We start from the raw sequence: 115,343 nt of genomic DNA, 5'->3' as shown, positions 1-115,343 counted from the left end.
ACGCCGCCCTCGGAGATCTCGGGCAGCAGCAGCTTGCCCAAACCGTGGGCGCGGCGATCGCCCATGCCGAACATGCGGGGGATAGAGGGGCCGGTGATGTCGGCGTCGAGGATGCCGACCTTGGCGCCGCCACGGGCGAGCTCGACGGCCAGCGAGCCGGTCACGAGCGACTTGCCGACGCCGCCCTTGCCGGAAAGCACGGCGATGACGCGCTTGACCTCGGAGAGGTTGTTTTCCTCGAACTGCATCGGGGCGCTCTGGCCGCCGGCGGCCTGGGCGTGTTCACAGGTGGTCATGGGATGGTCCTTTCGGTTGAACCCGGCGCGACGATGCCGTGCGCGGAGCCGGGCACTCAATGGTTGGCACGGGTCCATTGTACCCGTCCGCAGCGGGCGATCGCGCGCGGGATGCGATGCGATGGTGCGGCGGCCGATCCCGGTACACGTTCTTGACGGCTACGGGTTGCATTCCTATAGTGTATACGTGTATACGAAAGGAGGAGCCATGGCCACAGCGGTCATTTCCGGTCGGGTTGATGAGCGCATCAAGGAGCGCGCGGATGCATATCTCCGCGCTGCCGGGCTCCAGGCGGGAGACGTGATCCGTCAGGTGTGGGAGCATATCGCCCGCACCGGCGAGATCCCCATCGACGGGAAGCGCGAGGTGACCGTCGAGGAGGATCCATTTGAGGGCTTCATGCGATTTCGCGCCGATCTTCCCGAGGCAACATGGCTCAAAACCATGACGAAGGAAGATCTTCGCGACATGATAGCGGGGCGGTATGCATAGATACAACGATCACTACCTGCTCTTCGATACCGACATCCTGATCGATGCCGTATGCCGCGAGCGGCCCGAGTCGGATGAAGCATGCCGTGTCCTGCGGCGATGCAACGGAGGGGGAGATTTGGGCATGACCCCCGCCGCCTCGTTGAAAGACGCGTATTACGTCCTCGAGCGCCAATACGACGAACGCTATGCGCGGAAGTCGATCGAATGGCTCATGGAGCTGCTCGTCATCGCGCCGACGGGGGCGGAGGAGTGTGAGCTTTCCATCCATTCGAATGAGCCGGACTTCGAGGACGGACTCGTGCGGGCATGTGCGGAGCTGAACAACGTCGACTTCATCCTCACGCGCGATGCCGAGGCGTATCGCGCATCCAGGGTGCGCGCGATAACGTGTGCGGAGTACCTCGAAATCTGCGAAGGGTGACGGTGGGGGCGGTTCGACATACGACGGTCGTTCCTCTGTCGGCAACACAAGGCGGGGTGCGGTCCCAATCGTGGACCGCACCCCGCCTTTCATGTCGGCTGGCCGTTTGGGTCTCTAGCAGGTGGCGCCGCCCACGACCTGCTTGTTGAGGATGGCCTCCTTGTCGATCGGCGCGGTCAGGAGCTTGTCCTGCACGTAGTCGAAGCCCAGACGCGCCACGGTGTCGGCAAAGCGCTCGCCCGAGATACCCTCGTCGCGGAAGAACAGGATGGCGCGCTCCACGACGTCCATGACCTCGTCCTCGCTGGTGAAGATCTTGTCCAGCGCGCGGCCGTGCGCGGTCTTCTTGCCCCAACGGCCGCCGATGTAGACCTTGTAGCCGGCGAGCCCCTCGGTCACGGCGTCGAACGGGCAGGAGCCGATGCAGCGTCCGCAGTGATTGCAGGCAGAACCGTCGATGGTGATCTTTCCGTCCGGTCCGACCTGTGCGTCGCCCATGGGGCACGCCTTCACGACCTGGCAGACCTTGCAGGCACGGCACTTCTCGGCCACGATTTGCGGCACGCGCTGACCGACGATGCCCAGGTCGTTGAGGTCGGGCTTGACGCACATGTTGGGGCAGCCGCCCACGGCGATCTTGAACTTGTGCGGCAGCTCGATGCCGTGGTAGCCCACGTAGAAGCGTTCGTGCAGCTTCTCGGACAGACCGAAGGTGTCGATCAGGCCGTACTGGCAGGTGGTGCCCTTGCAGCTCACGACCGGGCGCACCTTGGAGCCGGTGCCACCGGCGTCCAGGCCGTGGTCCTGCAAAAACGCGATGCAGGATTCGATGTTGTCGTACGGAACGCCTTGGATCTCGAGTGTGAGGCGCGTGGTCATCGTGACCTCGCCGGAGCCGAACGTCTCGCTCGCCTCGGCCACGACCTTCTGCTCCGCGGCGGTCAACTTTCCGTTGCGCGTGATCACGCGGATGTTGAAGACGTCGTCGAAGCGCTTGTCCTGCAGGCAGCCCAGGCCCTTCAGGCGCTTGATCTCGGCGGCGGGGAGCTTCTTGCCCGGTTTGCGGGCGACCTTGACCTCGTTGAAGGTCATGCCGCCCTCGAGCACGCGCGTGTCGGTGTAGCCGGCGGCCTTGAGGCGGTTTTGCGCGAAGTACCCGCGCTTGCCCTTGGCGCATACGAGCAGTAGCTTGGCGTCCGTGGCCACGCCGGCGATGCCGTCGGGTCCGATCTTGGTGAGGTCGACCCAGGTGGCACCGGGGATCGTGGGCGCGGGAAGGACATCGATGACCTCGTAGCCCGCGGCGGCGCCCGCGGCGTACTCGGCGGGCGTGAAGCTCTCGAGTTCACCGGCGAGCTTGTTTTCCAGGATGTAGCCGGCGGTGACGAGCGGGTGGATGGCGGTCGAGAACGGCGGCGCGTACGCGAAATCCATCATGTCGAGATCTTCGACCTTGAGGTTTTGGTACAGGGCGGCAACCACGACGTCGACGACCTTGTCGACCGCGCCTGCGCCGAGCGCCTGCACGCCGAGCAGGCGGTGCGTCTGCTTGCAGGCGATGAGCTTGATGAAGAAGCTCGAGGAGCCGGGATAGTAGTGGGCCTTGTCGTCCACGACGCATACGATTGACTCCGGGTCGAAGCCCGCCTCGCGCGCCGCGGCCTCGGTGAGGCCGGTGCGTCCGCCGTTCAGCGTCGGAAGGATCCGCACGACGCCGGTTCCGAGCGCACCGGGGTAGGCGGTCGGCGTACCGGTGAGCGTGCGGGCGAGCGCGCGGCCGCAGATGTTGGCCGTGGATCCCATAGCGCTCCACTGCGGCTGGCCGGTGATGAAATTCCTCACCTCGGCGCAATCGCCGGCGGCATAGACGTCGGGCAGGTTGGTGGCCATGTGCTCGTCCACGAGCACGCAGCCCTTGAACATCTCGATGCCGGAGTCCTCGAGCCACGCCGTGGCGGGACGGATGCCGATGGCGAGGACCACGACATCGGCGGCAAACGAGCCGTTCGTCGTCTGCACGCCCGTCACCTGACCGTCACCTGCGACACCGGTGAGCGCGGCGCCGGTGATCACGCGGACGCCGGCAGCCTTGAGCTGGCGCTTCGCGAAGTCGGCCATCTCGGGATCGAAGACGTTCGGCAGGATCTGGGGCATCGCGTCGACCACGGTGACGGAGAGGCCGCGGGCGAGTAGGCCCTCGGCGGCCTCAAGGCCGATGAAGCCGGCGCCCACCACCACGGCGCGTCGACAGGCGTTGCGCTCCACGTAGTCGCGCAGGCCGCATGCGTCGTCGGGCGTGCGGAGGCAGAAGACGCCCGCGAGGTCGCATCCCGCCACATCGGGCACGATCGGGGCGGCGCCGGTGGCGACGATCAGCTTGTCGTAGGTCTCGTTGCCCTCGCTTCCGTCCGCATGGCGCACGTGCACCGTGTGCGCGGCGGCATCGAGCCCGGTGGCTTCCGCGCCGGTTTCCACCTCGACGCCGGTGAGACCGGCGTACGCGGCGGGCGTGTTGACGATGAGCCCCTCGCGCGTGGGGATGTCGCCGCTCACGTAATAGGGCAGGCCGCAGCCGGCATAGCTGATGTCGGCGCCCTTGGTGATGACCTTCACCTCGGCGGCGCGGTCGCAGCGCTTGATCTTGGCGGCAGCCTTGGTTCCGGCGGCGACACCGCCGACGACCAGGTATTTCATAATGCGTCCCCTCTCTGAGGCTAAGCACGCATGGCCGGGACGGTCGCGTGCCCGTAAACCCATGTCTTCATGATAGGCCTCGGCCGGGGCTCGCGCGGGGACAAACCCGCTGGCGGTGTCGCCATCTCCCGGAGAGGGGGCGCGGTGATCTCGTCCGGTTTGTCGAATTTGGGGCGAAGCCGGCAGAGCCGCCGCGCCCCCCCATTGCGTTTACGGTTCGGTTTTGGGGGCATCTCTTGAGTAGACCGAAAAACGCCGTTCGAGTTACCTGCGGATTTAATGTGCGCAAGCACCCGTCTACTCGGACATGCCGCCCAAAACCGAACCGTAAACAGGGGTAGGTGATCTTGGGATGGGACGGGCGGGCCATCGTGCCCCGTCAGCGGCGGATACGGCCTCGGATGATGAGCGCCAGACCGGCCAGAGCGATCAGGCAGGGGACGATCGGAGGCAGGGAGGTATCACCGGTGGCGATGAGGCGAGCGCCGGTATCGACGGAAGCGCTTTCGCCCGAGGCGTCCCGGTCGGGCGTGTTCGCTCCTTCGCACGAGTCGCCGGGTTTCGCATCGGGATCACCCGGAGTCTCGCCTGGCCCATCGGGACCTTCCGGGTTGTCGGGAGTCGATACCGTCCTGTTCTCAAACGCCGCCTCTTCGCACGTCTCCCATGCTCCGTCCTGTCCTGCGGCCCCGCATGCGACGGCCGTCTCGAGCTCCAGCACGCCGTTGCCGCCATCGGTGCCGGTCAGCGTGATGCGGAACGTGCGGGTGTCGTAATCGATGCCGTCCGATGCGGCATCGTCCGGCACGCTCTCGCGCATGAGGAAGGTCCGGTGCGTTTCGGTGCCCGCCGGCGTCTCGAGTGCAAACGGACCGAAGACGATGGCGCCCGTGGCATCGTTGCGGGCGACGAGGGTGTCGCCGACCGGTTCGCCTTCGTCATCGATTTCCTGAAGAGTGAACGAGAACCTCCCCGGTGCGGGCGCCGCGCCGTCGAGGCGCTTGATACCGGTGATGAGCGACGATCCGCGAAGCTCGGTATAGCTGTTCACGAACGCGATGGGTGACTCCGTGCCGTCAAAGTCGCTTGCGATTGTGGCGGAAAGATTGCCGACGCTATCTGAGATCACGGTGACGGTGACGTCGTAGACGCGCTCATCGTAGGTGACGCCCGGCTCGCGGTCGTCGGGAAGCGCTTGGGCGACGCGGTAGGCGAACGTGCCCGGCGCATCGAAGGCGAGGTCGGGGAGTGTCCACGGCGCGCTCTCGTCCGCCGGTGCGGCGGAGGATGTCGCGCGCGCGGCGGTGCCGTTGACGGTGACCGGGTCGCCGTGGGCGTCGAGCAGCTCATAGGTGAATTCGCCATCCCGCTGCGGTCGGCCGCGCATGGTCGAGGTGCCGGCGATCGCCACCGAGGCCGGGCGGTACTTCTTGGTGTTCGTGTACGAGACCTCCGTCGTCTCGGCGGGCGCGAGTTGAGATTCCTGCACCAGGTCCGGGGTGGTGGTGTACCCGCTCGTCGAGGTGTCTTCCTGCGATATCGTGACGTTGCCGCCTGCCGGGATGCCCTGCACGGTGAGGGTGCCGTTTCCCGCGATGGAGACCCTCGCTCGTCCGTTCACGAACGCGATCGAATCCCGTGTCGCGTCGTTGTCGACCGTCACGTTTCCCGTGGCGGCGATCGGGTAGGTTCCGGTGATCGGATCGCCCGTGGCGGTCCTCGCGTCGATGGTGTAGCGGAACCGCATGCCCGCCTGCGCGTCGGCTTCCGCCGCGGCGCCCTCGATTCGGTTGGACAGGGCAAGGTCGCCGAACAAGTCGCGCGCGTTCACGGCGTAGACGGTGCTGATACCGCCATCGGCGAGGACGCCATCGTAGGGGTTCACCTCCGTGCCGTCCGCGAAGATCGGCTCCCGTCCGAGCGAGATGCGGTAGCCATCCTGCTTGAGCGCCTGCGCATCGAGTTCCTCGACGCGAAACGCCATGCCGGGGGCGAGCCCGTCGATGACGAAGCCCGTGGCACCCGCCACATCGGCGATGACGGCATGTCCGTCATCGCCGCCTTCGACGCGCTCGAATGTGATCGTTTCCCGATGGGGTTCGTCTTCGGTGCCGTCGTAACGCATGGACGTGAGTTCCAGCGTCGAGCATGCTGCCGGCTGGGCGGTGAACAGGCCGGATAGCGTCACGTCGAACGAGAAGGTTCGGTCGGGCTCCACGGCGTTTCCGGTGGCGATCGCGGCGATGTCCAACGCGCCGGTCGTCTTGACGTTCGCAAAGACCGCGTGCGCCGGCGCCTCGTCGATCGTTCCCGTGGCGCCGGATTGGAGCGTGAGGTAGCCATCCGCGCTGTAATCCCGCTCGCGGACGTCGTACGTCGTGCCGCAGGGTATCCCGTCGACGATAAGCGTCTGACCGCCGGTTAGTTCGATGGTAAACGCCCCGTCTTCCAGCGTCGCCTCCTGTGATGGATCGCCGGAGCCGTCGATGCGGTAGCGCACGGTGCCGCTCAAGGGCGTGCCGTCATCGCCGACAAGCTCGACGGTGAAGGCGAATGGGGTGCGGGAGGCATCGCCGACGGTGCGCTTGGTGACCTCGAGCGTGCCGTAGGTGACGCGCTCGTTGGTGAACGCGAGGGTATCGACTTGCCCGTCGGTGTCGATCGCGCCCGTCACGTGGTCGCTCTCGATCCGCTGGGCGCCGGCTTCGTCGGTGCTCTTGTCGATATGGGGCGTGTGTCCATCCGTATCCGTTTCGCGCACCGTGTAGCTCACGCCGATCGGCACGCCCATGATGGTGAGCTCGTCGCCGTCCGCGAGCGCGACGGGCCGGTCGCCTTCGAGGCGCACGATGCCGTCGTCGGCGACCGTCGCGGTGCCCGTCTGCGCCGTGTCGCCGATGCGATAGGCGAGCGTTTGGGGGAGTGGACGATCGTCGGTGCGGGCGAGTTTCACCTCGAACGGGAACGCGAAGGTCGTGTCACCGTCGTTGCCGATCACCGTCTTGGTCAGGTGGATCGAGCCGGCGGTCGGCCGGTTGGTGAACGTCGCGACGGAGGCCCCGGCGGCAAGCGTGCCCTTGGCCGTCACGCCGTCCCCGTCCGTCGTGCCGTCGGGTGCGTCGATGCGAAAGGACGTGTCGTACGTCGTGGCGCCGGAGGCCTTCTCCTCGATGCGATAGGTGCAACCTGCGGGAAGCCCCGCAAGCGTCGTCTGCTGCCCGTCGGCGAGCTCGAGCGTGATCTTGCCGTCGTCGAGCGGGGCGAGATCCGCCTCGTCGCCAGCCGGTCCGCGCAGCAGGATCGGTCCTGCAAGCGGCGTCCCGTCGGCGCGCGTCAGCGTGATGCGGAAGGAAAACGTCCGATCCGAGGCCGCCGGTGCGGTCTGCTCGCCTGCATCCACGCGCTTTCCGACGGTGAGCTCAGCCGTGCCCGCGGCGGGCGGCACGACGAGGACTCCGTTGTTGCCGAGCCGCGCGCTCAGGCGGGCCGTGCTCCCATCGGTCGCCTTGATCGTCGAGATGATGGAGTACGGTGCGCTGCCGGTGGCGTTGGGGTTCTTGGCGATGCCGCGGCGCACATCCGCCGGTCGCGAGGTCGGGGTGCCCGCGGCGACGACGCACACACCGTCCTCGCCGATCGAGTACGGAGAGTCTTCTGTCGTCGGCTGGGCGACGTAGGGGACGAACCGTTGCTTCGGTTCCACGGCGACGACCTCGTCGGGGGAATCGAAGGCCGCCTCGTAGACCGTCTGTTCCACGTAGTAGGTCGCACCCGCTCGGGGAAGCCCCCGAAGCGGCTCGAGGTCCTCGGCGTTCGGGGAAGCGGGGTCTGCCGTGGTGCCGTCGACGAGGGTGTAGAGCGGCGTCGCCTCCCCGAACAGGTAGTAGGCGTTGGCCGGAGCGGCGATCGCCGACGCGCTCGCCCCTGCCTGCACCTCACCGCCGGTATCCGTGAACGCGCCCGCAAAGAGCAGGGTCGCGCCGGTGCCGGTGTGCGGAAGGGACGTGCCCACCGCCTGCTCGAGGTCCGCGTCGGATGCGGTCCCGCCCTGCGTGATGCGGTCGAGGACATCCGCGACGTGGGAGGTCGGCGCCACTTCGTACACGAGGCGCACCGGATCCGTCTGTTCGGGGTCGTCGACCGTCATGGTCGCCTGGCCGTCCTGCGCGATATCCACATGCGCCCGCATCGCCGGGACGGCGTCGGCGGGGATGGCGGCGAGCAACGTCTGCCGTCCGGTCGCAAGATCGGTCTCCACCATGATGACGAAGTCGTAGAGGGTCACGTCACCGCCGGTGTATTGGTTGGGGAGGTTGCCGATGTAGAACCAGGTCTCGCAGACCGCTGCGGCGCCGTGGTCGCGGGCGGTCTCGATGGCGGCGCGCACATCATCGGGAGCGTCGGCCTCCCAATCGCCGGCGTGCACCGCCGCGAGTTCGCGCTCGCTGGCGAAGGTGTAGGGCCGCTCATCGCCGGCGACCATGCGGTGATCGGCGTCGACGTACCAGCTCGCGCGGTTGGAGTAGTCGTCCGCGCCGCCATAGGCGAACTGTCCGTCGGAGAACGCATCGAAGAGCAGGTCGTAGGCGGCGTAGCCCAAGTCGTAGCGTTCGTTCACCGCATCCACGATGTAGGCGAACTCGTGGGTCGCCTCGATGTCCCAGGGGTCCTGCACGCCGATGGTCACCGCCTGCGCCGCGAGCGCGCCGTCGAGCAGGGTCGAGCCGTATTGGATGCCCTTCATGTCGGTGAGCTGCATACCGACGCCGATGGCGTCCCGAACGGTCACGTCGCCCGCCTCGCCGGGAGCCGTCGGGGTCGGGGCGGCGTACTCGATGCCGAGGATGCGATTGACCGCCGAGGTGAACGCCCAGCTGACGGCTTGGACGCTGTGGGCGCAGAAGTACTCGTCGACCGAGCTCAGACCTTCGCCGGAAGTCTTCAGGAGGTCGGGGATGCAGGGGAGCGTGACGGTTTTCGCGGCGAGTCCCGACGGGCTCGATCCGTACAGGTCGAGCGCGATGGCGGGCTTGCCGTCCGCCGCCGCCTCGGCGTAGCGCGTCGCCGCCTGCTCAAGGTTGTCGGCAAGGTCGATTCCTGCTGCCGCACCCGAACCGGGTAGCGTGCGGTGCTCCTGTTCCGCGGCGGTCTCGAGCAGGTAGGCGACGGTCGCCGTGGTGTCGAGCCCCGTGGTGTAGACCTTCAGCGGGCCGCCGCCATGCTCCCATGCGCGCTCGATGCGCTGCCGGTCGGCGCGCATGGTGAGCAGCGTCGCCAGCATCGCGTCGGTGCCGTACCCGTTTTCGCGCGAGTGGGGCAGCGGTCCCAGGAATCCGTCCGCCGCGCCGGTGTAGACGGCGGGGTCGAGCAGGTCCACGTTCGCCATCGGTGGGGTCTGGATGCCCATGACGACGAGCTCGGGCGCGCGCGATGCGGCGTCCGGGTCGGCGGCTGCCGCCTCGAGCATATCGGCGCCGACGTGGACGGCGCGCTGGAGGTACGATCCGCTGCGAAGCGCGGCGTTGGAGGTCTGCACGCCGTCGGCGGTGCCGGTCACGACGAGATGCGGGTCGCGGCCGTTCGCTCTCGCCTCGTATGCCAGGTACGAGCCGTTGCCATCGGGTGCGTAGACGGCGAGCGGCATGAGGACGGTCACCTCGGAGGAGTAGGCGACCACACCGACGCGGGTCGGCACGGCGGCGCTGTCGTTTTCGGCCATGAGTTGGGATATGGCGGCGTTGAGGGCCGATACGAGGTGGTCTGCCTGCGCGCGCCCGTTGTAGGTCTTATCGGCGAGGACGGCGTTCGCGCTCACGACGAACACGACGTCGTGGGAAAGGCCGTCCTCGTGCCGGATGGATGCCGACGAGGAGAGAGCGGAAAGGCTGACCAGAAAGCCGCGGTCCCGGTCGCGCAGGGAGGCGGCGACACCGGCGTCACGCGCTTGGTCGTCGGCCGCGTAGACGGATTTGTCGGCCCAGATGCGCCCCGCTTGCTCCGTGGAAAACGAGTAGGCGTCCTGTGCGGAGCCGGGCGAGCGAAACAGGCCCTCCCAGCTCGTGGAGGTGTCGGGATCCACGATCTTCAGGGGAAGGTCCGCGGTGGCGTCCGTATCGGGCACGGCGGATGCCGCGAGGGGGCTGGCGAGGGTCGCGCTCAGGATGACGGCGAAGATGACGGGAAGGACGCGTGGACGGATGTGGCGATGCATGGGGCCTCGATTCCGCTTCGGGCGGGCCTGGCCGTCGGAAGCGAGCGACGGGAGCGGTTATTCCGCCTGTACCCGCGCGTCGCCACACATCGCGCTTAGGGCTTTCTGAAGAACCTTGCGATTTCCTTGGGACGAACCCGGTGCCGCATCGGCGCTTCGGGGAGTATGGTGGATGCATCGCATGGATCGATGGTCGATTCGGGTGGAGGCACGAGGAGGCGCTATGGGACGGATGGATGGACGGCACGGGCTTCTCATCGTCGGGAGCGGCTGTGCGGACCCTCGCGTCCGCGCGGCGTATGTCGCGCCGCTCGAGCGGGCGCTGGTGGATGCCTTTCACCCCGATGCGACCGCGGGTGCGCCGGTACGCATCGCCTTCACGAGCGACAGGGTCCGTGCCGCGTGTGCGAAGCGCGGCGTGACGGTGCCGTGCGTGGCGGACGCGCTCGAGGAACTTTGGGCGGCGGGCGTGCGCGACGTGACGGTCGCCGTGACGCATGTGGTCGGCGGTGCATCCTATCGTTCGGCGTGCCGTGCCGTACGTGCCAAGGCGCCGTTGTTCGATGCCGTGCACCTGGCGGCGCCCCTGCTGTCGTCCGCCGAAGATGCCGAGACGCTCGCACAGGCCATCGACGTGCGCTATCCGCGGTGCGAACACGCCGCCGTCGTGCTCGTCGGCCATGGCGCCGACGGGGTGGGGCAGCTCGCGTATGCGGCGCTCGGATACGCGCTGCACCTGCGCGGACGCGATGACGTGATGATTGGCGCGCTTCGCGGGGAGCCGTCCCGTGCCGCGGTGCGCGGTGCGCTGGAGCGGATGGGGGCGCGCGACGTGGCGCTCGCCCCGCTCATGGTCGCACCCGGTATCCATGCGCAGCGCGATGTGCTCGGGACGACGGGGGAGAGCTGGGCGCACCTGCTGTCCGATGCCGGGTTCCGCGTCCGGGCGACGGCGTGCGGGCTGGGCGCGTGGCCGGAGGTCCACCAGCTGGCGATCGGCCACATGCGGACTGCGGCGCCTGTCGAGACGGTCCGCGCGGACATCACGATGGATGCGTCGGCAGCACATTCGGCCCCGACCGCTCGGTTCCCGCTGTTCGTCGACCTTTCCGGCGTGCGATGCCTGGTGGTCGGTGGCGGTGCCGTCGGAAGCCGCCGCGCCGAGGCGCTTGCGCGCTTCGGGGCGCGCGTGACGGTCGTGGATCCCACGCCGCTCGACGGGGCCCGCCGCGCGGCGGATGAGGTGCGGACGCGTCCGTACCGCCCCGGCGATGAGGAGGGCTGCTCGCTGGTCATCGCGGCGACCGGTGACCGCGAGGTCAACCGTATGGTGGGCGATCGCTGCCGCCGTCTCGGCGTGCCGGTGTCGGTCGCCGACGCTTCGGACGAGTGCACGTTCTTCTTTCCGGCGCTCTGCGAAGGGGAGCATACGGTGGCGGGGGTCGTCTCGCGCGACGCCACGCCCGACGGTCATGTCGTGACCGCGCGCGCCGCCGCGCGGATTCGCGATATCCTGCCGTAGCGCGATGTCGAGCTTAGAGCGGATCCAGCTCGATACGTGAGCGCACCCCGTCGCGCCGGCCCGTCCTCCATGGCGGAGGCGTTGCGGCGGGCTGTCGGGCGTGGGTACCGAACATGGCGTGGGTATCCCGTGACGGCCGTTCGGTGCGAACACGTGTCCGGTGGCAAAACGGGTAGACTGATGCCCTGAACGAACCATGGCGTTCCGGAAGGATATCCATGTCAGATAGCTCCATCATCATCCGCGGCGCGCGCGAGCACAACCTGCGCGACGTCGACGTCGAGATCCCCCGCGACCAGCTCGTCGTCATCACCGGCCTGTCCGGTTCCGGCAAGTCGAGCCTCGCCTTCGACACCATCTACGCCGAGGGCCAGCGCCGTTATGTCGAGAGCCTGTCGAGCTATGCCCGCCAGTTTTTGGGGCAGATGGACAAGCCCGACCTCGATTCGATCGACGGCCTGTCGCCGGCGGTGTCCATCGACCAGAAGACGACGTCCAAAAACCCGCGCTCCACGGTGGGTACGGTGACCGAGATCTACGACTACCTGCGCCTGCTGTTCGCACGCATCGGCACGCCGCACTGCCCCGAGTGCGGACGGGTGATCGAGCGCCAGACGACCGACCAGGTCGCGGACAAGATCATGGACGCCGGGCTCGGCCGCCGCGCGCTCGTGCTCGCCCCCGTCGTCACCGACCGCAAGGGCGAGTTCGCCAAGTTGCTCGACGACCTGCGCCGCGAGGGCTTCTCGCGCGTGCGCATCGACGGCGAGGTGCGCAGCTTGGACGACCCCATCGAGCTCGACAAGAAGTTCCGCCACACCATCGAGGTGGTCGTGGACCGCATCGTCATCCGCGAGGGGGGCGTGGGCCGCATCGCGGAGGCCGTCGAGCAGGCGACGAGGCTCGCGAACGGCCGCGTGGCGGTGTACCTGCTGCCCGACCGCGACGCCCCCGAGGGGACGCCCGGAGACCTTCTGACCTATTCGCTGGCGCTCGCCTGCCCCGAGCACGGACACTCCATCGACGACCTGCAGCCGCGCGACTTCTCGTTCAACGCGCCCTACGGCGCCTGTCCGGAGTGCGACGGCCTGGGCTTCAAGAAGGTGGTGGACGCCGAGGCCCTCATCGAGGATCCGAGCCTGTCCATCGACGAGGGCGTGTTCGGCAGCTTCTTCGGCAAGTCGAACTACTACCCCCAGATCTTCCGCGCGCTCGCCAAGCACCTGAAGGTCGATCCCGCGACGCCCTGGCGCGACCTGCCGGCCCGTGTGCGCAAGATCTTCCTCGACGGTTTGGGCGACAAGAAGATGCGTGTCGACTACCACACGCAGGACGGTCGCGACACGCACTGGTTCACCAAGTACTCCGGCGTGCGCAACATCCTGTACGAGCGCTACATCGAGACCACCAACGACAACACCAAGGCGCGGCTCGAGAAGTACATCCGCGAGGAGCCCTGCCATTCGTGTCACGGTGCGCGCCTGCGCCCCGAGATGCTCGCCGTCACGGTGGGCGGTAAATCCATCTACGAGGTCTGCTGTATGAGCTGCCGCGAGTCGCTCGAGTTCTTCGAGGGGCTCGAACTCGACGAGCGCCAGCGTTTCATCGGCGGCCGCATCGTCAAGGAGATCATGGAGCGCCTGCGCTTTTTGGTCGACGTGGGTCTGGACTACCTCACACTCGATCGCGCCTCCGCCACGCTGTCGGGCGGCGAGGCGCAGCGCATCCGCCTGGCCACGCAGATCGGCGCCGGCCTCATGGGCGTGCTCTACATCTTGGACGAGCCCTCCATCGGCCTGCACCAGCGCGACAACGAGCGCCTCATCGCCACGCTCGAGCGCCTGCGCGACCTCGGCAACACGGTGATCGTGGTCGAGCACGACGAGGACACCATCCGCGCCGCCGATTTCGTGATCGATATGGGGCCGGGCGCCGGCGAGAACGGCGGCGAGGTCGTGTGCGCCGGCACGCCCGCCGACATCATGGCGTGCCCCGCCTCGCTCACCGGGCAGTACCTGACCGGCAAGCGCATGATCCGCCTGCCCGAGGAGCGCCGGCAGCCGGGGCGCGGCGCGCTCGTGGTTCGCGGCGCCCGTGCGAACAATCTGCACAACGTGACCGTCAAGATCGAGTTCGGCACGTTCACGGTGGTGACCGGTGTCTCCGGATCGGGCAAGAGCTCGCTGGTGACCGATACCATCGCACCGGCGCTCACGAACGCGATCCATCATTCCGCCCGTCCGGTGGGGCCCTATCGCGCCATCGAGGGCATGGAGCAGATCGACAAGGTGATCGATATCGACCAGTCCCCGATCGGGCGCACGCCGCGTTCGAATCCGGCGACCTATATCGGGCTGTGGGACGATTTGCGCGCGCTGTTCGCGAGCGTGCCCGAGTCCAAGGCGCGCGGCTACTCGCCCGGGCGTTTCTCGTTCAACGTCTCGGGTGGCCGCTGCGAGGCCTGCAAGGGCGACGGCCAGATCAAGATCGAGATGCACTTCCTGCCCGACATCTACGTGCCCTGCGAGGTGTGCGGCGGCAAGCGCTACAACCGCGAGACGCTCGAGGTGCTCTATCGCGGCAAGTCCATCTCGGACGTGCTCGACATGAGCGTGACCGAGGCGCTTGGGTTCTTCGGCAACATCCCGCAGATCAAACGCAAGCTCCAGACGCTCTACGATGTGGGCTTGGGCTACGTGCGGCTCGGGCAGCCGGCTACGACGCTGTCGGGTGGCGAGGCGCAGCGCGTGAAGCTCGCCAAGGAGCTGCACCGCAAGCAGACGGGCAAGACCTTCTACATCCTGGACGAACCGACGACCGGTCTGCACTTCGAGGACGTGCGCCAGCTCATCGACGTGCTGCAGCGTCTGGTCGACGCGGGCAACACGGTGCTGGTGATCGAGCACAACCTCGATGTGATCAAGGTCGCCGACCGCATCATCGATCTGGGCCCCGAGGGTGGCAACGGCGGCGGGCGCATCGTCGTGGCGGGCACGCCCGAGCAGGTCGCCGCCTGCGAGGCGAGCTACACCGGTCGCTTCTTGGCGCCCATCCTCGAGCGCGACCGCGCGCGGCAAGCGAAGTAGCACGTGGGAATGGGTTGGATGGGGACGTGTTCCATCCGACCCCTCCAGCCAACCCGTGGGGTTTCGTTCGGGAGGGGTACGCGGTTTGCAGGAGCTCTTCCAACAGACCGTTCCGGTGGTGAAATCGTGTCGGTTTTGGCAGATAAATCGCCTGCGACCTGCGTGTCTTCACCGAGCGACACCCCTTGTGAGCTGCGGGTTGAAGCTCAACTTGAAGCTTAACTTGGTGTGGAGTGCGGATGGAGCATTTTGGCTATCGGGGCGGTGCTGATAGAATGTGCCCATCATTGACTCGTTCGCACGAGAAGGGAAGATGACCGACACGAGCGCTCGACGCACCCACGTGGCGCACCGTTAGGAGATGTAATTCATGGCGCACTTTAAACGCAGCCTCACCGCCATTCCCGTTTTCGGCCTGAGCTTCGCGCTCATCGCCGGTCTGAGCCCCGCACCCGCCATGGCGGCTTCGTCGGCGGAGCTCCAGCAGCAGCTCGATAGCGTTTCCCAGCAGCTCAACGCCCTGTATTCGACCGCCGAGCAGGCGAGCAACGACCTCATCACGGTCTCCAACAACCTGGACGAGACCAAGACCAAGATCAAGGAGACCACCGCCGAGATCGCCGAGGAGGAGAAGCAGCTCGCCGTCTATCAGGACGAGCTCGGCGACCTCGTCTCCGATCAGTACAAGTCGGGCGGCAGCGCGAGTATCGTCTCGGTGCTGCTCAACTCCGGCAGCTTCTCCAACCTGATCTCCAACCTCCATTACGCCGACAAGGCGGCCGAGCACAAGCAGGGCGTCATCACGACGACGCATGAGCTCATGGAGTCGCTCGAGCAGAACAAGAAGGAGCTCGAGGAGCAGAAGGCCGAGCAGGAGAAGCTCGTCGTCGAGCAGCAGGAGAAATCCGACGCCGCCGCGGCCGCCGCATCCGAGGCCCAGTCGTACTACGACCAGCTTTCCGACGAGCTGAAGGCCCAGCTCGCCGCCGAGGAGGAGGCCGCCCGTAAGGCCGCCGCCGAGGAGGCCGCCCGCAGGGCAGCCGAGGCCGCCGAGGAGGAGGCCGAAAGCGAGCAGGCTGGCGATAACGCCTCCGATAGCGATGAGGGTTCCTCGAACGACGCCGCGTCCGACTCCGGCTCGAACGACGATTCCTCGGATTCCAACGACAGCGCTTCCGACGACTCCGACTCCGACTCCGACTCCGATTCCGATTCCGGTTACGACGACTCGCCGAGCTATGACGATGACTCGGATGACGATGACGGCGGCAGCCAGGGTTCCGGCGGCGGTTCCTCGGTCCCGAGCGGCCCGACCTCGAGCGCGAGCGCCATGGTCGCCAAGGCCCAGAGCATCATCGGCTCCGGGTACTCCTACTCCGGCTACTACTGGACCGGTTCCACGAGCAGCTCCTGGTTCACCTGCTCGGGCGTCGTCGACTTCGCGCTCGGTTACGGTTCGCGTTCCAACAGCCCCGAGTCCTACATGGCAAAGGTCAAGGCACGCGGTACCTGGACCACCAACCGCAACAACCTCCAGTACGGCGATCTCGTCTTCTTCAGCTCCGGCGGTCGCTACTGCGGCCATGTGGGCATCTACATCGGCGGCGGTTCGATGATCGACTCCATCCCCGGTGCGGGCGTCGGCTATCGCACGCTCGACTACATCGGCGGCTTCTTGGGCGGCGGCTCGATCATCTAACGATTCCGGCCGTTCTGGTCAGGATGGACCGATTGACGGCTCCAAGGCTTCGTGCCTTGGGGCCGTTTTGATATGGGAGGGGCCATGGGACGCAAGGAAAGCGTTCAGAAGACCAACGCGATGCGCGAGCTCGAGCGCGCGCACATCGCATTCGAGGTGATCACCTACGAGGTCGACGAGAACGACCTCTCGGGCATTCACGTATCCGAGCAGCTCGGCGAGGACCCCGGCCAGGGGTTCAAGACCCTCGTGACCGTCGCTCCGAGCGGCGATCACGTGGTGTGCTGCATTCCCGTCGCCGAGGAGCTCGACCTCAAGGCGGCCGCCCGCGCCGCGCGGCAGAAGTCCCTCTCCATGATGCACGTTCGCGACCTGCTGGGCACCACGGGGTACATCCGGGGCGGATGCTCGCCCGTGGGCATGAAGAAGCGGTTTTTGACACTGATCGATGAACGTTGCATGCGGTACGACCGGATTTTCATCTCGGGCGGCCGTCGCGGCATACAATTGAAGCTCTCACCGAGCGACTTGATCGCCCATACCGGGGCGACTGTCGCCTCGATCTGCAGGAAAGGCTAGGTTTGCATGACAGACGGATTCGACGTCGACGACATCCCGCGCCCGCGGGGTTCGCATTTCAAGCCTTCGCGCGACGACGCGGCGACGCCGCGCGATACCGCGCCCGCCGCGCCGGCTGCGCCATCTGCCGCACGTGGCGCCTCGCCCGATGAGACGACGATGTTCCTGATCGCCGCCGGTGTCGACCCGTCGCGTATCGACGCCTTGCGCCCCGCATCCGGCTCCGCGGCATCGAAGGACGCCGAGGACGCCCCGCTCGTCGCCCCGCCGACGACCTCGCCGGAGGAGACCGCCGCGTTCATGGTGTCCTCCCAGTACGCGACGGCCGCCTCCGCAGGTTTCAACGCGCCGCGTCCCGACGAGTCCGCGCAGTTCGCGCTCATCGGCGATCCGACGCCCGATGCATGGGATGACGAGGATCTGTTCGAGACGGGGCCCGGCCGCATCCAGACGGAGGATACCTCCGTCGAGCCCGTCGGCGCCGAGGAGGACGAGGCGAGCGTCGCCGACGTCGGTCGCTCCGCCGCACTCATGAGCGGCCTTGTCATCGTGAGCCGCATCACCGGCTTCTTCCGCACGTGGGCACAGGCGTTCGGCATGGGCACGACGCTCGTCGCCAGCGCGTTCACCGTCGCCAACAACCTGCCCAACGCCCTGTACGAGCTCGTGATGGGCGGCATGCTCGTCACCGCGTTTTTGCCGGTCTACGTCTCGACGAAGAAAAAGGCGGGCCGTGTCGGCGCCTGCGCGTACGCATCGAATCTGCTCTCGCTCGTGACGCTGCTCATGGGCGCGCTTTCGATCCTTTCGTTCATCTTCGCCGGGCAGATCATCTGGACGCAGGCGTTCAACGCCTCGTCGGAGTTCGACTTCGACCTCGCCACGTACTTCTTCCGCTTCTTTGCGATCGAGATCGTGCTCTACGCCCTTTCGTCGGTCATCTCGAGCATTCTGAACGCGGAGCGTGACTATTTCTGGTCCACGGCGGCACCCATCGCCAACAACATCGTGATCACCGCCGCGTTTTTCATCTACGGTGTGGTCGCGGAGTCGAATCCCATGGCGGGCATCCTCGTGCTCGCGATCTCGAACCCGTTGGGCGTGCTCGTCCAGGTGGTCATGCAGGTGCCCGCGCTTTCGCGGCACGGTGTCCATCTTTCGCCGCGGATCGATATCCACGATCCGCTGATCCGCGAGACCCTCTCCATCGGCATCCCCACGCTCGTGGTGACCGTGGTCTCGTTCGCCACGACCTCGGTCCAGAGCGCCTGCGCCCTGTCGGTCAATCCGAGCGGTGCGTCGATCACCTATTACGCGCGCATCTGGTACATCCTGCCGTATTCGGTGTTCGCCATCCCCATCACGACGGCCATGTTCACCGAGCTCTCGTCGTTCGTGGCGAGCGGGCGCATGAAGCGCTTCGTGGAGGGTCTGGCGAGCGGATCGGGGCAGATCCTGTTCCTGCTGATCCCGTTCGCCCTCTATCTCATGGTGTTCGCGCCGTGCCTGTCCAACATGCTCAAAAGCGGGCGCATGTCCGCCGAGGACGTGGATATCCTCTCGACGTACATCGTCTGGCTCTCCATCTCGCTGCCCGGGTACGGCTTGTGCACGTATCTGCAGAAGGCGTGCTCGTCGCTTCGCAGGATGAAGCTGTTCGCGATCGCCGAGTGCATCGCCGGTGCCATCCAGATCGCCATGTGCCTCGTGTTCACGCCGGTGTTCGGCTTCAACGTGGTGGGCTTCAGCTCGACGTTCTTCTTCGTGTCGATCGATCTGGTCACTCTGCTGTTCCTGCGCCACGAGCTCGGGCATATCGGCTTTCGCTCCATGGTCGTGGCGGGCGTGCGCTCGCTTGCCCTGGGCCTGCTGGGGGCGGCCGTCGGCGCCGCGATCCTGATGGGCCTGCAGGCCGTCGCCGGCCCTCTCGCCGAGGGTGGCATCATGCGCGCGCTGCTGTATGCGTTCGCGGGCGGCGTGCCCGCGGTGCTGATCACCTTCGGTCTCGGCATCGCGCTCAAGCTGCCCGAGGTCTCGTTCATCCGCTCGCTCGTGGCGCGCTTCCTGCCGAGTCGCGCGTAGGCGTCGTATCGTAGAAGGGGGATGGTCCGGATGGATCGCTCGATCGAGGAGGAGCGGATCGCCGCGTGTCTCGCGGAGCGCACCGGTACGCGCTCCGAGGATTGGTATCTCACGTTCCGTGCCCGTCATGCGATGCTGCTCGCGTTTCGCGCGATTCGGGCCCAGATGGGGGAGGGCTCGGTCGTCACGCAGCTGCTCACCTGCTGCACCGCGGTCGACCCCATCATCGCGGCGGGGCTCGAGCCGCGCTATGCCGAGGTGTCGCGCTGCGCAGCGTCCATCTGTCCCGAGAAGCTTTCGCTCGCTACCGCCGACCGGGCGGTCGTCCTGCAGCATACCTACGGTCTGATCGATGACGTCGACAGTCGCAACCTGGTTCGCATCGCCCATGATGCCGGCATCCCGGTGGTCGAGGATTGCGCCCATGGTGTGGGACGCATGGCCCGCGGTGCGGACGGAGCGCCGTGCGCCGACATCTCGATCCATTCCTTCGGTGTCGCCAAGATGCTCGATACGCAGTTCGGCGGCGCGGTATGGGTGAATCCCGATTCCCCGTTTTCTCAGGTCGTCGCCGATCTTCGCGCGCGTCTCGTCGACCTGCCCGTCGCCGGCGCCCATCTGACGTCGCTGACGAGGACCTTCATCTTCTGGAACCGCGTGTTCAACCACCTGCCCCTGCCCGTATCCCGCTGGCTGCGGCGCACGCTGTCCGCCGTCGGGCTGTTCGAGCCCGCCGTGTCCGACGACGAGCGTCGCGGTGCGGTGTCGCACGAGCCCCTGCGGCCGAGCGCCGAGGTGTGCCGTCGCGTGATCGATGCGCTCGCGGCGCTGGACGACGAGGAGCGCGCCCACCGCGAGGCGGTCGAGGCGTATCGCGAGGCGTTTGCGGATATGCCGGGCGTCGAGACGTTCTCCTCGGCGATGGAGGGGCCGGTGCAACCGCTGCTGAAGTTCCCCATCCTCGTCGCCGACACCGCGCTCGCGGACCGCGTGATATCCGAGGTGTGCGCCGCGGGCTACTATACCGAGGCCTGGTATCGGCCCTATTTGGGTCCGGGCGTGCTCGACGAGGGCGTCTACCGCGTGTCGCGGGACAAGGCGGTGGTTTCGACCTGCATGCGGATCGTCGACACGCTCGCGACCCTGCCGTGCAACGTGGGTGCCGAGGGCGCCCGTGCGGTCGCCGAAGTCGTCCGCGGGCTCGTGTCCGCCAACGGATAGCGTGTCTGCGCTCGTGGTCTCTTCATAGAATGCGGTCGTCCCGCCGCCGTCCTCTCGGCAGCATCAACTATGATGAACTGTTGGAACGTATACGCGATCGAGAAGACGGAGCACCACGCGATGCAGGTTCAAGAGCTCTCGCGCACCGAGTACGAGCAGTGTGCGGCTGATTTCGCCGCGACGGTACCCATCGAGCAGCTGCCCTTGTGGCAGGATCTGGAGGCGACCGTTCCCGGCCGCTCGCCTTGGGGGTATGCCGCCATCAAGGACGGCGAGCGCCTCGTGGCGCTCATCTCGCTCGTCCAGTACGAGACCCATGGCTATCGCTACCTGCGCGCGCACCATGCGCCGGTGTGGGAGGAGGAGCCGACCGCCGAGCAGGAGGCCGAGGCGCTGACGGCGCTCGTCGACTACGTGCGCGGTCGCGACAAGAAGCAGGTGTTCATGCGTCTGGCGGTCGCCCATGAGCTTCCGATCACGACGCCGTGCCTGTCCACCTTGCCCTACGACACCACGGTGGTCATCGACCTGACCGGCGGCGACGAGGCCATCCTGTCGCGCATGAAGCCCCGCGGCCGCCGCGACGTCCGCAAGGCGCTGCGCGAGTGCACGCTGACCTTTTCCGACGAGACCGAGCGCGCCATCGAGTCGTTCGACGAGTACTACGAGGTCATGGTCGAGACCGCGGCGCGCGACGGCTTCACCCCGGCGCCTGCCGAGGATTACCGCAACATGCTCAAGATCTTGGGTCACGACCACTGCCGTCTGTTCGCGGGGCGCGATGGGGACCAGGTGATCACCTGGACGATCGCGACCATCTCGGGCACGCACGCGACGCGCTACTACGGTGCCTCGCGCACCGGTGCCGCCCGCAACCTCGCCACCGACCGGCTCATCTACTTCGAGTGCTGCGAGCTCGGCCGCATCGGCTGCACCGAGTACGACCAGATGGGCATCGGCAGCGAGTTCCAGCCCGCGACCATGGGTCTCAACACGTTCAAGACCAAGTTCGCGAAGGACGGTGTGCGCATGGTCGCCCCCGATCGCGACGTGCCGATCAAGAAGACCTTCTATCGCGCGCTGGTCGCCGCCAAGGCCGCCCGTGCGCGTCTCCGTTCCGCCAAGCACGCAGAGTAGGGGGCCATCATGCCGGATACCCGTCACACCGTCACCGAGTCCGAGCTCGCCGACCGCCTGGTTCCCGTCGCGCTGGGCGGTGAGATCATGTCCTATTCGTTCGCCCGCTGCTTCTTCGAGGCGTACGGCGTCAAGACGCTCGTCGTGTCCGCCGTCGACGTGCGCGTGACCTCGGCGAGCCGCCTGGTCGACTACCGCGTGGTTCCCGAGATGGCGCAGGGCGACGACGCCGTCATGGACTACCTGCGCCGGTTGGGCGCGGAGCTTTCCGCGGCAGGCAAGATCGCGCTTATCTTCGGCAGCGCCGACTGGCACGCGCGCATCCTGTCGGTCAACAAGGAAGAGCTCTCGCAGTGGTTCGTCGTACCGTATAACGATTTCGAGTTGCTCGACGAGATCACGCAGAAGGAGCGCTTCTACGAGATCTGCGAGGAGCTGGGTATCGACTACCCCAGGACGTGGACCTTCGATTGCTCCGATCGCGACCTGGTGATCGACGCCGATTCGTTCACCTATCCGCTGATCGCCAAGCCCTCCAACTCGGCGCGCTACGACCTCATGGATTTTCCCGGCAAAGAGAAGGTCTACGAGGTCCACGATGCGGCCGATCTCGTGCGGATCTTCGACCTTCTACGCGATGCCGGCTACGATCGCGAGCTCGTGGTCCAGGACTTCATCCCCGGCGACGACGCCGCGATCCGTTCGCTCACGACGTTTTCCGACGCGAACGGCGACGTGCGCGTGGTGTCGGGCGGTCAGGTCGTGCTGCAGGACCATTCCCCGGCGCGCATCGGCAACCCCATGTGCATCCTGCCGGAGCGCGTCGAGCCGATCATCGAGGCCGCCAAGCGCTTTTGCCGGCATGTCGGCTATCGCGGCTTCGGCAATTTCGACATCAAGTTCGACGAGCGCGACGGCAAGTACAAGTTCTTCGAGATCAACACCAGGCCGGGGCGCAACACGTTCTACGTCGCCCAGGGCGGTGCGAACATCGCCAAGCTGCTGGTCGATGAGTATGTTCTCGGCAAGGAGATCCCCTATCGGGAGGCGTACGGCGATGTGCTGTACACCTGCGTTCCCGCGCGGGTGATCAAGCGGTGCGTGCCCGACCCCGATCTGCGCCGCCGCGTGCTGGCGATGTATCGCGCCGGCAAGGCGGGATATCCGTATGACTGGAAGGGCGATACGCTCATGCACAAGGTCTGGGCGACTATCACGTATCTCCATCAGATCCAGAAGTTCGACCGCTATGTGGGCGACGTCCGCCGCGAGAAGGCGCACTAGATGGCATCTCCTCTCGACCGAGGCGGCCTGCCCGGGCATCGCGTGAGCGTGTCCCCGCTCGATACGGCCGCCGCGGCGCGCCATGTGGCGACCACCGAGGACGGCCAGCGGCTCTCGCTGGCCGAGCAGGTGGCGCAGGTGCCCACCGATCCGGGCTGCTACCTGTGGAAGGACGCCTCGGGTGAGGTCATCTACGTGGGCAAGGCCAAGAACCTGCGCGCCCGCATGAAACAGTACGTGCAGCTCACCGACGACCGTGAGAAGATCCCGCTCATGATGCAGCTCGTGGCGAGCTTCGACTACATCGTCGTTGACAACGAGCATGAGGCGTTGGTGCTGGAGCGCAACCTCATCGGCCAGTACCATCCGTACTTCAACGTCGACTACAAGGACGACAAGAGCTATCCCTACATCGCCGTGACGCACGGCGACGTGTTTCCGGCGATCAAGTACACGCGCGAGAAGCACAAGCCCAAGACGCGCTACTACGGCCCCTACACCGACGCCCGCGCGGCGCGCGAGACGATCGACACGATCCGCAAGGTCACGCCGATCTGCTCGGCGACCTGCGCGGAGTGGAAGCGCGTGCGGCGCCTGCTCGACAAGCGTCCCGACGATGCGGGCATCATCGGGCTCATCTGCGCCCAAAAGGGCCGGCCGTGCTTCGACTACCACGTGGGGCGCGGACCGGGTGTGTGCGCGGGCATGATCTCGCCCGAGGAGTACGCCGTCAACGTCCGTCGCGTCGAGCGCTTTTTGTCCGGGCATCGCAGCGAGCTCACGCGCGAGCTGAAGGAGGACATGTCCGAGGCCGCCGCCGAGCTCGATTTCGAGCGCGCCGGCCGCATCAAGCGCCGGCTCGACGTGGTCGACGGCCTCGACGATCGCCAGCAGGTCGTGTTCCCCACGAGCGTGGATATCGACCTGATCGGCTTCTACCGCGAGGAGACCATCGCGGGCGCCTGCGTGTTCGCGGTGCGCGAGGGGCGCACGGTCCGCACGTGCGAGTTCATCGTGGACAAGGGGCTCGACGTGGCCGAGGACGAGCTCGTCGCGGGATTCGTCAAGCGCTACTACGACGAGACGGCCGACATCCCCGCGGAGGTGGACGTGGCGGTCGACCTCGAGGACGCCGACGTGATCGGGCAGTGGCTTTCCGCCAAGCGCGGTCGCAAGTGCACGGTGCACCGACCTCAGCGCGGGGAGAAGCGCCATCTGCTCGAGACCTGCGAGCGCAACGCGCGCCACGCCCTCATGCGGTACATGATGCGGACCGGATACGCCGACGACCGCACGAATCAGGCGCTCCTGCAGCTCGAGAGCGCCCTTGCGCTCGACGGTCCCCCGATGCGCATCGAGTGCTTCGACATCTCGACGCTGCACGGGCGCTTCACCGTGGCGTCGATGGTGGTGTTCACCGACGGACGTCCTGATAAAAGCCAGTACCGGCGGTTCAAGATCCGCACCGAGCTCGACGAGGCCAACGACTTCGCCTCGATGTCCGAGGTCCTGGGTCGTCGCTACGCGCCCGAGCGCATGGCCGACGAGCGCTTTGGCAGCCGGCCCGACCTGCTCGTGGTCGACGGCGGCAAGCCCCAGCTCACGGCCGCGATGCGCCAGCTCGAGCAACTGGGGCTCGACATCCCGGTGTGCGGCCTCGCCAAGGCCGACGAGGAGGTGTTCGTGCCGTGGGACGACACGCCGGTCGTCCTGCCGAGCGGATCGGCCTCGCTCTACCTGATGAAGCAGGTGCGCGACGAGTCGCACCGGTTCGCCATCACGTTCCATCGCGAGTTGCGCGACCGCGCCATGACGGTGTCCGTGCTCGATGAGGTCGAGGGCGTGGGTCCGACGCGCAAGCGCGCCATCATGCGGCACTTCGGATCGATGAAGCGGCTGCGCGCCGCGACCGTCGACGAGATCGCCGCCGTGAAGGGGATTCCCGCCGCGGTCGCCCAGGCGGTGTACGACACCCTGCGCGCGTAAGGGACGGGTCCGTCGCGCCTGTGTCCCCGGCCGTCTGCGCGGGTGGGTATACTGGTTGGCAGATAATCGAACGAGGAGGTCGCGCATGTCCGATATGAACCCGATCACCACGGCGGAGCTCGCAGACCGCGTTCCCGATGTCGTGATCATCACCGGTATGTCCGGATCCGGCCGCACGCAGGCGATGCACGTGTTCGAGGACATGGGGTACTTCTGCATCGACAACCTGCCTCCGCGCCTCATCATGCAGCTCGCCGAGCTGGTGGGCATCAACGCGGGCATCGGCCGTCACCTCGCCGTGACGAGCGACCTGCGCAGCCAAGGTCTGTTCGACGAGTTGCTCGATGTCATCCAGCAGCTCAAGGAGCATGAGATGAGCTGCAAGATCCTCTTTTTGGAGGCGTCCGACGAGGTCCTGATCCGTCGGTACAGCGAGAACCGCCGTCGCCACCCGCTCGCGATGGCCGGCGAGTCGACCGCCGACGCCATCCAACGCGAGCGCGTCCAGCTCATGAGCATCCGCGACCGCGCCGACATGATCATCGACACGAGCCGCCTGCCCACGAGCTCGCTTCGCACCAAGCTGCGCCACGCGTTCTCCGAGCTGACCGATCAGGAGCTCATGGACGTGCACGTGTTCTCGTTCGGCTTCAAGCACGGCATGCCCGTCGAGGCCGATCTCATGATCGACGTGCGCTTCCTGCCCAATCCGTTCTACGACCCCGAGATGCGTTCCATGACGGGGCTCGACGGGAAGGTTTCGAGCTTCGTGCTCGAGCATCCCAAGACCCAGGAGTTCTGGCGCGCGTGGTGCCAGCTGCTCGACGCCGTCATGCCGGGGTATGTGGCGGAGGGAAAGCCGCAGCTCTCCATCGCCATCGGATGCACCGGCGGTCAGCATCGCAGCGTCGCCATCGCCGAGGCGACCGCGCGCTACCTCGAGCGCCAGCAGTACCACGTGAGCATCTCGCATCGCGACCTGGCGCGCGCCAACAAGACGGCGACGGGCGAGGCCCACTGACCGGATGGCGCCATATCCCAAAAGGGGACAGGAGCGTTTTGGGACATCGGGCGATCGGGAAGGGAGGATGATCGATGTCGTTTACCGCGGAGGTCCGCGATGAGCTGTCGCGCTGCGCCCCGTCGTGCGAGTACTGCAACCTCGCCATGCTCGCCGCGCTGACGCGCGTGTGCGGGACGCTCGGTATCGCGGGCGCGGGACGCTATCGCCTTCAGGTCGCCACGGAGACCGGCGCGGTGGCGCGCACGATGATCGGCCTCACGCATCAGATCTTAAAGCTCGAGACCGAGTTCACGGTGCGCAAGAGCGTGCTGCACCGCGTGCGCAACTACCTCATCTCCCTGCCCGATCAGCCCGATCTCGAGAAGGCTCTGGTGCTGCTCGGGATCCTCGACCGCTCGGGCGGTCTGGTCTCGGGAATCCCGCATCATATCGTCGCGCGCGATTGCTGCCAGCGCGCCTACATCCGGGGCGCGCTGATCGCCGGAGGGTTCGTGGCCGATCCGCGCGGGGATTTCCATCTCGAGATCTCGGTCCAAGGCGAGCCGTTCGCCCGTGCCCTGGCGGACCTGATCGGCAAGGTCGGCGTGCGTGCCCGCGTGAACAGGCGCCGGTCGTCGTATGCGGTCTACATCAAGAGCGCCGAGCAGATCGTCCGTCTGCTGCTCGAGGTGGGGGCTCAGCGCTGCGTCGCCGAAATCGAGGAGGCCCGCAGCGTCAAATCGGTGAAAAACGAGGTGAACCGGCGCGTGAACGCCGAGCTCGCCAACCAGGGGAGGAGCGCGGGTGCCGCCCAGCGGCAGATCGACCTCATCGACGAGGTCGATCGGTTGGGCCTTCGCGCCGGGCTCCCCGAGGCGCTCTCGACGTTTTGCGAGCTGCGCCGCGCGCATCCGGACCTGTCGTTGCGCGATTTGGGGAGTATGACCGACCCCCCGCTTTCGAAGTCCGCCCTGTACCATCGCGTGCTGCGTTTGGAAAAGCTCGTGGAAGAGGCGCGTAAACGGAACGATGAAACGCTTCAATAGCCCATATGCTGGGGTTTTGAAGCGAATCAAAGCTCTGAAAATTCTCAAAACAGCCCTATTGTCGTGTCACAGGCATCGAAAAACAGGTATATTCTAAGAGGTTTGTTTGTAGGCCCCGGCGGCAGGCAAGGGAACCTGCGGGGGTCTCACGAAAGGAGACAAGCATGGCAGTAAAGGTTGCGATTAACGGCTTTGGCCGCATCGGTCGTCTCGCGTTCCGTCAGATGTTCGGCCACGAGGGCTCCGAGATCGTCGCTATCAACGACCTCACGTCCCCCGACATGCTCGCGTATCTGCTGAAGTACGACTCCACGCAGGGCAACTACTCCCGCGATCACGAGATCGTCGCCGGCGAGGACTCCATCACCGTCGATGGTAAGGAGATCACCATCTACAAGGAGGCCGACGCCAACAACCTCCCGTGGGGCGAGCTCGGTGTCGACGTCGTGCTCGAGTGCACCGGTTTCTACACCTCCAAGGCCAAGGCCCAGGCTCACATCAACGCCGGCGCCAAGAAGGTCGTCATTTCCGCTCCGGCCGGTAACGACCTGCCCACCATTGTCTACAACGTCAACCATGAGCAGCTGACCGCCGAGGACGACATCATCTCCGCCGCCTCCTGCACCACCAACTGCCTCGCCCCGATGGCTAAGGGCCTGAACGACTTCGCCCCCATCGTGTCCGGCATCATGACCACCATCCACGCCTGGACCGGCGACCAGATGCCGCTCGACGGCCCGCAGCGCAAGGGCAACAAGCGCCGCAGCCGCGCCTGCGCCGTCAACATCGTCCCCAACAGCACCGGTGCCGCCAAGGCCATCGGCCTGGTCCTGCCCGAGCTCAACGGCAAGCTCATCGGTGCCGCCCAGCGCGTCCCGACCCCGACCGGCTCGCTGACCAACCTCTACGCCGTCGTCGACAAGCAGGTCACCGCTGACGAGGTCAACGCCGCCATGAAGGCCTACGCCGAGACCATCCCCGAGACCTTCGCCTACAACACCGACGACATCGTCTCCACCGACATCATCGGCGAGACCCACGGCTCCATCTTCGACGCCACCCAGACCATGTGCTCCGATCTGGGCAACGGCCAGACCCTGGTGCAGGTCGTCTCCTGGTACGACAACGAGAACTCCTACACCTCCCAGATGGTCCGCACCATCAAGTACTTCGAGAAGTTCATCGGCTAGGTTCCCGCCCGAACTTTGAGCGTCTTGAGTTGAGGGGGCGCGGCCTTGACGGCGTTTGCCCAAGGCCGCGCCCTTCTTACATACGCGCCCGCCCATGCGTGCGGGCGCGGAAGAGAAAGGTAGATGTACATGGCTTTCACCAAGAAGACCGTCCGCGACATCGACGTCGACGGTAAGCGCGTGCTCATGCGCGTCGATTTCAACGTGCCCCTGAAGGACGGCGTCGTGACCGACGACACCCGCGTGCGCGCCGCCATCCCCACCATCCAGTACCTCAAGGACCACAACGCCAAGATCATCCTCATGAGCCACCTCGGTCGCCCCAAGGGCGACGGCCCGGAGCCGGCGCTGTCGCTCAAGCCCGCCGCCGATAAGCTCGCCGAGCTCACCGGCTTCGACGTCAAGTTCGTCGACGACACCTACGGCGAGAAGGCCGCCGAGGCCGTCGCCGCCCTCGAGCCGGGCGACATCCTCGTGCTCGAGAACGTCCGCTTCGACAAGCGCGAGAAGAAGAACGACCCCGAGATCGGCAAGATCCTCGCCTCCTACGGCGACATCTTCGTGCTCGACGCCTTCGGCACCGCGCACCGCGCACAGGGTTCCGTGGTGGGCCCTGCCGCGTACCTGCCCGCCGTCGCCGGCTTCCTGCTCGAGAAGGAGGTCGACACCCTGACCGGCATCTTCGCCGAGCCCGAGCGTCCCTTCGTCGCCATCGTCGGCGGCTCCAAGGTGTCCTCCAAGATCGGCGTCCTCGATCACCTGATCGACTCCGCCGACACCCTGATCATCGGTGGCGGCATGGCCTACACCTTCTTCCTCGCCAAGGGCTACACCGTCGGCACCTCCCTCAAGGAGGAGGACTGGGTCGAGCGCGCCGGCGAGATGCTCAAGAAGGCCGAGGACAAGGGCGTCAAGATCCTACTGCCCGTCGACAACATCGTCGCCGACCACTTCGGTGAGGATGCCGTCGGCGAGGTCGTCGATTCCGACAAGATTCCCGACGACCGCATGGGCATGGACATCGGCCCCAAGACCGAGGCCCTGTACGCCGAGGCCATCGCCGGCGCCAAGACCGTGTTCTGGAACGGCCCCATGGGCGTGTTCGAGATGGATCAGTTCGCGCACGGCACCGAGGCCGTCGCCCGCGCCGTGGCCGACTCCGACTGCACCTCGATCATCGGCGGCGGCGATTCCGTGGCCGCGATCAACAAGTTCGACCTTGCCGACAAGATGAGCTGGATCTCCACCGGCGGTGGCGCTTCCATGGAGCTCGTCGAGGGCAAGGCCCTTCCTGGAGTGGAGGCTCTGAACGATGCCGAGTAGCCGCACCCGCCTCATCGCAGGCAACTGGAAGATGAACAACGACGTGCCCGCCGCCAAGGAGCTGGCCGAGGCGCTCGTCGAGAAGGTTCCCGCCGGCAACGGCGTCGAGGTCGTCATCTGCCCGCCGACGATCGATCTGGCCTGCACCTCGCACAAGATCGCCGACAGCGCCATCAAGCTCGGCGCGCAGAACGTCTACTGGGAGGAGAAGGGCGCCTACACCGGCGAGACCTCCTGCTCCATGCTGAAGTCCGTGAACGCCGAGTACTGCATCATCGGCCACTCCGAGCGTCGCGATTACTTCAAGGAGACCGACGCCGACGAGAACAAGAAGGCCAAAGCGCTCATCGCCGCCGGGATCACCCCGATCTTCTGCTGCGGCGAGTCGCTCGAGACCCGCGAGGCCGGCGAGCACGTCGCGTTCGTGACCGCGCAGATCCGCGCCGGTCTGGAGGGCGTTGCCGTCGAGTCCGCCGACCAGCTGGTCATCGCCTATGAGCCCATCTGGGCCATCGGCACGGGCAAGACCGCCACGGCGGCCGACGCCCAGGAGGTCTGCGGCGCCATCCGCGCGACGCTCGTCGAGATCTTCGGCGAGGAGCTCGCCAGTGGCATCCGCGTGCTGTACGGCGGTTCGGCCAAGCCCGAGAACATCGCCGGCTTCCTGGCCGAGGAGGACGTCGACGGCGCGCTCGTCGGCGGCGCCTCGCTCAAGGCCGACGATTTCGCCGCCATGGTGGAGAAGGCGGGGGAGTAGCGCATGGCCAAGCATCTTCCCGCACTGCTCGTCATCATGGACGGCTGCGGTCTGGCGCCCGAGGGCGCCGATAACGCCGTCGCCGCCGCCAACACGCCGTTTCTCGATAGCCTCTACGAGCAGTACCCCCACACCACCCTCGGCGCGTCCGGCGAGGACGTCGGCCTGCCCGACGGTCAGATGGGCAACTCCGAGGTGGGACACCTGAACATCGGTGCCGGCCGCATCGTGTTCCAGGAGCTGTCGCGCATCAACAACTCCATCAAGGACGGCTCGATCCAGGAGAACGAGACGCTCGCCCGTGCCATGGACGACGTCGCCAAGAACGGTGGCACCCTGCACCTGCTGGGCCTCGTGTCCCCGGGCGGCGTGCACTCCATGCAGCGCCACGGCGAGAACCTCTCCGCCATCGCCGCCATCCACGGCGTCGAGCGCATCCGCTTCCACTGCTTCATGGACGGTCGCGATGTGGATCCGCACTCCGGTGCCGGCTACATCGAGACCCTGAAGCAGAACCTCGAGGCGCTCTCCACCTATGCGGGCGTCGATGCCCGCATCGCCACGGTCTCCGGCCGCTACTGGGCCATGGACCGCGACAACCGCTGGGAGCGCGTCGAGCGCGCCTATGACGTCATCACGCTGCCGAGCGAGTCCGATACCGACCCGGTCGAGGGCGTGCGCGCCTACTACGAGCGCGACGAGCGCGGCGACGAGTTCGTCGAGCCGTTCGCCTGCCACAACGAGGGCGTGCATGACGGCGACGCCATGGTCTTCTTCAACTTCCGTCCCGACCGCGCCCGCGAGATGACGCGCGCGTTCACCGAGGACGACTTCGACGGCTTCGAGCGCAAGGTCGCGCCCAAGCTGTCGCACTTCGTGACCATGACGGAGTATGACGACACGTTCAAGAACGTCGAGGTGGCCTTCCCCAAGACGTTCCCCGAGAACGTGCTCGCCGACGTTATCGCCCAGGCCGGCCTGAAGCAGCTGCATACCGCCGAGACCGAGAAGTACGCCCACGTGACGTTCTTCCTGAACGGCGGCGTCGAGGAGCCCAAGGAGGGGGAGGAGCGCGTGCTCGTGCCCTCGCCCAAGGTGGCCACCTACGACCTGCAGCCCGAGATGAGCGAGCCCGAGGTCACCGAGAAGCTCGTGGCGGCCATCAACGAGGACCGTGCTGACTTCTACATCGTCAACTATGCCAACTGCGACATGGTCGGTCACACCGGCGTGTTCGACGCGGCGGTCAAGGCCGTCGAGGCCGTTGACGACGGCCTGTCCCGTGTGATCCCCGCGATTCTCGCCAAGGGCGGCTTCGCCCTGATCACCGCCGACCACGGCAACGCGGACCACATGTTCGACGTGGACGCCGCGGGCGAGAAGCACCCGTTCACGGCGCACACCACCAACCGCGTGCCGTTCATCGTGGTCGATCCGGCCGCCAAGCTCACCGGCATCGAGGACGGACGCCTGTCCGACATCGCCCCGACGATGCTCACGCTCGCCGGCCTCGAGCCGAGTGCCGAGATGACCGGCCGTATCCTCGCCACCGAGGAATAGGGTTGATTGGGGACGTGTTCGTTCCAACCCATCGCCTTGCAAGGGGTCGTCAGCATCCGCTGGCGACCCCTTTTCTGCGACAAGATGGTGCCAGGTCGGTTGGTTGGGGACGTGTTCCGTCCAACCCATTGGGGTGCGTTCCGTTGAGCCCGTTCGAAACCGTCGGATCCTTACCGGAATCCAACACATAGAAACGCCATACTACCTGCGGAAATATAGGGTATGAACACCCTGTTCGTAAAGTTTGGGATGGGTTGGTTGGGGACGTGTTCCTCCCAACCCATCCTCGCATTCAGCGCTGTGGGGAGAGGGGTGCGTCTATGCCAAGAGCGTCTCGTCAGTATTCGGAATCCGGGTTTTACCATGTTGTGCTGCGGGGAAACGGCAAGCAGCTCATTTTTGAAGACGATTCAGACCGTCTGGTGTTCTTGAAACGGCTCAAGGAAAAATCGGCGATCGACGGCGTGAGGATCATTGTGTGGTGCCTCATGAGCAACCATGTCCACTTGCTGGTTGACGACCCGAAGGGTTCGCTGAGCCACTTCATGCATGCGATTTCGACGGCGTACGCGCGCTACTTTAACGAAAAGTCAGGACATGTCGGCTCAGTGTTTCAGGGTAGATTTTCAAGCGTCCCCATAACAAGTGACGGCCAGCTACTTCAGGCGGTTCGCTATATTCATGACAATCCCGCCAAGGCAGGTGTGGGTTCCGCTGATGCGTATCGGTGGAGCAGCTATGGAGAGTACCTTGGTCGCGCGGGGGTTGCAGATACGGAGACGGTACTCGGTATGGTCGGGGGAGTTGAAGGTTTCCTGCGCTTTTCCGAAGACGGACGATTCGGTTCATACCGTTATCGGATGACGAAACGCGTGCCCGATGAAGACGCACTCGAGGTGGCACGCTATACGCTGGGAGATATTGATCCAGCGAAGCTGAAGGGAATGGGGAAGGCGCAACGGAACAAGGCGCTGCGGTCGCTTCGTGCGGCCGGCATAACAGTGAAGCAGCTGGAGCGACTCACGGGCATTGGTCACAATACGATCTCCCGTGCAACAAAAGATTAGCGTGCTATGGGTTGGTTGGGGACGTGGGTTGGTTGGGGACGTGTTCCCCTCAACCCAAAAAGGGTTGGGCGGAACACGTCCCCAACCAACCCGTTATGGCGATTGGGTGCGGGGGCGGGCGGTGTGGTACCATACGGACTGTTCGTACAAACGTAGAAGGAGTGTCCCTGTGGGTCCGTTCCAGATTTTGATTTTCGTCGTGTGGGCGCTGTCCACGCTTGCGCTCATCGCGCTCGTCCTCATGCATTCCGGAAAGGGTACCGGCGTGTCCGACATGATCGCCAGCTCGCTGTACAACTCCAGCGCCGCCACCGGTATCATGGAGCAGAACCTCGACAAGCTCACCGTGATCGTGGCCATCGTGTTCGCCGTGTGCGTCGTGCTCGCCATGTTCTTCTTCCCGCAGGGCATCGTAGGTATCTAAGCGGGTATTGCTGGAAAACCAAGCATGTTGACGGGGGTCGCCACGGCGGCCCCTGTTTTGTGAAGCGACAAGTTTGAACCTGGCACCATCTTGTCGCATGTCGGGGAATGTTACCGTTGTGTGAACAATCGATACGCTTTCTGTTCGAAATGGGGGAGTGTGTCCTCCGTGCAGCCTGTTCGGCGCCCTGCGAGATGCGGGGCATTATCCAGCGAATATGCAGTCAAACGCATTATTTCGCATGGATGCACTGCTGTAAGATAAAGAATAATGCGACTTTTAATCAAATTTGAGTGCTTTACCAAGGTCAAGTTGGGGTAAGGTATTGCCTACGTTGTCCCATGGGCCTGTCAGCCTGGACCCATGAGGCCCCAACGTCACATGGGCGGAGCCTCGCTCCGCACGTTTCCTGTATTGAAGGAGGATGGCATGGCTGAATTCATGAACAAGCCGATGGGCCGCCGCGCGTTCGTCGGCGGCGCTCTGGCGACGGGCGTGCTCGGCGTGCTCGCTGGCTGCGGCCAGAAGGGCAATCCCGGCACCGCTGGTAGCGCTAGCGGAGAGGGCGCCTCGGGCGGCACCCTGCGTTACTACATCAACAACCCCGTCTCCATCGATCCGTACAACCTGATGGAGGACCAGGGCACGCAGGTCGGCTTCCAGCTGTTCGATTCCCTGACCCAGTACGACTTCGAGAAGGGCGAGCTCAAGGCCCTCGCGTGTGACTCCTGGGAGGTCAACGACGACGCCACCGAGTTCACCTTCCACCTCAAGGAGGGCACGACGTTCCACAACGGCGACACTGTGGTCGCCGCCGACTGGAAGCGTGGCTGGGAGCGCATCCTGAACCCCGAGACCAACCCCGAGAGCCCCTCGGGCATCGGCTATCACCTGGCCATGGTCGACGGCTACGACGCCTTCACCGCCGGTGAGGCCGACGAGCTGACCGGTGTCACCTGCCCGGACGACAACACCCTCGTCGTCAAGCTCGCCTACAGCTACGCCGACTTCCCCTACGTCGCCTCCCATCCGGCGCTCGTGCCGGTTCCCGAGGTGGCACTCGAGGACTTCCAGACCTTCTTCCTGTCGCCGATCGGCAACGGCCCGTTCAAGATGGACGGCAACTGGGAGGACGGCCAGTACATCAACATCGTCCGTTTCGACGACTATTACGGCGACAAGGCCATCCTCGACGGCGTCAACTTCATCATTCAGAAGGACCAGGAGACCGCCTACCGCGAGTTCCAGGCCGGCAACCTCGACGTCTGCGACGTTCCCGCCACCCAGATCCCCGAGGCTCGCGAGGCCTATGGCGAGTCTGAGGACGGCTACACCGCCACGCCCGGTCACCAGCTGCTGCTCGGTGGCGAGCCCTCCACCTACTATCTGACCATCAACTGCTCGCAGGCTCCGTGGGACAACGTGAAGTTCCGCCAGGCCGTCTCCATGGCCATCAACCGCGAGGCCATCTGCGAGGAGGTCTTCCACGGTACCCGCACCCCGGCCGACAACATCGTCCCGCCCGGAATCGCCGGTTACGAGGAGGGCGTGTGGCCGTACTGCAAGTTCGACCAGGATGCCGCCAAGGCGCTCCTCGAGGAGATCTACCCCGACGGCGATTACCCCTCCATCACGCTGACCTACAACCAGGACGGCGGCCACAAGGAGATCATGGATGTCGTCATGGCCTCCCTCAAGGAGGTCGGCATCGAGGCCGAGGCCGACACCAACGAGTGGGCCACGATCCTCAACCGCTACAGCTCCGGTGACTACGAGATCGGCCGCTGCGGCTGGGTCGCCGACTACCCGATCATGGACAACTTCATGTACCCGCTGTTCTTCTCGACCTCGGGCGACAACTACTCCCAGATCGGTGACGACGCCATCGACGAGGCGCTGCTCGACGCCCGCGCCACGATCGACGACGACGAGCGTATCGCCAAGTACCAGGAGCTCGACGCCGAGCTCGGCGAGCAGTGCTGGATGATCCCGCTGATGTTCTACACCCACACCACGGTGACGGGCGAGAACGTGGCCAAGTTCTACCTTGACCCGCAGAAGAAGGCGGATATGTCCAAGACCGAGCTCGTTTCGGCCTAGTGTTTTCGCGTACAACGTACGCCTGATAGCAAGCGCCGACCCGGAAGGGTCGGCGCGCTTGTTGAATTACGGTAAGAGGGGAACTACATGGGAACTTACATCGCGAAGCGCGTGCTTCAGTTCATCCCGGTCTTCCTCGGTGTCACGATCATCCTCTTTGTGCTGCAAAACGTCGTCCCCGGCGACCCCATCAGGTTGATCACCGGCGGCCGCGCCGTTCCGGAGCAGACCGAGGAGATCATGCGCATCAACAACCACCTCATTCAGGTGGATGAGAACGGCAAGGCCCTGCGCGACGAGAACGGGGAGTACATCCCGACCTCGCTCGTCGATCGCTACTTCAACTACATGAACAAGCTGTTCCACGGCGACCTCGGTACGTCGTATCAGAAGAAGGTCTCCGTCACGAGCATCTTCGCGCAGAAGTATCCCTATACGGTTCGTCTTGCCGCATGCGCCATCGCGCTCGAGGCGATCATGGGCATCGGCGCGGGCGTGCTATCGGCGATCAAGCGCTATTCGTTCTGGGACATCCTCGTCACGCTGTTCACCTCCATCATGGTGGCGATTCCGGCGTTCTGGCTCGGTATGCTCCTGCAATGGTTCTTCGGCATCCTCATGAAGCAATGGACGGGCGGCGCCTTCTCCATGCCCATCTCGGGCGCGGGCGGACCGAGCTCGCCGTACTACGACTGGATGCACTACATCCTGCCCGCCTTCACGCTGGCGGCGGTCTCCACGGCCTACACGGCGCGCATCATGCGCTCGCAGCTGCTGGACGTCATGAACCAGGACTACATCCGTACGGCCAAGGCCAAGGGTCTGTCCAAGCGCGACATCATCGTGCACCACGCGCTCAAGAACGCGCTGATCCCGGTCGTCACCTACATCGGCATCGACTTCGGCGGCATGCTCGCCGGCGCGATCCTGACCGAGACGGTCTTCAACTGGCCGGGTGTCGGCTACGAGATCTACCGCGCCATCACGGCGCGCGACTGGCCCATCGTCATGGGCGGCGTGACCATCATCGTCGTGGTGGTCATGGTCATCAACCTGATCGTCGACGTGAGCTACGCCTTCCTGGATCCGCGTATCCGTCTGGGCAGCTCCAAGAACGAGGGATAGGAGGCAAGCTATGAAGTACCCGAAGCCTATCCCCGAGGCGGGGACGGTGACCATGCATACGGTCGCGAAGGCGACGACGGGCGACGGCGCGAGCCGCACCCTGTGGGGCGACGCCTGGAAGCGCCTGCGTCGCAACAAGCTCGCCGTCATCGCGGTCATCTGGATCGTGTTCGTGGCCATCGTCGCGCTCACCTGTGACCTGTGGGCCCAGCAGCTGCTCGGTGACCCGCTGTACGCGAGCACCGCGGAGATGTCCAAGAACACGCTGCTCGCGCCCTCGCTCGAGCATCCGTTCGGCACCGACGTCACCGGTCGTGACATCCTGTGCCGCGTCATCTACGGTTCGCGCATCTCGCTGTCCGTCGGCATCATCGCCACGGCGATCTCCACGGTCATCGGCCTGGTGATGGGTGCGCTCGCGGCCTACTACGGCGGCATCTTCGACACCATCATCATGCGCCTGGCCGATATCTTCCTGGCGTTCCCGTACACGCTGTTCGTCATCGCCATGATCGCCGTCATCGGAAACGGCATCCAAAACGTGTTCATCGCCATCGGCATCCTCGGCTGGCCGAGTATCGCGCGCGTGTTCCGTTCCGCGATCCTGTCGGTCAAGGAGAACGACTACGTCGACGCCGCGCGCTCCATGGGCGCCTCCGACGTCCGCATCGTCGCGCGCCACATCTTCCCCAACTCCGTGGCCTCCATCGTGGTCTACGCGACCATGAACATCGGCTCCGCCATCCTCACCGAGGCCGCCCTGTCGTACCTCGGCATGGGCGTGACGCCGCCGCAGCCTTCGTGGGGCGCCATGATCCAGGAGGGCCAGACCTTCCTGACGACGGCTCCGTGGATGATGATCATGCCCGGTCTCGCCATCCTCACCACCGTGCTCGCCTTCACCCTGTTGGGCGACGGCCTGCGCGATGCCCTCGATGTCAAGATGAAGGACGCGTAAGCCATGGCCAAGAAGAAGAATACGAATTACGTCGACCTCAAGACGAAGCCCGTGCCCGAGGGCCGTCACCTGCTCGAGGTCGATAACCTCAAGATGTACTTCCACACCGAGGACGGCATCGTCCACGCGGTCGACGGCGTGTCCTACACGCTCGATCGCGGCGAGACCCTCGGCGTGGTGGGCGAATCCGGTTCCGGCAAGTCCGTGACCGCCATGACGCTCATGGGCCTCATCGACATGCCTCCGGGCAGGATCGAGGGCGGACACGTCTACTACCGTGGCGAGTCCCTGCTCGACATGACCGAGGAGCAGATGCAGCACGTGCGCGGCAACGACATCGCCATGATCTTCCAGGATCCTATGACCTCCCTGAACCCGGTCTACAAGATCGGCCGCCAGGTGGGCGAGGGCCTGCGCCTGCATCGCGGCTACACCAAGGAGCAGGCGCTCGAGCGCGCCACCGAGCTTTTGCGTCTGGTGGGCATCCCCAACCCCGAGAAGCGCGTCAACGAGTACCCGCATCAGTTCTCGGGCGGTATGCGTCAGCGCGTCATGATCGCCATGGCCCTCGCCTGCGATCCCGACATCCTCATCGCCGACGAGCCCACGACGGCCCTCGACGTGACCATCCAGGCGCAGATCATCGAGCTCATGCAGGAGATGCAGGCAAAGAACGGCAACGCGATCATCATGATCACGCATGACCTGGGCGTCGTGGCCGACATGGCCGACAAGATCATGGTCATGTACGCCGGCCGTCCCGTCGAGTTCGGCACCGCCGACGAGATCTTCTACGACAGCCGTCACCCCTACACGTGGGGCCTCATCCGCTCCATCCCCGAGCAGGCGACCGACGAGAAGAAGCCGCTCACGCCGATCAACGGCAACCCGCCGTCGCTCGTGAACCTGCCTTCCGGTTGCCCGTTCGCGCCGCGCTGCCCGTATGCCGTCGACATCTGCCACGAGAAGCTGCCCGAGCATGTCGTGACCGAGACCGGTCACTACTCCGCGTGCCACTTCGCCGACGATCCGGACTTCCTGAAGCTCGCGCCGGACACCTCGCGTTCGCGCGGCAAGATCGCCACGGGCACGCCCGATACGCTCGATGAGAGCCAGATGGGAGGTGAGGCATAAATGGCCTCGAACACCGATACCATGCCTCTGCTCAAGGTCGAGCACCTCACCAAGGAGTTTCCCGCCGAGGCCGGCATGCTCGCCAGCCGCTTTTCCAAGCGCGTCGTCTCCGCGGTGAACGACGTCTCGTTCGAGATCCATGCCGGCGAGACCTTCGGTCTCGTGGGCGAGTCCGGTTGCGGTAAGTCGACGACCGGCCGCTGCATCATGCGCCTGACTAAGCCCACGTCGGGCAAGGTGTACTTCCAGGGCCACGACATCGCCTCCATGAGCCACAAAGAGCTCAAGTCGATGCGTCGCGAGATGCAGTTCATCTTCCAGGATCCGTACGCGTCGCTCAATCCGCGCATGACGATCGGCGAGATCGTCTCCGAGCCCATGACGATCCACAACGTGGGGACCAAGGAGGAGCGCATGCGCACGGTGCGCGAGCTCCTCGACGTCGTCGGCCTGAACCCCGAGCACATCAATCGCTACCCGCATGAGTTCTCCGGCGGTCAGCGCCAGCGCATCGGCATCGCCCGCGCCTTCGCGCTCAAGCCCAAGCTGATCATCTGCGACGAGCCGGTCTCGGCGCTCGACGTCTCCATCCAGGCGCAGGTGCTGAACCTGCTCAAGGAGCTGCAGAACAAGTACGGCACTGCCTACCTCTTCATCGCGCACGACCTGTCCGTCGTGCAGCACATCTCCGACCGCGTGGCCGTGATGTACCTCGGCAAGATGGTCGAGCTTTCCGACTGGAAGACCCTCTACACCGAGCCGAACCATCCCTACACGCAGTCGTTGCTGTCCGCCGTGCCTGTGCCCGATCCGGACGTGCAGAAGACCCGCGAGCGCATCATCCTTGCCGGCGACCCGCCCTCGCCGATCGATCCGCCGACCGGCTGCCGCTTCCACACGCGCTGCCCGATCGCGAAGGATATCTGCTCCTCCGAGCAGCCTGAGTTCAAGCAGGTCGCGTCGGGCCATTACTGCGCCTGCCACTTCGCGCGCACGTTCCCGATCAGGGAGAGCCACATCGACCTGTAACGCGCATGCATCGCAGGAGCGCTGTCGTGTGTATCTGAAAGACCCGGATCCGTCGTCGGCGGATTCGGGTCTTTGCATGTCGGAGCTGTCCGAGGGGGCCGGTGCGCTTGAAAGAAGGCGTCGGGGTGCGGCACAATAGCGGCACGAAGTCGGGCTTTCGGGCCTTTCGTCTGAAGGGACGTACCATGTCAGATCGTTTCAGCATGCCGATGGATCGCCGTACGCTGTTGCGCGCCTCGCTGATGCTCGCCGCCGCACCGTTGGCGGGATGCGTCCAGGGCGAAGGGGATACCGGGTCTACCGACGTGGGGTCGATGGAAGCCGAGGCCGATCGCGTCTTGACGTTCGGCATCGTGACGCCGACGTGTATCGATCCCTATGGCATCTGCGAGCCCGGTGGCCTGCAGGTCGCCTCGCAGCTGTTCGATCCGCTCATGCGATTCGACTACGAGCTCGGCGTCCTGTCGTGCTGCGCCGCGGAACGCGTCGAGGCTGCCGACGATTCGCGGACGTTCACCTTCACGCTTCGCGATGCGTGCTTCCATGACGGTGCGCCCGTACGCGCCGTGGACTTCAAGCGCGCATGGGAGCGCGTCGTGCGCCCCGACGAGGATACCGAATCGCTCATGGGTCCCTCGCGTGCGGCGTTTCTGCTGTCGCTCGTCGAGGGATATGCCGACTTCCGCGACGGCTCCGCCTCGGAGCTTGCCGGCGTGGCATGCCCGGATGATCGCACCCTTGTGGTGTCGCTTGCGGCGCCGTACGCAGACTTCCCCGCGGTGGTCGCCGATTGCCGTCTGGCCCCGATTCCCGCCGCGATTTCGGATAACCCGGCGGGATTTGCGCGCATGCCGATCGGCAACGGTCCGTTCATGCTCGCCGAGGCGTTCGGCGAGCAGGCGGCATCGATCGAACTCGTGCCGTTTACCGAGCATGCCGATGCGCCCCTCGGCGTCGATCGCGTCTCCTTCGCGCTCCACGATCGCATCATCGATGCCTACCGGGCGTTCGAGGCGGGGGACATCATGGTCGCGCCCTGTCCCGTCGAGAACGTGGATGCGAACGCCGCCGATTGGAAGACGACCGACGACGAGCGTCTCGAGTTGACTGCGCGCCGCCACACCGTGCTGGCAAGTGAGCCGCTCGTTTCGTACCTGGTGTGCAACACGTCCGCGAAGCCGCTGGACAAACCGGGCCTGCGCTACGCCATCTCGATGGCGATCGATCGCGAGGCGCTGGTCCGCAGCGTGTTCCGCGACGTCCGGATGCCCGCCGGCGGCATCGTGCCGCCCATGGTGCCGGGGTACCGCGACGACAGCTGGCCTTATGCGGACTACGATCCGCAGGCCGCCTCGGAGCTGCTCGACACGCTCTATCCGCGCGATGCCGACGGCGAGCGCGATATCCAGCTGACGCTGACCTATTGCGCCGATGGCGGGCAGCATAACGCCGTGGAGGCGATCGTCACCGATCTCGCCGCCGTGGGGATCACCTGCACGCCCGAGGCGGTGGGGTTCGACGATCTGCATCAGCGTCTTGCCGAGGGCGATTTCCAGCTCGGGCGCGTCGACCGCACCATCGATTTCATGAGTATGGACAACGTGCTGTACCCCTTGTTCCATTCGTCGAACATCGGCGTCTCCAACTACGCGCGCTACGCCGACGATCAGGTGGACGAGCTGCTGGAAGAGGCGCGCTCGCAGGACCGCGACTCCGAGCGCATCGAGATCCTGCAGCGCGTCGAGGATATCGTGGCGGGGGATTGCCCGGTGATCCCGTACCTGTTCGGTGCGCGCGCCCATGTGGGGGCGCGCACCGTGGAGCGACTGCCGTTCGACGCGACCGGGGTCGCCCGTATCGCCAAAGCCGAGCTCGCCGAGTGATGTAAAATAACCCCAGGGGTTTTATTACATCGATCGGCTACGCCCCGATATGTCGCGAATCTTTTTTCAAAAAAGTCCTTGCATCGATCGGCGGGTTTGGGTTAATATCTTTCTCGCTGCAAAGCAAGTCGGAGTGGCGGAATTGGCAGACGCGCTAGCTTGAGGTGCTAGTGACCACATTTCGGTCATGCGGGTTCAAGTCCCGCCTCCGACACCATCGAATTCTCAGAGCCTCCTTGCGAGGCTTTCTTTTTACCCATCGGACATGTCATCATAGACGTCAGCTGAGATCCGGCGGCGTTTGCATGCCTCGCGTCCGTCGCCGTGTTTGGAGGTATCCGATGGAGTCACGGGATAAAGGCGAATTCACCGAGGTCGCACGCTTGGTCGAGCTGACCAGCGACGCCGTGGCGCTCTGCGACCAAGACGGCACCATCCTGCATGTCAACGAGCAGATGCTCGCGCTCGCCTCCGAGGATCGGAAGCGCTTGGTCGGTCAGGACATCAAGGACCTGATGTACAGTGGCGATTTCGAACGCGCGCCGTCGCATGGGTTCCCCTTCACGCTCGACGGCGAGGCGGCGACGTGCATGCTCAAGCTGCCCGAGGGGTCGTTCATCCCCGTTTCCGCGCGCGCATCCGAGGTCTCGTCGCGCGTGTTCGGGCTCTTCTCCCATGGCGGCAAGCGCGTGCTCGTGGTCGTGCGGAGCCTCGAGGAGCAGTACGCCCACGACCGGCAGACGCAGCGCCTGTTCGCGGAGCTCCAGGCGGTCAACAGAAGGCTTTCGGGCACGCTGTCGGTCATCATGACGGCGGCGGGATCCAAGGACCTTCCGTCGCTACTCGACGCCGTTCTCAACAAGCTGGTCGAGACGCTCGATGCCGACGGCTCGTCCATGTACTTCTCGGAAAACGGCGGCTTCAAGCTGCGCGGCATCAGCTACGGCTTGGCGACCGATTACGTTCCCGAGTTCATCCCGTACGGCGCTGGTATCCCGACCTACGTTCTTCATGAGCAGCGGGCATGCAGCCTGGCTATCGTTCCCTCATCCTATGGACGTGGTGTCGAGTCGAGCGTCTTCTACGATGTCGAGACGCATGCGAGCACGCGCCTGCGCGTCGAGAACATGCCGCCGTACCGCACGCTGATCGCGGTTCCGGTGTTTTTCGGCACGCAGGTCCTCGGTATCCTCGAGCTGGGGTGGAAGCGCCCCCGCCTGCCGCGCTCCCTCGATGCGCGCGTGCTGGAGGTCATCTGCGACTACCTGTCCATCGAACTCGTCGGCCTGGTGAGCAGCTTGCGGTCGCAGCGCACCGAGGAGCTCACGCGTTCGCTCAACCGGGCGCGTGAGTTCGTGTTCGCGCAGAATCTCGACCGTGCCACGGTGTGGCGCGAGATGACCGAGGAGGTGCACCGCGCGCTGCAGTGTCGCATCTGCTCGATCGTGCCCGACCGCCAACGGCATTGCTACGTCCTCGATTTCGAGGGCGGCAGTCGGGTGTGCCTGCCCGGCACCGTCGAGGAGATGTTCTTCTCGACGACCGCTCCCGCCGCGCGCGTCGATCCGACGGATCGGATTCCGCTCGTGCACGCACAGGGCGCCTGGTCCTGCTCGCCCGAGGACCTCAAGACGGTCCGTTTGGTCCGCGTCGATGCGGCGACGTGGGCGGGGGAGTGGCTCGCCTCGCGCGGCCTGCCGAGCCAGGGCGTGTTCATGGATCTGCGGCGGACCTTCGCTGCGGTCGAGACGGACGGCGATGATTCCGCGGAAGACGATGGTCCTTGGTCCGACATCCCGCACATGGTGCTGCTGCTGCGCGATAGCACGCAGGAGCCCATCGACAATCTCGAATACGACTACCTCGTTCGCCTTGCACACGATTTCGAGATCATGTGTCAGGGCATGCAGCGGACGAACTCCGAGCGCCGGATCGCCCAGACGCTTCAGGTCGGCATGCGCAACGACTTGGGGAGCGTTCCCGGCATCACCACCGACGCGCTGTACTCCTCGGCGACCCGGCAGGCGATGGTGGGCGGGGATTTTTACACCCTCATCCGTCTGCCCGACGATCGCGCCGTCATGGTCTTGGGCGACGTGTCGGGCAAGGGCGTCGAGGCGGCATCGATGTCGGCGCTGGTCAAGACGGCGCTGACGGCGTACGCATGGGAGGGCGCGAGCCCGCAGCACATGGTGAGGTCGCTGAACAGCATGTTGATGAGCTTCTCTCGCGTCGAGACCTTCGCGACCATGTTCGTCGCGAAGATCGATCTGCGCTCGCATGTGGCGACGTACTGCTCGGCCGGACATCCGCCGACGGTCCTGATCCACCCCGGATCACCGGATGCGGATGGGGAGCCGACGCCGGGCGAGATGGAGCTGCTGTCCGTGCAGTCGGGCGTGGTCGGCGCGTTCGAGTCGATGGTATACGAGAGCGGCGTGTTCTCGTTCGGCCCGGGTGACATCCTGTTCATGTACACCGATGGCGCGATCGAGGCGCGCGATGCCCGCGGCGAGTTCTTCGGCGAGCGGCGCCTGTTCGACCTGCTGCTGCATGAATCGGCGACGGGCGTGCGGGGGCTGTGCGCGAGCGTGCTCGGCCAGCTCGACGAGTTCACCGGTTCCGCGCTCGATGACGACATCGCCATGGTGGCGTTGCGCTTCGATGTCTAGGGCGGAGGCGGTGGTCATGGCGAAGCGACGGCATGCTTCGACGGACGTGCGCGGAGGCGTGCTGCCGCTTGCCGCTGCGCATGATTAGCCGGTCGCGAACGGGGAACCATGACCGTATGAACGAGTGGAACGACATAGCCGTGATCGCACCCGCGCGCGATATCGATATCGCGACGGTGGGTTCGCTGCGCGATCAGATCGATGCGCTGCTCGCCTCGGGCGTTCGGCGCATTTTGGTCAACTGCCAGGATGTGACCTACATCGATTCGTCGGGATTCGCCTGTTTGCTGTCACGTGCCCGCCGGATCGCCCAGCTCGGCGGAATGCTGTCGCTCGTCAACACCTCACCCGACGTGACCCGTACCATCCAGATCGCCCGTTTGGTCGATGTGTTGCACGTGACGGCGGCGGTGCGCCCTCCCGTGCCCGTCCTGAAGCCCGATACCATGCCGCTATGGAGCAAGAGCGTGTCAGTGCGTGAGGGTGTGGAGAATCTGGGTTATTACCGCCATCGCGTGTCGGATTTGATGGCGACGCTGCCGCTCAGCCAAAGCGATCGGTTCGATATGGCGTTGGCGGTGGGGGAGGCGCTGTCCAATGCATATGATCACGCCGACAATGCGGCGGGCTGTACGATGATGGTCATCGCGTATCCCGACCGGGTTGTCATAGAGGTTCGCGACCATGGTGCCGGATACGAGATCGCCGCTGACGAGCAGCCGGTGGCGAGCGAGGAGCGTGGGCGCGGCATCAGGCTCATGCGCATGCTCGTCGATAGCGTGGAAGTTCGCCGTCGTCGCGATACGACTGGGACGCTCGTACGCCTGATCAAGCTGATGGGCGCGCCGCAGGCGGCTTGATGCCGATTTTGGACCGGTCGACTCGTTTTCATCGCGAGTTATGCGACGTATGGGCGTTTGCGTGGCCGGTCGGCCATCCTGACCTATCTGGATTGGTCGGTATTCATATCTGGACGGCTCCAAGGTGCTTTTATTCACGGTATAGGGCAAGTTTTCCGGTCGGCAACGCTCAACTTGAGCTTCGGTTACAAAATGGCATAGTTTCTAGTTTGATTTGGCATCCGTGAAGGCGAAGTTCGTTACTGTGATGCGATGGGCGCGATATGCGTATGCATTTCATAATGTAAAGCATAATCAGATTGTGTAGCGTTCAGAGGTGCTGATGTTAGACAATATCAAACGCTATGCATAATGGGCCAGGGGTCGCTCGATTAACTAGAAAACGCGATGTTTTGTAACCGCGCGGCGGGACGAACGTTTTCGTGTTAGGAAAGTTCTCCGTATGTGATAGTACGCCTGGCTTCTTTCCATGTGGCCGCCGCCCGGACCCGGTCCCCGACAAAAGATAGGGCCCCGTCGCCGGGGCCCTTTGAGATCCTATGGAGGCGACGCCCGGATTCGAACCGGGGGTAAAGGCTTTGCAGGCCTCTGCCTTACCGCTTGGCCACGTCGCCGTATATGAAAAGAGCCGATTGGAAAACCGGCTCCCTGCATGCGATGGAGCGGACAACGGGGCTCGAACCCGCGACCCCAACCTTGGCAAGGTTGTGCTCTACCAACTGAGCCATGTCCGCTTGCGAGAAAGTAATATACGCGATTTTGCCCACGCGCGCAAGGGAAATCACGCTCTGCACATGTTGTTCAAAGCCGCTCGGATCGAGGTGGTGTGTTCGGGCCACGTGGCATGCGAAATCACGTCTGGCGGTTTTTCTCGTGACTACGGCCCGGACCCGGTCCCCGACAAAAGATAGGGCCCCGTCGCCGGGGCCCTTTGAGATCCTATGGAGGCGACGCCCGGATTCGAACCGGGGGTAAAGGCTTTGCAGGCCTCTGCCTTACCGCTTGGCCACGTCGCCGTATATGAAAAGAGCCGATTGGAAAACCGGCTCCCTGCATGCGATGGAGCGGACAACGGGGCTCGAACCCGCGACCCCAACCTTGGCAAGGTTGTGCTCTACCAACTGAGCCATGTCCGCTTGCGAGAAAGTAATATACGCGATTTTGCCCACGCGCGCAAGGGAATTTTCAAAAAAGTTCGACGCGCTACAATGTCGTACTGCGCTGTGCCGTCGATCCCATATCCCGAAAGGCAACCTGTGTTTCGTGTCGTCGTATTCATCCTTCTGGTGTTCCTGCTCGTGCGGGCCGCATTATGGCTCGTCCAGCGGCATCACGACGCGCACGGCTCGGGAAAGGAGTTCGATCGGCTGCTGTCGGAGGGCCTGATCGATTCCGGCGTGTTCGCAGGCGCGACATGGTCCGAGCACACGCGCTTCGGCAAGCGCCGCCGCCGTGCGCTGCTCGCGCGGGAACAGCGACGGTTCCTGCGCGATACCAAGCGTTTCTTCCGCAATCAGTACCTGGAGGCCCATCCGCCTGCAATCTATCAGCTCATCGTGATCTTCCTGATCGCATCGGTGCTGGGGCTCGTGCTCGAGACGGTTTACACGTTCGTCGTGTTCGGTATCGTCGAGAGCCGTGTGGGACTGGTCTGGGGACCGTTCTCGCCGCTGTACGGCGTCGGCGCGGTGCTGCTCACGGTGTGCCTCTGGTCGGTGCGCGATCGTGCCTGGTGGCAGGTTTTCCTGTTGTCCGCGGTATTGGGAGGCACGCTCGAACAGGCGGCGGGGTGGAGCATGGCTCACTTCGCCGATGCCCAGTCCTGGACGTACCTCGGTCTTCCCGATCACATCACCCAATGGGTGGCGGTGCGCTTCCTTATCATGTGGGGCGTGGTGGGCCTCGTGTGGTGCAAGCTCATCATGCCCGAATTGATCTATCGGATCGGTGAACCCGACACGCGCCAACAGAAGGTGATCGTCGGCGTGCTCGGTGCGTTCCTGGCACTCGACATCGCGATGACGCTCGCGTGCTTCTATCGGGCCGCCGAACGCGCCCACGACATGCCGGCGAGCGGTCCGTTCGATGCGTACGTCGACGCGCATTTCGGCGATGCCTTCATGGCGAGGAAGTTCGAGAACATGCGTATCGGGGCAGGCCTTCCTCCATCGCCGCGCTAAGGCCCCAGATGTTGTTCATGACATATCCGAGCTGCGATTTTTGCAACAATACTCGCAGCTTGGCGCATCAAATCCAAACTTTTTCAAATTTCCGCTTTACAGGCGCGCGGAGGTTCGGTATATTATCACCTGCGCTGAAGAGCGCACCCTGAACGGGCGTTTAGCTCAGGGGGAGAGCGCTTCCCTGACACGGAAGAGGTCACAAGTTCAAATCTTGTAACGCCCACCAAACTTTCGCAGGTCAGAGGCTATGGTCTCTGACCTGTTTTCGTTTTGTCCAAATAGCTGTCCAACCTTCTGTCCAAATTCGCTCGGATTCACCGGACGATATGGAATGTCAAGTTATGCATGGACTTGAGTATCGGCACCTCAAGGTGCCGATATAGTGCCACCAATATCCCATAATCATCTAACCATTATTCGGCCCATGTGATTCGGGAGCCGGACTCTTCAGTTTCCGGTCGTAGGGTAGAATTGCTTGCATGATGGATGATGCTAAGAAACTCACAGCTTGGGGTATGGGTGACGGCGTGCATGACGCGCTACCCCTCAAGCCCATAACGACTCCTGAGCAGCAGATTGATTTGCTCAGGGGCAAGGGCGTCACGTTTGAGCGCTGTGCGGAGGAGCGCGCTCGAGATTCTTTCGAGTGTCGAGACCTACCTGCACCTCTCCGCCTACCGGGTGCTTTTCCAGCGTCATGAGGACGGCCCCGACGCCGGGAAGTTCGTGAGCCTCGACTTCGGGGACCTCTTGGACGTGAGCTCTCTCGATGACGTTCCCCGCGAGACGTTTCGCCTCATGGCGAAGGATGTCGAGCGCGCGGTCAGGGCATGGCTCGTGTCCGATGCCGCTGAGCGCGGGGAGGATGGCTACGGGATTGTCGCCGACTTCGTGTCCTCCCTACCGCGCGGCTTCCGCGAGGGGTTGAGACGCGATCTCGTATCGCGTTCCCAGGCGGACGAGTACGCGGGATCGCTGATCGACCATTACCGGGATGCCATGCCTGTATGGGTTCTGCTGGAAGTGGTACCGTTCGGGACGCTGCTCGCCTTTTACCTCTTTTGCGTTGAGCGCTGGGAGGAGGTGGGGAGGCGGGAGATTCACTACGCTCTTAAGGATGTGAAGGCCGTTCGTAACTGTGCGAGCCATGCGGGCTGCCTGTGCAACGGCTTCGTGCCCGAGCGCGAGACGAGGCACGCAACCTCGGGGGTCGCGCTCGAGTGGCTGAACGCCCACGGCATCCGCAACAGCAAGGGCCGTCGAGCCAGATTGCGCAACCGTCGCACGCAACAGCTCGTGACCACCGCGGCACTGCATGACATGCTTGCGGGCGAATATGCCTCGCCGGCGGCGCTTGACGCGGTCGCTGGCCTCCGTCCCCTGATGGACGACGCGATCGCGCGCTATGGGACGCAGAACCCTCTCGTGTCTCATCTTGCGTTTCTTGCAAGGGTTCTTGACGTGGCACGAGGCTGATGCCATGATGTACGCAGATGCAAAAACCTTCGAGGTTTTGTAAGGGCCGGTCCTCTCGGGGACTGGCTCTAGTTGTTTATGGGGCCCTAATTGATGTTGGATGCCATGCGGTGACTTGAAGAACGACCGGCGGGTGATTTTGGGTCGTGCCTATGGGTTCCTAGCCGGCGTAGCTCACGGGTTTTGGATTCCCATACATGCGTCGTGTGGCATGACGATTGTATAGACCAGGGAAGCTATAAATCGATCACTTGGTTGGCGACATCGTCGAAGAGCCCCTCGTGGTCCACTACGACGACGAGACGATTGCGCGCAAGGCGGGAGAGCAGGTTGCGCAGCGAGGCCTTGGCGGCGGGGTCGAGACCGGTCAACGGCTCGTCTAGGAGTAGCACGTCGGCGCCGCGCAGCAGGGCGCGGGCGATGGCCGCTCGCTGTCGCTCCCCGCCCGAGAGGAGCGACCCTGCAGGCCCCACGGGCGAAGCATCACCCTCCGGGAGTCGTGCCGAGACGTCGCAGAGCCCCGACGCGGAGAACTGTAGACGTTAGTTTAATAACGGGCTGCATCCCGCTTTAAAAACGGGCCGCCCCGCTCCGACGTATGCTGTGCGTCGGAGGTGATTGGGAGATGGTCAACTTGAAAGGCAAGATGGAAATCATCCAGATGCACCTGATGGGTGAGTCAAACCGCAGCATAGCAGCCAAGCTGGGTCTCAACCGCAAGACGGTCGATAAGTACGTGGCGCAATACAAGACGGCGCAGGCGGAGATACTCGCGCACGGCAGCTCGCGCGATGCCGTCCGTGAAGCCGCCGAGTCCATTGTCGCCGCGCCGGCATACAAAAAGAGGAATTCGCCGCCCCGTAAATGGAATGCCGAGATGGACGAATTCCTCGATGCGATTCTCGCAGCCGAGGAGGAGAAGCGCAAGAAGCTGCGCACGGGCAAGCAGCAGCTCACCAAGGCCCAGATCCACGCGCTCATGCGCGGCGAGGGGTTTGATATCGGGCTTACCACGGTGTCCAGGAAGATCGATGCCAGACGCCATGCCGCGCCCGAAGCCTTCGTGGCGCAGAGCTATCGGTACGGCCAGCGTTTTGAATACGACTTCGGGGAGGCGCGTCTCTATATCGCGGGCAAGTTCACCAAGGTCTTCATGGCTGTGATGACAGCGCCCGCATCAGGGTACCGCTTCGCCTTCCTGTATCCCCACCAGCGCTTCGACGCCTTCGCAGACTCGCAGGTGCGCTTCTTCGAGCGCATGGGAGGGTGCTTCGAGGAAGGCGTCTACGACAACATGCGCAACGTCGTCGCCAAGTTCGTCGGGCGCGGCGAGAAGCTCCTCAACGGGAACCTGATGGCCCTGGCGGCCTACTACGGCTTCCGCGTGGTCACCACCAATGCTCGCGAGGGCAACGAGAAGGGCAGCGTGGAGAACGCCGTGAAGGCGGTGCGCAACGCGGCGTTCGTGGCCGCATAGGAGTTCGCCTCGCTGAGGGAGGCCCAGGGGCATCTCGACGCGGTGCTCTCCAGGCTCAACGCCGACAAGCCCGTAGACGAAGAGCGCGCAGCGCTCACGCCCTACCGGCCGCCCTACGAGGTGGCCGACATGAGGCCCGCCTCGGCCGTCGACAAGTACTCGTGCGTCACCGTCGGCGGCTCGCAGTACTCGGTGCCCGATTGCCATGTCGGCAAGCGGGTGCTGGTGAAGGCGTATCCCACTGAGATCGTGTGCGTGCCGGGCGGCGAGGTCGTCGCCCGGCACGCCAGGTCGCTCGAGCCCCGGGGCCATGGTCCTCGATGTGCGCCATTACCTCCACACGTTCCTGCGCAAACCCGGTGCCCTGGCCAACTCGACGGCGCTAGCCGCGCATTCCGAGCTCAAAGCGGTGTTCGACGAGATGTACGCCGGCCGCCCTCGTGAGTTCGCGAGCATCATGCTGGCATGCGAAGACGCCCCGATCGGCGCATGCATCGAGGCGCTGCGGCGGCGAGGGGCCCCCTCGGCCGGCGCGCGCCCGGGAAGCGGCCGCGATGCCATCGCCGAGAAGGCGCTGGCGCAGATAAAGCTCATCGGCGCCGTGGGAAGGAGCGTGGCCTAGGATGCAGACGGCCCAGATCGAGGCGATGGCCGAGCGCCTGAAATGCACCTATATAAGAAATTCCATCGACCCGTTCCTCGAAGAGGCCGCCGCCGAGGGGTGGGGCACGGTCGAGGCGCTGTCCGAGCTCCTGTCCCGCGAGTGCGAGACGCGCAGGCTCAACGGGATCCGCCGCCGCATGTCCCGCGCCCATTTCCCGTTCCAGATGCGCTTCGAGATGTTCGTCGATACCCACCTATCTCCCGAAGTGAGGCGCGAGGCCCGCATACTTGAAACCATGGCGTTCCTCGACGACGGGTCGAACGTCGTCCTCGTGGGGAACCCAGGCGTCGGGAAGACCGCCCTGGCGGTGGCGCTCGGGACCAAGGCCTGCGAGGAGGGGCGCACGGTCGCCTTCATCAACGTGCCGAACCTCGTGATAGAGATGAAGGAGGCGATGAGCCTGAACCAGCTCACGGCCTACAAGAAGGGCTTCGAGCGATATGACCTAGTGATATTGGACGATTTGGGCTACTGCTCGTTCAACCGCGAATGCGGCGAGGTCTTGTTCAACCTGTTGTCGAGCCGCAACGGCAAGGGCTCGACCATCATCACGACCAACCTGATGTTTGACCGGTGGGACGAGGTGTTCGACGACCCGGTCCTCACGGGCGTCATCGTCGACCGCATCGCGCACAAGGTCCACGTCGTGGACATGACGGGGGAAAGCTACCGAGTGATCGAGACGAAGGAGTGGATAGAGAGGGCAAACAAGATGATGGACTAAGCAGCGAGACGGCAAGGAGGGCGGCCCGTTTTTAAAGCGGGATGCGGCCCGTTATTGAGTTGACATATACAGCGCGACCGTGAGCTCGCAGGCAAACTGCCGGCCACCCACCCAGTACACCATCGAGCCCCACTTCTCGTGAAGCGCCTTGGTGGCGCCGGCGAGCGAGAGCAGGCGCTTGTCGACATTCGCAAAGTCCATGGCGGCCCCCGATCAGGGAAACGGATCGCCCTGCCAAAGGCTACCAGACAGAAATAGGCCGGGGCACCGTCTTCGGCGACCCCGGCCCGTCAGTCACGCCCCGCTGCGTCTACGCGTTGAGCTTCTCCTTAAGGGAGAGCAGCTCACGATAGGTGTCGGCGAAGTTCAGCGCCATGAGCTTGCAGGTCTCGGCACTCGCCATCTGATCCTCGGCGTGGAGGAGGAGCAGCGGCAGCGTCTCCTTGCCCTCGCCGGACGCCTCGGCCTGAAGCAGCTTCATGTGCACCCCATGGCCTCCGTTGTATGCCTCGTCACCCTGCTTGACTAGCTCAGCCGCCGTGGCAAAGTCGCCCTCCTTGGCCTTGGCGATCGAGTTGACGTAGCAGGACTTGGCGGCGCCCACGCAGCTGATCATCTCGAAGCAGATCTGCTCGAGCTCGTTCATGTCTTCCATCTCAGCCTCCTTGCTGACTAGCCGAGCATCTTCTTGACGTCATCGAGAATCTTGGCGGCATCCATGCGACCGTAGTCGACCATCGGGATGACGGCGACGGGGATACGCCCCTCGACGGCCTTCTCGAAATCGCCCTTCGCGTAGCCAATCTGAGGTCCAAGGAGGATGACGTCGGCCTCGTTGATGTGGTCCATGGCCTCGTTCATCGGGCGCGCCTCGATTGCGACCTCCTCACCGCGAGCCGCAACCTCCTTCTGCATCTTCTGGACGAGCAAGCTCGTGGACATGCCCGCGTTGCAGCACAGCATAATCTTCATGATCTGTCCTTTCCGACCGGCATACCGGTCCTTGCATCCGACGACCGCCAGATGACGGTCACCGCTTCTTGACATGGGACCCCCTCGGGACACCTCCCGGGGGTCCCTCCGCGGACAAGCTGGTATGGCCCGTCCGCAGAGAGCAGGGGGAACTACGCGACTACTCCTGAGCTATCTCGAACTGCTTGCGCTGCGCGGTCTCCGATGCCTTCATGAAGGGCAGGTAGATCAGCGTGAAGATTACCAGCAGCACGATCTGGAGAATGCTCGCGCGGATATCACCACCCGTGGACAGGATGCCCGAGACAATGATTGGCGTGGTCCAGGGCACCTGGATGCAGGTGGGGTTGACGAGGCCGATGACCGTGGCAAAGTAGCCGACGAGGATGCCGATGATGGTGTTGAGCACAAACGGAACCATGAGCGGGATGTTGAACACGACCGGGTAGCCGTAGATGACCGGCTCATTGATGTTGAAGAGGGCAGGTAGGATGCCGAGCTTGGCCACCTCGCGGGAGGGGCGCCACTTGCCCCAGATGAACGTTGCGATGAGCAGCGCCAGCGTACAGCCCGAACCGCCCAAGAGCGCGTAGACGTTGATGGTGTTCATGTTGAGCCACAGGTCCGGACGGGCGATGACCGCGTCGATGCCGCCGGAGCTGTATACACTCGTGGCCTCGACGAGCACGACCGTGAGGACGGGCTCGACGAGCACGCCGTTGATGGTGGACTGGTGGATGCCGAGGGTGAACAGGAACATACCGAGCGAGTAGATCACCACGAGGCCGATCGGGTTGGTGGTGAGGGCTCGCAGCGGGGTCTGGATGAAGGTGTTAATGAGAGCAGTGACGTCAGTCTTGAAGCCTGCGTAGAGAACCATCGAGAGCACGCCGAAGGCGCCCAGGGTAAGCAGCATCGGAATCAGGACATTGAAGGACTTCTCGACCGCGGGCGGCACGCCTTCGGGCATCTTGATGCGCAGCTTCTCGACACCCGAGACCTTAATGAAGAGCGTGGGCGCAAACAGGCCGATGATGATGCCGGTGAACATGCCGTTGGTACCCGTGTAGTTGGTGATGAACGCGCTCGAGACCTGAGCGGTGGTCACCTCTTCGGCCACGTAGAGCGGCGATGACGTAGCAAGGTTGGCAGCCACCGTCTGCGGCATCATGATGAAGAAGACCGCGAGCGCCACCACTACGCATGAGACGGGATTGTCGAAGCGCTTGTTGTTCGCGAGGCTGTAGCCCACCATAGCGCATAGCAGGATGGCTGAGATGGAGAGCGCACCCTGCGTGAGCGAGCTGCCCCAGTACTGGGCCGTGGCGAGCACATCGGCGTTCGGGAAGAGCCCGGGGTTGCTCGGGTCCGCGCTCCACAGGAACGTGAAGACCACGTTGTTGAGCAATGCGGCGATGCCGGCAAGGATGAAGATCGGCATGATGGTGGCGAAGCCATCGCGCAGGCTGCGCAAGTGCACCTGGTTGCCGACCTTGGCGGAGACTTCCGCGAACTTGTCGAGGAAGCTTTGTCCGTTGGCCATGTCTTTCACTCCTAACTGAACTGTTGGAAACATTAGTCGTACCATCGCGCTCCCCCTCCAGGGAGGCGCGTATCCGATGACCGAACCAGGGGGGAGGGAGCCCGGGACCGTTCCTCCCAATCCGGACCAAGGACCTACTTCACCGCGTGCGTCGTGGTGACCTCCTTGAGCCAAGCGGCTGATTTCTTGGGTCTGCGCTCGTAGTTCTCCATGAGGTCGACCTCGACGAAGCCATAGCGGTTCTTGAAGGCGTTTGCCCAGGACCAGTTGTCAATGAGGCCCCAGTAGTGGTAGCCGCGGCACTTGGCACCGTCGTTGATTGCGCGGGCGATCCAGGAGAGGTGGTCGCGCACGAAGTCGACACGATAGTCGTCCTGGATCTGGCCGCTCTCGTCGCGGTTGAGATACTCGCCCTCGATACCGATGCCGTTCTCGGACACGAACCACTCGAGGTCGGGGTACTCGTCACGGCACTTCATGCCGAAGTCGTAGATGCCCTTGGGGTAGATCTCCCAGCCGCGGCTCTCGTTCATGACGCGCTCGGGCCAGACGTAGGGCTCGGCGAAGAGCGGGTTGCCCCACTCGTCGCGGTCGCGGCTCGGCGCCTGCACGCGGCAGGGCTGGTAGTAGTTGCAGCCGAGCCAGTCCACGACGCCCAAGCGCAGGACCTCCTCGTCGCCGGGGCGCGCCGGGACGGGCGTCCCGAGGCGGGCAAGGGTCTCGAGCACGTCCGCGGGCAGGCTACCCTTGGTCGCGAGGTCGAGCCACCAGCGCGTGGTGAGGCCGTCGTTCATGCGCAGCGCCTCGAGGTCGGCCTCGCTCGGGTCCTCCTTGGTGTAGGAGGGGCTGAAGTTGCACACGATGCCAATGCGCGCGTCCAGACGGAGCGCGCCCTCCTCGCGCGCCGCGCGGTAGCGGGCGACGCCGAGCGCGTGCGCGATCGAGATGTTGTACTGCGCCACCACGGCCTCGCGGAAGCTGTGGTGCTGCGGGTACCAGCCACCGTGCCAGTAGCGGTTCTCGGGCTCGACGCTCGGCTCGTTGAACGTGAACCAGTACCGGACCTCCTTGCCGAACTCGTGGAGCGCCTTCTCGACGTAGTTCGCGTACGCCTCGCAGGTCTCGCGGCTCTCCCAGCCGCCGCGGCGGAAGAGGTAGGTGGGGAGGTCAAAGTGGTAGAGGGTCACGAAGGGCTCGAGCCCCGCCTCGCGCGCCGCGCGGAAGAGCTCGTGATACCACGCCGCGCCCTCGGGGTTGACGTTGCCGTCCGCGTCGAGCAGACGGCTCCACTGGATCGACGTGCGGAAGCTGTCGAGCCCGAGCCCCTTGAGGATGGCAAGGTCCTCCTGGTACCGGTGCATGAAATCGTTGCCCACGTAGGAGCCCACGCGGTTGTGGAACGCCCCGATGTCCTCGTTGGACCAGGTGTCCCAGAGGTTCTCGAGCTTGCCGCCTACGTTCCAGCCTCCCTCCGTCTGCGGACCGGACATCGCCGCACCGAAGAAGAAGTCCTTGGGCAAGGTCAGTTCTGCCATGATGCCTCCTTTTCCTCGCTCGTCCTGCGCGGCTCTTTGTCGCGCTTTGTTGATTAAATTGTAGCGCTTTTATTTTCTCTATGTATCGGATTTTTTGCCGACAAAGACGAGGACAAAGGAAGATAATGGATTACGTCAGACGAGAACCACGTCGATGAGCTGGGGTTTTGCAGCCGACCAGCCCGACGGGGCGCAATGCGCACGAACCCGCGCCCTCTTGCCTGGCCGCAAAATCAAACCGCTCGCGGGCGAAACAAGACCGTTCGCGGAGCGCGTCGAGGACCGCGGGAAGCACGAGGGGAGCCGCCATGCTCAAGTACGAGACGATTGCCCAGGACATCCAGAGCCGCATCGAGGACGGCGCCCTCGCGCCCAACGACAAGCTACCGACGGTCGTGGACCTCTGCGACCGCTACGGCGTGAGCAAGATCACCGTCAAGCGCGCCTTCGAGATCCTCACCGAGAGGGGCCTCATCGCGAGCAAGCGCGGGTCGGGCACCTACGTGAAGAACACCACGGAGCTCTTCGACACGGGGGCCGTCGACCCGCTGCTCGTGGGCGAGGACGGCACGCGGGAGGACACGTTCGGGTTCACCAGGTCCGACCAGCCGATCGGCTTCACCGCCTCGCACAGCGCGCGCGGGAGGAGCGTGAGCTCGGTCGTCTACGACTTCTCGGTCACGAACCCGCCCGAGAGCGTCGCGCGGCACCTGAGCATCTCCCCCGACGACTTCACCTACTACTTCTGCCGGGTGCGCTGCCTTGAGGACGACCCAATTACGATTGAGTACACCTACATGCCGATCGACGTAACGCCCGGCCTCAAGCGCGACCAGCTCTACCACTCCGTCTACTCGTTCGTCCAGGATACGCTCGGGCTCAAGATCTCGAGCTTCCACCGCATCATCCGCGCCGTGGGCGCGACCGAGGAGGAGGCCGGGCGCCTGCGGCTCGACGCGGGCGCCCCCCTGCTCGAGATCTCCCAGGTCGGCTTCCTCGACGACGGAACGCCCTTCGAGTTCTCCGTCGCACGCAGCAACGGCATGCGCTCCGAGCTGCGCGACGTGAACGTCATATAGGCAGCAGGCAGGGACAGGAGAAGGACATGAAGAAGCTGGCGGTTCTCGACGTAGGCGGCTCCGCGATCAAGTACTGCACCATGTGCGGACCGGGCCTCGAGGGCAAGGGGAAGGTGCCCACCCCCGACGGGGAGAGTCACGACCCCGAGCCGTTCCTCGAGGCCATCGAGGGCATCCTCGCCCGCATAGGTGACGTCGAGGGCCTGGCCCTCTCCATGCCGGGAGAGATCGACGCACGCCGAAAGTACATCCGAACGGGCGGCGCACTGCTCTACAACTACGACGTCGACGTGACGGAGTGGGAGCGGCGCCTCGGTCTCACGATCGAGGTAGAGAACGACGCGCGCTGCTCGGCAATCGCTGAGTTCTCCCGCGGTAACCTCCAGGGCGTTAACTGCGGCGTGGTTCTTGTCTTTGGGACGGGCATCGGCGGCGGTGTGGTCATCGACGGCAAGGTCCTGCGGGGAGCGCACCTCTTTGCGGGGGAGGCCTCGAAGGTCCTCACCTCCTGGCCCGAGAGGGTCTGCGACCCCATTGCAAACGACCGTCTTTGGTCGTCCGCCTGCTCGACAAAATCCCTATGCGAGCGCGTCGCCCGAGCAAAGGGAATCGACGGCTGCGACGGACGGCAGCTCTTCGGCTGGCTCGAGGACGGGGACGAGGTCGTCGCCGGCGTGTTCCATCGGGTGTGCGACGAGATTGCCCTTCAGATTCACAACATCCAGTGCTGGCTCGACCCCGAGCGCGTCTGCCTTGGCGGCGGCATCAGCCAGAACCCGCTCTTCGTGGAGGGCGTGAGGGACGCACACCGGCGCTTCAACGCCGCGTTTGACAACGCATTCCCCGATACGGATATCGTGGCGTGTCGGTTCTTCAACGATGCCAACCTCATCGGCGCCTACGAGCACTTCCTCGCCATGGAGCAATCGCGCTGACATGCGCGCATTATAGAAATACATAGCGTCACATAGGGTAAAACTGACCCAAAAAGAGGCCTGTCTCTTTTTGGGTCTTTCCTTGGATTGGCTGATATGGCTGATGTGGCTATACTTAATTGGACACATCGATGAGAGTCCGAGGGCCCCTCGAGGAAGGGAGGCCCCATGCGGGGTCCGAAGCACCCCGGGCAGTTCACCGAGGAGTTCAGGAGGCAGATAGTCGCTCTGGTGGGCTCCGGCAAGCCCCGTGCCGAGGTGATGCGCGAGTGCGACCTCGGCAAGTCGACGCTCGACCGCTGGATCCGCCGCGTGCACGCGTGCGGCTCCACCGCCGCCGCGGACAACCGGACGCCCGAGCAGGACCGCCCCATCGAGCTGGAGCGGGAGGACGCCCGCCTCAGGATGGAGGTCGATGCGCTAAAACAAGCGGCGCCGATGTTCGCACGAAGGTGACGGCGATGGCGGCCAACGCCCGCCGCTACCCGGCATCAGCGCAGCGCAGGATCCCGGGCGTGCCCCGCTCGACGTACTACCGGATGCTCGCGCGCCCGCCGCGCCCGAAGGCGCCCGACCCGATCGAGCCCGACGTGCTCGGCGCGTTCGAGGCGTCGCGCGGCGGGTACGGCGCGAGGAGGCCGAAGGTCGCCCTCGAGAGGTCCGGCATCGTCGCGTCGAGGCGCAGGATATGCCGGATCATGAGGGGGAACGGCCTCTCGAGCGCGTGCTCCGGCCGCGCGCCGAGGGGCGGCGACCGCCCCGTCCGGCCGCCTTCGGCGGAGAACGTCCCGGCGAGGCCCTTCGACGGCCACGCGCCGCGCACCCACGTCGCGGCCGACCTCGCCTACGTGCGCCTGCTCGTCGACCCCTGCAGCCGCGAGATAGTCGGCTGCTCGTGCGGCCGGCGCAAGGACGCGCGGCTGGTCAAGGCCGCCTTCTCGAACGTGGCGTTCCCGCTCACCGACATCGAGGTCTTCCACAGCGACAGGGGGCCGGAGTTCTGCAACGGCGAGGTCGGCGCCATGCTCGACGCCTTCGGCATACGGAGGTCGGTGTCGCGCCCCGGCAACCCCTACGACAACGCGGTGGTGGAGTCGACGAACAGGGTGCTCAGGCGCGAGCTGGTGCGCGGGCGGGCCTTCGCCTCGGAGGACCGGCTGAGGACGGAGCTCTTCGACCGGGTGGACTGGTACGACAACTGCAGGCTGCACTCGACGCTCGGCTACATGACGCCGGCGGGGTTCAGGGAGGCGGGCCTGGTCCTCTCGTAGCCCTGTCCAAAAAAGTGTTGCCATATCACAACAGCATCGAGGGCGGGGTGAACGCCCAGCTCAGAGCCATGCTCAGGGAGCACAGGGGGCTCTCGATCGAGCGGAGGGTCAAGGCGATCTTCTGGTGGTGCTACATGCACTCACCGGACCCGCCGCCGCCGGCGGAGGTCCTGCGCGCCATGCCGACGGACCGCTCCATCGCCGAGGTCTACGGGCGTATGGGCGAGCGGGAGAGGCTGGAGGGCGCCATCCTCAGGTGGGGTGACGCGATCGTGCAGTCGGAGCTGCATTCCTCGGAGCCCTACCGGATGGACTGGGACTAGCCGGATACACATTTTGTCCTATAGTCTACAATCGAGCCAAGTCCTCATCCGAAGCGCCTGCATCGATGGGAGGTCGCATGAACCGCCGTCTTGCCGCATCCATCCTGCTAGCTGTTCTGAGTCTGGTCGGCCTGCTGGTTTATATAGTCGCTTGCACCTCGCAACAGAGCACTGGAGGCGATGCGGTTGGACATTGCGAACGCGCGCGGGTGCTCTCGGTAGACGATGAGGCGCAGACCGCCGAGGTGCGCATCCTGGAGCCGCTCGATGACGTGACGGTTGGCTGGGGCACCTTTGCGGAAGGCGAGGAGGGACAGGCGAGCTTCTCGGGACGGGGCGTCGACGAGCTTCCCGAAGTCGGCGCGGATATCGTGCTCAAGTGGATCGGTTTCCCTGACGAGGAGAGTTCATTTCCCATTGACGTGTATAACTGGGAGACAACGGTCGATTTCTACGCGTCGCTCGATGAGGTTCACGAGGTCCGCCTCACGGCGTCGATGCTCACCTTCATGAATCAGACGGCCGATGATCTGGTGGCGGATTTCGCCGATGACCCCGACCCGGCTCTCGAAGCGCGTGCGGACGGAGACGACGTGGTGCTCGTCTTTACCGGCGGGCAGCTTGAGGACTATCGATCGGATATCGAGGACAGCCTCGAGGGCTACGTGACGTCGCTGCGGGAGTCCGACGAGGTCGCCTCGCTTAAGATCGCCGACGACCGCACGGGCATGACCATCGCCATCGCGCCCGCCTTGCTGGACAAGCCGGTGCTCACGGGCAAGGCGTTCATGGGCATCCCGGGCATGTGCATAACGCTTCAGGCACTCGACGGGGTAACGGACTGGCATTTCGACGTCACGGTCATCGATGCCGGGACCGGCGAGGAGATCGGCCACGCGACGCTGCCCGACGAATCGCTGACGATCGGTTAGGGATTGCCTGCGGTGCGCCGGCGTTGCAGGTGCCTACGCGCCCTCGTCCTCGCGTTCGGGCAGCATGCAGGAGACGATGGCGCCGACGGCGGCGGCGCCCGCGAGCACGCAGATGGCGCCGACGAAGCCCTCCGGGGTGCTTTGGTCTCCGGAGCCACCCGTGGCAAGCGAGATCGACTGCAGCGCCATGGCGACGATCGCGGTGCCGAACGAGGAGCCGACTTGCTGCATGGTGCGCACGAGGATGGTGCCGTGCGGCACCTGCTCGGGGGAGAGTCCGACGTAGACGGCCGAGTTGATGGGGATATTGACCGTTCCCTGGGCGAGTCCGCGCACGAACAGCAGGGCGGTGAGCGGGACCGTCGGCGCGTCATGGGCGACGCAGAACGGCAGCGTGGTGGCGGCGAGCAGTACGAACGCCGTCACCGACACCGCTCGGTCGCCGAAGCGGTCGATGATATGCCGCACGAAGATACGGCTCACAAGCACGCCGATGCCCTGCGCCATCATGTACTCGCCTGTCTCGAAGACGGTGGCGCCGTGCATCTGCTGCCACCAGAGCGGCAATACGAACTGCGCCGCGTAGAGGCACACGCCGAAGAAGAACGACGCGATGCTCGCGGCGCGTGAGGCGGGCAGCGTGAGCAGACGGATGTTCACGAGCGGGCTTTCGGTGCGGCGGAGCGTATGCCGGCAGAAGATCGCGATCAAGACCATACCGGCGACGATGGGGAGGGCGACATCGACCAGCACGCTTGCGGGCTGGCTTGCGATATTCGCCAAGCCGAGCAACACGAGCACGAGGCCGATCGCGATGAGGGCGAGGCCGGCGAGGTCGAGTTGCTCCGTCTGTTCGGTACTGCCGGCGCTTTTCGGTATGAAGCGCAGGGCGAGCAGGATGGCGAGGATGCCGAGCGGGATATTCACCAGGAAGAGCCAGTGCCAGGACAGCGAGTTCAGGATGATGCCGCCGACCGCGGGGCCGAGCACCGGGCCGAGCGAGATCGGCAGCGAGATGGTGGCGACGATGCCGGCGGTGCGGGTCACGCCGACGCGCCGTGCTTCCATGACCGGCAGGGTTTGCGTGAGGGGGAGGATCATGCCCGCGGCGATGCCCTGGACCGCGCGGAAGCCGATCAGCGCAGCCGCCGTCGTGCTCGCCGCGCAGCAGGCCGACGAGATGACGAACAGCACGAGGCAGCCGAGCCACAGACGCCTGCCGCTCCAACGTATGAGCGCCCAGCTCGTGATGGGTACGACAGCCGCCAGCGCGAGCAGGTAGGACGTGCTCACCCATTGCATGGTGATGGTGTCCGACCCGAACGCCTCGACGAGGGTGTCCATGCCCACCGAGACGAGGGTCGAGTCGATGACGGGCATGAGCACGCCGCAGGCGATGGCGACGAGATAGCCGGGGCCGAGGATGGCGAGCGCGCCGGGCTCTCGATCGGATACCGTGTTGCTACCGTGCCTTGTCCGCTCCATGTCGCCTCCCGCGCAATGTCTCCTGCTACCACGCTACCGGCAAAACGTGGCCAGGTCAAACCCGTTCGGCACGTCGGGGCCGGGTACCATGGGGCGCGTTCGACGGTGGCAGGATGAAGGCGGTGCGCGTCGCGTCCTCTTACATGATGCGGGTCGATTCGAGGGCGTGCTCGAGGCGCTCGTTGGCGCGGATCACAGGGCGTCGCAGCACGAGGCCCAGCAGCCAAGCCGGAATCAGATAGAGCACCAGCATGCCGAGCTCGATCAAAAAATCGCCTCCGTACAGGCCGAACATCGCGGCACGCAGCGCGCCCTCGGCGTGCACGAACGGCAGCCAGGGATAGATCGCTTGGAAGAAGGGTGGCAACATCTGCTGCGGGAACGTGCCGCCGGCGCCCGCCACCTGCACGACCATGAGCACGACCGCCACGGCTTTGCCCACATCGCCGAACGATGCGGTGAGCGCGAAGATGATGTTCACGAACACGAACGACGAGAGGAGCCCCGCGAGCACGAACAGGCCGGGATGGGCGCATTGGACGCCCAGGTACCACAGGTCGCCGCCGCAGATGAGCAGTGTCTGGGCGGCGCCGAGAGCGCAGAACAGCGCGAGGCGTCCGATATAGGCTTGCGTTCGAGAGCAGCCCGTCCGGGTGAGCGCGCGTTCGCTCGGCGTCGCCTTGACGAGCGCCGCGATCACCACGCCCCCGATCCAGATGGCCAGAGTGGTGTAGAACGGCGTCATGGCGGAGCCGTTGTTGTCGACGGGGAAGACGGCATGGCGCTCCATCTCGATCGGTGTCGCGATAAACGAGGCGATCGCGTCCGGGCTCGAGGTGAGGATGGTGCGGATGCGGTCCAGGTCGTTTGCCGCGAGGGCATCCTCGAGCTGCTGCCGGAGGTCCCGGAGCCCGTCGGCGGTGCCATCGAGCGTCTGCGCGGCGTCGTCGAGCGATAAGCGGGCGCTGCCAAGCCCCTCGGTCGCCGTGCCGGCTCCGTCGGAGACCGACGCCATGGTGTCGGCCAGTCCTTGCATCGTCGTGTCCACGCCCGATACCGCTTCATCGATGCTGTCGGCAAGCTCGTCGAGCGTATCGTGCAGCGAGGCGTCGTAGGTCGTCTTCGCGCCGGCAAGGCTCTCCCGGGCGTCCGCGACCATCGCGTGCAGCTCGTCGCGGGCGTCTCCGGCGTCCGCCGTGGTCCGTGCGATGTCGTCGGCGGTCTTCCCGAGAGCCTGTGAGAGGTCCTCGAGTTCGGCGATCGCTTGGTCCACACGATCACCGATGCCCTCGATCGTCAAGCTCACCTCGTGGATGCGGGCGGTCTGCTCCGGCGTCGCCCCGTGTTCCTCGAAGCTCTTCACGAGGGTATCGCTGCCGGCGAGGGCATCGGAGAGCTGCCGGAGGAAATCCAGCTGTCGATCGACCGCATCCTTGGCCTCGCCGAGCGCCGAGGAGAGCTTGCCGGCCTGACCGTCGGCGGTGTCGAAGGCGCGGTCGATGGCTGCATCGACATCGTCCATGCCTGCGCTGCCCTGTGCGAAGGCGCTGCCCGTCGCCTCGACGGCGTCGTCGAGCGCGTCCCCGAGGCCGCGCAGGCCGTCGGCGCTTTGCGTGCAGGCATCGGTGAGGTCCTGCATCGGCGCGCAGGCGGCGTCGAGCGAGTTCGAGCTCGCGGTAATCACGTTTTGCGACGATGCGAGCACATCGGAAAACGACCGCGCCGTCTGGGCGGTGTCGTCGAGCGTATCCGTCGCCGTCGTCAGTGCCAGATCCAAGCGAGCCGCCACCGAGGCGATTCTGTCGTCATCGAGCAGGCGGCACAGCTCGTCGAGGGCCCCGGCGCCCACGTCGGTCGCCGTGCGGGCGAACCCTTCGTCGATGTCGTGCTGGATGGCGGCGGAGGCCTTGTCGGTGACGATCTCGGCGATGGCGTTGGCCTTCTGGTTCTGGTAGAAGGCCACCTGCGCTTGCCGGGGATCTTCCGAAAAACCGCTGAGCAGGCAAGCGGAGAAGTCCTCGGGAATCACCACGGCGGCATAGTATTCCCCGGAGCGCACCCCCTCGAGGGCGTCCTCTCGCGTGGCGGGGGTGTAGCCGATGGAGTCCGACTTCATCAGATTCGTGACCACGCGCTCGCCGAGGTCGAGCGTGACGGGGATCAGCTCGCCGGTGTAGCCGGCGTCCTCGTTGACGACGGCGACGCGCAGGTTCTTCGTGTCGCCGTACGGGTCCCAGCTGCCCGCGATGTTGAACCATGCATAGAAGGACGGTACGGCGACGATGCCGACGATCACCACGATGCCGATGGCGTTGGCAAGCGCGTGTCGCACGTCGCGACGGATGAACGAGACGATAGGGCGCATGGCGCTACGACCTTTCCGGAGAGGATGCGTGAGGGGTGGTTGTGGAGGGGCCGGCGTGGTCGTCGCGAGTCGCCAGGTGGCGCGGGCGCCCGGTGTGTCCTGCAAGGACGCCGCGTGCGCGCTCGTGCAGGTACTCGACGACGATAAGGTAGGCGCACGTCGCCGCGAGCGACGCGATCCAGCAGATGAGCAGGGCGAACTTGGCGGGCATGGCGAGCAGGGCGAGCAGCAGGGCGGCGGGCACCACGGCCAAGGCGACGAGCCCCCGACCGATGAGCGTCGGATAGCGTCGTTCGAAGCGCACCGCCCGTATCGGGTCGGCGACCCACGCCCCGGCGCTCACGAAACGCTCGCCGCCGGCGTCGGCGAGCGCGTCCTCGGCGACATCGTGTTCGGCGATCATGAGGTCGGTCTCGGCGAGCCGCCGGTCGAACAGGGTGTTGATGCCCACGAGATGCCGCCGCGCGCCGATGCCGATAAGCAGCGCCGGTATCGCGAACAGCAGTAGGGTCGCCAAGCTGCGGGCGTAGATGTCCCCGTAAAAGCCGGCGACCGCCTCGCGCATGGCGTCGATACCGTAGGTGAAGGGCAGCCAAGGATGCAGGGCGCGGAAGAACCCCGGCATCATCTCGATGGGGTAGGTTCCCGAGGTGCCCGGGATCTGCAGCACCACGAGCAGGACGCCGAGCGCCTTGCCGATGTGCTTGAACGCGACGGCGAGCGCGTAGACGAAAAGGACGTAGACGAGCGACTCGACCATACCCGCGAAGACGTAGGCGGCGGGTGCGACGCACTGGATGCCGAGCGCGATCACGCCCACGCAGCAGATGACGGCCTGCAGCTGTCCCAGTGTCGCGAGCAGCAGCCAGCGCCCGAGAAACCCCTGCCAGGGCGCGATGGCCCCGATACCCTCCGAATCGACTTCGAGCTTGTAGATGGCGACGAGCACGAAGCCGCCGACCCACAGCGCCAGGTTGGTGTAGAACGGCGCCACACCCGCGCCATAGGTGTCCACGGGAAAGACCGCGTGCGTGACCAAGGTCGCCGGCGAGCTCATGAACGAACCGACCTCGGTGGGGTCGAGATGGACGAGGTCGCGCAGGGAGGCGAGGGCCTCGGCACCGCTGAGGGCATCGATGTCGCCGGCGAGCCCATCGATGTCCGTCGCGGCATCCCGCAGTGAGGAGGATGTCTGCCCGACGGTGTCGGATGCCTGCGAAAGCAGGGCATCGAGCTGGTCGAGGGACGATTCGGCCTGCGCCGCGATCGGGGCGATCGAGCCCAGGGCACCCGACAGGCGCCCGCCGGCATCGGCGAAGGCGTCGAGCGAGGACGAGATCTGCGGCCCGATAACGTCGGAGAGCCGTGCCTGCAGGTCGCCCAGGGCGTTCGCACCGTCTTGGATGCTTCCGTTCACCGAGCTCGAGAGGGTGCGGATGCTGTCGGCTGCCTCCTTGATGTCGTCAGAGAGTCCTTGGAGACGATCGAGCTGCGCCAGCTGTTCGTCGGACAGGTCGGAGAGCAGTTGGATCTCCGCATCGAGCTGTTGGATCGCCTGGGCTTGCAGGTCGCCCTGCCCATCGCCGTCGAGGTCCGCGACGGTCGTGCGGGCGTCTTCGAGCGAGATCTTGAGGTTTTGGACCGTGCCGTTCAGGGCGCGGATCTGCGCGATGGCGGCGTCGATCTTGCCCTGGGCCCAGCCGATGTCCCCGGTAAGCTCGCCGATGTCGTAGGAGGCCGTCGATGAGATGCCGGCGATGGTCGTGGCGTCGGACCCCATGTCGCGCGCGAACTCACCAGCGAACGTCTGGGTGCCGGCGCGCGCATCGCCGAGCGCTCCCTGCGCGCGGTCGAGCGAATCGGCGAGCGAGGAGGTCGAGTCCGCGATCTGCTCCAGGGCGCCGCGCGCGTCCGTGACGGTTCGGCGTGCCGAGGCGATGCGCTGCTGGGAGCCGTCCAGGTCGTCTGCCAGCGCGGTGAGTGCTGCCGCGGTGTCGTGCAGGCGTCCCGCGGCATCCCGTGTCGCCTGGTCGACGCGATCGGTCGCGGTGCCCGCCGCCCCCTTGAGCTTATCGGCTACCGTGTCGCCCACCACGCGCATGAACTCGCTCTCGATCTGGGTTTCGAGCGTGGTCGCGCCGGTGTCGGTCACCTTGGGCGCGATGGCGTTCGCCTTCTCGTTGACGTAATAGGCGATGTGCGCCGCCTCGGGCTCGCCGTCGAGCACGCCGGCGAGGGTCGCCGAGAAGTCGCGGGGGATGACGATCGCCGCGTAGGCGCGTCCCGCTTCGACCTCGGATACTGCGTCGTCCTCGGTGGAGGAAAACGTCCAATCGAGCTGGTGGTTCTCCTCGAGGCGTGCGCGGATCATCTCGCCGGCGTTGACATCTCCCAGCTCGGGCACGGTCGTGCCCTCGTCCTCGATGACGACCGCCACCGGCACGGTACCCGTGTTCTCATAGGGGTTCCAGTTGGCCAGGATGTTGATCCACGCGTAGAGCGAGGGGATGATGCACACCCCGAGCGCGATGACGATGGCGGCGGGATTGCGCACGATGCGCTTGAGGTCCCTGATGAATATGCGAAAGACGGTGCCCACGGCGCCCCCATAGTGTGTTCGACGGTAAAGCGTTGGGATGTGTATCCGTGGCGAGGGGTCTTTATACATGTTGTTCCAAGATTTTTGAAAAAGATTCAAAAATCTTAAGCGATGCTACACTTTCAGATGGATGCGAGGACTGAGAGGAAGCGGTATGGTTCGACGGGCAGACGACATGGGACAGGGCGGCGCGGGCGCCAAGACGGCGAAGGCCGCCGCGACGCGCGAGAAGATCATGGCCGCCGCGACGCAGCTCATGGTCGAGCGCGGCGGCACGGGTTTCCAGATCGGCGAGGTGTCCGACCGGTGCGGGATGTCCAAAGGCGCCCTCTACTACTATTTCGCCGATAAGGGCTCACTCGTGCAGGCGGTCTTCGACCGGGCGATGGAGGGGCTCGTCGCCGACGTGGAGGCCGCGGTCGCTCAGGCCCCCTCCTCGCGCGCTTCGATCCTGGAGCTCGTCGGCGCGCTCGTCCACGCGGTCCGTCCCGGAAGCGCCCTTACGCTCGCCCTCGCCCATGGCATCTGGGATGTGGAGCACGAGGTGCTGCCGCACATCAAGGAGCATATGGAGCGCATCATCGCGGTGCTCGAGGCGCAGCTCGAGCGGGCCAAGGTCGAGGGGCTCGTCAAACCGGATGCCAACAGCCATCTGGTGGCCGTCGCCATCATCGGCGCCTTCGCGATCTCGGAGTACGCCGGCGAGGCGGTCGATGCCGCCGGCGACCCCGAGGCGTTCGCGCGCGGCGTGCTCGATGTGGTGTTCCATGGTATCGGCGCGTGATGATGGATTGCGCGTTGCGGCAGGTATCGCCGATGGAGTCCTGCTGTGACGTCCTCGTACGTTCGAGGACTAGCGAAGTGCCCGCACGACCGCGATGCCCACGATCGCCGCGGTCGCCCAGAACGCAAGCGGCACGAGCCCGGGTGGCATCCAGGCCGCGATGAGCGCCGCGGTCACGGTGGTCAATCCCAGCGCGCTTTCGCAGGGCAGACGCAGCTTTCCCGGCGTGCGCTCGGCCGCGTCGAGCGCGCCGCAAAACGCCAGGATGATATCGAGCGCCAATACGGACGAGAACGTGCCGAGCGCCGATGCGATACCCGAACCCCATGCGAGGGGGATGCAAGCGAGAAGCGATGCCGCGACGGCAACGGCGAGTGACGGAAGGGCGTCCAGCGCGAGAAGCGCCGGCGTCGACACCGGCAGATGGTCGCGCATGAAGCGGTTGCCCATATCGTCGACGAACGTTCGGGCGATCGCGCGCGGAAGCTCGCTGCAGGAGAGCGCGAACAGCAGCCATGAGGCGGCGCCGAGGATGCGCCCACCCGTCGCCCCTCCGAGCATGCCGAGCGCGGCGCTCATCTCGGCAAAGGAGCCGGAGAGCAGCGCGACTCCCATCGGTGCCAGGAAGATTCCCGTTCCCACCAGCTGCGGCAGCATGTCGTATCTGCGAACGAGCGAGATGGCGGAACGCGCGAGGACCGTCGCCGTTCCCCGGGTGCGCGGCATATGGCCGATGGGGCGACGCCGCGCCGCGCGGCGGCTCTTGATGAGCGCGCGATACAGCTTGGGGTTGTAAACCGCCATGCGGCGCACTGCATAGCCGGAGGCGTCGCCGGCGTCGTACGTGAGCGCGCAGGAGGGCAGCTGCCGGGCGGTGAACAAGGTCACCGCGACGAGCAGGAGCGTGCCCGCTGCGGCGGCGATGGGCGCGGATGCCCCGAGCTCGCCGGCGATCAGCGAGCACGCGAGGCCGGTGAGGCGGGGAAGGAGTACGACCGCCGCGACGACAAAGGCGATGCCTACCACGGCGACGATGCAGACGAGGGCAAGGTGCCGTCTGCCCGCCATGCGCAGACGGATCTCGCCGACGATCCAGGCGAGGGTATAGGCCGCACCTGTCATCAGACCGGCGGTCGCGGCGTAGGGAAGGCAGGTTGCGAGGCTGGATCGCATGCCGAGCGCCGTTGTGACGAAGGTCGCGACAAGGTAGCCCGCCGCGCCTCCCACGAGGGCGCGCGTGGCCATGCGCGGTACGAGTTCGACGAGATTCCAGCCGGCAAGCGCCACGGGCGTCTGCGCGAGCCAGGCGGTGTCGGGCGCGGAGGCGGCCCAGGGCGCACGCCGGGCGGCACGAACCGACCACAGGGCCGCCGCGCAGATGGGGGGCACGAGGGCGGCGCCCGCCACGAGCGGCGCGATATCGGCGGTGGCGGCTGCCATCTCGGGGCTGTCTGCCCGTGCGGATCCGGTGACGAGGCCCACGATCCACAGCCAGCACGCGACGGCGCACCCGCAGACGATGGCCACAACGTAGAGCAGGTAGATCCGTTCGCTCATATCGCGCATGTCATCAAGATCGGCACCGGCCGCCCACAGCCAGAAGTTCGCCCCGGCGCGCAGGTGCTTGCGCTTGAGCCAAAGCATGGTGGAAAGCCCGTCGAACATGAGTGTCACCTACACGGATTTCCAAAACGCATCGTCGACGGCGCCGTCAAGACGCTTCAGCCTTCCGTCTTCGAGCATGAGTATGCAGGTGGACTGGAGCGTCTCGAGCGCGTGGTGGCAGCTCATGATGACGGCGCATCCGGAGGCGGCGGCATGGGCGAGCTCCTCTTCGAGCACGCGTGCGGAGGTGGGATCGAGCGGGCCGGTGGGCTCGTCGAGCATCAGGAGGTCGGGCTGGATGGCCAAGGCGAGCGTGCAGGCGAGCTTCTCGCGCATGCCCCGCGAGAAGCTCTGCGGATACTGGTCGCAAAAGCGCGCGATGCCGAAGCGCTCGAGCAGGCGGTCCGCCTCGTCCCAGCGCCCATCATCCCAGCCGTTCGCCCGTCCCAGCAACTCGACGTGCTCGTATGCGGTGAGGTCGTCGTAGAACGCGGGGACGTCCGCGACGAATGCCATGCAGCTGCGCTCGGCGGGTTTGGTGCTCTCGAGCGCGGCGCCGTTGAGCAGGATAGCGCCCTCGCGAATCCGCTCCCAGCCGGCAAGACAGCGCAGAAGCGTGGACTTTCCCGCGCCGTTGGGGCCGACGAGCAGCGCCACGTCGCCCGCGGCGAGTGAGAACGTCACCTGCTTCCAGATATCGGTGCGACCGTATCCGAACGCGATGTCTCGAACGTCGAGGATATCCATGGCGGACCTTTCGTTTACCGCGTCGTGAACACGTAGTTCACGGCGCCCTCGTCGAAGGTGGCCTTCACGCAGTAGCGCCAGCCGGGTTCGATGGTGAGCGTCGCCGTGCTGTCGACGAGTGCGCACTCGACTTGCTCGCCGGAAAGCGCGTCCGCATCGATGTCCGAAGAAGATCCGGCCTTCTCGGCAGCCGCTGCGATGTCGTCCTCGCTCCAGCGCGTGACCGACACCGAGCGGGCGGGACGGTCGAGGGCCAATGTGGCCTCGACCGCACCATCGATACGCGCATCGGGGATGTCGTCGCGGGAGATCTGAGTGGGATGGGGGACGTCCGCCACGACGGTCCGCATCCGTCCGTCTTCCTTGAAGCTCCAGGTGTAACCGTTGGTGAGGGGCATCAGCGAGACCGCCGCGAGATCGGTGGTGTAGTCGAGCGAGGCGCTTGCCGGCTGCGAGGGGTCGGGCTCGTTCCAGAGTTGGGCGACGAGCTCGTCGTAGGCTTCCGCATCCTCGGGCGTCCCTTCGTCGATGACCTCGACGCGGGTGATACCGGGATACTGTCCGGGATAGCTCTCGAGCATGATGCCGTTGCCGGTTATGCGCACGATGTTACCAGGCTCGAGGTCCTCGGGTGCGGTGGTGGCGCCGTCGATGCCGATGATCTCGGCGTCGTCGATCGCGGTCGGGACGAACGGTGTCTCGGTATCCCGATCGACGAACAGCAGGCTGTCGTTTCCCAGACGAAGGACTATCGCGGTGCCCTCGAATTCCTGCCGTTTCGTATCGCTGCCTTCGGTGCGCTGCGTGCCGTTTGCCGTGCAGCCGGCGATGCCGACGACGACACCGAGGCAGGCGAGCGCGATGATCGCGGCGCGAAGATGCATGGGCGGCCTTTCGTCGGGGTGGGTAGGCGGAGACGGAGAGGGCTTCCCTGACCGGTCGCATGTCCGATCGAGCATATCTCAAAGGCTGCCGGGCAGGTCGGCGGATTCTCCGATGCCTTTCCCTATGGTACCCGAGAAGGCCGGCTCGCGATCGTATCGCCGATGGCTTGCGTCCCTTACTTCCGCTCCTTCTCGTGGCTCGCCGAGATGTTGCGTGTGATGATCTTGTCTTCATCGCGGCCGGTGATCATGCAATAGATGATGAAGAGGAACCGGACGCCGAGATTCAAGAACAGCAGGGCGAAGACGAGACCCATGGCGTTGACGATGACGATCTGCTGGATCGTGTCGCCCATGAACAGGGAGAGGCGCACGTTGTTGAACAGCCTGTACGCGATGATGATGCCCACGATGGCGACGATGACGCGCGCCGGCGTCCAGGCCTCGCACGTCGCTTTGAGGGAGCGATAGGAAAAGAGAACCATTGCGGCGACGATGGCGAACGTGACGGCGACGATGCCGAGGCAGGTGAGGACGAACGTCGGATTGACGGGTTCATCGTTGGCAGCCGCTCCGGAAAACCCGATGATGACGCCGAATATCGCACCGAGGATCGTGGATGCGACGATGATGAGCACGTCACGGGAGCGTTTTTCCGCGGATGATATCCCCGGCATATTGCATTTCGTCGCTGGTCGGCGGGCGAACGAAGGCGACCATGGTATTCCTTTCGTCGATTCGATCCTCGCGGTTACCCCGAGGCTTATCGCGATCGTACCCGCGCGGTTCAACGTCTCTGTAACGCTCATGTAAAGCTTCGTGTAAAACACGGGCAGCACCGATCGATGGGCTGACGGCTCGGCGGTACCTTTGCCCGCGAAACGCCTCATGTCATGCCGAAACACGACGGTATGCGCGTCCGTCGTCGCTGCGCTCGAGGTATCCGAGATCGACGAGCATACGCCGCAACCAGGCGTGATCATCGACGATGCCCAGCAGGATGAAGGTGACCTCCTGCTCGGTGTAGGTGCGGCTCACCTCGAAGCGGTCCGTCGCGTAGCGCAGCAGCGCCTGTCGATAGATGTCCTTGCGCGGTATGGTCGCAACCCGGCCCGTCGCGTCGGTGAAACGGCGACGGAACTCGGCGTCGATATGCGCGATATCGTCGGTCACGGGTGCCTCCTAGGATGAGGGGCGTTCCGGCGTATCAGCCCGCCGTGTAATCGTGGAGCACGGCCTCGATGTTGTTGCCTTCGGGGTCGAGCACGAAGCAAGCGTAGTAGCCGGGATGGTAGTCGCGCGGGCCCGGGGCGCCGTTGTCGGTACCGCCGTCGAGCGCGGCCTCGTAGAACGCCTGGACGTCATCGGTGGTCTTGGCGCGCCATGCGTAGTGGCTCGGCGCGGGGGCGATGCCCTCCTTGGCAGCCGAGATCCAGACGGCGTCACCCGTCTCGTCGTCGACGAACTGCGTGCCGCCCGGGTACTCCACGCCCTTGCGATAGCCCACGGTCGCGAGCACGCGCTCATAGTAGGCGGCCATGGCGGCGGGATCTGACGCGTGGATGATGATGTGGTCGAACATGGCATTCCTTTCGCAGATGGGCCGGTTGGGGACGTGTTCGTTTCATCCCCTTATTACCAGCGATGGTGGCTGGTGACCCCATTTTCCCATCGTGTCCATGGGTGGGCGCCGATGCCTTCGGCGAGTGACGAGGCGTTCGAAGCGCATGACGCCGATGCGCCCTATGCGCGATGGAGCCTGACGACCACGAGCTCGGGGTCGTTGTTGATGCGGGGGATCGGCGCCATGTTGCCAAGGCCGCGGCTCACGACCATGACGGTGCGCCCGGACCGATACGGGCCGGCGTCGTAGCGGGGAAGGATGCCCTGCCCCGGTGCGTAGAGCCCGCCGATGAAGGGGAGGCGAATCTGCCCACCATGCGCATGGCCGACGAGCACGAGGTCCGCCTCCGCTTGGGCGTAGCTGGAGAACAGCTCCGGCCGATGCGCGAGGATGATGGTATAGGTTTCCGGATCCTGCGCGACCAGACGAGAGGGATCGGGATGGCGGGGGAGGACACCGCGCGGGCGAGGACATCGCGGGTCATCGAGTCCGACGACGCGGAGGTGCGCGTCATCGCGACGAAGCCGGATGGCCCGGTCGTGAAGCACGTGGATGCCGATGGCGTCCAATGCTCGCTCGAAGTTCCGGAAATCGAAATCCGGCTCCGGTGCCGTCACGCCGCGTTCCCGCGCGTATGCCGCCACGGCACGTGCTTCGCGGGCGCGACATGCCAAGCGCGTCTCATGATTGCCCATCACGTAGCAGACGGGCGCGATGCGCTCCGCCGCCGCCATGAACGCGAGGGCGACATCGTAATCGGTGTGCCGGGAATCGACAAGGTCGCCCGTGATGGCGACGATATCCGGCCGGGCGGCGCGGATGGCGTGCAGGAGGTGTTCGTTGCGCGTTCCGAACGACGTGTTATGCAGGTCGGAGATATGCGCGATGCGAAAGCCGTCGAAGGCGGCGGGCACCCGCGCGCTCGCGATGTCGATCGCATGCGTCATCGGCTTCATCGGCGTGCCCTCCTTTACGTTTCGCATCGGCGCCGTCGTGACCACATCATTCCCCAACGCGGCGAAATCATGCATGTGTTCGGCCGATGCCTCGGGACGTTTCACTTCCCATGCGGGGCGATCGTGGGGACAGCGCGCAGTCCGTCTTCGCCTCATCCGCCGAATGGTCGAGGGAAGGGGTGTCGGCGGGGTGCCGTCGGCGGGTACAAGCAGGACATCGAGCGCGACCGAGGGGGTGGATCCATGGCGAGCGACAACGAGCGCACGGACTTGGGATTTTGGTTCACGGGGTTTTTCCAGGGCGTCAACGGGTTGGCGGCGGCGCAGCGCGATCGGATGCTCCAAGCGTGTGCGCGCAGCTGCCTTGCCCGTGGCACCTTGGGATTTTACGGCGAGCTGTTCGAACGGGTGGACGGCGACCTCGACGCGTTCTTCCGTGCGCTCGACGAGGTTTCCGGCCTCGCTGCCACGGTCGATCAGCCCGGTCGCGCCTGGACGCTGTCGTTTTTGTCATGCACCTGTCCGCTCCATACGCAGGGGCATGTGAACACACCGGCTCTGTGCGCCTGCTCGCGTCAGGGGGTGTCGTTCGCTTTGCACGAGCTATGGGCTGCCGAGCGTTTCACAGTCGAGCTCAAGGGCTCGATCATCGCGGGCGATTCCCGCTGCGCGATGGCGATCGAGCGCGTTTCCGGCGTGTAGCGGTGCCCGCAAGGCCGGTTTGCCCACTGTCGCGAGCGTGCTACCATCGTGAGCGCGAAACGCGCGATTCGACGGCGGGGAGGCGCACATGAAGCAGGCGGTCGTGGGGCTTGTCGCCCACGTGGATGCGGGCAAGACGACGCTTGCCGAGGCCATGCTCTTCGCGGCGGGCTCCATTCGCACGCGCGGGCGCGTGGATCACGGGGATGCGCACTTGGATAGCGACGCCATGGAGCGCGAGCGCGGGATCACGATCTTCTCCTCGCAGGCGTCGTTCGACTTCGAGGATTTCCATTACATGTTGCTCGACGCTCCGGGGCACGTCGATTTTTCCGCCGAAGCCGAGCGCACCCTGCGCGCGCTCGACTGCGCGGTGCTCGTGGTCGGGGCGAACGACGGCGTGCAGGGGCACACCGAGACCATGTGGGACCTGCTTGCGCGCTATCGGGTGCCGACGTTCCTGTTCGCCAACAAGATGGACCTCGCCACCGCCGATCCGGAGGCTCTGATGGAACAGGTCCGCGAGCGACTCGATCCGATGTGCTTGGACGGTGCGGCCCTACTCGCCGCCGACGAGGCGGCGACCGAGGATGCCGCAGCGGCCGACGAGGAGGCGCTCGACGAGTACCTCGAAGCCGGGGCGCTTGCCCCCGCGACGCTTCGCCGGCTGGTCGCCGAGCGCCGCATCTTCCCCGTGTTCGCCGGGTCGGCGCTGCGCGGCGACGGCGTCGAGGACCTGCTGCGCGGCATCGCCTCGTTCATGCCCGAACGCACCTGGTCTGACGAATTCGCCGCGCGCGTGTACAAGGTGAGCCGTTCGGCGCGCGGTGAGCGGCTGGCCTGGCTCAAGGTCACCGGCGGTACGCTGCGCGCGAAGATGTTCGTCTCGGGCACCGACCGCGGCGAGGCGTGGGAGGAGAAGGCCGATCAGGTCCGTATCTACCAGGCGGACTCGTTCCAAACGGTGACGGAGGTCCCCGCGGGGCGCATCTGCGCGGTGACGGGGCTCTCGCACGTGATGCCCGGCAGCGCACTCGGCGCCGAGTCGCAGGGTCCGGCACCGTTGCTCGCCCCCGTCCTGTCCTACCAGGTGCTTCCCAGCGACAACGACGTGCACACGGTGGTGCGTGCCCTGCGCGAGCTCGCCGATGAGGATCCGTTGCTCGGCGTGAGCTGGCAGGAGCATCTGCAGGAGGTGCACGTGCAGCTCATGGGCGCCGTGCAGCGCGAGGTCGTGCAGCAGGTGCTTGCGGAGCGCTTCGGTCTTTCCGTCGACTTCGGCCCGGGCGGCATCCTGTACAAGGAGACGCTGCGCGCGTCTGCGGAGGGCGTCGGCCACTTCGAGCCGTTGCGGCACTATGCGGAGGCCCACCTGCTCATCGAGCCTGCGCCGCGCGGGACGGGAATCGAGGTCGGTACGTGCTGCTCGGAGGACGACCTCGACCGCAATTGGCAGCGGCTGATCCTCACCCACGTGCTCGAGCGCGAGCATCTCGGCGTGTTGACCGGCTCGCCGCTCACCGACGTGCGCATCACGCTGCTCGCCGGTCGCGCGCACGCCAAGCATACCGAGGGCGGTGACTTTCGACAGGCGACCTACCGCGCCATCCGGCAGGCGCTCATGTGCGCTCGCGAGCAGGGGGCCTGCGAGCTGCTGGAGCCCTGGTACCGATTCCGCCTGGTCGTGCCCGCGGACAAGGTCGGGCGGGCGCTCGCCGACCTGCAGCGCATGGGGGCGTCGTTCGATCCGCCGGCGACGGCGGGGGAGGTCGCCACGCTCGTCGGGTTCGCACCGGCATCCGAGATGCGCGAGTATGCGCTCGATGTGACGGGCTACACCGCGGGGCTCGGTCGCCTGGCGCTCGAGTATGCCGGGTATCGGGAGTGCCACGATGCGGACCGCGTGATATCCGAAGCGGCCTACGATCCGGAGGCCGATCTGCCCAACACGCCGGATTCGGTCTTCTGTGCGCACGGGGCGGGGTATACCGTCAAATGGCACGAGGTCGCCGAGTGTGCGCACGTGACGGTCGATCCCGCACGCCTGCGCCCCTGGCGCGAAGCCGACGCCTCGTTTTTCGCGCGAGGATAGCGCGTTCGGGGCGTCGAGCGCTCCCGGAAAAACGCATGCGCGTTTACGGTGCGGTTTATGGGGGACCTGCCGAGTAGACCGCTGAGCCTATAGGCGCGCTACCAGCTCGTTTGCGTTAGGCGCCGACGTTTATACTCGGCCGTCCTACCGTAAAGCGCACCGTAAACCGTTCTTTATAGAGATAAAGAGGAAGCCCCTGCGTTCTCAGCGCAGCATCCAGACAAAACCCCAGCTCGGCATGGCGATCGTCGCGATCTCGGCCGTCTCGCCGCTCACCAGGTCGGTGTATTCGGCGGTCTCGGGCATCCAGATCGTCTTGGCATCGTCGCTGAAGTTGAACACGGCGTGCAACGTCTTGCCGCCACGGCTGCGCACGATCCACAGGATCGAGGTGTCGTCGTAGTCCTTGGTGTGCACATCGGCATCCGCCGAGAAAACCGGCTCGCCGCGGCGGATATCCTCAAGCGCGCGCAGGGTGTCGAAGATCCGCTGCTGGACGGATCCCGGTTCCTCGATCTTCTCCGCGAGGTCCCAGTCGAACGCGCCGCGGTGGATGTAGCGGGAATCCTCTGCCTTCTCGGGATCGTCCTTGTAGGCGTAGTCATTGACCTGGCCGACCTCGTCGCCGCTGTAGATGATGGGCAGCCCCGACTGCGTGAACATATAGGCGTGCAGCATGATGTCCTTGCGGATGGCGATATCCATCGCCGCATCGTCGCCCTCGAAGCCGGCCGCCTCGATGCCGCACATGGACGCGGTGGTGGCGCAGAAGCGCGCGTCTCCCGTGACGGGGTCGGCGTTGTAGAGCTCGCCGCGCGAGACGCTGCCGGGCGTATGGCCTTGGAAGTAGTCGTTCAGATACTGCTTGTGCGGCACCTCGGCCATGCCCCACGTCGAGAGCGTCCCGTAGTCCAGGCCCCAGCCGATATCGTCATGGCAGCGCAGATAGTTGAGGAACGTGTAGCTGCGGGGCAACGAGCACACGATGTCGGTCTGTTGGCGCAGCAGGCGCGCGTCGCGCGTCGCGACGGTGTTCCAGGTCGTCGCCATGGTGGTCACGTTGTAGAGCATGTGGCACTCGGGCTTCTCGACGGTGCCGAAGTACGGCGCGACCTCGACCGGCGCCATGACGACCTCACCCAGAAGCACGATGCCCGGGCACACGATCTCGCCGATCATGCGCATCATGCGCACGATGGTGTGGACCTGCTTGAGGTTGCGGCAGTTGGTGCCGAGCTGCTTCCAGATGTAGGGGACCGCGTCGATGCGGATGATGTCGATGCCCTGGTTTGCCAAAAACAGGAAGTTGTACATCATCTCGTTGAAGACGCGCGGGTTGCGGTAGTTGAGGTCCCACTGGTACGGGTAGAACTGCGTCATCACGCACTGGTCGAGTTCGGGCAGGTAGGTGAAGTGGCCGGGTGCGGTGGTGGGGAAGACCTGCGGCACGTCGCGCGTGTAGCGGTCGATGATGCCCTGGTCGCGCACGAAGAAGTAGCGGCTCATGTACTCGCCCTCGCCGGCGCGGGCGCGCTGTGCCCATTCGTGCTCGTCGGAGGTGTGGTTCATGACGAAGTCCATGCACAGGCTGATGCCCTTCGCATGGCACGTGGCGGCGAGATGCGCGAGGTCGCCCATGGTGCCGAGCTCGGGTTTGACGCGGCGGAAGTCGGAGACCGCATAGCCGCCGTCCGAGCGGCTCTTGTCGGCAGGCGTGTCGAGGAACGGCATGAGGTGGATGTAGTTGACGTGACAGCGCTCGATATAGTCGAGCTTCTTCTCGACGCCCTTGATGGTGCCGGCGAAGTTGTCGATGTACATCTGCATGCCGACCATGTCGGTGGCGCGGTACCAGGCGCCGGCTTCCTCGCGCGCGAGGTCGAGCTTCTTGAGCTTGTTGTCGCGCGCGTCGAAGAACCGTTTCATCTCGTCGCAGAGCTCCGCGAACATGTCGCCGTTGTCGTAGAGCTCCATGTAGAGCCAGCGCAACTCGTCGTGATGGCGCGCCAGGCGCTCAGCGAAGATCGCATCGGCGCGGGCGCGCGTCATGCGCATGGCGGCTTTGCTCGCTGGGGCGGTCGTCGTCGCGTCCGATGCCGTCGTAGGGGAGGCGGGGGTTGCGCTCGCCGTGGTCCTCGTCGTGTCCGCCATGGGTTGCCCCTTTCCTTGTGCCTGCGTATGGGTCGACGGGTTCATTCTATGACCGACTGGGAACGTTCACACCCATCAGGGGCGCAACGACTCCGACTCGTTGCATGGATGCATATCGGGGCGGTGTTCGAGCGCGCATGAGGTGCAGGTCATGTGGGGAGATGTGTGCGTCGCGAGACGGTGAGCGGCCCATGGCGCGGGTGTCGTGGCGTCGCCGCGCGCATCACTTTGCAAGGCTGTGTCGCGCAGAGGTGTGCCGAGACGCGTCGCTCGTGCTGGCGTACACTTTCGCGGTGAACGTATACCATGCGGTCGGCGGTGCCCGGGCAAGGCGGATGCCGCCATCTGGAATCGAGGAGGGGCTATGGCCATCGAGAACGTCGCCATCATCGGCAAGGGTGCGGTCGGACTGCTGCACGGCAGCAAGATCGCGCGCAACATCGGTCCCGATGCCGTGGAATTCGTCATGGACGATGCGCGGTTCGCACGACATGCGGACGATGCGGTGACGATCAACGGCGAGCCCTGCAAGATCGCGACGGTACCGGCGAGCGAGGCGTCCGCGGTCGATCTGGTGATCTTGACCGTGAAGGCCACCGGCCTTGCCGCCGCGATCGAGACCATGGCGCCCCTGGTCGGTCCCGATACGGCGATCATGTCGCTGCTGAACGGCGTGACGAGCGAGGAGCGCATCGCCGAGCGCTATGGCTGGGAGCATCTGGTGCTGAGCGTCACCCAGGGCATGGACGCGGTGTTCATCGGCGGCGAGCTCACCTACACGCATCCGGGCGAGATCCGCTTCGGCGCCGCGCCGCAGACGGCACCCGGCATCGTCGAGGCGATCGACGGGTTTCTCGACCGCGCGGGGATCGTGCATGTGGTCGAGGAGGATATCCGCCATCGCATGTGGACGAAGCTCATGTCCAACGTCGGCGTCAACCAGACGTGCATGGTCTACGGATGCGATTACGGCGTGGTGTGCAAGCCGGATAGCGAGGAGCATCGGTGCCTGATCGCCGCCATGCGCGAGGCCCTCGCGGTGGCGCGCGCGGAGGGCGTGGACGTGACGGAAAACGACCTGGGGCAGATGTACGCGATGTTCGAATCGCTCACGCCCGAGGGTCTGCCCTCGATGGCGCAGGACCGCATCAACGGGAAGCCGAGCGAGGTGGAGGAGTTTGCGGGCACGATCATCCGCCTGGCCGAGCGCCACGGCATCCTGGTGCCGCAGAACCGCTGGCTGTACCGGCGCGTCCGCGAGATCGAGGCGACCTACGCCCTGAGGTGAGAGCACGTCCGGCACCGCTTCACGTGCCCGCGCGCGAGCGTGGGATGTGGAGCGGTGCCGGACGTTTTCCACGTGGTTACTGTTCTGAGCTCACGTAGCTCTCGTCGATGGTGATCTTGGGGATCGAGCGGGGGTAGTGGTCGCGCACGATCGTCGACACGCGGCGGCGGAGCGCGTCCTCGGAAAGCGGCAGGTCGGTCGGGCGAACGCAGTCGAAGATCACGTTCGTGTGCGTGGGGCCGGGGACGCAGCGCAGGTCGTGGATCGTGATGCGCGGATCGATGATCTTGACCGCCTGGTCGATCCAGTTGCGCATGTCGGCGACGGTGGGATCGTCGGTCACGATGGGATCGTAGTGCAGCGTGACGATCAGGCCATCCTCGTTTTTGAAGTCCTGCTCGATGTTGTCGATCAGATCATGGCTCTCCATGGGGTCGGCCTCCGCCGCCATCTCCACGTGGGCACTCGCGAACTGACGTCCCGGGCCGTAGTCGTGGACCATGAGATCGTGCGTGCCCAGCACGCCGGGGTAGGACATGATCTTGGCGCGGATGTGCTCGACGAGCTCGGGTGAGGGCGCTTGGCCGAGCAGGGGGTTGACGGTGTCGCGGACAAGGCCGATGCCGCTCCAGACGATGAAGAGTCCGACCGCCGTACCCGCGATGCCGTCGAGCTGGATGCCGAATGCGTGCGAGATGGCGGCGGAGGCGAGCACCGCCGCGGTGGAAATGACGTCGTTGCGCGAGTCGACGGCGGTCGCCTGGAGCGTCTCGGAGTCGATGCGCTTGCCGATCGTGCGGTTGAAGGCGGCCATCCACAGCTTGACGGCGATGGAGAGCGCGAGGATGAGCACGAGGGTGCCGTTGAAGTCGACCGGTGTGGGATGGATGATCTTCTCGATCGACGAGGCGACGAGGTTGATGCCGATCGCCAGCACGAGCGCCGCCACGACGAGGCCGGCGAGGTATTCGTAGCGACCGTGGCCATAGGGATGTTCGGGGTCGGCGGGACGGCTGGCGAGCTTGAAGCCCAGCAGGCTCACGATGTTGCTCGCGGCGTCCGAGAGGTTGTTGACGGCGTCGGCGACGATGGAGACGGAGCCGGCAAGCGCCCCGATAGCGCCCTTCGCCACGCAGAGCAGCACGTTGCATACGATACCGACGACACCGGCGAACTGTCCGTAGCGGGTGCGGACGGCGGGGCTCGCCGTGTCGGTCCAGTCGCGCACGAAGCGCCTCACAAGCCATTCGGTCATAGCGGTCTCCTTCTCATGAAGTAAGTATTGTACCGCGGCGCGCGCCGACGGACGCGCGGGCGCGTTCCATATCCGAGGCGTCCATCCACAACATCTTGGTCAAGACCCGTTTACCGAATGTGTTCTTCGCGGGCTTATGGATTTTCTGCACGGGCCGCCGAAGGGCCCCGATGACCGAGCTGCTGGTCAGGGGCGTGCGGTCTCGACGGGCTTCGCGCCGGCTCAACGAATGCTTTGCCTTCGGAAAAAAACACATGAGTCGTGACCTGCGTAAACACAAGATGTAGTAGGTACCGTTCGAAAAGCAAACAGCATATTGTGAGCCGTCTGACGTATAGTTGGTATCCGCGGCCGCTCGCCGCAGCGGATCCGAGTCGAGTTCGGCTCCTTTGCGGCGAGCGGCGACGCCACACGAACGCAACTGGGTCGAGAGGACTTTCGCATGAAGATCATCAAGCGCAACGGCACCGAGGTCGCATTCGACATCGAGAAGATCTCGAATGCCATCCGCGGCGCCAACCGCGAGGTGGACGAGCATGACCGCATGACGGAGCGCGAGATCGTCTTCGCGTCCCAAAACGTCGCGGAGGCCTGCGAGAACGCCGGCCATACCGTGTCGGTCGAGGAGATCCAGGACCTCGTCGAGGACGAGATCATGGCGCTCGACCACTTCGAGGTGGCGCGTCATTACATCATCTACCGTTACGTGCAGAGCCTGAAGCGCACCAAGAACACCACCGACGACAAGATCCTGTCGCTCATCGAGTGCAACAACGAAGAGGTCAAGCAGGAGAACTCCAACAAGAACCCGACCGTCAACTCCGTGCAGCGCGATTACATGGCCGGCGAGGTCTCCAAGGACCTCACGCAGCGCGTGTTGCTGCCGCACGACGTGGTCGAGGCGCACAACGAGGGCCTCATCCACTTCCACGACTCGGATTACTTCGCGCAGCACATGCACAACTGCGACCTGGTGAACCTCGAGGACATGCTGCAGAACGGCACCGTGATCTCGGGCACGCTCATCGAGCGCCCGCACAGCTTCTCGACCGCCTGCAACATCGCCACGCAGATCATCGCCCAGGTGGCCTCCTGCCAGTACGGCGGCCAGTCCATCTCGCTGACGCACCTCGCGCCCTTCGTCGAGGTCTCGCGTCAGAAGATCCGCGGCCAGGTGGAGCGCGAGCTCGAGGAGCTCGGCGTCGACGCCTCCGCCGACAAGATCGCCGACGTGGTCGAGGATCGCCTGCGCGACGAGATCCGCCGCGGCGTCCAGACCATCCAGTACCAGGTCGTCACGCTCATGACCACCAACGGTCAGGCGCCGTTCGTGACCGTGTTCATGTACCTCAACGAGGCGCGCTCCGAGGCGGAGAAGCGCGATCTGGCCATGATCATCGAGGAGACGCTGCGCCAGCGCTACGAGGGCGTGAAGAACGAGGCCGGCGTGTGGATCACCCCCGCCTTCCCCAAGCTCATCTACGTGCTCGAGGAGGACAACGTCACCGAGGGCTCGCCGTACTTCTACCTCACGCAGCTCGCCGCGAAGTGCACCGCCAAGCGCATGGTGCCCGACTACATCTCCGAGAAGATGATGCGCAAGTTCAAGCTGTCCAAGGGCGAGACCGAGGGCAACGGCGATTGCTACACCTGTATGGGGTGCCGCAGCTTCCTCACGCCCGACCGCTCGGGCAACGGCTTCGACAACGTGGCGCGTGCCAAGAACTACGAGCCCGGCAAGCCCAAGTACTACGGCCGTTTCAACCAGGGCGTGGTGACCATCAATCTGGTGGACGTGGCCTGCTCGTCCCATCGCGACGAGCGGCGTTTCTGGGAGATCTTCGACGAGCGCCTGGAGCTGTGCCACAAGGCCCTCATGTGCCGTCACAACCGCCTCAAGGGCACGCTTTCCGACGCCGCGCCGATCCTGTGGCAGTACGGCGCGCTGGCGCGTCTGGACAAGGGCGAGACCATCGACAAGCTGCTCTACGGCGGGTACTCCACCATCAGCTTGGGATATGCGGGTCTCTACGAGTGCGTTAAGTACATGACCGGCGCGAGCCATACCGACGAGCACGGCAAGGGCTTCGCGCTCGCGGTCATGCAGCATATGAACGACAAATGTGCCGAGTGGAAGGCCGAAAGCGACATCGACTTCTCGCTGTACGGCACGCCGCTCGAGTCCACCACCTACAAGTTCGCCAAGTGCCTGCAGCGCCGCTTCGGCATCATCCCCGGTGTGACGGACAAGGGCTACATCACCAACAGCTACCACGTGCACGTGACCGAGGAGATCGACGCGTTCGACAAGCTCAAGTTCGAAAGCGAGTTCCAGCAGCTATCGCCCGGCGGCGCCATCTCCTACGTCGAGGTGCCCAACATGCAGGACAACCTCAAGGCGGTCATCCGCGTCATGCAGTACATCTACGACAACATCATGTACGCCGAGCTCAACACCAAGAGCGACTACTGCCAGGTGTGCGGCTACGACGGCGAGATCAAGATCGTGGAGGACGACGGCAAGCTCGTGTGGGAGTGCCCCAACTGCGGCAACCGCGATCAGGAGAAGCTCAACGTGGCGCGCCGCACCTGCGGCTACATCGGCACCCAGTTCTGGAACCAGGGTCGTACCGAGGAGATTCGCGACCGCGTCCTGCACCTGTAATCGACGGGAAAATAGGGACAGTCCCTATTTTCCCACTTCGATAACCACGGCGGGAAAATGGGGACAGTCCCTATTTTCCCGTCTCGCGCTTGCGAGGGGTTGTTCGCGTGAACTACGCTGAAATCAAGTATTTCGATATCGCCAACGGCGAGGGCATCCGCACCACGCTGTTCGTCTCCGGTTGCACACGCGGATGTCCGGGGTGCTTCAACTCCGGGGCGTGGAGCTTCGAGGCGGGTGAGCCCCTCACGCGCGAAGTCGAGGACAAGATCATCGAGAGCCTGTCGCCTGCCTACGTGGACGGCCTCACGCTGCTGGGCGGCGAGCCCATGGAGCCGCGGAACCAGGTGGGGCTCGTGGATTTCGTCGAGCGCGTGCGCGCGCGGTTCCCGCGCGGGTGCGGCAAGACGATCTGGTGCTTTACCGGCGACACGCTCGACGAGCTCATGCCCGGCGGGCGGCACCATACCGAGGTGACCGACCGCCTGCTCGAATGCATCGACATCCTGGTCGACGGGCCGTGGGTGCAAGAGCTCTACGACATCACGCTGCGCTTCCATGGGTCGTCCAACCAGCGCATCATCGACCTCAACGCCACGCGTGCCGCGGCCGCCGAGCAGGGCGTGTCGCTCGATAAGGCGGTGCGCCTGTGGCGCGACGAGGAGGTCTACGCAACCCACAGCATGTGAAAATACGTCTGACGATATTTCGCATGGTACGATAGCGGGCACGATACGCGTTTGTTCGGGAGGGTTCATGGTCGATCAGGAAAAGGTGGAGCGAGCGGTTCGCCTGTTGCTCGAGGGCATCGGCGAGGACCCGGACCGTGAGGGGCTCGTCGAGACCCCGACCCGCGTGGCGCGCATGTACACCGAGCTCGCCGGCGGCATGGACCAGCAGGCCTCGACGCACCTGTCCAAAACGTTCGCCGTGGATGCGAACGATTTGGTTGTCGAGCGCGATATCACGTTCTATTCCCTCTGCGAACACCATCTGCTGCCCTTTTACGGCAAGGTGGCGATCGGCTACATCCCCGACGGCCGCGTGGCGGGCCTGTCCAAGTTGGCGCGCACCGTCGAGGTGTTCGCGCGCCGGCTGCAGTTGCAGGAGCGCCTGACCGCCCAGATCGCCGATGCGTTGATGGCCGACCTCGGCTGCACGGGTGCCATCGTGTCCATCGAGGCCGAGCACATGTGCATGACGATGCGCGGCGTGCAAAAGCCGGGGACGATAACCGCCACGTGCGCCCGTCGTGGAGCCTTCGAGGAGGATCCGGCGCTCGAGGAGCGTTTCTTCCGCATGTTGGGGCGTGCGTAGTGGAAAAGCTCGCGGAGTGCGGTGCATCGATCGCCCTCGACATGCCACGTGTCGACGCCATCTGGCGGCATCCCGTATATCGAGAACAACTCATCCGCATCGAAAAACTCGAGCGCGATCGTCGCTTTTGCCGACATGACCTGATGCACCTGCTCGATGCGGCGCGCATCATGTGGATCGCCGCATGGGAGGAGGGCTTGACCGCCGGGCTGTCCCGCGACGTCGTCTATGCCACGGCTCTGCTGCACGACATCGGCCGCGCGGCGCAGTACGAGATGGAGGAGCCGCACGATATCGCCGGCGTGCGCATCGCACGCGAGATTATGGGTACGGTAGATGACGGCTGTGCATTTTCGGATGCGGAGCAGGAGCTCATCGCGGATGCCATCGGCGCGCATCGCGACGGGACGGACGCGGTGACGCCGCTTGCGCGCCTGCTGTATCGGGCCGACAAGCTGTCGCGCCCATGCTTCGCCTGTCCCGTGCGTCCCGAATGCAACTGGCCCGAGGAGCAGCAGAACCTCACCATCTGCGTGTGACGGGAAACGGGGTGGTCTCCGCTTTCCCACGAGGGAGACGATTCGCCATGGGCAAAAAGCATCAGAAGCATCTACCGGAAAACGCCACGCCCGTCGAGGGCGCCGAGCTCGCGTGTCGCGAAGCGGGCCTGCCGTCCACGCGCACCGCGCTTGCGCACGTGACGCATGAGGACCTGTCGCGCGCCGATAAGATCCAGATCGAGCGGCTGGAGGTTTTCGCGAATCACGGCGTGTACGCCGAGGAGAATGCGCTCGGCCAGAAATTCGTCGTGTCGCTCACGCTCTACGCGGATCTGCACACCGCCGGTCGCCGCGACGATCTGACAGCGTCGATCGACTACGGCAAGGTGTGCCACGACGTCGACGCGTACCTGCGCGAGCATACGTTCAAGCTCATCGAGGCCGCAGCCGAGGGCGTGGCGGCGCAGCTTCTTGCGTGCTACGACGCGCTCATGGGCGTGCGCGTGCGCATCGAGAAGCCCTGGGCGCCCATCGGTTTGCCGCTCGCGACGGTCGCCGTCGAGATCGAGCGCACACGATAAGCGACAAGATGGGGCCGGGTTCATTCTTGTCGGGGGTGCCGTCCACCGAAACCGACGTGAAGGCCCCTCATGCTGAGGTCGTCGATGTATGATAGTATCGTCGATAATACGACGATACGGGAAGAGGTCGGCGATGGAATTCAAAGAGACGGAGCGTATCGAGTTCAAACGTGCGATCACCGATCGTATCGTCAAGACCGTCATCGCCTTCGCAAACGGAACGGGCGGTAATATATACGTCGGTATCGACGATTTCGGTCGGGTGATCGGCATCGACGATATCGATGGCGAGATGCTGAGGGTGTCGAACCTCGTTCGCGACGCGGTCTGTCTCGGGCTCGCGCAGTTCGTGCATATCGAACCGATCGAGCTCGACGGCAAGCGCATCATCCTCGTGAACGTTGAGGCGGGAGACGAGAAGCCGTACTACCTTGCCGCGAAAGGTTTGGTGCCCTCAGGCGTCTTCACGCGCTTGGGGCCGGCCACCGTGCCGATGGGTCGGCGCGATATACGTCGCATGATCCGTGAGGCGGATGGCGATATGTTCGAGACGCGCCATGCGCCGCTGCAGGAGCTGACGTTCGAGGAAGCGGCGGCGTTTTTCCGGTCCCATCATGTGGATTTTTCCGAGGAACGCTACCGCTCGCTCGGATTCTATGCGCGCGACGGGTTCTACTCCAATCTCGCGTTGCTCGTTTCCGATCAGAATCCCTATGGGTTGAAGTGTGCCGTGTTCAACGATGACGCCGGTACCGAGTTTTTGGATCGGTTGGAGTGCGAAGGATCGGTGCTCCGGCAGTTCGAGGATGCCCTGAGATTCTTGCGTCTGGCGAACAACACGCGCTCGTACTTTCCCAGCGAGACACGCATCGATCAACGTGACTATCCCGACGATGCCCTGCGCGAGGGGCTGCTCAACGCGATCATCCATCGCGATTACGACGAGAGCGCCCACGTTCCCACACTTGTCAAGATGTATCGGACGGAGCTTTCGTTCACATCGTTCGGCACGTTGTTCGGTATCACCGAACGGCAGGCGATAACGCGCGAGTCGTCTCCGCGTAATCCCGCCCTGCTTGCGCTGTTCCATCGTTTAGGCGAGGTCGAGGCATACGGTTCCGGCCTACCGAAGATCTGGAAGCTCTACGAACAAGAGCGATTGCAGGCTGGTATCGAGGCTGAGGGCTCGTTCTTCTCGCTCGTGTTGCCCAATATCAATACGGCGCGCAACCAGCATCTGAGTTTGACGCGAAACGACGGACCCGATTTACGCGGCGGTCAGGAGGCGTTCGAGGAGCTCGATGCTATGGATGCGCTTCCGGTGCGCGTGAAGGCCGCGTACGATCGCGCGTGCGTCGAACGCGCGGAAATCGCTCGGAGGCAAAACGCGATGGCATCGAATCAGGCAGTGGGGTCCGGGTTACCAGGCGTTCGTGTCGAGCAGATGGATCATGCGTCTGCGGAGGATGCGCCTGTCCCGCGACGGATCGGACCGCTATACGGTGAGTCCTCTCGCATCGAGCGGTTCCTTGTCTCATTTGCACGTGAGCGCGAGTCGTTTTCCCGCGAGGAGGTGCAGGAGGCACTCGGTGTCGGGCGCGATACGGCGCTCAAGGTCATCAACGGGATGGTTGACGAGGGCGCGCTCGTTAAGACGGGGCGCGCGCGAGCAACGCGCTATCGGGCGTCGGAGCGCTTGCGACCGGGAGGTTCTGCAACCGGCTAGCGACAAGAAGGGGAGGACCGCCTCTTGGTGCTCGCGATTTCGCGCGCACCGTGCTTGAGCAGTGCCGATGCCTTGCGGTTATCTGGGCAGTACGTGTCGAGCAGCATGTGGAAGCGCGCGTTGTGGCTCGGCTCCATGAGGTGCACGAGCTCGTGGGTCACGACCATGTCCAAGCAGACGCGCGGGTAGGCGGCAAGGTTCGTGTTGATGCGGATGGCACGGGTTTTGGGCGTGCAAGAGCCCCAGCGGCTCTTCATGCGGCGTAGGCTCCAACGGCTGGCATGCATGCCCGTTACGTTTTCCGCGTTCGCGACGACCTCGGGCAGCACGCGGTCAAGCTCGCTTCGATAGAGTTTGGCGACCAAGTCGTTGTATTCATCGGGGGAGAGGGTTGCGAGCTCCTCGGTTTCCACCTGCTGCGCGGCGCCGAACGTACTTGGGCGTGCGGCGGAGCCAAAACGGATGCCCGCATGGCACAGCGCATCTGCAAGAGATGCGAGCTCGCCCCATAGGGGGACGATTTGCAGGTCTTCCGCGGTGCCGGGCAGCTCGTCTGCCTTTTGTCTGCGTCGCACGCGTTCGGCGATCCATGCGGCCTTACGGTCCAGAAACTTCTGCGCGGTCGCCACACTCGTGCGCACAGGGATGCTCAGCGCAACGCTGCCGTCTCCGTGAACGCGCAGGTTGAGGTTGCGCACGCGCTTGCGCGTGACGGCGACGGGAATCCTCATATCGCCTGCATCGACGAACAGCGTATGGGTTGGGCTGGCCAAGGCGGCTCCTTTGGACGGGTGCGCGCGAACATCGACGGAACGTTCCCGATTGTAGGGTATCCGCATGGACGGCTCGTGCGCTTGGCGTGAATTCTCGGTGATGCTGCAGGCGATGGTAAAGGTCAGGTCCGTGCCGGCTCGGTGCGTGCCCGCGGGATGCACGCTCGGCTCGCTATACTGATGGGCCACTGCCCGCGCGATCCCGCGCCGCCTGACCGAAAGGAGTCCCATCCCATGATCAAGGTCGCCATCCTCTTCGGTGGTATCTCCACCGAACACGATATCTCGCTCAAATCCGCCGACAACGTCATCGCACAGCTGCCGCGCGATCGCTTTGAGCCGGTGCTCATCGGAATCGACTGCGAGGGTGCGTGGTTCCACTACACCGGCGACGTTGCCGACATCGTTACCGGTGCGTGGGAGGAGCACGATATCAACCCTGTGGTCCTCATCCCCGGTCGCGGCGAGGGCGTTGCGCGCGGTGGCATGCTCGAGCTCGTGGACGATACGTTCGCCGAGCTCGACGTGGATGTCGCCCTGCCGGTGCTGCACGGTCAGGGCGGCGAGGACGGCACGGTCCAGGGCACGCTCGAGGCCTGCGGCATTCCGTACGTGGGTTGCGGTGTGCTGGCTTCCGCCGTGTGCATGGACAAGGATGCCTCCCATCGTCTTGCCGCAGCTGCCGGCGTCCGTTCGCCCCAGTGCGAGGTGCTCTATCGCGGTGCGAGCGACGAGGCGTGCCTCGCCGTGGTCGAGAAATGCGGCGGTTACCCCGTGTTCGTCAAGCCGGCGCGCGGCGGGTCGTCGATCGGTGTCTCCAAGGCCGCCGACGAGGCGGCTTACCGTGAGGCGCTCGAGGCCGCGTTCGCCTTGGATGAGAAGGTCGCCGTGGAAGAGGCCATCACGGGCGTGGAGGTAGGGTGCGCCATCATGGGCGATCCGATCCACGGCATCACGATGGGCGAGGTCGACGAGATCGTCATCACCGGCGACGGCTTCTTCCGCATCCATCTCGAGAAGGATCCAGGCGCCAACACCGAGTTGCGCTGCCCGGCGGAGCTTCCCGCCGACGTCATGGCGCGCGTGCGCGAGGCGGGTCGCACCGTGTACGAGGCGCTCGGATGCTCGGGTTTCGCGCGCGTAGACCTGTTCGTGACGCCCGAGGGCGAGGTCGTGTTCAACGAGGTCAACTCCACGCCGGGCATGACCTACTACTCGCGCTTCCCGCAGATGATGCGCGTCGCCGGCCATGAGCTGGGCGAGGTGCTCGCCGAGCTCATCGACGTCGAGCTCGCGAAATAGCGCTCGCTGTCCTCTTTGGGGACGATGCCGAAAGGCGATAATGCCCTGCGGCTTTTCGGGTATAGTGACTGCTGCATGTTCGCGTCCACAAGGGGTGCGGGCGGATTACAGAAACGAGGATCACATGTCCAACGACGGCAAGAAGGTTCGTGCCCACTACCGTGGCACCCTTGACGATGGCACCCAGTTCGATTCCAGCTACGATCGCGGCGAGCCCATCGAGTTCACCTGCGGCGCGCATCAGATGATCGCCGGCTTCGATGCGGCGGTCATGGAGATGGAGGTGGGCGAGAAGAAGACCGTCCACATCCCTGCCGACCAGGCCTATGGCCAGCATCGCGATGAGCTGGTGTTCCGCATCCCCGCCGAGCAGGTTCCCAACATCGATCAGGTTCACGCCGGTGACCATGTGTTCCTGTCCGGTCCTGCGGGCCAGCCGATCCCCGCGGTCGTGCTCGAGGTGCTGCCCGAGGGCGTCGTGATCGACGCCAACCACGAGATGGCCGGCAAGGACCTCAACTTCGAGATCGAACTCGTCGAGGTGCTCGATTAACTTCGGGTAAACAGAGCGCGAAGCGCTCCCACCCAAAGAGGGCGAGCCTTTCGGCTCGCCCTCACCATATTTATCCCGTCAGCTCGTCCGGTGGATGGCCGATGGTGTGTCAGGCGACGCAGGGCGGTCCCGCGTTCTTCCTAAGCGCGCATTCCGCAGGCCGGAGGCCGAGGACGCGCGCGTGGAAAACGCGGGACCGCCCGATGGGAACTAGACCCCCTTCACCCGCATGGCCCTCATCGCGTTCAAGATCGCGATCATCGCCACGCCCACATCGCCAAACACTGCGAGCCACATGTTCGCAATGCCGAGTGCCGCAAGCACCAGGATGCCGATTTTCACCGCAAGCGCGAAGATGATGTTCTGCCACACGATGCGCATGGTCTTGCGCGCGATGCGGATGGCGAGCGAGATCTTGGACGGCTTGTCGTCCATCAGCACCACGTCAGCGGCCTCGATGGCTGCGTCGGAGCCCATGGCGCCCATGGCGATGCCCACATCGGCGCGCATGAGCACCGGCGCGTCGTTGATGCCGTCGCCCACGAAAGCAAGCTTGGCGTCGCCGTGTTCAAGGTTGAGCAGACGCTCGACGGCGCTCACCTTGTCAGCGGGTAGCAGCTGCGCGTGCACCTCGTCGAGGCCGAGCTGCTTTCCCACGGCCTCCGCCACATCGCGACGGTCACCGGTGAGCATGACGCATTTTGCCACGCCCGCCGCGTGCAGGTCGCGGATCGTCTGCTCGGCGTCTTCTTTCACCACGTCGGCGATCACGATGTGGCCCACGTAGGTGCCGTCGACCGTCACGTGCAGGATGGTTCCCGTGAGCTTGCACTCGTGCCAATCGATGCCGTGCTCGGCCATGAGCTTGTCGTTGCCGACCATGACCACACGCTCATCCACCCGCGCCGAGACGCCGTGGCCGGACTCCTCGTGCGCGTCAGCGATACGCGCCTGGTCGATCTCGCCCGCGTATGCCTCGCGGATGGAGATGGCGATGGGGTGATCGGAGAACGCCTCGGCGTACGCCGCGTTCGAGAGCACGTAGTCGGGGTCCACGCCGGACTCGGGATGGATGGCCACGACGTTGAACGTGCCGTTGGTGAGCGTGCCCGTCTTGTCGAACACCACGGTGTCGACCTTTGAGAGCAGCTCGAGGTAGTTGGAGCCCTTCACGAGGATGCCCAGCTTGGAGGCGCCGCCGATGCCGCCGAAAAACGACAGCGGCACCGAGATCACCAGCGCGCAGGGGCACGAGACGACCAGAAACGTCAGGCCGCGCAAGATCCAGTCGGACCACGCGCCCATACCGAGGATGGGGGGCACCACGGCGAGCACCACTGCGGAAATGGTCACGATGGGGGTGTAGACGCGGGCGAAGCGCGTGATGAAGTTCTCGGTGCGAGCCTTCTTCTCGCTCGCGTTCTCCACGAGCTCGAGGATGCGCGAGACCGTGGACTCGCCGAAGGGCTTTGTCGTGCGGATGTGCAGGATGCCCGTCATGTTGATGCAGCCGGAGATGATGTCGGCGCCCGGCTCCACATGGCGCGGGACGGACTCGCCGGTGAGCGCCGCGGTGTCGAGTTGCGAGACGCCCTCGGTCACGACGCCGTCGATAGGCACGCGTTCGCCGGGCTTGACGACGATGATGTCGCCGACCTGCACCTCGTCGGGGTCGACCTCGACGAGCTGGCCGTCCTGCTCGATGTTGGCGTAGTCGGGCGCGATATCCATCATGGCGCTGATGGACTTGCGGCTCTGGCCCACGGCGTAGCTTTGGAAGAGCTCGCCGACCTGGTAGAACAGCATGACCGCCGCGCCTTCGGCCATGTGCGGCTCCGTCTCGGGGAACAGCACCATGGCGAACGCGCCGACGGTGGCCACGGTCATGAGGAAGGCCTCGTCGAAAGCCTGGCCGCGACGGATGTTGCGCCATGCCTTGTGGAGGACGTCGTAGCCTGCGATAAGGTAGGGGATAAGGAAAAGCGCGAAACTCGCGTACACGTCGCCCGGCGTGCCGAACATCGTAGTCAGGGTGCCGGTCTCTTCGAGCGCGAAGACGACGACGAAAATGGCGAGCGCGACGAGGATGCGGTTCCTCCAACGCTTCTGCTTCTTGTTCATGGTTCGATCACCTGAATGGGTCTATACTCGATAGGTCAACGGTATGAGATGTGCCGGTTGATTCGAAGCCACCCGTGCCTGCCCGCGCGGGCGGCTTTTTTTGCGCGAGGCCGGTTAACGCAGGATCTCGCAGTCCGGCTCGAGGTCTGCGGTGAGCTTGACCACGCGGTCGAGCACTTCGTCGAACTGGTCGTCGGCGGCGGTGAGCGTGAGCTTCTGGGTCATGAAGTTGACGCTGGCTTTCTCGACACCGTCCAACTTGCAGATGGCGTCCTCGAGCTTCTGTGCGCAGTTGGCGCAATCGATCTCGTCGAGCTTGAATGACTTACGCATGACGGTTCCTTTCTGTATTTGCTATTCGCAGATGTGGCTCATGCCCTGGTTGAGCATGGTGTACACATGGTCGTCGGCAAGCGAGTAATTGATGTTGCGACCGTCGCGGCGGAATTTCACCAAGTGCGACTGCTTCAAGATGCGCAGCTGGTGGGAGACCGCTGACTGCGAGGTCGAGGTGGCCTCGGCGATATCGGCCACGCACAGCTCGCGGCCCATGAGGGCGTAGAGGATCTTGATGCGTGTGGTGTCGGAGAACACCTTGAACAGGTCTGCTAGATCATAAAGAAGCTCCTCATCGGGGAGGTCTTCCGGTGAGCAGGTGGTTGCGAGCTCATCGGGTTCATGGGCCATGGTGAAGGCCTGTCCCTCGCCGAAATGTTCTTGAGAAGCATTCATTTGTGCCTCCTTTCAACATATGAACAATCGTTCATACTTCTATCATCTTCGATTATATGAGCGCATGTTCATATGTCAATGCTTTTTCGATTTCTTTCGTCGAACGGCTCCTTCGTCTGTTAGAGAGTGAAATCAACTGAAAAGATTTAACGATAGTCGTTAAATCTGGGTATACTGAAGGCGAAGCCAACGATGGCGGAGGTGGATGCCATGTTGATCGAGAAGAGCGCGGCGGTAGCGCGCGAAGGCATCAACGAACGAGAGAGGCTCATCCAGCGCCTCGCAGATGCGGCGAATAGCGGTATGTGGCTGTGCCGCGTGGGTTGCGTGCTGTGCGTGTTCGCCCTGGTTTTTCAGCTCGTTTCGCTGGTATCGAGCTTTCCAGCCGATTGGCGCGAGGTGTTCACGTGGGAATCGGTTGGCTATGGCTATACGGATGGGCTTGGTATGTCGCATATACAGGGCTATTTGGTGGAGGAGCCCGATGAGACGAGAGATGCCGCGCGTTCATATCTTATGTTTGAGGCGGACGGCAGCGTCCCATTGGCAAAAACATATGCAGCTTGCGCGTCGCTGGCATTCGGTCTAGGCGTGTTGGCTGCGGGCGAGCGCTTCTTCCGCCGCATCTCGATGAGTGGACGTCCATTTGAGTCGCCTCGTGTCCGCGAACTCAAGGTCATTGGGGTGCTTGTCGTGCTGGCTGCCATCGTGCCCAATATCGTTGGTTTGGCGATATCCACCTGGACGTACAACGTCTACCTTACTCAGGGACAGTTTACGTGGGGCGTGTGGGAGCCGGGCGTTGTTAACGGCTGGCTTATCGTCCTCGGGGCGTTCGTTCTTATGATGGCACGCGTGTTCCGCTATGGCTGTAAGCTGCAAGACCAGGACGACCGACTGCTGTAGCGCGCGGAAAGGGAGGCAAACATGTTCAGTCCAACGAATTGGCAGCGCATCGACCTGCGCAAACTGGACCGCGCGCAGACGCTTGAGCGCATGGCGAAGGAGGTCGGTGGAGTGGCGACGGCATTTCGCGTCATGGGCGGGCTTCTGCTGTTCTTTCTTGCTTGCGGTGCTCTGTTCGTGGCGGCCTTGATCCTCCCGAAGCTCATCGACGTCGGATGCCAGATTCAGGGGATGCCCGGCGGAGCGGATGATCCCTTTACCGGCATCGAGCTCGCAACTTCCACGCGCGATGCGACGTTCACGCTGGTGTTTCCCGACGGGCAGACGATGATTGCAGGCGCGGGCATGTGGATATGCAGCATCGTTATCTGCCTGCGTGCCAGCAAGATGCTCCGCGCGATCGTTCAGGCCAAGCGGCCGTTTGACGAGGGGCGCGTGCGCGATCTGATGGAAATCGGACAGCTGCTGATGTTCCAGGGCCTCGTGCTTCCCATAGCCGGCTCCGCTCTTACCTGGGCGCTGCTGCGGGTTATCCAGTACCAGGGGAACCTCGAGCTGAGCATTATCGGTCCCTATCAGGGATGCTCCATCATCGTGGGCCTTGTGCTCATGGCCATCGCGCGCATCTTCGAATACGGCTGCATCCTGCAGGACCAGGACGACCGACTGCTGTAGGGTGGTCCCATGATCGTGACGAGACTCGACCGCGTGCTCGCGGATAGAAAAGTGACCAGCAAGGAGCTGTCAGAGCGCATCGGCATCTCGCAGGTGAATTTGTCGCGCCTGAAAACCGGCAAGATTAACGCTGTGCGCTTCTCGACGCTTGAGGCCATCTGCCAGGCACTCGACTGCCAGCCCGGCGACCTGCTGGAATACATCCCCGATGACGAGCTGTCGGATCGCTTGGGGATGACGGAAGAATAGCAACGGCGCCGGCTCCATATGAGAGCCGGCGCCGTCGGAATGTGCTCTATTGCTGTGACCTATGCCTTGAACATGCTCTTCCTATTGAACTCCGCCTGCACGGTGCGCAGCATGAGGTCGGTGTCCTCGAGGCCCAGATGGCGCTCGTCGGCGTCGACGGCCAGCGTGCCGCGACGGCGCGCCCAGTGCTCGAGCGAGGCCGGCGCGCTCTCGCGCGGAAGGGTGCGGACCTCCTCGTCGATGGAGCGGCAGATCTGGCGCGTATCGATGGGGATGATCTTGCCCGCGCGGCGAAGCTCAGCGTAGCCGGGCAGGTGCATCATGAACCAGGAGTCCTCGAACGCGGCGTTGTGTGCCATGTAGGGATACTTCTTCATGAGCTTGAGCAGCGTCTTGTGAAGTGCCGTGTTCTGGCGGAACGGGATCTTGCCGTCGATGTCCGCCCACTCGATGTGGTGGATATCGGCCAACGGCACGCCGGCTTCGCGGTACATCTCCGGCAGGCCGCAATAGTGGGCCTCGGCGTCGTGCGGCGTGGCGTCGCTGGTCATCTCCATGATCTCCCAGCCCACGTTGATGATGTAGCCGCGCTCGGGCGCGCGGCCGGTGGTCTCGATGTCGATGCCTAGCACGCAGCCCTTGATGGGCTTGCGCACCCATTCGACGGCGTAGGCGTCACGGTCGCCGCGGACGGCGCGCGCGATCACGTTGGCGCCGCGGCCCTGCAGCTTGCCGATGCCGGCGCAGGTGTCGTCGTCGGAAAGCGAGCGCGCGAGCAGCGGGGAGGAGAGGTTGCGCAGACGCGCCTCGCCGATCTGGTCGCACAGCTCGCGGTTGCGGTCGGCGAGTTCCAGGATCACGTCGAAGGAGAAACCGGGCTCGTCGTTCGCGCGCCACTCATCGATGAGGGCCTTCATGGCCTCCTCGCCGCGCTGGCGCTCGGATTCCATGGCGTCGTAGTCGCCATAGATGAACATGGGTATAAAGGGCTGCATCGAGTACTCGAGTGCCTGGTTGACGTTCACGCTGGTCACCTCTCGTGTTCATATGAATAGTTCGACATATGTAACTTGCGTAGATACAATACCTCACTTCGGCTTGCGCCGTGCGTGGGCGCGAAAAGGGTATTACCCTTATCTGCCGGAAAACGATTATACGAAAGGGAGCGCCGCTCCATGGAACTTCTGCTTCACGTGCTCGAGCACGCCTTCGAGGACACGTTGCCGCTCGTGCCGTTTCTGCTCGTCACCTACCTTGTGCTCGAGGCGCTCGAGCATGCGGCGGGCGAGCGCGTCAACGCCGCCGTGCGCCGGGCGGGTGCGGCGGGGCCGGTGATCGGCGCCGTGCTCGGCATCGTCCCGCAGTGTGGGTTCTCCGCGATGGGCTCCACGCTGTACGCCGGTCGCGTCATCACGCTCGGCACGCTCGTCGCGGTGTTCTTGTCCACGTCCGATGAGATGCTGCCGTTGCTGGTCGCCGAGCGCATGGCTGCCGGCCAGCTCGCCTTCGTGCTGCTCGTCAAGGCCGCGATCGCCGCGGCGACGGGCCTTGTGATCGACGTTGCGCTACGTGCGCTGCGTCGGAACGCGGCCGTCCACGAGGCGCTCCGACGGATCGCCCGCGGCGGCACGGAGGGCGACCTCATCGAGGAGATGGCCGCTGCCGGCGAAGGTGCGGAGCGCATCCATCGGCTGTGCGAGCAAGACCGCTGTGGCTGCGACGACGACCGCGAATCTGAGGCGGATCACGACCATGACCACGACCACGACCATGGGCATGACCACGGCCATGGGCACGATCATGCCCATGGGAGCGGTGCGCTGTCCTCGATCGCGAGAAGCGCCGTCTCGCACACCGTGCAGGTGACGGTGTTCATCTTCCTGATCACGGCGGCGCTCATCGCCGTGCTCGAGACGGTGGGGGAGGGCGCGCTGGCGTCGTTCGTCGCCGGCAATCAGGCGCTCGCGGTGTTCGCCTCCGCGCTTGTGGGATTGGTGCCCAATTGCGCGGCGAGCGTGGTCATCACCCAGCTCTATCTGGAGGGCGTGCTCGGGTTCGGGCCGCTCATGGCCGGTACGCTCGTGTCGGCGGGCGTGGGTTTCCTCGTGCTGTTCCGAACGAACCGCAACGCGCGCGAAAACGCCATCATCCTCGTGCTGCTCTATGTGATCGCCGTGGTCTGGGGATTCATCCTCGGCTGATGGCCGAAGCGGGTGAGGGGATGCTCGCTATTGCCGCGCCCGTCGAAGCAGCTCGGTGAGGTTGCGGGAAAAGCGCTCGCGGTCCTCGTCGGTGAAGGCCGCGGGCCCGCTTGTGCGCCCGCCGGCGCGCCGGACCTTCTTTTCCTCATGGCGTATGAACAGATCCATGTCGATCGTCGCGCGCGAGTAGATGCGGCCGCGCACGCCGATGGCTGCCGCCCCGCGTCCAAGCACCATGCTGGCAAGACCGATATCCTGCGTGACCACGACATCGTCGGGCTGCAGGCGCTCGACGATGGCGAAGTCGGCGCTGTCGGCACCGATGGCCACGTCGAGCACCTCGACCCAAAACCCCGGATGCGCGGCATCGCGCCCGCGGGCATGCTCGGCGTCGCGCGGATCGCTGCGACGGATGTGTCGCGCGAGGTTCTGCGTGGTGTTGCCGACGATGACGACGGGCATGCGCGTCTGCCGCGCGCAGGCGAGCGCCTCGCGCGTGACGGGGCACGCGTCGGCATCGATGTACAGGGTGCGAGTCATTCGGAGTCCTTCTGTTGCGTCCGGTGTCCCAAAATGCGCTGGGAGAAAATCGGGACAGCCTATCGGCTTTCCATAGTGTATTCGATATGGGCTCTAGAATAGTGAGGCCTTGTAAAATACGAACACATGTTCTATTATGGGTTATGTGGAAGAGAGGAAGGTGAACGATGGATCATTGCATGGATAGTAGAACTCCCGTTGACATACTTCTGCGATGCGGTAGTATATCTGAATAACGGAAGTATGGTGCGTCATGAGATTCAAACAGTCCGGCCTCGAGCTGTTTTGGAAGGAGCCTGTCCGCCATGCTCCATCGTGGATGCCTTCGAATCTGAGGAGAGCTGTTTTCCGGAAACTCCAAATGCTCGACGCCGCGAATGATCTACGAGATCTTCGAATTCCCCCGAGCAATCATCTGGAAAAACTGAGAGGAGATCGCCTCGGCTCGTATAGCATCCGCGTCAATCTTCAATGGCGGCTTTGCTTCGTCTGGAAAGATGGCGAGGCGACGGAGGTTGAGCTTTGTGACTACCATGTGTGAGATTGTCTCTACGCCGGGAGAGATTCTATACGAGGAATTTCTCGTTCCGCTCGGTATCAGTCAGTACCGGCTTGCCAAAGCCATCGGAAAGCCTCAGTCTGCGATTTCGGATATCGTGAACGGCAAGCGCTCGATAACTCCCGAGATGGCGTGGCTGCTCGGTCATGCGTTGGGTACGACTCCGCAGTTCTGGCTGAATCTCGAGATGACATACCAGCTCAAGCTCTTGGAGTCACGAGATATGCCCACGGTGGAAGTGTTGGCATAGCTGTCCCAAAAGGCGCCAGGAGAACATCGGGGTGATGTCATGCGTCGCGCACGAGGTTACGGTCGTAGTCTCGCATGAGCAGGATCGCAAGGGCGACACCGAGTGCGAGAGGTCGGGCTCCCTCGTCGACGACCTCGAGCGAGAAAGAGAGGCGCGATCTTGTGGGCACCGCGCAAACGTGCACGAGCGGCTCGTCGTTTCGTATCACGCTGAATGCAGGTCCCAGCACATTGCCCTCGAAGGAGAGGCCCTCGCCTTCGAGTCGGTAGACCGTCGCGATGCCATCGGCAACCTTGAGGTCGCGCTTGAGCTGCACGCGCCCGAAGCCCTCCATGCGCACGTCGTAGTACGGATAGAACAGCGCCCGTCCGCGCCTGATCGTTCCGATCGGGCGCTCATCTTCCTCCACGCGATAGCCCACAGCGTTGAACCAGGCCCAACGGCGGACGAGTCGGACCGACCCGGTCGCGCCGAGCGGCGCGGCGACGTCGATGGCAGGATAACTGTCCAAGATCGGATCGCCCGCAGGGGATGGCATGTCGATGCGCCATGTGGGTGTATTCTCAGCGGCATCCTGTCCGACTTGCGTACCTGCGCCGCCCACGAGCAGCAGGTGATTCCGATCGCGCGCCAGAGCGCTGGCCATGACGTCGGCATCTTCGCGGACCATCCGGTCGATCGAGATGCCGAACAGCGCGCTCATGAGGATGAAGCTCTCGATGTCCGGGGTCGTGGCGCCACATTCCCAGTTTGAGATCGTGTTGCGCGACACCCAGAGCGCTCGGGCGAGTTCCGCCTGCGACATTCCGCATGCCTCGCGGCACCTGCGGATCCGCTCACCGATGTTCATGGCCGTCTCCTTGTCCCTGACAGATCCCAAACGGGCTGGGCAAGTTCGGGATACATGCAGTATGCCCTGCATCGCCTGGTTGCGCCGCCTGGAGCTTGCCCAAAGTCTTTGGCAGCGGAACACAGTGTCCCATAGGGGCCAGGAGAATAATGGGACATCGGCCCGATGGCATCTCGGCACCCCTGATTCGTCGTACTATGGGGCAAAGCCCTTCGCGGGAGGTGGATGATGCGTATACGGCGTCGATGGATGTGCATGCTGCTGGTCGCTATCGCGGCATGCGTCGTCCTGGCGATCGGCGCTGTGGCTGTCGGCACGGGTCGCATCTGCATCACCTCGGCGGCGCGACCCGAGAATCGGTTCGACGGCTCGGTTTCCGTGTACGAACGTGCCGTTGACCACGATGGCGATGGCATCGACGATCAGACCGATATCCTACAGAGTGCCCTTGCCTATGTGGCGACATGCCCGCGCTACCGGAGCGCCTATTATGCCGGCGGTTATCCGGATGACGGCTACGGTGTATGCACCGATGTCGTGGCGTATGCCCTGCTGGGGGCCGGCTACGATCTCCAGCGGCTTGTGGATGAGGATATCGCCGCGGATTCGGGGGCGTACGGTATCGATGTACCAGATCCCGCGATCGATTTTAGACGCGTGCACAACCTCGCGGTGTACTTCAAGCGCAACGCACAGGCGCTCACCACGGATACGTCGGATCTCGAAGCGTGGCAGTGTGGGGACATCGTGCTCTACGATGGGCACGTGGGCATCGTGTCGGATCGCCGCGACGCGCACGGTGTTCCGTATCTCATCCACCATGCGAGTCCCTTCCAGCTCGCCTATGAGGAGGATCGCTTGGAGTCCTACGGTGCGATCACGGGCCACTATCGCATGATTCCGCATGTGTCCCAATAGGGGCCTGGGAAAACGGGGCATCACGGGCCTGAAGACTTCTGCGAAAATGGTGCCCGTTTAGATTCCATGCGAAGGAGACGGTGATGGCTGCGCGCCCCCTCATCTTCAACATACAGCGGTTCTCGACCCACGACGGGCCGGGCATCCGCACGACGGTGTTCTTCAAGGGTTGCCCCCTGCGTTGCGCATGGTGCCACAACCCCGAGTCACAGTCGTTTTCCCCGCAGCTCATGGTCGATGAGGACCGCTGCGTGTCGTGCGGCATGTGCCTCGCCGCCTGTCCGCAGGGCGCCATCGCACGCGGTGCCGACGGGTGCGTACGCACGGATCGCGCGTACTGCGTCGCCTGTGGGGCGTGCGTCGACTTCTGTCCCGAGGACGCCCGCGAGCTCGCCGGCACACCGGCGCCGCTAGCCGCGGAGCTCGCCGATCGCCTGCTCGCCGACCGGATGTTCTTCGAGCGTTCCGGCGGCGGGGTCACGCTGTCGGGCGGGGAGTGCCTGGCGCAGGATATCGACTACCTCGAGGAGCTCTGTCGCACCCTTCATGACGAGGGCGTGCACGTCGCTATCGACACCTGCGGGTTCGCACCGCGTGGGCATGTCGAGCGGCTGCTGCCGTATGCGGATCTGTGGCTCTACGACCTCAAGGCGCTCGACGACGAGGTCCACCGGCGCACCACCGGTGTCTCGAACGAACGTATCCTAGATAACCTGGCGTTTTTGGCCCGATCGGGCGCGAAGATCGAGATCCGCGTGCCCGTGGTGCACCCCGTCAACGACGGCGAGGAGGCCATGTGCGCGCTGGCAGCCTACGTTACCGAACGGGTTGGGACCCCGCGCGTGAGCCTGCTGCCGTATCATACAACGGGTACGGGAAAGTATCGGCGGCTCGGTGTCGACCCCGGACAGGAGGGGTTTCGCGCTCCGTCCGCGGAGCACATGGATCGACTGGTCAAGCTGCTTGCGGAGCAGGGGCTTACCGATGTGGAACTGGGAGGCTAGACGATGGAGACCTCGACGATCGCAAGTTTCGATGATATCGCGGAGCAGCAGCTCGAGGCGATCGACGCGGCGCTCGCCGCCGTGCGCTCGCACGACGCGCCCACGCGGGTGACCTCGCATGATACGTGGGCGGACGACCACGGCATGAACGAGCGCGTCAAGCGTTTGCGCCATCAGTCCGAGACCACGCAGCCTTATCTCGATATGGAGCGCGCTCTCATCGAAACCGCGACGTACCTGCGTCATGAGGGCAGCGTATCCACGCCTGAGCTGCGGGGCATGGTGCTGCGCGACTACTTTGCCGACAAGACCATCTCGATCGAGCCGGGCGAGCTCATCGTGGGCGAGAAGGGACGCGGACCCCAGGCGGCGCCCACCTTTCCCGAACTGTGCTGCCACACGCTGGCGGACATGCGCAACATGAACGATCGCGAGCAGGTGAACTTCCGCGTGACCGACGACGACCTCGCCGCGCAGGCGAGCATCGTCATTCCGTACTGGCGTGCCCGCGCGAGCCGCGAGAAGATCATGCGCGCGCAGACGAGCGCCTGGCACGATGCCTTCGAGGCGGGGATCTTCACCGAGTTCTACGAGCAGCGGGCCGGTGGGCATACGTGTCTGGGCTCGGAGCGCGGCGTGCGCGCCGGCTTCGACGAGATCCGCGCGGACATCCAAGCCGCGATCGACGCGCTCGACTATATGGCCGACGAGCATGCGGTCGCCAAATGCGACGAGCTCCACGGCATGCTGATCGCCCTCGATGCGGTCACGATCCTCGCGGAGCGCTATGCCGAGCTCGCCGAACGCATGGCGGCGGAGGAGTCCGATGCCACGCGCGCCGCCGAGCTCGCCCAGATCGCGGAGAACTGCCGCACGGTGGCGCACGACCGCCCGCGGACCTTCTGGCAGTGGATCCAACGCTATTGGTTCATCCATCTGGCGATCACGAGCGAGACCAACCCGTGGGACGCCTACACGCCCGGCCGCTTGGACCAGCATCTCATCGGATACTACCGCGCCGACGTAGCGGCGGGCGAACTCACCCGCGAGCGCGCCCTCGAGCTGCTCGAGTGCCTGTGGGTCAAGTTCAACAACCAGCCGGCGCCGCCCAAGGTGGGCGTCACGCTCAAGGAATCCGGTACCTACAGCGATTTTGCCAACATCAACACCGGCGGCATCACGCCCGAGGGCACGGACGGCGTGAACGAGGTCTCGTATCTCATCTTGGACTGCATGGACGAGATGATGTTCATACAGCCCAACTCCAACGTGCAGATCTCGCGCAAGACGCCGCGGCGCTTTTTATGCCGCGCCTGCGAGGTCGCCCGTGCGGGATGGGGACAGCCGGCGTTCTACAACACCGAGGAGATCGTCGACGAGCTGCTCGCTGCGGGCAAGAGCCTCGCCGATGCGCGCCGCGGCGGGTCGTCGGGCTGCGTGGAGACGGGCTGTTGGGGCTACGAGGCATACCCGCTGACCGGCTACTTCAACCTTCCCAAGATCCTCGAGATCACACTGAACGACGGGGTCGACCCGCGCACGGGCAAGCTCATCGGCCTGCGAACCGGCGATCCGCGAAGCTTTGCCACCTATGACGAGCTTTTCGATGCGTACGTGCGCCAGATGAAGCATTTCATCGACATCAAGGTGCGCGGCTCCAACATCAACACCCAGATTTGCGCGCGCGAGAACCCGGTACCGTTCATGTCGCTCATGACCGAGGACTGCATCGCCCGCGGCGAGGACTACAACGCCGGCGGTGCGCGTTATAACACCACCTACCTGCAGGGAGTGGGTATCGGTTCCATCACCGACGCGCTGGCGTCCATCAAGTACAACGTGTACGACCATGCGCGCTTTACGATGGGCGAGCTGCTCGGCGCGCTCGCGAGCAACTTCGCCGGCGAGTGTGACGCGCGCATCCGTGTGCTGGCAAGCCGCCGCACGCCCAAGTACGGCAACGACGATGACTACGCCGACGACATCATGCGTGCGGTGTTCGCGTGCTTCCGCGATAGCGTGACCGGACGTCCCAACATGCGCCGCGGCGAGTGGCGCATCGACATGCTGCCCACGACGTGCCACATCTACTTCGGCGAGGTCACGGGCGCCTCGCCTTCGGGCCGTCTGGCGGGCGAACCGGTGAGCGACGGCATCTCGCCGGAGGCGCATGCCGACGTGAACGGCCCCACTGCCGTCATCAAGTCGTGCGCTAAGATGGACCATGCGTCCACCGGTGGCACGCTGCTGAATCAGAAGTTCACGCCGTCGTCCATCGCCGGCGACCGCGGGTTGGACAACCTTGCCGACCTCGTGCGATCGTACTTCGATATGGGCGGTCATCACGTCCAGTTCAACATCGTGGATCGCGAGACGCTGATCGACGCGCAGCGGCATCCCGAGGCGTATCGCGATCTGATCGTGCGCGTGGCGGGTTTCTCCGAGAAATGGTGCAATCTGGGGCGTGAGCTGCAAGACGAGATTATCAACCGGACGGAGCAAGGCTTTTAGCGACAAGATCGGTCCTGGCACCATCTTGTCGGAGAGGAGATCGATATGGCTAAGGAATTCGCGCTGATCGGTTGCGGCAATATGGGAACCGCGATCGCCAAGGGCATCGTCGCCGCGGGGCTCATAGCACCCGCCGACATCGTTGTGTCCGACGTGAACGAGGCCTCGCAGCAGCGGCTCGTCACCGAGCTTGGATGCGAGGGCACCTGCGACAACGTCGAGGCGGTGCGCGACGCGCGCATCGTGCTCATCGCAATCAAGCCGCAGTATCTGGACGATGCGGTACGCGGTTTTGCGGATGCCGTCGCTCCGGATGCCCTCGTGGTGTCGATCGCCGCGGGCGTGACGCTCGAGCGCCTGGAGGGGCTGCTCGGCGCGACGCGCAAGATCGTGCGCGTGATGCCCAATCTGCCGGCGATGGTGCTCGCCGGCATGAGCTCGCTCACGCCCAACGCGAACGTGGCGGTTGAGGAGATCGCGCACGTCAAGGAATTGTTCGAGAGCTTCGGTCGCGCCGAGATCGTGCCCGAGCACCTGATCGATGCCGTGATCGCGGCCTCGGGCAGCTCTCCGGCGTATGTGTGCGTGCTCATCGAGGCGCTCGCCGACGCGGCGGTTGCCGAGGGCATGCCGCGCGTCCAGGCCTATACCTTCGCCGAGCAGGCTGTGCTCGGTACGGCAAAGTATCTGCTGGAAACCGGTACACATCCGGCGGTGCTCAAGGACATGGTGTCGTCGCCGGCGGGTACGACCATCGAGGCGGTCGCCGCGCTCGAGGCCGGTGGCCTGCGCTCCGCCGTGATCGACGCTGCGCGTGCCGCCGCGGCACGCAACCGTGCCATGTAGCGGATAGCTACGATTCGTCGCATCCCGAGCGCCCGGTCGGCCACATCGTGGCCGACCGGGCGTTTTTATGCGTTGTTCCCTGCGAGTTTTCCGCAGACGAGACGATCGGATTTCTCCTGCGGGCACTGCTGGCCGAACAGGGTGGGAGGGGTGCAGCGGCGATGTATGAATGGACGTTATGCTGCCAGTTCGGAGAAATCTCTATGCATAAAAAAGAGCCGAATCGGATTCGATGAATGGCCTGGATGCTCTAGGGCGCGATTTTTCGGTGCCCCTCGCCGGTACGGGCGACACCTCCAAATAAAAGCCCAGTTCGTTCCTGCGGCTTTGTCGAGGGGTGTCGCCCGTACCGGCGAGGGGCACCGAAAAATCGCGCCCTAGAGCTATGCATGGTTTTCGCGTTCCGAGTCGAGCGTGGGGCGATCGCCGATCGCTACTTGGCGATGCGATGGATGAACAGGCCGCTGCGCAGTTTGGGCTCGAACCAGGTGGATTTGGGCGGCATGAGCAGGCCCGCGTCCGCGACGGCGAGCAGCTGGTCGATAGCCGTCGCGTGCAGGGAGAATGCCACGCCTTCGCTGCCGGCGCGCCGCTCGAGCTCGTCGGTCCCGCGAATGCCGCCCACAAACGAGATGCGCGGGTCGGTGCGTACGTCGCCGATGCCCATGATCGGGGTGAGCACGCGATGCTGCAGGACCGACACGTCGAGGGCGGACACGGGGTCCGTCGAGGCGACCTCGGCCGCCAGCGCTTCGTCAAAGACGAGCCGCCACCAACGGCCGTCGGTGAACATGCCGATCACGCCGGTGGTCTCGGGTTCCACGGCGGCGTCGACCTCGAGGGCGGTAAAGCCCGCCTCGCGTATGCGTTCCAGCAGCTCATCGACGGAAAGCCCTGCGCGGTCCGCGACCACGCGGTTGTACGGCAGGATCGTGAGCTGGTTTGCGGGGAACAGCACGGACAGGAAGAAGTTGAACGGCTCCTTGCCGGTGAGCGTGCCCGCCTCGCGCGCCTGCTCGCGCATGGCCTGGGCGACCTTCACGGCAGACGCGGTCCGGTGATGCCCGTCGGCGATATAGGCGCACGGCACATGGCCGAACATGGCGTGGATCGCCTCGACGGCATCCTCGCGCACGACCTCCCATACGGTCTGCTCCACGCCTTCGTCGTCGGTGAAGCGGTAGATCGGCGAGGACTCCTTCGCCGCGTTGATGATGATGTCGAGCACCGGTTGGTCGCGATAGGTGAGGAAGATCGGACCGGTTTGGCAGCCGAGCGCGCGCATGTGCTCGATGCGGTCCCGTTCCTTGTCCTCGCGCGTGAGCTCGTGCCGCTTGATCGTGCCGTCCTCGTACTCGTCGATCGCGCAGACGCCGACCAGGCCGGTCTGCACGTGCGCGCCCATGCGCAGCTCGTAGATGTAGTAGGCGCGGTTCGAATCGGCGATGTAGGTCCCGTCGTCCATGCGCTCGCGCAGCAGTTCGGCGGCGCGCGCATAGACCTCCGGCGCATACATGTCCTGATCGGGCGCGAACTGGGTTTCCGGGCGGTCGATGTTCAAAAACGACAGCGGGCGCGTCCGCACGTATTCGGCTGCCTCCGCACGATCGAAGACGTCGTAGGGCAGCGCCGCGACCTCGGCGGCGTGCTCGGGAACGGGCCGGATACAGGGGAAGGGGAGGACGCGCATGTCGATGCCTTTCCTGACGGGGAACAAGGTGTTCCGTCATGATACCGCAGCGGGTGGGTGTATCCTGAAGTCCTTACACGTTGGAAATCTCGACGAATGCGAGCTGCTATGGGCTTTCTGGATACCGCGCTGACGATGGTGACGCTTGCCATCCCCATCCTGATCGGGTATGTCGCCCACAAGCTCGACTTCATGGGCGGCGAGTTCGATAGCGTGTTGTCCAAGCTGGTCATCAACATCACGCTGCCCTGCATGATCCTGGTGTCCGTGTGCGACCGCGAGCTACCGCCCGCCGAGGTGCTGCTCCAGTTGCTGGGGTTGTCCGCGATCGGTTACGTCATCGCGCTCGTGGCGGCCCTCGTCGTGCCGCGCCTCATGCGGGCGCCAGAAAGCGGCGCGTACAGCTTCGTCATCGCGTTCGGCAACGTCGGGTTCATCGGGTTTCCCGTGCTCGGGGCGGTGTTGGGCTCCGATGCGGTGCTCTATGCAGCCATCGCCAACATCCCGTGGTACATCCTGTCGAGCAGCGCCGGCGTCCTCATGATCTCGGGCATTCCCGAGGGCGGGGCGGCCAAGGCGGCGCGCGAGAGCGCCAAGCGCCTGCTGTCTCCCATGCTTGCCGCCAGCGTGGTCGTGCTCGCGATGGCGATCGCGGGCGTCAACGACCTCGGCGTGCTGGGCGACGGCCTGTCCAACTGCGGTGCGTTCACCACGCCGGCGGCCCTGCTCATCTGCGGTTCGTCACTGGCGAACTACTCGGCGCGCGAGATGGTGACCAACTGGCGCGCCTATCTCGCCTGCGCCATGCGCTTGATCGGCGTGCCGCTGCTGCTGTTCTGCGCGTTTCGCGGCATCGCGCCCACGCCGCTCGTGTTGGCGGTCATCGTGCTCGGCCAGGCCATGCCCGTCGCCACGAACGGCATCCTGTACTGCCTCATGTACGGCATGGACGCAAAGCCGGTGATGCAGGGCATGTTCCTGTCGGTGTTCGCCTCGATCGTCACGATTCCGCTCATGGCGCTGCTGGTGGCCTAGGGCGGATCGGCACTCGTCGTGCCCGTGCCGGGCTTTCCGGCTCCCGGCGGGCGCCGAAGCGTCTACCAGAGCGTGGCGCGCACGAGCCCGCGGAGCACGCGTTCGACGCGCGTCACATCGTCGCACGCCACGTACTCGTTGGGCTTATGGGCAAGCGCGAGCGAACCGGGGCCGTAGGACAGGCAGGTTCGGTTGGCGCACGTGCCGGCGATGACGGCGGTGTCGGTGTAGCCGGTGAAGAACCCCACGTGCGCCGCGGCGCCGGTTTCGGCGGCGACGACGTCGGCGAGGGTGGCGAGCAGCGGGGAGGACGGGTCGCGCTCGATGGCGGGCCGGTCGCCGGTGATCAGGTAGGATCCCCGGGTGCCCGGCACCGCGCGCTCGGCCGCCTTGATCGCGCGTTCGACGATGCCCTTCGCCGCCCGCGTGTCCGTCGGCGGCACGAGGCGCATGTCGATCCACACCGTGCAGGAGTCGGGCACCACGTAGGGTTGGTAGCCGCCGGTGATCTGCCCGAACGTGACGGTGGCCGGGCCGAGCTCATCGTGTGCGGGAAGCGCGGTGAACGCCCGCCGTATCTCCGAGATGGCCTCCGCCATCGCGGCGATCGCGTCGGCGCCCTGCCATGGTTGACTCGCGTGCGCCGTGGCCCCGGTCATCGTCAGCTCGAACCACGTGCGACCCTTGTGCGCGACTTGGATCTGGCCGTCGGTCGGTTCGCAGTCGAGCACCCATTCACGCGAGCCGACCCATCCCGCGTCGATGGCGGCCTCGACGCCGCGCATCCTGTCCTCCTCGTCGACGGTGCAGGTGAGCGAGAAGCCGCGGCGGGGGAGCGCGCCTCGCGCCTCCACGTCGTCGAGCAGGCAAAACAGTGCGGATATCGCGCAGGCGAGCCCGCTTTTCATATCGCAGGCGCCGCGGCCGTAGAGCTTGCCGGCGCGCACGGCGGCGCCGAGCGGGGGCGTGCCGTCCGCCCAACCGTCACCGAGCGTGACGGTGTCCATGTGGCAGATGAAGACTAAGCGCGGCTCGTCGCCCGTACCCGGTACCGTGACCATGAGGTTGCGCCGGTCGGGTAGCACCTCGAGCTCCTCCACGGCGATGCGACGGCCGAGCGCGTCGGGCATCGCGGCCACGCGCGCCTCGACGAGCTGCCGTATGAATCGCTCGATATCGTGCTCATAAGCACCCGGATCCGAGCTGTCTATGCGCACCAGCTGTCCGGTCAGTTCCCATGCGTCCACGGGATACCTCCTTGCCCTGAAAGGCGCCCGAGTCATGCGATCGGGCCTTGCCCCACATTGTAGGACAAGGCCCGATCGCGGTCGTATCGATAGATGTCGACGTGCCGGTTACTTGATCACGCGCACGCGGTAGACGGCGGGAATGCGCTTGAGCGCCTCGATCGTGGAGTCGTCGAGATGCTCGTCGGTGTCGAACATCGTGTAGGCGTTCTCGCCGGCGCTCTCGTTGACCATGCGCTGGACGTTGGCGTTGTCGTCGGCGAGGATGCGCGTGATCTGGCCGATCATGTTGGGCACGTTGGCGTGCAGGCAGGCGATGCGGGATGCCGCGCGCGCCTTGCCCATGGAGCACGCCGGATAGTTCACGGAGTGCGCGATGTTGCCGTTTTCCAGGTAGTCCTTGAGCTCGGAGATGGCCATGTCGGCGCAGTTGGCCTCCGCCTCGCCGGTGCCCGCGCCGGAGTGCGTGGTGATGAACGTGTTGGGCATGAGCACGGTCTTGGGCGTGGCGAAGTCGGTGGCGAACCAGGACAGGCGTCCGCTGTGCAGGGCGGTGTCGACCGCGTCCTCGTCCACGATGGTCTCGCGCGCGAAGTTCACGAGCACGGCGCCGGGTGCGAGCAGATCGAGCTGCTCGGTGGAGATCATGCCGACGGTGTCGGCCTTGGAGGGGACGTGCAGAGTGAGGTAGTCGCAGTTGCGGCAGAGGTCCTCGAGCGTGCCCACACGCTGGACCTCCTGGGACAGGGCCCACGCGTGCTCGACGGAGATGAACGGATCGTAGCCGTAGACGTCCATGCCCAGGTGGACGCAGGCGTTGGCGACCTTGGATCCCACGTTGCCGAGGCCGATCACGCCGACGCGCTTGCCTTTGAGCTCGTGCCCGACGAAGGCCTTCTTGGCCTTCTCGGCGTTCACGAGGATGTCGGGGTCGTCGGCATGGTCGCGCACCCATGCCATGGACTGCACGATGCCGCGGCTGGACATGATCATCATGGCGAGGACGATCTCCTTCACGGCGTTGGCGTTCGCGCCGGGGGAGTTGAACACGACGACGCCGCGCTTCGCGTACTCCTCGACCGGGATGTTGTTCACGCCGGCGCCGCAGCGCGCGATGGCGCGGATGGAGTCGGGGAGGTCGTAGCCGTGCAGATCGGTGGAACGCATGAGGATGGCGTCGGCGTCCGCCGTCTCCTCCACGAATTCGTAGCCGTCGCCGAACTCGACGTCGCCCTCTTTGGTGATGTCGTCGATGGTCTTGATATAGCGCATGGGATGAGCTCCTTCGTTCTTCAACGCGTTACGAGTGTGGCAAAGGGGCGCGTCCCCTTTGCGAGATCCGGCGCGACATGGCAAAGGGGGTGCACCGCCTTTGCCATGTGCGGCTTGGGGCCCGCGGATGCGGGCTAGCGCGATCGTGCCGACGGGGCGTGCTGCGCCTCGAACTCGTGCATGTAGTCGATGAGCGTCTCGACGGAATCCATGGTGACGGCGTTGTAGATGCTCGCGCGCATGCCGCCGACCAGACGGTGGCCGCCGATGCCCTCGATGCCGCGGGCGCGGGCGCCGGCGACGAAGGCGGCGTCGAGCTCGGGCGCCGGTGTGCGGAACGTGACGTTGGCGATCGAGCGGGAATCGGGGTGCGCGGTGCCACCGAACAGCTCGCTTTCGTCGAGCGCGCGGTAGAGCGCATCGGCCTTGGCGCGGTTGCGCCGCTCCATGGCGGCGAGTCCGCCGGTCTGCTCGATCCAGGCGAACACCTTGCCGCAGGTGTAGATGCCGAACGTGTTGGGCGTGTTGAGCATGGAACCCTTGGCGTCCTGCGTGCGGTAGTCGAGATAGGAGGGGCATATGTCGAGCGCCGGGTCCTCTAGCAGGTCGCGCCGGATGATCACGACGGTCACGCCCGCGGGGCCCGCGTTCTTTTGCGCGCCGGCGTAGATCAACCCGTAGCGCTCGACGTCGAGCGGGAAGGACAGAAAACAGCTCGAGACGTCCGCCACGAGCGGGATGTCGCCGGTATCGGGCAGCTCGTGGTACATCGTGCCGAAGATCGTGTTGTTCTGGCAGATGTGGACGTAGTCGAGCTGCTCCTCGCGGCAGCGCGCATCGACGGGTGCCAGGTCGGGGATGCGGTCGAAGCCGGTGCCCTCGCTGCTCGCCAGCAGGACGGCGTCGCCGTACTTGGCCGCTTCCTGCCAAGCCTTCTTGGAGAAGTGGCCGGACACGACGTAGCCGGCGCGTCCCGTGCGCATGAGGTTCAGCGGAATCGCGGCGAACTCGAGCGTGGCGCCGCCCTGCAGGAACAGCACCGCGTAGGTATCGGGTATGTTCAGCACCCGGCGCAGGCAGGCTTCGGTCTCGTCGAAGATCTGCTGGTAGGTGGCTGACCGATGGCTCATCTCCAAAACCGACATGCCGCAGCCGCGGTAGTCGGGCAGCTCTGCGGCGATCTTGGACAGGACGCTTGCGGGCAGCGCAGCGGGTCCGGCGGAGAAGTTATGCACGCGCGCCATGCGGGGTGAACCTCCAAAAGACGGGAATCGGTTCGAACTACTCTATCATAGTGGAGTGTGCCGTCGTGGTTCGTTAACGTATACGAAATGACGCCGATCCTATGCATCGCATGATGGGGGCGTGGATGGGGCGTGCAGATTCGCGCGCGGTGTCCCGTCGCGCTACAATAACGTTCAAGTTGAAGGTTAAGGTAAGGGGCGACGCATGGCGATATTCGTGACCTCGGATGCGCACGGGCACCTGCGGGCGCTCGACCGGGCGCTCGAACTCGCCGCCCCCGGTTCGGACGATACCGTCTACGTGCTGGGCGACATGGTCGATCGCGGGCCGGACCCCGTCGGTGTGCTCCGTCTGGTGCACGGCCTGCCCAACGCCCGCGTGCTGTTGGGCAACCACGAGGATATGCTGCTCACCGCCCTTGCCACCGGGGAGCAGCTGGACCTGCTGACCTGGGAGATGAACGGCGGGTCGTCGACTGCCGCGGGGCTCGATGCGCTTCCGCGCGAGGAGTACGTCGAGCTGGTCGAATGGATCGAGCAACTGCCGCTGTTCGACGTCGTCGAGGTGGGCGGCCGGAAGTATCTGCTGTGCCATGCGGGCATCGATGCGCTCGCCCTGCGCGGATATCTGGCGAGTGCCGGATACGGGCCGGACGAGGGCTACGCGCGCGTTCCGCTCGAGCTGTACCGCGATGCCATGGAGCAGCAGACCGCCGAGGACCTGCTGTGGACCCGTGGGGAATTCTGGGGCGAACCCACGGGGCTGGTCTCGCGCGATGGCTCCGGTCCGGTGGTCATCGCGGGCCATACGCCGTCGGTGCTGCTCTACCGCTATGCGAGTTTGCTGAGCCAACCGGTGCTCTACGCCGATGAGCGCGCCTGCGCGGTCGAGGTCGGGGCATGTTGGGATACCGGCGGTGTCGCCGACCGCGTGGATATCGACTGCTCCGCCGCGGCGGGTGCACCCGTGGGGCGCGTGGGCGTCATGCGCCTGGACGACCGCCGGATGTTCTACGGGACCATCGAAGACGGCGAATGACCGAGTGAGACGGGGCCGGATGTGATATCCGGCCCCGTCTCACATCGTCGCGAAGGGATCGCGGTCGCGGGCGATCTGCCGGCGGATCAGGGTGTACTGCCAGATCAGCAAGCCGAGCAGCAGCGTCATGACCACGAGATAGCTCACCACCGCGCCGGTGAGCCCGAACAGGTTGACGAGCGCCCACGGCAACACGATCGCCGCCGCGAACGAGATGAGGTAGAGGCGCATGACGTCGCCCTGCCGGCGCAACACGGTGACGATGGCGTAGAGGAAGTCGATCGCCGCCGTGACGCCGCCCGCCGCGACTATCAGATACGACAGCGGGCGGAACTGCTCGAAATCGAGGCCGTACATGAAGCTCATGAACGGGATGCCGACCGTGCCCATGAGGACGCCCACCGCCAGCGACAGCACGACGATGACGGCCATGACCGCCGCGACCACGAGGTCGAACCGCGCACGCTTGCGGGGGTTGGCCCAGATGCCCGCCAGGCGCACGAGCTGGGGCTTGTAGATGAAACCTATGGTCAGCAGGATGCCTTGGGCGGGGAAGTACAGCGCGTTGAAGTACAGCTGGTTCTCGTAGGGCAAGGTGCCCTCCATGGCGAACTTCGGCATGCTCTCGATGAGGTTGAACACGAACAGGGCGGCGAACAGCGGCGTGCCCTGTCGGAACAGCCGCATCACCTCGCGTGTGTCCATACGTCGGCTCTTGTCGGTCTCGAACAGCGTGAGCGGGATGCTCACGAGAACGAGCGACGCCACGGCGATGACACCCATGCCGATCGCGGCGACCTCGAGGCTGCGCGTGACGAACAGCAACGCGGCGAAGGCGACGATGACCGCGACGGAGCGCAGCGCCTGGCTGATGCCGGCTAGATAGAGTTTGTCTGCCTGTTGGAGCCTGCCCTCGTACACGTCGGCGATACCGTCGACGATCTTGTACACGAAGACGCCCAGGCAGATGGTCGTCATCGAGGCATCGTAGGAGCGTAGGCTGCAGTAGAGCACGCCCGCGACGAGCGCCAGGATGCCGGTCATCCAGCGGTGCGCCTGATAGGAGGAGAACGAGCTCGCCTCGTCGATATCGGATACCTGGTAGTTGCGCACGCCGAAGTTCGCCGCGATCATGAGCAGGGTGCCCACCACGAAGGCCATGGAGAACATGCCCGCGCCCTCGGCGCCGGCGAGCTGGGTGGCGATGACGGTCAGGACGGGGAAGGAGCATCCCCAGATCGCCGTGCCGAGCGTGTTCCAGAGATAGTCGCGCCCGGCGCTGCCCTCCTCGTAGCGCGCCTCCTGCTCGGAGAGCGAGCCGGCGTACACCGCCTGGAGCAGTCGGGTCCACCAACGATTGACCAGGCGGGCGACCGGGCCGGGCGTGCGCGCGGACGAGGGCGCGCGCCGAGCTGTGCCGACAGGAACGGAGCCCTCGGGGGCCTGACGGTACCGCGGCCTGCCCACGGCTCGCGCAGCGTCGCGTGCTTCCTTGCGAACGCGTATCTTGTCGAGCGGTGAGAGCGCCATGTGCCTCCTGGATGCTGCGGATCGAGTTGACCTATACGAGGGTAGCACGGCCGGGCCATTCGCCGAAGGAACAACGAAACATGCCGGTAATCCATGGGGTTCGCGGTGCTCTCGACGCCGTATCGCGGTATGCTCCCACAGGGGAGGAAAATAATTTTCCATTCCGATTTTCCTCGTTTCGATATCCGATAGGAGGGGTCCTATGGATCCGCTCGCGTTCGTGTTGGCGCTCGTTCCCATCCTGTGGCTGGTCGTCGTCTTGCTCGTATTCAGGTTTCCGGCCTGGAAGGCCGCCATCGGCTCGTTCGCCATCGCGTGCGTCCTGGCCCTGTTCGTGTGGCATCTGCCGGCGCGCGAGGTCGCCACGGCGAGCCTCGAGGGCTTCTGCATGGCGCTGTGGCCGATCGTGCTCGTCATCATCGCCGCGGTCTTCGCGTACAACCTGTGCGTGAGCACGGGCGCCATGGGTGTCATCAGCCGTATGATCTGCTCCATCTCGAGCGACCGACGGATCCTCGCGCTGCTGGTCGCCTGGTGTTTCGGCGGCTTCATGGAAGGCATGGCGGGCTTCGGGACCGCGGTCGCCATCCCTGCCGGCATGCTCGCAGGCTTGGGCTACCGCCCGCTGGCGGCAGTGCTCATGTGCCTGCTCGCCAACGGCGTGCCCACGCCCTTCGGTTCCATCGGCATCCCCACGGTGTCGCTGGCGGGCCTCGTGGGGCTCGATCCGGCGCGCCTTGCGTTCGTCGAGGTGCTTCAGCTCGCCCCGTTCTTCATGGCCGCGCCGTTTCTGATCGTGCTCGTCGCAGGGGTGGGCGATTCCCAAAACGTCCCGGTGCGCACGCGCCTGTCCGGCGTCGGCTTGGTCGCTCTGGTCTCCGGAGTATCGTTCGTCGTGCCCACGGCCGTCGTGGCGGCGTTCGTGGGTCCCGAGCTCTCCGTCGTGGTGGGCAGCATCTGCTCGCTCGCGCTGACGGCTCTCGTCAGCATGCGCGTCGAGCGCGCCGGCGGCCTCGATGCGCGCTTCCATCTGGCGACCGAGGCGGGCGAGCCCGTCGACCCGCGGGGCGCGCTGGTCGCCTGGTCGACGTTCATCTTGATCTTCATCCTGCTCATGGGCTCCTCGAAGCTCGTCCCGCCCGTCAACGCGTGGCTCGCGCGCTTCTCCTCGACGGTCACGCTGTATACGGGTGACGACCCCGGCTCGCTGTCGTTTGCCTGGGTGAACACGCCCGGTGTGTGGATCCTTATCGCGGCGCTCGTCGGCGGGCGTATCCAGGGCGCGGGCGCGGCGCAGATGGGTCGGGTGTTTGCCGCCACCGTGCGCCAGATGATGCCGACGGTCGTCACCATGCTCGCCGTGCTCGGATGCTCCAAGGTCATGGGCTACGCGGGCATGATCTCGTCCATCTCCTCGTTCTGCATCGCCGTGACCGGATCGCTCTATCCGCTCGTGGCGCCTTGGATCGGCATGGTCGGCGCCTTCGTCACGGGCTCCGGCACGAGTTCGGCGATGCTGTTCGGTCTTATCCAGAGTCAGGCGGCCGAGGCCCTCGGCGCCGATCCGTATTGGATGGTCGCCCTGAACGAGCTCGGCGTGGCGGCGGGCAAGATGCTGTCGCCCCAGACGCTCGCCATCGGTCTCGCTTCCGTGCGCGTGGTGGGCAAGGACGCCGAGCTGCTGCGCGCCGTGTTGCCCTACGTGCTCGGGTTCCTGCTCGCCATGTCGGCGATCGCCTTCGCATTCGCGTAACGGCGCGCCTGCGTGAGCGCGTCGGCGCGCAGGCCTTCTCCGTGGACATGTGGTCGAAAGACGCCGCCGTGCGCCCGCGCAAAGCACGGATCGCACGTCTTGTCAAGGTGCGCCGTGCACGCCTTGGTGAGGTCCTTTCACTGTTTTTTGCCCCGATTTTGGTATACGAGGTGCAGTCGAAGCGGCTATTATCAATGAGGTGCGTCGCCATTTCTCCATATTTGCGACGTACGTCCGGAATCTGCGGTATCAATCGGG

General features: G+C 64.9%; 95 protein-coding genes, 6 tRNA genes and 2 pseudogenes (1 of these 103 running past the window's edge). 66 read left to right on the top strand and 37 right to left on the bottom strand.

All coding sequences use genetic code 11. The annotated features are described in order from the left end of the window. On the bottom strand, positions 1-296 hold the beginning of the coding sequence (locus I6E04_RS07380) for an Mrp/NBP35 family ATP-binding protein (RefSeq protein ID WP_328225588.1). The gene continues 550 nt to the left of window position 1, outside the view; 296 of the gene's 846 nt are visible here — the first part of the coding sequence; it begins with the start codon at positions 294-296; the stop codon falls past the left edge of the window. Between the two features lie 208 nt (positions 297-504). Here I6E04_RS07380 and I6E04_RS07375 point away from each other — a divergent pair, with 208 nt between their 5' ends. Continuing rightward, the gene (locus I6E04_RS07375) at positions 505-789 is read left to right on the top strand and encodes a type II toxin-antitoxin system RelB/DinJ family antitoxin (protein ID WP_235422544.1); all 285 of its coding nucleotides are present in this window, start codon (positions 505-507) and stop codon (positions 787-789) included. Then, positions 782-1,213, top strand: a complete 432-nt coding sequence (locus tag I6E04_RS07370; RefSeq protein ID WP_235422543.1) for a type II toxin-antitoxin system VapC family toxin — start codon at positions 782-784, stop codon at positions 1,211-1,213. The genes I6E04_RS07375 and I6E04_RS07370 overlap by 8 nt, the downstream gene beginning before the upstream one ends. A gap of 114 nt (positions 1,214-1,327) precedes the next feature. Here I6E04_RS07370 and I6E04_RS07365 read toward each other — a convergent pair whose 3' ends face one another. Continuing rightward, positions 1,328-3,907: an FAD-dependent oxidoreductase gene (locus I6E04_RS07365; RefSeq protein WP_235422542.1), complete on the bottom strand. Its 2,580-nt coding sequence runs from the start codon at positions 3,905-3,907 to the stop codon at positions 1,328-1,330. Positions 3,908-4,286: 379 nt separating this feature from the next. Further along, positions 4,287-10,118 (bottom strand): DUF7601 domain-containing protein, encoded by a 5,832-nt coding sequence (locus I6E04_RS07360; RefSeq protein WP_235422541.1) that lies wholly within the window; start codon positions 10,116-10,118, stop codon positions 4,287-4,289. A 223-nt stretch (positions 10,119-10,341) separates the two neighbouring features. On the opposite strand from I6E04_RS07360, the gene I6E04_RS07355 reads away from it, so the two are divergent. From I6E04_RS07355 to I6E04_RS07230, 26 genes are all read left to right on the top strand, one after another. After that, the gene (locus I6E04_RS07355; protein ID WP_235422540.1) at positions 10,342-11,640 is read left to right on the top strand and encodes a sirohydrochlorin cobaltochelatase; all 1,299 of its coding nucleotides are present in this window, start codon (positions 10,342-10,344) and stop codon (positions 11,638-11,640) included. Between the two features lie 218 nt (positions 11,641-11,858). Then, positions 11,859-14,726 (top strand): excinuclease ABC subunit UvrA, encoded by a 2,868-nt coding sequence (gene uvrA, locus I6E04_RS07350; RefSeq protein WP_235422539.1) that lies wholly within the window; start codon positions 11,859-11,861, stop codon positions 14,724-14,726. 370 nt (positions 14,727-15,096) lie between these two features. Continuing rightward, positions 15,097-16,425, top strand: coding sequence for an NlpC/P60 family protein (locus tag I6E04_RS07345; protein ID WP_235422538.1), 1,329 nt, complete (start codon positions 15,097-15,099; stop codon positions 16,423-16,425). 84 nt (positions 16,426-16,509) lie between these two features. After that, entirely contained in the window at positions 16,510-17,004 is a 495-nt protein-coding gene (gene ybaK, locus I6E04_RS07340) for a Cys-tRNA(Pro) deacylase (protein ID WP_235422537.1), read from the top strand. Between the two features lie 6 nt (positions 17,005-17,010). Next, positions 17,011-19,086, top strand: a complete 2,076-nt coding sequence (murJ, locus tag I6E04_RS07335) for a murein biosynthesis integral membrane protein MurJ (RefSeq protein ID WP_235422536.1) — start codon at positions 17,011-17,013, stop codon at positions 19,084-19,086. 30 nt (positions 19,087-19,116) lie between these two features. After that, complete coding sequence (locus tag I6E04_RS07330; RefSeq protein ID WP_235422535.1) at positions 19,117-20,307, top strand: DegT/DnrJ/EryC1/StrS family aminotransferase; 1,191 nt, start codon at positions 19,117-19,119, stop codon at positions 20,305-20,307. Positions 20,308-20,427: 120 nt separating this feature from the next. Next, positions 20,428-21,444: a lipid II:glycine glycyltransferase FemX gene (locus tag I6E04_RS07325; protein ID WP_235422534.1), complete on the top strand. Its 1,017-nt coding sequence runs from the start codon at positions 20,428-20,430 to the stop codon at positions 21,442-21,444. A gap of 9 nt (positions 21,445-21,453) precedes the next feature. Then, a complete protein-coding gene (locus tag I6E04_RS07320; RefSeq protein WP_235422533.1) occupies positions 21,454-22,728 on the top strand; it encodes a carboxylate--amine ligase in 1,275 nt (424 codons plus the stop codon). Beyond that, positions 22,729-24,714: an excinuclease ABC subunit UvrC gene (gene uvrC, locus I6E04_RS07315; RefSeq protein ID WP_235422532.1), complete on the top strand. Its 1,986-nt coding sequence runs from the start codon at positions 22,729-22,731 to the stop codon at positions 24,712-24,714. It begins immediately after the preceding gene. An 85-nt stretch (positions 24,715-24,799) separates the two neighbouring features. Beyond that, entirely contained in the window at positions 24,800-25,735 is a 936-nt protein-coding gene (rapZ, locus tag I6E04_RS07310) for an RNase adapter RapZ (RefSeq protein ID WP_235422531.1), read from the top strand. Positions 25,736-25,809: 74 nt separating this feature from the next. Next, positions 25,810-26,763, top strand: a complete 954-nt coding sequence (whiA, locus tag I6E04_RS07305; RefSeq protein ID WP_235422530.1) for a DNA-binding protein WhiA — start codon at positions 25,810-25,812, stop codon at positions 26,761-26,763. 164 nt (positions 26,764-26,927) lie between these two features. Further along, the gene (gene gap / locus I6E04_RS07300) at positions 26,928-27,953 is read left to right on the top strand and encodes a type I glyceraldehyde-3-phosphate dehydrogenase (RefSeq protein ID WP_235422529.1); all 1,026 of its coding nucleotides are present in this window, start codon (positions 26,928-26,930) and stop codon (positions 27,951-27,953) included. A gap of 129 nt (positions 27,954-28,082) precedes the next feature. Continuing rightward, positions 28,083-29,276 carry a phosphoglycerate kinase gene (locus I6E04_RS07295; RefSeq protein WP_235422528.1) on the top strand — a complete coding sequence of 398 codons (1,194 nt, stop codon included), beginning with the start codon at positions 28,083-28,085 and terminating at the stop codon, positions 29,274-29,276. Further along, positions 29,266-30,033, top strand: a complete 768-nt coding sequence (gene tpiA / locus I6E04_RS07290) for a triose-phosphate isomerase (RefSeq protein WP_235422527.1) — start codon at positions 29,266-29,268, stop codon at positions 30,031-30,033. The genes I6E04_RS07295 and tpiA overlap by 11 nt, the downstream gene beginning before the upstream one ends. Before the next feature lie 3 nt (positions 30,034-30,036). Further along, positions 30,037-31,593, top strand: a complete 1,557-nt coding sequence (gpmI, locus tag I6E04_RS07285; RefSeq protein ID WP_235422526.1) for a 2,3-bisphosphoglycerate-independent phosphoglycerate mutase — start codon at positions 30,037-30,039, stop codon at positions 31,591-31,593. 320 nt (positions 31,594-31,913) lie between these two features. Further along, on the top strand, positions 31,914-32,660 hold the full coding sequence (locus I6E04_RS07280; protein WP_235422525.1) for a transposase: 747 nt from the start codon (positions 31,914-31,916) through the stop codon (positions 32,658-32,660). Positions 32,661-32,829: 169 nt separating this feature from the next. Continuing rightward, the gene (secG, locus tag I6E04_RS07275; RefSeq protein ID WP_235422524.1) at positions 32,830-33,084 is read left to right on the top strand and encodes a preprotein translocase subunit SecG; all 255 of its coding nucleotides are present in this window, start codon (positions 32,830-32,832) and stop codon (positions 33,082-33,084) included. Positions 33,085-33,513: 429 nt separating this feature from the next. After that, positions 33,514-35,184 carry a peptide ABC transporter substrate-binding protein gene (locus I6E04_RS07270; RefSeq protein ID WP_235422523.1) on the top strand — a complete coding sequence of 557 codons (1,671 nt, stop codon included), beginning with the start codon at positions 33,514-33,516 and terminating at the stop codon, positions 35,182-35,184. 87 nt (positions 35,185-35,271) lie between these two features. Beyond that, positions 35,272-36,309, top strand: a complete 1,038-nt coding sequence (locus tag I6E04_RS07265) for an ABC transporter permease (protein WP_235422522.1) — start codon at positions 35,272-35,274, stop codon at positions 36,307-36,309. A gap of 52 nt (positions 36,310-36,361) precedes the next feature. Then, positions 36,362-37,267 (top strand): ABC transporter permease, encoded by a 906-nt coding sequence (locus tag I6E04_RS07260; RefSeq protein ID WP_235422554.1) that lies wholly within the window; start codon positions 36,362-36,364, stop codon positions 37,265-37,267. A 3-nt stretch (positions 37,268-37,270) separates the two neighbouring features. Further along, positions 37,271-38,401, top strand: a complete 1,131-nt coding sequence (locus I6E04_RS07255; protein ID WP_235422521.1) for an ABC transporter ATP-binding protein — start codon at positions 37,271-37,273, stop codon at positions 38,399-38,401. Beyond that, positions 38,402-39,430, top strand: a complete 1,029-nt coding sequence (locus tag I6E04_RS07250) for an ABC transporter ATP-binding protein (protein WP_235422520.1) — start codon at positions 38,402-38,404, stop codon at positions 39,428-39,430. Positions 39,431-39,615: 185 nt separating this feature from the next. Then, positions 39,616-41,313 carry an ABC transporter substrate-binding protein gene (locus tag I6E04_RS07245; RefSeq protein WP_235422519.1) on the top strand — a complete coding sequence of 566 codons (1,698 nt, stop codon included), beginning with the start codon at positions 39,616-39,618 and terminating at the stop codon, positions 41,311-41,313. Positions 41,314-41,440: 127 nt separating this feature from the next. After that, positions 41,441-41,530: transfer RNA gene (locus I6E04_RS07240), tRNA-Leu, on the top strand. Between the two features lie 124 nt (positions 41,531-41,654). Beyond that, positions 41,655-43,985 carry a SpoIIE family protein phosphatase gene (locus I6E04_RS07235; RefSeq protein WP_235422518.1) on the top strand — a complete coding sequence of 777 codons (2,331 nt, stop codon included), beginning with the start codon at positions 41,655-41,657 and terminating at the stop codon, positions 43,983-43,985. Between the two features lie 116 nt (positions 43,986-44,101). After that, complete coding sequence (locus I6E04_RS07230; RefSeq protein ID WP_235422517.1) at positions 44,102-44,845, top strand: anti-sigma factor antagonist; 744 nt, start codon at positions 44,102-44,104, stop codon at positions 44,843-44,845. 540 nt (positions 44,846-45,385) lie between these two features. On the opposite strand, the gene I6E04_RS07225 is transcribed toward I6E04_RS07230, so the two are convergent. From I6E04_RS07225 to I6E04_RS07210, 4 genes are all read right to left on the bottom strand, one after another. Further along, positions 45,386-45,459, bottom strand: a tRNA-Cys gene (locus I6E04_RS07225). 44 nt (positions 45,460-45,503) lie between these two features. After that, positions 45,504-45,579: transfer RNA gene (locus I6E04_RS07220), tRNA-Gly, on the bottom strand. Positions 45,580-45,787: 208 nt separating this feature from the next. Continuing rightward, a tRNA-Cys gene (locus I6E04_RS07215) sits at positions 45,788-45,861 on the bottom strand. A 44-nt stretch (positions 45,862-45,905) separates the two neighbouring features. After that, positions 45,906-45,981 (bottom strand) — tRNA-Gly (locus I6E04_RS07210). A 120-nt stretch (positions 45,982-46,101) separates the two neighbouring features. On the opposite strand from I6E04_RS07210, the gene I6E04_RS07205 reads away from it, so the two are divergent. The 3 genes from I6E04_RS07205 (at position 46,102) to I6E04_RS07195 (ending at position 48,504) form a co-directional block, all read left to right on the top strand. Continuing rightward, a complete protein-coding gene (locus tag I6E04_RS07205) occupies positions 46,102-47,025 on the top strand; it encodes a putative ABC transporter permease (protein ID WP_235422516.1) in 924 nt (307 codons plus the stop codon). 154 nt (positions 47,026-47,179) lie between these two features. After that, positions 47,180-47,254: transfer RNA gene (locus tag I6E04_RS07200), tRNA-Val, on the top strand. Positions 47,255-47,643: 389 nt separating this feature from the next. Next, complete coding sequence (locus tag I6E04_RS07195; protein WP_235422553.1) at positions 47,644-48,504, top strand: Abi family protein; 861 nt, start codon at positions 47,644-47,646, stop codon at positions 48,502-48,504. Between the two features lie 236 nt (positions 48,505-48,740). On the opposite strand, the gene I6E04_RS07190 is transcribed toward I6E04_RS07195, so the two are convergent. After that, positions 48,741-48,977 carry an ATP-binding cassette domain-containing protein gene (locus I6E04_RS07190; protein ID WP_235422515.1) on the bottom strand — a complete coding sequence of 79 codons (237 nt, stop codon included), beginning with the start codon at positions 48,975-48,977 and terminating at the stop codon, positions 48,741-48,743. Positions 48,978-49,129: 152 nt separating this feature from the next. Here I6E04_RS07190 and I6E04_RS07185 point away from each other — a divergent pair, with 152 nt between their 5' ends. The 4 genes and pseudogenes from I6E04_RS07185 (at position 49,130) to istB (ending at position 51,369) form a co-directional block, all read left to right on the top strand. Beyond that, on the top strand, positions 49,130-49,981 hold the full coding sequence (locus tag I6E04_RS07185; protein WP_235422514.1) for a helix-turn-helix domain-containing protein: 852 nt from the start codon (positions 49,130-49,132) through the stop codon (positions 49,979-49,981). Between the two features lie 42 nt (positions 49,982-50,023). Further along, positions 50,024-50,272 (top strand): annotated as a pseudogene (locus I6E04_RS09950) (Mu transposase domain-containing protein); the annotation flags it as partial. 31 nt (positions 50,273-50,303) lie between these two features. Further along, complete coding sequence (locus I6E04_RS07180) at positions 50,304-50,603, top strand: hypothetical protein (protein ID WP_235422513.1); 300 nt, start codon at positions 50,304-50,306, stop codon at positions 50,601-50,603. A gap of 1 nt (position 50,604) precedes the next feature. Beyond that, complete coding sequence (gene istB / locus I6E04_RS07175) at positions 50,605-51,369, top strand: IS21-like element helper ATPase IstB (protein ID WP_235422512.1); 765 nt, start codon at positions 50,605-50,607, stop codon at positions 51,367-51,369. Positions 51,370-51,420: 51 nt separating this feature from the next. On the opposite strand, the gene I6E04_RS07170 is transcribed toward istB, so the two are convergent. The 5 genes from I6E04_RS07170 to I6E04_RS07150 all read right to left on the bottom strand — a co-directional run bounded on the left by I6E04_RS07170 (position 51,421) and on the right by I6E04_RS07150 (position 55,419). Beyond that, positions 51,421-51,570, bottom strand: a complete 150-nt coding sequence (locus I6E04_RS07170) for a hypothetical protein (RefSeq protein ID WP_235422511.1) — start codon at positions 51,568-51,570, stop codon at positions 51,421-51,423. A gap of 109 nt (positions 51,571-51,679) precedes the next feature. Next, positions 51,680-52,024, bottom strand: a complete 345-nt coding sequence (locus I6E04_RS07165) for a PTS lactose/cellobiose transporter subunit IIA (RefSeq protein ID WP_235422510.1) — start codon at positions 52,022-52,024, stop codon at positions 51,680-51,682. 17 nt (positions 52,025-52,041) lie between these two features. Then, positions 52,042-52,416, bottom strand: a complete 375-nt coding sequence (locus tag I6E04_RS07160; protein WP_328225577.1) for a PTS sugar transporter subunit IIB — start codon at positions 52,414-52,416, stop codon at positions 52,042-52,044. An 85-nt stretch (positions 52,417-52,501) separates the two neighbouring features. Further along, positions 52,502-53,884 carry a PTS sugar transporter subunit IIC gene (locus tag I6E04_RS07155; protein ID WP_235422509.1) on the bottom strand — a complete coding sequence of 461 codons (1,383 nt, stop codon included), beginning with the start codon at positions 53,882-53,884 and terminating at the stop codon, positions 52,502-52,504. A 134-nt stretch (positions 53,885-54,018) separates the two neighbouring features. Beyond that, complete coding sequence (locus tag I6E04_RS07150; RefSeq protein WP_235422508.1) at positions 54,019-55,419, bottom strand: glycoside hydrolase family 1 protein; 1,401 nt, start codon at positions 55,417-55,419, stop codon at positions 54,019-54,021. Between the two features lie 308 nt (positions 55,420-55,727). Here I6E04_RS07150 and I6E04_RS07145 point away from each other — a divergent pair, with 308 nt between their 5' ends. From I6E04_RS07145 to I6E04_RS07120, 6 genes and pseudogenes are all read left to right on the top strand, one after another. Beyond that, entirely contained in the window at positions 55,728-56,498 is a 771-nt protein-coding gene (locus I6E04_RS07145) for a GntR family transcriptional regulator (RefSeq protein ID WP_235422507.1), read from the top strand. 26 nt (positions 56,499-56,524) lie between these two features. Beyond that, positions 56,525-57,433 carry an ROK family protein gene (locus tag I6E04_RS07140; RefSeq protein WP_235422506.1) on the top strand — a complete coding sequence of 303 codons (909 nt, stop codon included), beginning with the start codon at positions 56,525-56,527 and terminating at the stop codon, positions 57,431-57,433. A gap of 168 nt (positions 57,434-57,601) precedes the next feature. Continuing rightward, complete coding sequence (locus I6E04_RS07135) at positions 57,602-57,889, top strand: transposase (RefSeq protein ID WP_235422505.1); 288 nt, start codon at positions 57,602-57,604, stop codon at positions 57,887-57,889. Positions 57,890-57,894: 5 nt separating this feature from the next. Continuing rightward, a complete protein-coding gene (locus I6E04_RS07130; RefSeq protein WP_235422504.1) occupies positions 57,895-58,704 on the top strand; it encodes an IS3 family transposase in 810 nt (269 codons plus the stop codon). 26 nt (positions 58,705-58,730) lie between these two features. Further along, positions 58,731-59,027: pseudogene (locus tag I6E04_RS07125) on the top strand (IS256 family transposase); the annotation flags it as partial. A 77-nt stretch (positions 59,028-59,104) separates the two neighbouring features. Then, positions 59,105-59,959, top strand: coding sequence for a hypothetical protein (locus tag I6E04_RS07120; RefSeq protein WP_235422503.1), 855 nt, complete (start codon positions 59,105-59,107; stop codon positions 59,957-59,959). 33 nt (positions 59,960-59,992) lie between these two features. Here I6E04_RS07120 and I6E04_RS07115 read toward each other — a convergent pair whose 3' ends face one another. The 3 genes from I6E04_RS07115 to I6E04_RS07105 form a co-directional block, all read right to left on the bottom strand. Beyond that, positions 59,993-61,444 carry a DHA2 family efflux MFS transporter permease subunit gene (locus tag I6E04_RS07115; RefSeq protein WP_235422502.1) on the bottom strand — a complete coding sequence of 484 codons (1,452 nt, stop codon included), beginning with the start codon at positions 61,442-61,444 and terminating at the stop codon, positions 59,993-59,995. A gap of 139 nt (positions 61,445-61,583) precedes the next feature. Further along, on the bottom strand, positions 61,584-63,809 hold the full coding sequence (locus I6E04_RS07110; protein WP_235422501.1) for a YhgE/Pip domain-containing protein: 2,226 nt from the start codon (positions 63,807-63,809) through the stop codon (positions 61,584-61,586). Between the two features lie 4 nt (positions 63,810-63,813). After that, complete coding sequence (locus I6E04_RS07105) at positions 63,814-66,408, bottom strand: YhgE/Pip family protein (protein WP_235422500.1); 2,595 nt, start codon at positions 66,406-66,408, stop codon at positions 63,814-63,816. A 154-nt stretch (positions 66,409-66,562) separates the two neighbouring features. Between I6E04_RS07105 and I6E04_RS07100 the strand changes: the two genes are divergently transcribed. Then, the gene (locus tag I6E04_RS07100; protein ID WP_235422499.1) at positions 66,563-67,192 is read left to right on the top strand and encodes a TetR/AcrR family transcriptional regulator; all 630 of its coding nucleotides are present in this window, start codon (positions 66,563-66,565) and stop codon (positions 67,190-67,192) included. 69 nt (positions 67,193-67,261) lie between these two features. Here I6E04_RS07100 and I6E04_RS07095 read toward each other — a convergent pair whose 3' ends face one another. From I6E04_RS07095 to I6E04_RS07065, 7 genes are all read right to left on the bottom strand, one after another. Beyond that, the gene (locus I6E04_RS07095; RefSeq protein WP_235422498.1) at positions 67,262-68,857 is read right to left on the bottom strand and encodes a hypothetical protein; all 1,596 of its coding nucleotides are present in this window, start codon (positions 68,855-68,857) and stop codon (positions 67,262-67,264) included. 9 nt (positions 68,858-68,866) lie between these two features. Continuing rightward, positions 68,867-69,544: an ABC transporter ATP-binding protein gene (locus tag I6E04_RS07090; protein WP_235422497.1), complete on the bottom strand. Its 678-nt coding sequence runs from the start codon at positions 69,542-69,544 to the stop codon at positions 68,867-68,869. A 14-nt stretch (positions 69,545-69,558) separates the two neighbouring features. Beyond that, complete coding sequence (locus I6E04_RS07085; protein WP_235422496.1) at positions 69,559-70,428, bottom strand: YobA family protein; 870 nt, start codon at positions 70,426-70,428, stop codon at positions 69,559-69,561. Between the two features lie 176 nt (positions 70,429-70,604). Then, entirely contained in the window at positions 70,605-71,066 is a 462-nt protein-coding gene (locus I6E04_RS07080) for a hypothetical protein (protein WP_235422495.1), read from the bottom strand. A gap of 253 nt (positions 71,067-71,319) precedes the next feature. Beyond that, positions 71,320-71,601 carry a DUF2087 domain-containing protein gene (locus I6E04_RS07075; protein WP_235422494.1) on the bottom strand — a complete coding sequence of 94 codons (282 nt, stop codon included), beginning with the start codon at positions 71,599-71,601 and terminating at the stop codon, positions 71,320-71,322. Positions 71,602-71,635: 34 nt separating this feature from the next. Further along, positions 71,636-72,010 carry a VOC family protein gene (locus I6E04_RS07070; RefSeq protein WP_235422493.1) on the bottom strand — a complete coding sequence of 125 codons (375 nt, stop codon included), beginning with the start codon at positions 72,008-72,010 and terminating at the stop codon, positions 71,636-71,638. Positions 72,011-72,171: 161 nt separating this feature from the next. Beyond that, positions 72,172-73,008, bottom strand: a complete 837-nt coding sequence (locus I6E04_RS07065; protein ID WP_235422492.1) for a metallophosphoesterase — start codon at positions 73,006-73,008, stop codon at positions 72,172-72,174. A 243-nt stretch (positions 73,009-73,251) separates the two neighbouring features. Between I6E04_RS07065 and I6E04_RS07060 the strand changes: the two genes are divergently transcribed. Next, positions 73,252-73,710 carry a hypothetical protein gene (locus tag I6E04_RS07060; protein ID WP_235422491.1) on the top strand — a complete coding sequence of 153 codons (459 nt, stop codon included), beginning with the start codon at positions 73,252-73,254 and terminating at the stop codon, positions 73,708-73,710. Between the two features lie 88 nt (positions 73,711-73,798). Continuing rightward, positions 73,799-75,802, top strand: coding sequence for an elongation factor G (locus I6E04_RS07055; RefSeq protein WP_235422490.1), 2,004 nt, complete (start codon positions 73,799-73,801; stop codon positions 75,800-75,802). A gap of 204 nt (positions 75,803-76,006) precedes the next feature. Here the strand turns inward: I6E04_RS07055 and I6E04_RS07050 are convergent, their stop codons facing one another. Further along, complete coding sequence (locus I6E04_RS07050) at positions 76,007-77,953, bottom strand: alpha-amylase family protein (RefSeq protein WP_235422489.1); 1,947 nt, start codon at positions 77,951-77,953, stop codon at positions 76,007-76,009. A 364-nt stretch (positions 77,954-78,317) separates the two neighbouring features. On the opposite strand from I6E04_RS07050, the gene I6E04_RS07045 reads away from it, so the two are divergent. After that, positions 78,318-79,241, top strand: a complete 924-nt coding sequence (locus tag I6E04_RS07045) for a ketopantoate reductase family protein (RefSeq protein WP_235422488.1) — start codon at positions 78,318-78,320, stop codon at positions 79,239-79,241. A 76-nt stretch (positions 79,242-79,317) separates the two neighbouring features. On the opposite strand, the gene I6E04_RS07040 is transcribed toward I6E04_RS07045, so the two are convergent. After that, entirely contained in the window at positions 79,318-80,496 is a 1,179-nt protein-coding gene (locus I6E04_RS07040) for a cation diffusion facilitator family transporter (protein WP_235422487.1), read from the bottom strand. Positions 80,497-80,938: 442 nt separating this feature from the next. On the opposite strand from I6E04_RS07040, the gene nrdD reads away from it, so the two are divergent. From nrdD to I6E04_RS07010, 6 genes are all read left to right on the top strand, one after another. Beyond that, the gene (nrdD, locus tag I6E04_RS07035; RefSeq protein WP_235422486.1) at positions 80,939-83,161 is read left to right on the top strand and encodes an anaerobic ribonucleoside-triphosphate reductase; all 2,223 of its coding nucleotides are present in this window, start codon (positions 80,939-80,941) and stop codon (positions 83,159-83,161) included. A gap of 107 nt (positions 83,162-83,268) precedes the next feature. Then, complete coding sequence (nrdG, locus tag I6E04_RS07030) at positions 83,269-83,850, top strand: anaerobic ribonucleoside-triphosphate reductase activating protein (RefSeq protein WP_235422485.1); 582 nt, start codon at positions 83,269-83,271, stop codon at positions 83,848-83,850. A gap of 67 nt (positions 83,851-83,917) precedes the next feature. Further along, complete coding sequence (folE, locus tag I6E04_RS07025) at positions 83,918-84,478, top strand: GTP cyclohydrolase I FolE (RefSeq protein WP_235422484.1); 561 nt, start codon at positions 83,918-83,920, stop codon at positions 84,476-84,478. Continuing rightward, complete coding sequence (locus I6E04_RS07020) at positions 84,478-85,017, top strand: HD domain-containing protein (RefSeq protein ID WP_235422483.1); 540 nt, start codon at positions 84,478-84,480, stop codon at positions 85,015-85,017. Before folE ends, I6E04_RS07020 begins: the two co-directional genes overlap by 1 nt. Positions 85,018-85,064: 47 nt before the next feature. Next, on the top strand, positions 85,065-85,559 hold the full coding sequence (folB, locus tag I6E04_RS07015; protein WP_235422482.1) for a dihydroneopterin aldolase: 495 nt from the start codon (positions 85,065-85,067) through the stop codon (positions 85,557-85,559). Positions 85,560-85,692: 133 nt separating this feature from the next. Further along, a complete protein-coding gene (locus I6E04_RS07010; RefSeq protein ID WP_235422481.1) occupies positions 85,693-87,285 on the top strand; it encodes an RNA-binding domain-containing protein in 1,593 nt (530 codons plus the stop codon). Here I6E04_RS07010 and I6E04_RS07005 read toward each other — a convergent pair. Beyond that, positions 87,282-88,058 (bottom strand): M48 family metallopeptidase, encoded by a 777-nt coding sequence (locus tag I6E04_RS07005; protein ID WP_235422480.1) that lies wholly within the window; start codon positions 88,056-88,058, stop codon positions 87,282-87,284. The two genes, I6E04_RS07010 and I6E04_RS07005, sit on opposite strands and share 4 nt — an antisense overlap. Positions 88,059-88,292: 234 nt before the next feature. Here I6E04_RS07005 and I6E04_RS07000 point away from each other — a divergent pair, with 234 nt between their 5' ends. Both I6E04_RS07000 and I6E04_RS06995 read left to right on the top strand, forming a co-directional pair. Beyond that, positions 88,293-89,360, top strand: a complete 1,068-nt coding sequence (locus I6E04_RS07000; protein WP_235422479.1) for a D-alanine--D-alanine ligase family protein — start codon at positions 88,293-88,295, stop codon at positions 89,358-89,360. A gap of 124 nt (positions 89,361-89,484) precedes the next feature. Further along, the gene (locus I6E04_RS06995) at positions 89,485-89,913 is read left to right on the top strand and encodes an FKBP-type peptidyl-prolyl cis-trans isomerase (RefSeq protein ID WP_235422478.1); all 429 of its coding nucleotides are present in this window, start codon (positions 89,485-89,487) and stop codon (positions 89,911-89,913) included. 210 nt (positions 89,914-90,123) lie between these two features. Here the strand turns inward: I6E04_RS06995 and I6E04_RS06990 are convergent, their stop codons facing one another. The 3 genes from I6E04_RS06990 to I6E04_RS06980 all read right to left on the bottom strand — a co-directional run bounded on the left by I6E04_RS06990 (position 90,124) and on the right by I6E04_RS06980 (position 92,721). Continuing rightward, entirely contained in the window at positions 90,124-92,034 is a 1,911-nt protein-coding gene (locus tag I6E04_RS06990; RefSeq protein WP_235422477.1) for a heavy metal translocating P-type ATPase, read from the bottom strand. Positions 92,035-92,148: 114 nt separating this feature from the next. Further along, the gene (locus tag I6E04_RS06985; protein ID WP_235422476.1) at positions 92,149-92,367 is read right to left on the bottom strand and encodes a cation transporter; all 219 of its coding nucleotides are present in this window, start codon (positions 92,365-92,367) and stop codon (positions 92,149-92,151) included. A 21-nt stretch (positions 92,368-92,388) separates the two neighbouring features. Then, the gene (locus I6E04_RS06980) at positions 92,389-92,721 is read right to left on the bottom strand and encodes an ArsR/SmtB family transcription factor (RefSeq protein ID WP_235422551.1); all 333 of its coding nucleotides are present in this window, start codon (positions 92,719-92,721) and stop codon (positions 92,389-92,391) included. 237 nt (positions 92,722-92,958) lie between these two features. Between I6E04_RS06980 and I6E04_RS06975 the strand changes: the two genes are divergently transcribed. The 3 genes from I6E04_RS06975 to I6E04_RS06965 are packed head-to-tail and all read left to right on the top strand — an operon-like array spanning position 92,959 to position 94,596. After that, positions 92,959-93,672 carry a DUF2975 domain-containing protein gene (locus I6E04_RS06975; RefSeq protein ID WP_235422475.1) on the top strand — a complete coding sequence of 238 codons (714 nt, stop codon included), beginning with the start codon at positions 92,959-92,961 and terminating at the stop codon, positions 93,670-93,672. Positions 93,673-93,693: 21 nt separating this feature from the next. Next, positions 93,694-94,347 (top strand): hypothetical protein, encoded by a 654-nt coding sequence (locus I6E04_RS06970; RefSeq protein WP_235422474.1) that lies wholly within the window; start codon positions 93,694-93,696, stop codon positions 94,345-94,347. A 9-nt stretch (positions 94,348-94,356) separates the two neighbouring features. Further along, entirely contained in the window at positions 94,357-94,596 is a 240-nt protein-coding gene (locus tag I6E04_RS06965; RefSeq protein WP_235422473.1) for a helix-turn-helix domain-containing protein, read from the top strand. A gap of 59 nt (positions 94,597-94,655) precedes the next feature. Here I6E04_RS06965 and I6E04_RS06960 read toward each other — a convergent pair whose 3' ends face one another. Continuing rightward, complete coding sequence (locus tag I6E04_RS06960; protein ID WP_235422472.1) at positions 94,656-95,621, bottom strand: 3'-5' exonuclease; 966 nt, start codon at positions 95,619-95,621, stop codon at positions 94,656-94,658. Between the two features lie 150 nt (positions 95,622-95,771). Between I6E04_RS06960 and I6E04_RS06955 the strand changes: the two genes are divergently transcribed. Beyond that, positions 95,772-96,797, top strand: coding sequence for a putative manganese transporter (locus I6E04_RS06955; RefSeq protein WP_235422471.1), 1,026 nt, complete (start codon positions 95,772-95,774; stop codon positions 96,795-96,797). Between the two features lie 27 nt (positions 96,798-96,824). Here I6E04_RS06955 and I6E04_RS06950 read toward each other — a convergent pair whose 3' ends face one another. After that, entirely contained in the window at positions 96,825-97,337 is a 513-nt protein-coding gene (locus I6E04_RS06950; protein ID WP_235422470.1) for a YaiI/YqxD family protein, read from the bottom strand. A 253-nt stretch (positions 97,338-97,590) separates the two neighbouring features. Between I6E04_RS06950 and I6E04_RS06945 the strand changes: the two genes are divergently transcribed. Next, positions 97,591-97,878, top strand: a complete 288-nt coding sequence (locus tag I6E04_RS06945; RefSeq protein WP_235422469.1) for a type II toxin-antitoxin system RelE/ParE family toxin — start codon at positions 97,591-97,593, stop codon at positions 97,876-97,878. After that, the gene (locus I6E04_RS06940; RefSeq protein ID WP_235422550.1) at positions 97,862-98,146 is read left to right on the top strand and encodes a HigA family addiction module antitoxin; all 285 of its coding nucleotides are present in this window, start codon (positions 97,862-97,864) and stop codon (positions 98,144-98,146) included. The genes I6E04_RS06945 and I6E04_RS06940 overlap by 17 nt, the downstream gene beginning before the upstream one ends. Before the next feature lie 37 nt (positions 98,147-98,183). Here the strand turns inward: I6E04_RS06940 and I6E04_RS06935 are convergent, their stop codons facing one another. After that, on the bottom strand, positions 98,184-98,996 hold the full coding sequence (locus tag I6E04_RS06935) for a helix-turn-helix domain-containing protein (protein ID WP_235422468.1): 813 nt from the start codon (positions 98,994-98,996) through the stop codon (positions 98,184-98,186). Between the two features lie 255 nt (positions 98,997-99,251). On the opposite strand from I6E04_RS06935, the gene I6E04_RS06930 reads away from it, so the two are divergent. From I6E04_RS06930 to proC, 4 genes are all read left to right on the top strand, one after another. Then, a complete protein-coding gene (locus I6E04_RS06930) occupies positions 99,252-99,914 on the top strand; it encodes a DUF1287 domain-containing protein (protein ID WP_235422467.1) in 663 nt (220 codons plus the stop codon). Between the two features lie 83 nt (positions 99,915-99,997). Beyond that, a complete protein-coding gene (locus I6E04_RS06925; protein ID WP_235422466.1) occupies positions 99,998-100,918 on the top strand; it encodes a glycyl-radical enzyme activating protein in 921 nt (306 codons plus the stop codon). Positions 100,919-100,921: 3 nt separating this feature from the next. Continuing rightward, positions 100,922-103,429, top strand: a complete 2,508-nt coding sequence (hypD, locus tag I6E04_RS06920; protein ID WP_235422465.1) for a trans-4-hydroxy-L-proline dehydratase — start codon at positions 100,922-100,924, stop codon at positions 103,427-103,429. Positions 103,430-103,474: 45 nt separating this feature from the next. After that, positions 103,475-104,275, top strand: a complete 801-nt coding sequence (gene proC / locus I6E04_RS06915; RefSeq protein WP_235422464.1) for a pyrroline-5-carboxylate reductase — start codon at positions 103,475-103,477, stop codon at positions 104,273-104,275. 433 nt (positions 104,276-104,708) lie between these two features. Here proC and I6E04_RS06910 read toward each other — a convergent pair whose 3' ends face one another. Next, complete coding sequence (locus tag I6E04_RS06910; protein WP_235422463.1) at positions 104,709-105,965, bottom strand: DUF1015 domain-containing protein; 1,257 nt, start codon at positions 105,963-105,965, stop codon at positions 104,709-104,711. A gap of 108 nt (positions 105,966-106,073) precedes the next feature. Here I6E04_RS06910 and I6E04_RS06905 point away from each other — a divergent pair, with 108 nt between their 5' ends. After that, positions 106,074-107,000 (top strand): AEC family transporter, encoded by a 927-nt coding sequence (locus I6E04_RS06905; RefSeq protein WP_235422462.1) that lies wholly within the window; start codon positions 106,074-106,076, stop codon positions 106,998-107,000. 62 nt (positions 107,001-107,062) lie between these two features. On the opposite strand, the gene I6E04_RS06900 is transcribed toward I6E04_RS06905, so the two are convergent. The 3 genes from I6E04_RS06900 to serC all read right to left on the bottom strand — a co-directional run bounded on the left by I6E04_RS06900 (position 107,063) and on the right by serC (position 110,763). Continuing rightward, on the bottom strand, positions 107,063-108,247 hold the full coding sequence (locus I6E04_RS06900; protein WP_235422461.1) for a M20 family metallopeptidase: 1,185 nt from the start codon (positions 108,245-108,247) through the stop codon (positions 107,063-107,065). A gap of 108 nt (positions 108,248-108,355) precedes the next feature. Continuing rightward, positions 108,356-109,519 carry a phosphoglycerate dehydrogenase gene (locus I6E04_RS06895; protein WP_235422460.1) on the bottom strand — a complete coding sequence of 388 codons (1,164 nt, stop codon included), beginning with the start codon at positions 109,517-109,519 and terminating at the stop codon, positions 108,356-108,358. A 134-nt stretch (positions 109,520-109,653) separates the two neighbouring features. Beyond that, positions 109,654-110,763, bottom strand: a complete 1,110-nt coding sequence (gene serC, locus I6E04_RS06890) for a 3-phosphoserine/phosphohydroxythreonine transaminase (protein WP_235422459.1) — start codon at positions 110,761-110,763, stop codon at positions 109,654-109,656. A gap of 205 nt (positions 110,764-110,968) precedes the next feature. On the opposite strand from serC, the gene I6E04_RS06885 reads away from it, so the two are divergent. Continuing rightward, positions 110,969-111,802, top strand: a complete 834-nt coding sequence (locus tag I6E04_RS06885; RefSeq protein ID WP_235422458.1) for a metallophosphoesterase family protein — start codon at positions 110,969-110,971, stop codon at positions 111,800-111,802. A 39-nt stretch (positions 111,803-111,841) separates the two neighbouring features. Here the strand turns inward: I6E04_RS06885 and I6E04_RS06880 are convergent, their stop codons facing one another. Next, on the bottom strand, positions 111,842-113,332 hold the full coding sequence (locus tag I6E04_RS06880; protein ID WP_235422457.1) for a lipopolysaccharide biosynthesis protein: 1,491 nt from the start codon (positions 113,330-113,332) through the stop codon (positions 111,842-111,844). Positions 113,333-113,534: 202 nt separating this feature from the next. On the opposite strand from I6E04_RS06880, the gene I6E04_RS06875 reads away from it, so the two are divergent. Continuing rightward, positions 113,535-115,085, top strand: coding sequence for an L-lactate permease (locus tag I6E04_RS06875; protein ID WP_235422456.1), 1,551 nt, complete (start codon positions 113,535-113,537; stop codon positions 115,083-115,085). Positions 115,086-115,343: the final 258 nt, after the last annotated feature.

It is taken from the genome of Collinsella tanakaei (genome assembly GCF_021531055.1).
Taxonomy (GTDB): Bacteria; Actinomycetota; Coriobacteriia; order Coriobacteriales; family Coriobacteriaceae; genus Collinsella; species Collinsella tanakaei_B.
This window is presented reverse-complemented; position numbering and strand designations above follow the sequence as displayed.

What these genes read in the sequence shown, in the direction of transcription:
- I6E04_RS07235 (WP_235422518.1), top strand. Translation starts at nt 41,655, where the DNA reads ATGGAGTCACGGGATAAAGGCGAATTCACCGAGGTCGCACGCTTGGTC.
- I6E04_RS07135 (WP_235422505.1), top strand. Translation starts at nt 57,602, where the DNA reads ATGCGGGGTCCGAAGCACCCCGGGCAGTTCACCGAGGAGTTCAGGAGG.
- I6E04_RS06885 (WP_235422458.1), top strand. Translation starts at nt 110,969, where the DNA reads ATGGCGATATTCGTGACCTCGGATGCGCACGGGCACCTGCGGGCGCTC.
- I6E04_RS07115 (WP_235422502.1), bottom strand. Translation starts at nt 61,444, where the DNA reads ATGGAGCGGACAAGGCACGGTAGCAACACGGTATCCGATCGAGAGCCC.
- I6E04_RS07040 (WP_235422487.1), bottom strand. Translation starts at nt 80,496, where the DNA reads ATGACCGAATGGCTTGTGAGGCGCTTCGTGCGCGACTGGACCGACACG.
- murJ (WP_235422536.1), top strand. Translation starts at nt 17,011, where the DNA reads ATGACAGACGGATTCGACGTCGACGACATCCCGCGCCCGCGGGGTTCG.
- I6E04_RS07255 (WP_235422521.1), top strand. Translation starts at nt 37,271, where the DNA reads ATGGCCAAGAAGAAGAATACGAATTACGTCGACCTCAAGACGAAGCCC.
- I6E04_RS06935 (WP_235422468.1), bottom strand. Translation starts at nt 98,996, where the DNA reads ATGAACATCGGTGAGCGGATCCGCAGGTGCCGCGAGGCATGCGGAATG.
- I6E04_RS07370 (WP_235422543.1), top strand. Translation starts at nt 782, where the DNA reads ATGCATAGATACAACGATCACTACCTGCTCTTCGATACCGACATCCTG.
- I6E04_RS06995 (WP_235422478.1), top strand. Translation starts at nt 89,485, where the DNA reads ATGTCCAACGACGGCAAGAAGGTTCGTGCCCACTACCGTGGCACCCTT.
- rapZ (WP_235422531.1), top strand. Translation starts at nt 24,800, where the DNA reads ATGTCCGATATGAACCCGATCACCACGGCGGAGCTCGCAGACCGCGTT.
- I6E04_RS06990 (WP_235422477.1), bottom strand. Translation starts at nt 92,034, where the DNA reads ATGAACAAGAAGCAGAAGCGTTGGAGGAACCGCATCCTCGTCGCGCTC.
- ybaK (WP_235422537.1), top strand. Translation starts at nt 16,510, where the DNA reads ATGGGACGCAAGGAAAGCGTTCAGAAGACCAACGCGATGCGCGAGCTC.
- I6E04_RS07060 (WP_235422491.1), top strand. Translation starts at nt 73,252, where the DNA reads ATGGCGAGCGACAACGAGCGCACGGACTTGGGATTTTGGTTCACGGGG.
- I6E04_RS07100 (WP_235422499.1), top strand. Translation starts at nt 66,563, where the DNA reads ATGGTTCGACGGGCAGACGACATGGGACAGGGCGGCGCGGGCGCCAAG.
- I6E04_RS07010 (WP_235422481.1), top strand. Translation starts at nt 85,693, where the DNA reads ATGGAATTCAAAGAGACGGAGCGTATCGAGTTCAAACGTGCGATCACC.
- I6E04_RS07055 (WP_235422490.1), top strand. Translation starts at nt 73,799, where the DNA reads ATGAAGCAGGCGGTCGTGGGGCTTGTCGCCCACGTGGATGCGGGCAAG.
- uvrA (WP_235422539.1), top strand. Translation starts at nt 11,859, where the DNA reads ATGTCAGATAGCTCCATCATCATCCGCGGCGCGCGCGAGCACAACCTG.
- I6E04_RS06930 (WP_235422467.1), top strand. Translation starts at nt 99,252, where the DNA reads ATGCTGCTGGTCGCTATCGCGGCATGCGTCGTCCTGGCGATCGGCGCT.
- I6E04_RS07150 (WP_235422508.1), bottom strand. Translation starts at nt 55,419, where the DNA reads ATGGCAGAACTGACCTTGCCCAAGGACTTCTTCTTCGGTGCGGCGATG.
- I6E04_RS07070 (WP_235422493.1), bottom strand. Translation starts at nt 72,010, where the DNA reads ATGTTCGACCACATCATCATCCACGCGTCAGATCCCGCCGCCATGGCC.
- I6E04_RS07345 (WP_235422538.1), top strand. Translation starts at nt 15,097, where the DNA reads ATGGCGCACTTTAAACGCAGCCTCACCGCCATTCCCGTTTTCGGCCTG.
- I6E04_RS06905 (WP_235422462.1), top strand. Translation starts at nt 106,074, where the DNA reads ATGGGCTTTCTGGATACCGCGCTGACGATGGTGACGCTTGCCATCCCC.
- I6E04_RS06945 (WP_235422469.1), top strand. Translation starts at nt 97,591, where the DNA reads ATGAGATTCAAACAGTCCGGCCTCGAGCTGTTTTGGAAGGAGCCTGTC.
- I6E04_RS07375 (WP_235422544.1), top strand. Translation starts at nt 505, where the DNA reads ATGGCCACAGCGGTCATTTCCGGTCGGGTTGATGAGCGCATCAAGGAG.
- whiA (WP_235422530.1), top strand. Translation starts at nt 25,810, where the DNA reads ATGTCGTTTACCGCGGAGGTCCGCGATGAGCTGTCGCGCTGCGCCCCG.
- I6E04_RS07095 (WP_235422498.1), bottom strand. Translation starts at nt 68,857, where the DNA reads ATGTTCGACGGGCTTTCCACCATGCTTTGGCTCAAGCGCAAGCACCTG.
- hypD (WP_235422465.1), top strand. Translation starts at nt 100,922, where the DNA reads ATGGAGACCTCGACGATCGCAAGTTTCGATGATATCGCGGAGCAGCAG.
- I6E04_RS07130 (WP_235422504.1), top strand. Translation starts at nt 57,895, where the DNA reads ATGGCGGCCAACGCCCGCCGCTACCCGGCATCAGCGCAGCGCAGGATC.
- I6E04_RS07160 (WP_328225577.1), bottom strand. Translation starts at nt 52,416, where the DNA reads ATGTCAAGAAGCGGTGACCGTCATCTGGCGGTCGTCGGATGCAAGGAC.
- serC (WP_235422459.1), bottom strand. Translation starts at nt 110,763, where the DNA reads ATGGCGCGCGTGCATAACTTCTCCGCCGGACCCGCTGCGCTGCCCGCA.
- folE (WP_235422484.1), top strand. Translation starts at nt 83,918, where the DNA reads ATGGTCGATCAGGAAAAGGTGGAGCGAGCGGTTCGCCTGTTGCTCGAG.
- I6E04_RS06955 (WP_235422471.1), top strand. Translation starts at nt 95,772, where the DNA reads ATGGAACTTCTGCTTCACGTGCTCGAGCACGCCTTCGAGGACACGTTG.
- I6E04_RS07000 (WP_235422479.1), top strand. Translation starts at nt 88,293, where the DNA reads ATGATCAAGGTCGCCATCCTCTTCGGTGGTATCTCCACCGAACACGAT.
- I6E04_RS07320 (WP_235422533.1), top strand. Translation starts at nt 21,454, where the DNA reads ATGCCGGATACCCGTCACACCGTCACCGAGTCCGAGCTCGCCGACCGC.
- I6E04_RS06970 (WP_235422474.1), top strand. Translation starts at nt 93,694, where the DNA reads ATGTTCAGTCCAACGAATTGGCAGCGCATCGACCTGCGCAAACTGGAC.
- proC (WP_235422464.1), top strand. Translation starts at nt 103,475, where the DNA reads ATGGCTAAGGAATTCGCGCTGATCGGTTGCGGCAATATGGGAACCGCG.
- I6E04_RS06985 (WP_235422476.1), bottom strand. Translation starts at nt 92,367, where the DNA reads ATGCGTAAGTCATTCAAGCTCGACGAGATCGATTGCGCCAACTGCGCA.
- gpmI (WP_235422526.1), top strand. Translation starts at nt 30,037, where the DNA reads ATGGCCAAGCATCTTCCCGCACTGCTCGTCATCATGGACGGCTGCGGT.
- tpiA (WP_235422527.1), top strand. Translation starts at nt 29,266, where the DNA reads ATGCCGAGTAGCCGCACCCGCCTCATCGCAGGCAACTGGAAGATGAAC.
- I6E04_RS07140 (WP_235422506.1), top strand. Translation starts at nt 56,525, where the DNA reads ATGAAGAAGCTGGCGGTTCTCGACGTAGGCGGCTCCGCGATCAAGTAC.
- I6E04_RS07185 (WP_235422514.1), top strand. Translation starts at nt 49,130, where the DNA reads ATGGTCAACTTGAAAGGCAAGATGGAAATCATCCAGATGCACCTGATG.
- I6E04_RS07065 (WP_235422492.1), bottom strand. Translation starts at nt 73,008, where the DNA reads ATGAAGCCGATGACGCATGCGATCGACATCGCGAGCGCGCGGGTGCCC.
- I6E04_RS06980 (WP_235422551.1), bottom strand. Translation starts at nt 92,721, where the DNA reads ATGGCCCATGAACCCGATGAGCTCGCAACCACCTGCTCACCGGAAGAC.
- gap (WP_235422529.1), top strand. Translation starts at nt 26,928, where the DNA reads ATGGCAGTAAAGGTTGCGATTAACGGCTTTGGCCGCATCGGTCGTCTC.
- nrdD (WP_235422486.1), top strand. Translation starts at nt 80,939, where the DNA reads ATGAAGATCATCAAGCGCAACGGCACCGAGGTCGCATTCGACATCGAG.
- I6E04_RS07330 (WP_235422535.1), top strand. Translation starts at nt 19,117, where the DNA reads ATGGATCGCTCGATCGAGGAGGAGCGGATCGCCGCGTGTCTCGCGGAG.
- I6E04_RS07325 (WP_235422534.1), top strand. Translation starts at nt 20,428, where the DNA reads ATGCAGGTTCAAGAGCTCTCGCGCACCGAGTACGAGCAGTGTGCGGCT.
- I6E04_RS07145 (WP_235422507.1), top strand. Translation starts at nt 55,728, where the DNA reads ATGCTCAAGTACGAGACGATTGCCCAGGACATCCAGAGCCGCATCGAG.
- I6E04_RS06965 (WP_235422473.1), top strand. Translation starts at nt 94,357, where the DNA reads ATGATCGTGACGAGACTCGACCGCGTGCTCGCGGATAGAAAAGTGACC.
- I6E04_RS07170 (WP_235422511.1), bottom strand. Translation starts at nt 51,570, where the DNA reads ATGGACTTTGCGAATGTCGACAAGCGCCTGCTCTCGCTCGCCGGCGCC.
- I6E04_RS06895 (WP_235422460.1), bottom strand. Translation starts at nt 109,519, where the DNA reads ATGCGCTATATCAAGACCATCGACGACATCACCAAAGAGGGCGACGTC.
- I6E04_RS07245 (WP_235422519.1), top strand. Translation starts at nt 39,616, where the DNA reads ATGTCAGATCGTTTCAGCATGCCGATGGATCGCCGTACGCTGTTGCGC.
- I6E04_RS07120 (WP_235422503.1), top strand. Translation starts at nt 59,105, where the DNA reads ATGAACCGCCGTCTTGCCGCATCCATCCTGCTAGCTGTTCTGAGTCTG.
- I6E04_RS07355 (WP_235422540.1), top strand. Translation starts at nt 10,342, where the DNA reads ATGGGACGGATGGATGGACGGCACGGGCTTCTCATCGTCGGGAGCGGC.
- I6E04_RS07270 (WP_235422523.1), top strand. Translation starts at nt 33,514, where the DNA reads ATGGCTGAATTCATGAACAAGCCGATGGGCCGCCGCGCGTTCGTCGGC.
- I6E04_RS07260 (WP_235422554.1), top strand. Translation starts at nt 36,362, where the DNA reads ATGCATACGGTCGCGAAGGCGACGACGGGCGACGGCGCGAGCCGCACC.
- uvrC (WP_235422532.1), top strand. Translation starts at nt 22,729, where the DNA reads ATGGCATCTCCTCTCGACCGAGGCGGCCTGCCCGGGCATCGCGTGAGC.
- I6E04_RS06975 (WP_235422475.1), top strand. Translation starts at nt 92,959, where the DNA reads ATGGCGGAGGTGGATGCCATGTTGATCGAGAAGAGCGCGGCGGTAGCG.
- istB (WP_235422512.1), top strand. Translation starts at nt 50,605, where the DNA reads ATGCAGACGGCCCAGATCGAGGCGATGGCCGAGCGCCTGAAATGCACC.
- I6E04_RS07165 (WP_235422510.1), bottom strand. Translation starts at nt 52,024, where the DNA reads ATGGAAGACATGAACGAGCTCGAGCAGATCTGCTTCGAGATGATCAGC.
- I6E04_RS07295 (WP_235422528.1), top strand. Translation starts at nt 28,083, where the DNA reads ATGGCTTTCACCAAGAAGACCGTCCGCGACATCGACGTCGACGGTAAG.
- I6E04_RS07250 (WP_235422520.1), top strand. Translation starts at nt 38,402, where the DNA reads ATGGCCTCGAACACCGATACCATGCCTCTGCTCAAGGTCGAGCACCTC.
- I6E04_RS06925 (WP_235422466.1), top strand. Translation starts at nt 99,998, where the DNA reads ATGGCTGCGCGCCCCCTCATCTTCAACATACAGCGGTTCTCGACCCAC.
- I6E04_RS07085 (WP_235422496.1), bottom strand. Translation starts at nt 70,428, where the DNA reads ATGCATCTTCGCGCCGCGATCATCGCGCTCGCCTGCCTCGGTGTCGTC.
- I6E04_RS07110 (WP_235422501.1), bottom strand. Translation starts at nt 63,809, where the DNA reads ATGCGCCCTATCGTCTCGTTCATCCGTCGCGACGTGCGACACGCGCTT.
- I6E04_RS07090 (WP_235422497.1), bottom strand. Translation starts at nt 69,544, where the DNA reads ATGGATATCCTCGACGTTCGAGACATCGCGTTCGGATACGGTCGCACC.
- I6E04_RS07050 (WP_235422489.1), bottom strand. Translation starts at nt 77,953, where the DNA reads ATGGCGGACACGACGAGGACCACGGCGAGCGCAACCCCCGCCTCCCCT.
- I6E04_RS06950 (WP_235422470.1), bottom strand. Translation starts at nt 97,337, where the DNA reads ATGACTCGCACCCTGTACATCGATGCCGACGCGTGCCCCGTCACGCGC.
- I6E04_RS07045 (WP_235422488.1), top strand. Translation starts at nt 78,318, where the DNA reads ATGGCCATCGAGAACGTCGCCATCATCGGCAAGGGTGCGGTCGGACTG.
- I6E04_RS07360 (WP_235422541.1), bottom strand. Translation starts at nt 10,118, where the DNA reads ATGCATCGCCACATCCGTCCACGCGTCCTTCCCGTCATCTTCGCCGTC.
- I6E04_RS06880 (WP_235422457.1), bottom strand. Translation starts at nt 113,332, where the DNA reads ATGGCGCTCTCACCGCTCGACAAGATACGCGTTCGCAAGGAAGCACGC.
- folB (WP_235422482.1), top strand. Translation starts at nt 85,065, where the DNA reads ATGGGCAAAAAGCATCAGAAGCATCTACCGGAAAACGCCACGCCCGTC.
- I6E04_RS06910 (WP_235422463.1), bottom strand. Translation starts at nt 105,965, where the DNA reads ATGCGCGTCCTCCCCTTCCCCTGTATCCGGCCCGTTCCCGAGCACGCC.
- I6E04_RS06875 (WP_235422456.1), top strand. Translation starts at nt 113,535, where the DNA reads ATGGATCCGCTCGCGTTCGTGTTGGCGCTCGTTCCCATCCTGTGGCTG.
- I6E04_RS07365 (WP_235422542.1), bottom strand. Translation starts at nt 3,907, where the DNA reads ATGAAATACCTGGTCGTCGGCGGTGTCGCCGCCGGAACCAAGGCTGCC.
- I6E04_RS07155 (WP_235422509.1), bottom strand. Translation starts at nt 53,884, where the DNA reads ATGGCCAACGGACAAAGCTTCCTCGACAAGTTCGCGGAAGTCTCCGCC.
- I6E04_RS07280 (WP_235422525.1), top strand. Translation starts at nt 31,914, where the DNA reads ATGCCAAGAGCGTCTCGTCAGTATTCGGAATCCGGGTTTTACCATGTT.
- I6E04_RS07230 (WP_235422517.1), top strand. Translation starts at nt 44,102, where the DNA reads ATGAACGAGTGGAACGACATAGCCGTGATCGCACCCGCGCGCGATATC.
- I6E04_RS07265 (WP_235422522.1), top strand. Translation starts at nt 35,272, where the DNA reads ATGGGAACTTACATCGCGAAGCGCGTGCTTCAGTTCATCCCGGTCTTC.